We start from the raw sequence: 113,383 nt of genomic DNA, 5'->3' as shown, positions 1-113,383 counted from the left end.
GGCATGGAACGATTCGCTAGCCGCGATGGCTGCAAAGCTCGGCGAAGAGTGGCAGCGCGCGGGCGTACACAGCGCGGGCCGTCAGCAGGAAATCTGCGACGCACTCGCACAAACGACGCGCGATCTGACCGCACAAGCTTCCACGTTCGAACAACGCTCGAATGACCTGCTGTCGACGATCCGCGAATCGCACACGGGCCTGCAAACGCAACTGGCCGCGCGCGACGAAGAACGCCTGTCCGCATGGAACGACTCGCTCGCCGCGATGGCCGCCGCGCTGCGCGACGAATGGGCGCAGACGAGCGCGCAGGCCGCGACGCGCCAGCAGGACATCTGCGACACGCTGACCCGCACCGCGAACGACATCACCGCGCAGGCGCAGGTGCATGCAAGCGACACGATCAACGAGATCTCGCGCCTCGTGCAGGCCGCATCGGAAGCGCCGAAGGCCGCGGCCGACGTCGTCGCCGAACTGCGCCAGCGCCTGTCCGACAGCATGGTGCGCGACACCGCGATGCTCGAGGAGCGCAGCCGCCTGCTCGCGACGCTCGAGACGCTGCTCGGCGCGGTCAATCACGCGTCGACCGAACAGCGTACCGCGATCGATGCGCTCGTCAGCACGTCGGCCGACCTGCTCGAGCGCGTCGGCGCGCGCTTCAACGACACCGTCGATGCCGAAACGCGCAAGCTCGATTCGGTCGCCGCACAGGTCACGGCCGGTGCGGTCGAGGTCGCGAGCCTCGGCGATGCGTTCGGCGCGGCCGTGCAGGTGTTCGGCGAGTCGAACGACAAGCTGCTGAACCACCTGCAGCGCATCGAGGCCGCGCTCGAGAAATCGCTCGCGCGCAGCGACGAGCAGCTCGAGTACTACGTCGCGCAGGCGCGCGAGGTGATCGACCTGAGCATGATGTCGCAGAAGCAGATCGTCGAGGACCTGCAGCAGATCGCCGGTCGGCGGGCATCGGTCGGAGCGTAACGCATGCACGACGAAATCGACGACGGCGCGCCTTCCGCGCCGGTGTGGCCCGCGTTCGCCGACCTGATGTCGGTGCTGCTCGGCGCATTCGTGCTGATCCTCGTCGGCGTGATCGGCATGCAGTTGCAGCTCACGTCGAAGCTCGAGGAAGCCGTGCGCGCGCGCCAGCAGGAAGCGCAGCAGCGCAAGTCGCTCGAGGAGGCGCTGGCCGGGCCGCTCGCGGCCGGCCGCGTGACACTCGTGAACGGCCGCATCGGCATCAGCGGCAACGTGCTGTTCGCGCTGAACTCCGACCAGTTGCAGCCCGAGGGCCGCGATCTGTTGAAGACGCTGGCTGCGCCGCTGGCCGCCTACCTGAAGACGCGCGACGAGATCCTGATGATCAGCGGCTTCGCCGACGACCAGCAGGTGCGTGCCGGCAACCGCCAGTTCGCGGACAACTGGGAACTGTCGGCCAAGCGCGCGCTGACGGTCACGCGTGCGCTGATCGACGCCGGCGTGCCGGCGAAGTCGGTGTTCGCGGCCGCGTTCGGCTCCGAGCAGCCGGTCAGCTCGAACGCGGACGATGAAGGCCGCGCGAAGAACCGTCGCGTGGAGATCGCGCCGGTGCCGCGCAAGACCGCGTCGAGCGGAGGGAAGGCGAAGTGACGGACGATGCGACGCACGTGCGCGCGACGCTCGACGCGTGGCGCGAGCAGGGCGCCGACCGGCTCGATCCGGTGCGCTTCCATCGGCTCGACGCGCTCGAGAAGCGCGCGGCCGCGCTCGACGGCGATGCGCGCGCGTTGCTCGATGCGCGGCTCGCGATGCTGCTGGAAGGGTTTGCGCAGATCGTCGCGCGAGCCGGTGAAGCGGCAGCCGCCAGCTCGGCGGCGCAAGCGAACGCGCAGGCGCCTGTGCGTGGTGCGATCGGCGGGCTCGTCGAGCGCCTCGCGCGCGATGCAGAGGCTGACCGGCGCGGGATCGATCCCGCGCTGATCGACTACTTCCGCGCGATGTGGTCGAAGGTCCGCACCGAACAGCAGTACCGCCAGTCGCTCGACCAGGTGCCGCGCAACGCGGGACCGCTCAATTCGAACAGCCTCGTGCACCGGTCGCTCGCGACGATGCGCGAGCTGTCGCCGGAATACCTGCAGCAGTTCCTGTCGTACATCGATGCGCTGGCGTGGCTCGAGGATCTGGCCGGCGGCGGCGCGCAGCCGGAGAAGGAGGCGCCGCGCGCGAAAGCCGCGAAGACGCTGAAGCCGGCGAAGAAGACCACGCGCACCAAGGCGCGATAACGCACGCACTTGCGCCGCGCCGATCGTTGTCTAGCGAGCGGTCGCCTGCTCGTCGATCGCCGCGCGCAGCGCGTGCAACGCGTCGGTCAGCGCCGATGCGAACGGCGGATGCGCGGCGATGCCCGCCGCGTCGAGCCGGCTGCCGAGGATCGGCAGCGTGATCGACGCGCGCTCGACGATGCACGCCGACATCACCGACAGCGTTTCCCGCAGCGCCGCGTCCGCATGCGTCGCGCGCGGCGACGCGTTCAATACCGCGACCGGCTTGTACACGACGGCCTCGCATCCCACGATCCAGTCCAGCGCGTTCTTCATCACGCCCGTCACGCCGTGCGCGTATTCCGGGCTCGCGATCAGCACGCCGTCCGCGGCATTCAGCCGCTCGATCAGGTCGCGCACCGCGGCCGGCGACGGATCTTCGATATCGGGGTTGAACAGCGGAAACTCGCCGAGACGATCGAAACGCGTGATGCGCATCCCGCGCGGCGCAACGCGGGCGGCTGCGTCCAGCAGCGCCGCGTTGTGCGACTGTGCACGCAGGCTGCCGCACAGCGCGACGATGTCGATGCGGCGCTCGGAATCGGTTCGGGGTTCGATAGCCATCGAGGAGCGTAGGGGTGGGAGTCTTGCGCGGCGACGGCGCGCGGATCCGCCGGATTATCTCATCGGGGCGCGAGCAACGTGTCGCGCGTCGGCGACGCGGCGCAGGTGATGCGATTCGCGTCCGTTCCGCGGCAACTGCGTGTCCTGACCCCGGGTGGCAACCGTGTCGCGCATCCCGGTTGCCCGTGCCAGGTCACCGAGTGTCCATCCGTCGCCGAGCAACAGGCGGCGCGTATGCAGCGCACCGTACACGTCGTCCGCGACGGTTTCGCCGAGATAGCGCAGCGCGCGGCCTTCGACGTCGACGAAGCCGTGCCGGTAGTCGTGCGCGAGCGCGGTCCACAGCTGTGCCGCGCCGACCGACTGACGCGCGCCGCTGATCAGGCAGAGACCCGCGTCGAGTCCCCATCGATACAGCGTCGTCGCAAGCCCCTTGCGTTGCGCGGACCCGCGCAGCCGCGTATGCGGCGCGCGCAGGTAGCGGTCCGCGCGGCGCGGCAGTTCGGGAAGCCGGTTGAAGATCGTGTAGCCGGCGAGCTGCCGGGCCGACGGATCCTCGACGTAAAGGAAATATTCGCCGTCGGCCTCGCGGTGGCGGACGATCAGGCCCGAGTCGCCGAGCGCGACGGCCGGCAGGCCGTGCAGGCGATGGCCCGGCTGGTTCAGACGCGCGTGGAGCATGTCGAGTTCATCGTCGATGTCGTGCTGGGAATGCTGTACGTCGATACGCATGGCAAAAGGCGCCCGTCCCGGGCGCATCGAGAAAGGGGTTCATCGCAAACGGGAAAGGAAATGGCAGCGGCCCCCGGGCTCGACGTGCGAGCCGGGGCCGCGAATCAGCTGGGGATGTGCTGGAAACCGGCGGCGATCGCGGCGAGGCCCGCGATGCAGAGTGCGAACAGGATCAGGACTTTGTGGATCACGCCTCTCTCCTCATGAACGCGCGGCGCCGAACGGCGGTGCCGCGGAGACGGTGATGGCGGGCGCGGCCCGCGCGGCCGTCGTGCGTGACGACGGTCGAAGGTCCGGGCGGCAGGCGCGCGGACGGTCAGCACCATACGCGACGGGCACGGGACGGGCAACCGGACGGCGGGAGAAAAGCGACGAAACGCGGGGAATCGAGGGTGTTTCGCGACAATCGGTCGCAAGGGGCGGATGTGTCGATGTCGCTTGTCGGTGTTTGTCTCGAAATTACACACACTTCACGGCAGACGAACTTCATCAGGATCTGCTCATGGGAGCGGGCCCGTCCAAGGATCGCCGAGCCGCAACGACCTTCTTCACACGGTGGTTGCGGCGATCTCGTCGCGCCGCCGCCTCACCCTGCCTGCCGCACCCCGAACGCCTGCCTGATCCGCGCTAACAACCCATGCTGCGCGATCCATTCCGCATACGCGCGATAGTCAGGATCGCGCATCAAATGACGTTCCTCCGTCTTCGCCCGCGTGTAGTAGATCAGATTGACCGCGACGAGCCCCGCGCAGTGCATCAGCCCGACCTGCCAGCCGAGCGGCTCGACGAACGGCACCGACACCATCCAGTACGACAGGTTCTTCGTGATGTACGCCGGATGCTTCGTGAAACGATACGGGCCCGACGTGATGATCCCGCGGTTCGTGAGGTTCGAGAAACGCAGCCCGAACGAGATCGTCGACAGCGCATAGGTCATCAGCAGCAGGATGATCGCCGCGCCCCAGATCACGCGCAGCGTCGGCGCGGACAGCAGCCAGTTGTCCCAGAACAGCGAGCCTTCGTAGCGGATGTAGTTGTTCGAGATCAGCGACCAGAACGGCTGGTAGCACATCAGCGCGGCGACCCAGCCGAGCGTGGTCGGCTCGACGGTGCGCACGTGGCTGTCGAGGATGCGGAACGTGCACAGGTAGCCGACGGTGCCGAACATCAGGTCCATCGTGAACGACAGGTCGTACAGGAACACGAAGGTCGCGATCGTCATCGGCGCGTTCACTGCGTGCGCAAGCGATGCGCTCAGGTGATCGGCGTCCTTCGACAGGTAGACCGTCATCAGCGGCAGGAAGAACGCCTTCACGCCCCAGCCGGCGAGCATCTCGCGCACGGGCTGCCAGCTCGCGGGCTGCTCGCGGCGGAACAGGTAGCGGCCCCACAGCAGGTACGCGTCGTCGGTCTCGCGCTGGTGGCGATCCATCCACGCGAAGTAGAACGGCGCGGCGACGATCACGTACGGCGCGAGCGAGCGCAGCAGCGACCAGAACGGCAGGTAGAACGCGCCGTGATATTCGGGCAGCAGCCAGTAGATCGCGGCGATGCAGGCGTAGATCGACGTCAGCGCGCCGAGCCGCGTCGCGACGCGGGCGAGCCCGAGCGGGCGCACGGCCTGGCGCGACAGTCCCGCGCTCGGGCGCAGGTAGACGCGCGAGATGAAGATTTCGTGCAGCGCGATCGTGCCGATGATCGCGAGGCTGGCGACGACCGCGCGCGTGGCCGCATCGAGGCTCGGCTGGTCGCGCGTGATCCACAGCGCGAAGAGACCGGCCGCGATGCCGAGCAGGCCGGCGCGGAACGGCGTGGCGGAACGGGGCGGGCGGTCCTGGACCGCGGCGATGCCGTCGAGCGTGGAATTCATGATCGGATCCTCGTCGGGATGACGGCCGGCGCCCCCGCTTGGCGGGTGGCGCCGGCCATCGGCCGGGCTTTGGATTGGTATGTGCCCGGCCATTGGCCTGTGGTTCTGATACGTGACGCGTTACTTCTTCGGGGCGGTGCCGAGCAGGCCGCCGAGCAGGTTCGTCACCGGTGCCAGCAGGTTGGTCGCGCCAGCCGCGGTGCCGCCGTTCGAACTGCCGGTCAGGCCGGCCGTGACGGTGCCGCTGCCGGACGGCGTCGTCACCGTGCCGGCCGCGCCGCCCGGGCTGGCCGTGCCGACTGCGCCGAGCGTGCCGGCCGCCGACGTCAGCGAGCCCGTCAGCGTGCCGACCGGGCCGCTCGTCAGCGCACCGCCGAGGTTGCCGGTCAGGTTGCCGCCCGGCGTCGTGACCGTGCCGGTGAGGCTTGCGCCAAGCGGCGTCAGCGAATTGACGAGGCCGGTGACCGGTGCCAGCAGGCTGCCGGCGCCCGAGCTGCTGGTACCGCTCGTGCCGCTGGTGCCGCCCGTACCGCTCGAACCGAGGCCGCCGAGGGCGCCCGTCACCGTGCCGAGCAGGCCCGTGATCGGCGCGAGCGGGCCGCCGCTGGTGCCGCTCGTCCCGCTGGTGCCGCCGGAGCCGCTCGAACTGCTGCCGCCGCCGAGGGCGCCCGTCAGCGAACCGAGCACGCCCGTGATCGGGGCGAGCGGGTTGGTGCCGCTGCTGGAACTGCCGCTGGACAGCAGGCCGCCTGTCGACGACACCGTGTTGCCGAGCTGGGACACGCTGTTGCCGGCGCTCGTGCCGACCGGGTTGCCGGTCGCGCTGCCGACCTGCGTACCGGCGAGGCCGAGGCCGCTGCCGAGCGTGTTCAGCAGGCCGCTGAGCGGGGCGCCGAGCAGGGTCGCGTTGCCGAGCGTCTGCGTGGCGCCAGGCGTCGTGACGCCGCCGGTCAGCGTGTTGGTGATCGGGTTGATCACGCTGCCGAGCTGCGTCTCGAGTTGCTGGACCGGCGCGCTGTTCAGCGCCGTGTTGAGCGCCGATGCGGTGGAGTTGACCGCGGTGCCGACCGTGTTGACGAGACTGCCGACCAGGGTCGTCGCCGGCGCGAGCGGCGCCAGCGGACCGGTGCCGAGGCTCGTCACCGCGTTGCCGAGGTTGTTGACGGCGCCGCCGGCGCCGGTCAGCAGGCCGGTGGTCGAAGTGAGCGTCGGGCCGAGCGGGTTCGGCGACACGCCGATCGAGCCAAGGCCGGCCGCGACGCCGTTGCCGAGCGACTGCACGCCGTTGCCGAGGCTGGTGACCGCATTGCCGATGCTGGTGGCCGTCGTCGGGTTCGTGCCGGGGACCTGTACGCCGCCGATCTGCGACCCGCCGTTCGCGACCGTCGTGCCCAGTGCCGTGACGAGCGTGCCGGTTTGCTGGAGGACGTTGCCGAGCGGGGTGGCGCTGGTGCCGGAGGTGCCTGAAGTACCGGAAGTGCCCGACGTGCCGGACGTGCCCGAGGTGCCTGAAGTACCGGAAGTGCCCGACGTGCCGGAAGTGCCCGACGTGCCGGAAGTGCCCGACGTGCCGGAAGTGCCCGAAGTGCCGGAAGTGCCCGACGTGCCGGAGGTGCCCGACGTACCGGAGGTGCCCGACGTGCCGGAAGTGCCCGACGTACCGGAAGTGCCCGACGTACCGGAGGTGCCCGACGTACCGGAGGTGCCCGACGTACCGGAAGTGCCTGACGTACCGGAGGTGCCCGACGTGCCGGAAGTGCCCGAGGTGCCCGACGTACCGGAGGTGCCCGACGTACCCGAAGTCCCCGACGAACCCGACGTCCCCGAACTACCGCCGCCGGACGTACCCGACGAGCCGCCGCCGGACGTTCCGGATGTCCCCGAAGTCCCGGACGTCCCCGACGTGCTCGGCTTGATCGACGGCGTGACCGGCCCGTCGACCGAACCGCAGCCATACAGCGAGAGCAGCGACAGGACGGCCAGCGATACCGTCGTCTTCTTTAAGTAATGGTGCATGGTGGCCTCGACATTGGAAGTTGTGTCCGGGCCATTACTGCAAATTCCGCGCCATGACATCTTCCGCGCAATGCGCCGGCGCTTTGTTGCGGGAATCGGGAATATCGGCGCGATTTAAACGGAGGAATGGGGCTTTCGCGGGACGGGCGCGCCAGTTGCGCCGCTGTGCGCGCCGTGATGTTCCCGTAAGGTGCCGTAACGCCGGGCTGGATGTTACGTAGCGTTCGGCCCGGTGTTCCGCGTGTGACGCAGCCGGCCGCGCCCCGAGGGCACGTTCTTTGACGAAACACCCCCGCGCCGCGAACATGACGCGAACCCACCCGGCCGCAGGCGACGCCGAAGCGGCCAAGACTTCAGACAGGACACGACATGAGCGAACAGGACAGGAAACAGGGCAAGGCGCGCCGCACCGAAGTCATGGGCGAGGCATTCGTCGAGCGCGCGATGCGCGACCTCGACGGTTTTTCGCGTCCGCTGCAGAACTGGCTGAACGAGCACGCGTGGGGCAGCACGTGGCAGCGCGGCGGCATCGACTTGAAGACGCGCAGCCTCTGTACGTGCGCGATGCTGGCGGCGCTCGGCCGCGGCACGGAACTGAAGGGCCACGTGCGTGGCGCGCTCAACAACGGCGCGAGCCTCGTCGAGATCCGCGAGGTGCTGCTGCACAGCGCGCTTTACGCGGGCGCGCCGGCGGCGGTCGAGGCGTTCCGCAGCGCGCGCGAGGTCATCGCGGAGCTCGGGCTGTCGCTGCCCGACGACGAAGCCTGACCCGCGCGCGGCGCGGCCGGCAGGCCCGCCGACGCTCAATGCTCGACGTGCGCGCCCTGCGCCGGCGCCTCGACCGGCGCGGCGGCGACTTCGAGCAGCCAGTCCGCCGTTGCGTCGGGAATCGTGACCGGCAGCATGTGCCCGCCTTCGACGACCTTCAACCTCACGCGTGCCGACTTCTGCGCGAGTGCTTCGCCGTGCGTGCGCCAGTTCAGGATCGGATCGGCGCGGCCGTACAGCACGTCGACCGGCAGCGCGAGGTCCGCGTAGCGGTGCACCATCGCGGGCAGGTCGACGGGGGCCGACAGCAGGTCGGTCGCCGTCGCGTAGAACACGTGCGGCCGCAGCCCGAGCAGCCCGCCGCCCTTCACCGGGAAGTCGCGCGGCACGGCTTCCGGCGCGAACACCTGATCGACGGCCTTGCGGCCGGTCAGGATCGTCAGCGGGATCGCGAAGGTCCACGACACGAAGCGGCGCACCAGCGGCGACGGCAGCATCAGCGGCTTGAACGGGGCCGGCGGTTCGGTCTGCTCGTGCGACAGCGGCGCGATCAGCGCGAGCCGGCTTACACGCTCCGGATGGTTGAGGCCGACCGCGAGCGCGATCGCGCCGCCGAGCGAGTGGCCGACGAGCACGGGCCGGTCGAGCTTCAGCGCGTCGATGAACGCGGCGATCGTGCGGGCCTGCGCGAACACGTTCGCCTGCGAGCCGGCGCCGCGCAGCGAGCGGCCGGCGCCGGGCCGGTCGACGAGGATCACGCGATGGTGCTGCGCGAGCCGCGTGAGCGGCAGGTACGCGAAATTGCGCCACTGCCCGGCGAGCCCGTGCACGAACACGAGCGGCGGGCCGCTGCCGTACTCGACGTAGTGGATGTGGTCGCCGCCGATGTCGACGAAGCGGCCTTCGGGCGGAAACGCGCGCGTCACGCGACGCGCGACGTAGCCGGAAAACAGCGCGAGCGCGGCGAGCATCGCGACGACGCCGAGCAGCACGTTCTGGATCAGGTGAAGCGTATGGCTCATGTCGGCCTCAACGGGTTTCGAGTACGGGTTCGGCGACCGGCGCGGCGGCCGGGCCGGCTTTCGCGCGGCGTTCGAACTGCATGGCCGAATCGGCGAGCCCGCTGAACTTCAGCGACGCGAGATCGAGCACGTAGTTCTGGTGGAACTTCCACGGCTTGCGGTGCCCCTGCTTCGGCAGGATGCCGGCCGCGCGCTGGATGTAGCCCGAGCTCAGGTTCACCGCCGGCACGTCGCCGAGGTCACCGGCGCCGAGCCGCGGCACGCAGGTGTCGTAGCCGTTCGCGCGCATGTGGTTGAGCAGCCGGCACACGTAGCGCGCGATCAGCTCGGCCTTCAGCGTCCACGACGCGTTCGTGTAACCGAACGACGACGCGAGGTTCGGCACGTCGCTGTACATCATTCCTTTGTAGGACACGGTCTGCGGCAAATCGACCGCGCGGCCGTCGACCGTGACGCGCGCGCCGCCGAGCAGCTTCACCTCCAGCCCGGTCGCGGTGACGATCACGTCCGCGACGAGCTGCTGGCCGCTTTTCAGCTTCAGGCCGGTCGGCGTGAAGCGCTCGATCTCGTCGGTGACGATCGATGCGCGGCCCGCGCGGATCGACTTGAACAGGTCGCCGTTCGGCACGAGGCACACGCGCTGGTCCCACGGCATGTAGCGCGGCGTCAGGTGCTTCGCGACGTCGAAATCGGGGCCGAGCTGCCTGCCGGCCGCGCGGATGATGAACTGCTTCGTCCGCTCGGGCTTGCGGCGCGACACGTTGTACAGGTACATCGTCAGCAGTACGTTCTTCATGCGCACGAGCCGGTGCGCGAGCCGCGACGGCAGCACGCGGCGCAACGCGTTCGCGATCCTGTCGCGGGCGGGCAGCGACACGATGTAGGTCGGCGAGCGCTGCAGCATCGTCACGTGCTTCGCATCGGCCGCCATCGACGGCACCAGCGTGACGGCCGTCGCGCCGCTGCCGATCACGACGACGCGCCGGTTCGCGTACGACAGGTCCTTCGGCCATTGCTGCGGATGCACGATCCGGCCTTCGAACGATTCCATGCCGGCCCAGTCGGGCAGGTAGCCACCGTCGTAGTCGTAATAGCCGCTGCACATGTAGAGGAAGCGGCACGTGTAGACCAGCGTGTCGAGCGCGCCGTCCCGCGTGCGCTCGATGCGCACCGTCCAGCGCGCGCGGTTCGAATCCCAGTCGGCCGCGACCACTTTCTGGCCGTAGCGGATCGTCTTGTCGATGCCGTACGCGCGCGCGGTGTCGCGGATATAGTCGAGGATCGTCTGGCCGTCCGAGATCGCCTTGTCGCTGTGCCACGGGCGGAAGCTGTAGCCGAGCGTGAACATGTCGGAATCCGAACGGACGCCGGGATAGCGGAACAGGTCCCAGGTGCCGCCGATCGCGTCGCGCGCCTCGACGATCGCGACGCTCGCATGCGGGCAGCGCTTTTTCAGGTGATAGGCGGCGCCGATGCCGGACAGGCCGGCGCCGACGATCAGCACGTCGAGGTCACGAGCGTCGCCGGAGGCGGACGGCGCGTCGCGCCGGTCGGTCGTCGTCGTCGAGGTCATGCGGGATCCTTGGTCGGTGTGGTCGGCCGCGCGGCGGGGGCACGGGTGCGCTCGAGATTGCGTGCGCGGGCGCGGCGCACGTGGCGCAGCACCAGCCGCTGGTAGCCGGCGCCGAGCAGGCGCGCGAGCTTGTCGAGGCGGCGCGCGTCGGCGCCGACCAGCACGCGGCGCGCATTGCGCTCGACGCCGGCGAGAATCTGCCGCGCGGCGTCGTCGGCCGTCGTCGCGTTGATCAGGCGGTTCGCCTGGCGGCGGTGGGTCGCTTCGTCCTGGCCCGTGAGCGCGTGGATGCTGGTATCGACGCGGCTCGCGTCGACGATGTTGGTCGCGACGCCGCCCGGATGCACGCAGGTCGCGCTGACCGGCGCGCCGTCGAGTTCGAGTTCCATCCGCAGTGCCTCGGTGAAGCCGCGCACCGCGAACTTGGTCGCGTTGTACGCGCTCTGCGTCGGCATCGCGACGAGTCCGAACAGGCTCGACGTGTTGATCACGTGCCCGTCGCCCGACGCGCGCAGGTGCGGCAGGAACGCCTGCGTGCCATGCACGACGCCCCAGAAGTTGATGCCGACGATCCATTCGAGATCGGCGATGCGCGCGGTCTCGGCGCTCGCGGCCAGCGACACGCCCGCGTTGTTGAAGACCAGGTTGACCTTGCCGTGTTCGGCGCGCACGAAATCGGCCCACGCGAACACCGCATCGCGGTCGGCGACGTCGAGCCGCCGCGTGCTCGTGCGCACGCCGTGCTTCGCGCACGCGGCCGCGGTGGCGGCGAGCCCGACATCGTTGACATCGGCGAGCGCGACCTCGCAGCCGCGCCGCGCGAGCTCGACCGCGAGGCTGCGGCCCATGCCCGAACCGGCACCCGTGATCGCGGCGACCTTGCCGGAAAACCCCTTCATGCGTCGTTCCTCCCGTTCCGCTTGCGCTGCATCGGCGGCGCGCCTATTGTGGTGTTATTCGTCACCACTTTAGTTTTCGGGTGTCCTGATGTCAAATAGCGAAATGGAGAAAGCACTCGAAACGGAAAAACGGGGCCGGGCGTACGGCGGCGTGGCGCCCGAGGTGCGGGCCGCCGAGCGGCGCGATGCGTTGATCCGCGCGGCGACGCGCGTGTTCGGCACGGTCGGATTCCGCAAGGCGACCGTGCGGTCGATCTGCCAGGAAGCGAAGCTCAACGACCGTTATTTCTATGCGGCGTTCGACAGCACCGAGGATCTGCTGCGCTGCACCTACCTGCATCACGCGCAGCAGCTGCACGACGCGGTCGCACGCGCGGTGGCCGAGCGCGGCGGCGATCTGCGCGAAAGCGTCGACGCGGGGCTCGCCGCGTTCTTCGGCTTCCTGCGCGATCCATGCGCGGCGCGCGTGCTGCTGCTCGAGGTGATGGGCGTGAGCGCCGATACCGACATGACGTACCAGCGGATGCTGCTCGACTTCGGCAAGCTGATCATGGCGATCGGCGCGGCCCGCGAGGCCGCGACACCCGCCGAGCGCACCGAGCAGCGGCTCATCGGGCTCGCGCTGGTCGGCGCGATGACGAACGTCGGCGCGGCGTGGCTGCTCACCGGGTATCGCGACCCGGAGGCGCAGATGGTCGCGAGTTGCAGGAAGGTGCTGCTGGGGACGTTGCGGGAAGCGGGGTAGGCGGCGCGAGCGCGTGTCTGTCGTGCGCCGTCGCGCGAACGCCGCGCGTAGCTGCAAGACCTTCGCGCAGGAATACGAATTCGCGTTGCGTACGAACCCGAAGAGACTCGAAACGCGAAGCGGCCGCCAAAAGGCGGCGCTACGTGAAGTTCATGTGACAGGCGGTTGCCTGTTCAATCGTCGGCGCGTCGCACCCGTGTCGCGCGCACACGCGGCGCGGCGGCCGTTGCCGCGATCCTTGCCTTCATCGCGTCGATGAACGCGCGCACCTTCGGCGACGGCAACCGCGTCGACGGATACACCGCATGGATCCCGGCCCGTGCCGAGCGCCACGCGGGCAGCAGCCGCACGAGCCGGCCGGCCGCGACGTCCTCCGCGATCGAGAAATCCGTCAGGAGCCCGAAGCCTCCGCCCGCGAGCGCGATCGCGCGGCAGGCCGTCGCGGTGTTCGACACGACCGGCGAGACGCAACGCACCGACGCATGGCCGCCGCGCGCGTGGTCGAGTTCGACCGTATGCGGGCGCGACAACGTCGACAGCATCACGAACGGCAGCGCGGCGAGCGCGTCCGGGTCGCGCGGCAGCCCGTGCCGCGCGACGAACGCGGGGCTCGCGACCAGCCATTTCTCGTACTCGCCGAGCTGCACCGCGCGATAGTTCGAATCCGCGAGGCGGCCGATGCGGATCGCGACGTCGAGATTGTCCGCGACGAGATCGGCGATGCGGTCGTTCGCGATCAGTTCGACGTCGAGCCGCGGATGCGCGTCGCGCAGCGCGACGATCGCCGGCGCGACGACCAGCGCGCCGTAGTCGATCGGCACGCTCACGCGCAGCGTGCCGCGCAGCGGCCCGGAGTCGGACGACACCGCGTCGAGCGCGCTTTCGGTCGCGCGCACGATGTCGCGGCACGCGTCGTAGAACGCGCGCCCCGCATCGGTCACGCTCAGCCGTCGCGTGGTGCGCACCAGCAGGTTCGCGCCGACTTCGGATTCGAGGCGCTGCATGTGCGTGCTGACGACCGTCTTCGCGAGGCCGAGCCGCTCGGCCGCGGCCGTCAGCGAGCCGGCGTCGACCACCGCGACGAAGATCGCCAGCCGGTTCAGGTTCACGTCGCGCAGATCGGCCATCGTCGATTGTCCTATGGAAGCGGATAATGTTTCAGCGATTATCCGTCTTCTGGCCGCGAACGGCGAGCGCTACGCTGGGGCCGTTCGTCGCCGATTCCCGGCGGCGCGAGATCCAGGAGCTTTCCCATGCCAGCCGCCAGCAAGCCCGCCCGTCCGGTTCGTGTCTATTCGTTCCCGCTGTCCGGGCACGCGCATCGCGTCCGGCTGTTCCTGTCGCTCCTCGGGCTGCCGTTCGAGACCGTCGACGTCGACCTCGCGGCCGGCGCGCAGCGCGAACCGGCGTTCCTCACGCTCAATCCGCTCGGTCAGGTGCCGGTGATCGACGACGACGGCACCGTGCTCGCCGATTCGAACGCGATCCTCGTGTATCTCGCGAAGCGCTACGGCGACGCGCACTGGCTGCCCGACGATGCCCCCGGCGCGGCGACCGTGCAGCGCTGGCTGTCGTACGCGGCCGGGCCCATCGCAACGGGGCCGGCGGCCGCGCGGCTCGTCACCGTGTTCGGCGCGCCGCTCGATCATGACGCGGCCAAGCGCACGGCCGCGAAGGTGCTTGCCGTGATCGACCAGGAACTCGCCGGCAAGCCGTTCGCCGCGGGCGCGCAACCGACGATCGCCGACATCGCTGCCTACACGTACATCGCGCACGCGCCGGAAGGCGGCGTGTCGCTCGAACCGTATCCGCATGTGCGCGCGTGGCTCGCGCGCGTCGAGGCGCTGCCGGGCTTCGTCGCGATGCCGCCGACCCGCGCCGGCCTGCTCGCCGCCTGACGGCGAAGCCGCGATTTCACCGGGAGAACACGATGACCGCGCCGAGTGCCGCCGTACCGGGCTGGGAACTGGATATTGCGCCGTTTCATGCGGGCGAGCTGGCCGTGCAGCAGCGCGCGGGCGTGACGCAGGCCGCGGACGCGGCCGGCCGGCGCGGCATCCGGCGCTTCATGCCGGACCAGCACCGCACGTTCTTCGCGCAGTTGCCGTTCTTCGTGCTCGGCGGCGTCGATGCGGGCGGCCAGCCGTGGGCGACGCTGCGGGTCGGGATGCCCGGTTTCGTGACGACGCCGGACGCGCGCACGCTGCGCATCGACGGCGACGCGCTGCCCGGCGATCCGCTGGCCGGAGCATGGCAGCCCGGCGTGCCGCTCGGCGGGCTCGGGATCGAGTTCGACACGCGCCGGCGCAATCGCGTGAACGGCGTCGTGCGCGCGGTCGACGGCGGCGCGCTGACGATCGCGGTCGAGCAGAGCTTCGGCAACTGTGCGAAGTACATTCAGGGCCGCACGCCGACGCTCGTGCCGCGCGAAGGCGATGTGTCCATCGCGGCCGACGTGTCGGGCCGGCTGAGCGACGCGGATCGCGCGTTGCTCGCGCAGGCCGATACGTTCTTCGTCGCGAGTGCGAATACGTCGGCGGATGCGGGTGCCGCGCGCGGCGCGGACGTGTCGCATCGCGGCGGCATGCCCGGCTTCGTGCGCGTCGACGACGCGCACACGCTGACGACGCCGGATTTCAGCGGCAACCGCTTCTTCAATACGCTCGGCAACCTGCAGCACGATCCGCGCGCGGGGCTGCTGTTCGTCGATTTCGACAGCGGCGACCTGCTGTATGTCGCTGCGCGGGCCGAAATCGTGTGGGACGGGCCGCTCGTCGCGTCGTTCGACGGCGCGCAGCGGGTCGTGCGGTTTCACGTGCGCGAAGTGCGGCGCACGCGGGGTGTGCTGCCGTTTCGGTGGTCGGCGGTTGAGCGGGCGCCGCAGTTTGCGGGGAAGGTGGGGGCTGGTGTGCCGGCGGTATCCGCACCTGCATCTGTGTCCTCGTCCCCCTCCAGCTGGCGCCCGCTGCGCATCGCGAAGATCGTCGACGAAGCGCGCGCGATCCGCTCGTTTCATTTCGAAGCGGCGGACGGCGACGCGTTGCCGGCCTACGAAGCCGGGCAGCATCTGACGCTGCGCGTCGCGCTTCCGGACGAAGATGTGCCGACGATTCGCAGCTACACGCTGTCCGATGCACCCGGCGCATCGCATTACCGGATCACCGTGAAGCGCGAAGGACGCGTGTCGGCCTGGCTGCACGACCACGCGCGTGCCGGCATGACGCTCGATGCGCAGATGCCGCGCGGCCGCTTCACGTTCGACGTCGCGAGCCCGCGTCCGGCGGTGCTGGTGTCGGCCGGCATCGGCATCACGCCGATGATCGCGATGCTGCGCCGCGCGCTGGCCGACGACGCACCGTCGCGTCGCGTGGTGTTCGTGCACGGCGCGCGCGATACGGCCGAGCGGCCGTTTTCAGCGGAACTGACGCGCATCGCGGACGCGGACCCGCGCGTATCGCTGCACTGGTTCGACAGCCGGCCGCAGCGCGACGGCGCGGCGCGACCGGGCCGTGTCGACATCGCGCAACTGAAGCGCATCCTGCCGTTCGACGACTACGATTTCTACCTGTGCGGACCCGCCGCGTTCATGCGAGATATGTACGACGGATTGCGAGCGCTGAACGTGCCGGACGAGCGTATCCGCTTCGAGGCGTTCGGGCCGTCGAGCGTCGTGCGCAGCGCGACCCGCGCGGCCGGGGCGCCGCCGGCGGCAAGCGTGCCGGTCGTGTTCCGCCGCTCGGCACGCGACGCCGCATGGACGCCCGCCGACGGCACGCTGCTCGAATTCGCCGAAGGCCGGGGCGTGGCGGTGCCGTCCGAATGCCGGTCGGGGTCGTGCGGCACATGCGCGACGCGCGTGCTGTCCGGTGCGGTCGATTACGTGCAAGCGCCCGACGCGCCGGTCGAACCGGGCTGTGCGCTGCTGTGCGTCGCGCGGCCCGCGACGGGCACCACGGAGGCGCTCGTGCTCGACCGCTGATGGACCCTGCGACACGCCGCCGCAGACGGCCTGCTGCGCGAAAAGCACGCGCAACTGCTTCTTTTTTCGAATGCCGGCCGGATCGACGATAGCGTCAACCGATTCGATGAAAGGAGCACAACCATGAAACTGCTCGGCATGATCAAGCTGGTCCTGTGGAGTTTCTTCGGCGTACGCAACAGCAAGGCGCACGCGGCCGATCTCGCGAACGTCAACTATACGTTGCTGCCGTTCGTGGCGATTGTGCTCGCGCTGCTGGTCGGCGCGGTCATCTACGGCGTCGTGCATCTGGTTGTCGATCCGACCGCGACGATGCAGGGGTTCTGAACGTTGGGTGAACCGGCAGCGGGCCGTCATTCCCGCTCCGGTTTTCGCTCGTTCGACCGGCGCGTGACTGCACCGGTTGTCGAGGTCGCCGCGCGCGATGCGCATCGCGATCGCATCGCCGCCGCTGTCGCACCATTCGAAGCGTATTTCCCCCATCCCGCCGGTCGCGTCTCCCGTTCCACCCGATTCCACGGCCTTCAGCCCCGCCCGGGGTAAAATGCGCGCCACGCCGCGATGTCGCGCGCGACGGGCATGCCGCCGTTCCGACGAACGGCGTACGCAACTGCCCGGCGCCCGCAACCGGGGCGTTCGAAGCGTCCCCCGCATGACAAGACCGCGCGACGCAGCCGGCCGCCCGACATGTTCGAGATCCAGGATCGACGGCTGCGTCGGTGCCCGGCGCGTCACCGTCATCCGATGTCCCATCCTGCGCTTTCCCGATCGATCGGCACGCATGCTGCCCGATCGTCAGATTCGTCTGATGAATGTCGTGTCGACGTTCGTGCCCGGCGTCCGCAGGACCGTCGCGGGTGCTTGCATGAGGTCGCGCTTCGCAGCGGCGCAAAGCGTTTCGAAGGTTTCGACAGGGTCGAGTGGCGAGTTTTCCATCCAGAACAATGACGGTGAATAGAACAACAGCGTCGCCCGCACGGCGGCGGCGCGCGAAGGCCGGGCTTGGCGTCGGTCTCGGTATCACGCTTTTCGCGGCGCAGGCCGCCGCGGCACAAGGCGACGCGCCGGCGCCCGACGCCGGTGTGGCCGGCAGCACGACGCTGCCGGCGATCACGGTGAGCGGCGAGCGCGGCAACACGCTGCGCGCACGCACGGCGTCGGTCGCGGGGCTCGACGATGCGCCGCTGCGCGACACGCCGGCCTCCGTCAACGTCGTCACGCGGGCGCTGATCGACGATCAGCAGGCGAAGCGCTTGAGCGACGTGGTGCGCAACGACGCATCGGTCGTCAACGACTATGCGCCGGTCGGTTATTTCGAAGGCTTCGCGATCCGCGGCTTTCCGGTCGATCTCGCGAGCGCGATCCGGATCGACGGGATGACGGTGTCCGGCGAGCAGAACGTGCCGCTCGAGAACAAGGAGCGCGTCGAGATCCTGAAGGGGCTGGCCGGCATCGACAGCGGCGTGGTCGCGCCGGGCGGCGTGATCAACTTCGTGACGAAGCGTTCGGCGAACGTCGCGAGCGTGACGGGCGGCGTCGACAGCCGCGGCTCGACGTCGGCGTCCGTCGATCTCGGCCGCCGCTTCGGCCCCGACAATCAGTTCGGCTTCCGGATCAATGCCGCGAAGGAGAACATGCACTCCTATATCGACGGCACCAACGGACGACGCACGTTCGGCTCGATCGCCGCCGACTGGGACATCAGCCCGCGCGCGAGCCTGCAGTTCAACGCGGAATTCCAGCAGTGGATCCAGCGTTCCGCGCCCGGCTACCAGCTGCTCGGCGGCACCGTCGTGCCGTCGGTCAAGACGACGTCGAAGGCGCTCGGCACGCAGCCGTGGGCGAAGCCGGTGACGACCGATGCGCTGAACCTGAACGCGCGCTTCGACTACCAGTTCAACGACGACTGGAAGGCCTACGTCGCCGCCGGCCGCAGCCGCACGATGATCGACGACAACAGCGCGTTCGCGTACGGCTGCTATTACGCGGCGAGTTGCGCGGCCGGCACGACGTCGCCGTTCTTCTTCGGCGCGAACGGCGACTACGACGTGTACGACTTCCGCAGCCCGGGCGAATACCGCCGCAACGACGACCTGCGCGCGGTCACGACCGGCAAGTTCGCGACGGGGCCGCTGCGGCACGAGCTGACGCTCGGCGTGAGCGTGCAGCGCCGCGTCGTGCACATGGCGAATGCCGTGTACGACTACGTGGGCAGCGAGAACATCTATGGGCCCGACGTCGCGTTCGCACCGTCGCCGAACGCGGCCGGGCCGTCGTATCCGCAGCTCGACGCGTGGCAGTACGGCGTGTTCGGGCTCGACCGCATCAGCATCGGCGAGCACTGGCAGGTGCTCGCGGGCGGCAAGGAAGTGCTGCTGCGCCAGCGCAGCTGGAGCAGCCTCGACGGCGACGCGACGCACACCGACCGCTCGGTGTTCCTGCCGCAGGTCGCGCTCGTCTACAAGCCGGTGAACGTGCTGTCGCTGTACGCGTCGTACAGCAAGGCGCTGTCGCTCGGCGACCAGGCGCCGGTGCGCGCGACCAACGCGTATGCGTTCCTGCCGCCGGTCGAATCGCACCAGTTCGAGCTCGGCGCGAAATACGACTGGCTCGACCGGCTGAGCCTCACGGCCGCCGTGTTCTCGATCAGCAAGCCGTTCCAGTTCGCCGACCCCGATGCGTCGGGCACGAGCTATACGTTCGTGCAGCGCGGCACGCAGCGCCACCAGGGGATCGAGTTCGGCGCGGCCGGGCGCGTGACCGAGCGGCTCGGGCTGACGGCCAGCGTCGCGGCGATTCGCGCGCGCGCGTACGACGCGGGTTCGCCGGCGTACGAAGGGCACCAGATCATCAACGTGCCGGCGCTGCGCGCGTCGCTGTATGCGGACTACGCGGTGCCGGGCGTTGCCGGTCTGAACGTGCTCGGCGGCGTCGAGTACAGCGCGGCGCGCAACGCGAACGAGGAGGGCACCGCGCGCGTGCCGTCGTGGTTCGTGTTCAATCTCGGCGCACGCTATACGACGAAGATCGCGGGCCATCGCACGGTGCTGCGCGTGTCGGTGGACAACCTGTTCAACAAGTTCTACTGGCGCGACGCGGGCGAGCAGCAGGGCGACGCGTACCTGTTCCCGGGCGCGCCGCGCACCGCGCGCGTGTCGTTGACCTATGATTTCTGATCGTCCGGACCCGGCCGCGTGATGCGCGGCCCCGGCAGCCAACCAGGAGAGCACAGACGATGTCCCCACTCGAAATCGCCGGCGTGATCGTCAGCGCGCTCGCGATCTGGCTGACCGCGAAGCGGCGCATGCTGTGCTGGCCGGTCGGGCTCGCGTCGGTCGCGCTGTACGGCTGGATCTTCTTCGACGCGAAGCTGTATTCCGACATGCTGCTGCAGGGCGCGTTCGCGGTGCTGCAGGTGTACGGCTGGCGCCGCTGGATCGCGCAGCGTACGCTCGAGGCGGGCGCCGGCGCTGCGCCGCAAGGCGACGTCGCGCCCGTCACCGGCGTGCGGCCGCGGCAGATGCTGCCCGATCTGATCGCGGCCGTCGTCGGCAGCGCGCTGCTCGGCGGGATGATGGCGCGCTGGACCGATGCGGCGCTGCCGTTCGTCGATGCGTCGCTGACCGCGTTCAGCCTCGTCGCGCAATACTGGACCGCGCGGCGCTACATCGCGTCGTGGGGGCTGTGGATCGTCGTGAACGTCGTGTACGTCGGGATGTTCGTGTTCAAGGCGCTGTATCTGACGGCAGGACTCTACGCGCTGTTCATCGCGCTCGCCGTCGTCGGCTGGCGCGACTGGAGCCGGACGGCGAATGCGCTGCGCACGACGGCGAGCCCGGCGGGCTGATCCAAGGGCTGATTCACGAGCCGATTCACGGGCTGATTCAACTACGGAGCGACGTCGTTCATGTCATTTCCACTCGAACCGGACGCGCCTGCATCGCGTGACGTCGCCGACATGCGGGACGTCGCGCCGCCGCAATTCGGCGTCGACGGCGAGCAGGCCGAACGCGACTGGCCGCTGATGACGCACGACGAAGTCGCGGGCGTGCTTGCGCGGATCGATGGCGTCGGCGCACCGGCGCGGCTTACGTGGCACAGCCCGCGGCCGTTCTCGGCGGCGGTGCTGGTGCACACGGCCGACGCACGCGCGCTGTTCGTCAAGCGTCATCACGCGAGCCTGCGCGACGTCGCCGGGCTCGAGGAGGAGCATCGCTTCATCGCGCATTTGCGCGATCGCGGTGTGCCGGTCGCGGACGTGCTCGCCGGTCGCGACGGCGCGACCGCGTTCGCATCCGGCGACTGGACCTATGAAGTGCACGTGGTGGCGCCAGGTGTGGACGCGTATCGCGGCGTGATGTCGTGGCAGCCGTTCACGCATCCTTCGCATGCGTACGCGGCAGGCCGCGCGCTGGCCGAACTGCATCGCGCGTCGGCCGGCTACGATGCGCCGGCGCGGCCCGTGCGCACGCTGCTGTCGAGTTTCCGGGTGCTGTCGTCCGCCGATCTTCCCGATGCGCTCGAACGCTGGGTCGATGCGCAGCCGCTGCTGGTGCGCGCGCTCGGCACGCGCGACTGGCGCGGCGATGTCGCGGATGCGATCGGCCCGTACCACGCGCGCCTCGTGCCGCTGCTGCCCGCGCTGGCGCCGCTTTGGACGCACGGCGACTGGCATGCGTCGAATCTGCTGTGGACCGACGCCGCGCCCGGCGCGCAGGTGCGGACCGTGCTCGATTTCGGCTTGTCGGATCGCACCTGCGCCGTCATGGATCTCGCGCTCGCGATCGAACGCAACGCGATCGACTGGATGGCGCCGGCCGATGCACGTCGCGTCGAGCATGAACAGATCGGCGCGCTGCTCGACGGCTACGAATCGCTCGAACCGCTGAGCGACGACGCGTATGCGGCGCTGGTCGCGATGCTGCCGGTCGTGCATACCGAATTCGCGCTGTCGGAAGTCGCGTATTTCGGCTGCATCGTCAATGCACCGGACATCGTCGAGGTTGCGTACGACGGTTATCTGATCGGTCATGCGCGATGGTTCGGCGAACGCGACGGACGGCAGTTGCTCGACTGGCTGGTGCAACGCCGGCGCGCGAAGCGGGGCAGCTTGTAAAACTGCGTTGCGGACACTGTCCAGCCGGCAGTGTCGTCTGCCCGATCTTCACCCTCTGCGGTGCCGCGTTCGCACCGCACGGCACGGCCGCACGTTCGCCGCGACCCGGCGGCGCGCGGCACGCTGCCGGCGATCGCCGGGCAGCACCCACGCCTGACTCGCATCAGCGCGTCGCGAGGCTGTCGTGATTGTCGGCCTGTGGCGACTTCTCGCCGGCATGCACCGAGATCCCGTGAAGTTCCTTGTTGCGCGCGATGATCTCGCTGGTCGGCGGGTACTGCGTCTTGCTCGTCGGCACCACGCCGTCGTGCTGCGCCTGCTTGAGTTCGTCGATGACTTCCGCGCGGGTCTTGCCCTGCGTTTGAGTGTGCGTTTGCGCGAAGGCGGCTTGCGAGGCGACGCCGAGCGACAGCGTGGCGGTGACGAACAGGGCTGCGAGTCTTGCCGTTTTCATGAAGCTCTCCTTGATGTGGCCGCCGGGTGGCGATCCATGAGCCCAGTATGCGAAAGCCGCCGAGCGTGACCGTGATCGGCAGATGACAAATGCGTCAGATTGCGGGGCGGGGCGGGGCGTGACGTGCGGGCCCGGCCGACGTGATGCAATCGTCATGTTCGGGTCATGCATGCGATGAGCGGGAAGCGGAGCATCTCGCCTGCCGACGGCCGATAGTGTCGACGGCATGCGCACCGTTCGCCGCACCGGCATGGAGGGCGGACGGTCTCGTTTCGACTTTCATTCCGTACCCGACAGTGGATCGTCCCGCCATTCGCCTGTCGTTGCTAGCCCTGCTGATTGCCCCGTTGGTCGCCGGTTGCGCGTCATCCCGTCCCGAAGCCGGGACGGTCGGATCGTCCGCGCCGAAGGCCGCGCGCGATGCGGTGCCCACCGGCCTGATGCCCGGCGAACAGATCGACCATGCGGGGCATCGGTGCGGCAATCCGAACTTCTACGTGAACACGCATCCGTGCCTGTTCCCGAAGCGCAACGTCACTCCTTGATGCAGTCATATCCCCGCGCCACATGCGCGGCTGTCGACTATAGTTATGCACGAACAGCACCCATCCACGTCGAAGGCGGGCAAATGATCGATCACGTTTACATCTCGGTCACCGACATCGAGAAGTCGCTGATCTTCTACTCCGAAGCCTTGAAGCCACTCGGCTGGAGCGTATTCGGCAACTACGACTCCGCGAATGGCCCGGCGAGCGTCCCCGATCTCTACGGCATCGGCGACGATGTGTACGGCAAGGGAGAGGGGGTTGGATCAAGCATCTGGCTACGCAACGTCAGCCAGGCGAGACCGGGCTTTACCTGGGGATCGTCTGCGATACGAACGAACTCGTCGACGCTGCCTACGCAGCCGCAATCAAGGCCGGCGGCATCGATGAGGGAAGACCGGCGGATCGTACCTACTTCGCCCCCGGCTACTACGCCGCCAACGTCGCCGACCTCGACGGCAACCGTCTCGAGTTCGTACACAAGGCGTGGAACCCCAAGCGACGCTCATAGCAATCCAATGGATGCACGGGAGTCGTCGCGGTTCGTATCGCTTTGAACGATCCCGCACCGGGTAGATGGCTGCTTCGCGAACGTGCGGTTGGCCGAACCGGATCGGCAAGCCACGTCAACGGAATTCCGCAAAGAAGCAAAAAAAGGCCCGGCACTCGCAGTGTCCGGGCCAACGCGTGATCGTGCCGTGCGACAGCGATACGCTTGCGTGGTTCGCAACGGGCATCACCCGTCACGCATTCGATGGTATGCGACGCGATCCATCGCGAACCTGATCGGAAGATGAAATTTTCGTCACGCGCGTATCGGTGCGCGATCGACATTCCGATCAGAAGCGATGGCGTGGTCCGAGATTGACGATTCCTTGCGTAGCCGTAGGCGCCGATGCGGGTGCTGCGACGCACGATGGTTGCATGCCGAACGTGGCCCCAGGCATCGACCGGGGATTGAACACCTTGAAGCGGGCGTGTCGGCACGCCCGCATCGGCTCACAGCTGCGCGAGCGCCTGGTCGAGATCGGCGAGCAGGTCGTCGATGTGCTCGATGCCGATCGACAGCCGTACCGTTTCCTCCTTCACGCCGGCCTTCGCGAGCTCGGCCGGCGACAGCTGGCGGTGCGTCGTCGAGGCCGGATGCGTCGCGAGCGACTTCGTGTCGCCGATGTTGACGAGCCGCGTGAACAGCTTCAGCGCGTCCTGGAACTTCGCGCCGCCGTCGCGTCCGCCCTTCACGCCGAACGTCAGGATGCCGGGCGCGCGGCCCGACAGGTAGCGCGCGACGAGCGCATGATCCGGGTGATCGGGCAGCCCCGCGTAGTTCACCCATTCGACGTGTTCATGGCGCGCGAGATGCTGCGCGATCTTCAGCGCGTTGTCGCTGATGCGCTCGATGCGCAGCGCGAGCGTCTCGATGCCTTGCAGGATCTGGAACGCGTTGAACGGCGAGATCGCCGCGCCCATGTTGCGCAGCGGCACGACGCGCGCGCGGCCGATATATGCGGCCGGCCCGAACGCTTCGGTGTAGACGACACCGTGATAGCTGACGTCGGGCTCGTTGAGCCGCTTGAAGCGGTCCGCGTGCTGCGCCCACGGGAACTTGCCCGAATCGACGATCGCGCCGCCGAGGCTCGTGCCGTGGCCGCCGAGATACTTCGTCAGCGAGTGCACGACGATGTCCGCGCCGTGTTCGAACGGACGCAGCAGGTACGGCGACGGCACCGTGTTGTCCACGATCAGCGGGATACCGTGGCGATGCGCGACTTCCGCGAGCGCGGCGATGTCGGTCACGTTGCCGAGCGGATTGCCGACCGATTCCGCGAAGATCGCCTTCGTGCGCGCGTCGATCAGCGGCTCGAACGACGCGGGGTCGCGCGGATCGGCGAAGCGCGTCGTGATGCCGTATTGCGGCAGCGTATGCGCGAACAGGTTGTAGGTACCGCCGTACAGCGAACTGGCGGACACGATGTTGTCGCCGGCTTCCGCGATCGTCTGGATCGCGTACGTGACGGCCGCCTGGCCCGACGCGAGCGCCAGCGCGCCGATGCCGCCCTCGAGCGCGGCGATCCGCTGTTCGAGCACGTCGGTCGTCGGGTTCATGATCCGCGTGTAGATGTTGCCCTGGACCTTCAGGTCGAACAGGTCTGCGCCGTGCTGCGTGTCGTCGAATGCGTACGCAACGGTCTGGTAGATCGGCACCGCGACCGCGCGCGTGGTCGGGTCGGGGCGATAGCCGCCGTGCACGGCGATGGTTTCGAGGCGCCAGTTCGAAGAGGCCTGATCGGTCATGAGTGCTCCATCTGTTGTTGTCGTGGTCGAGCGATTATAGAAGCAGGTGCGCCGCCGTCCTTAGAACGAATGGTTTGTTGCTTATGGGGCCGCCGCGCATAGAATGCGCTTTTCCTCGGATGAAGGGGGCGCGATGGACCAGGATCAGTGGAACGTCGGTGCGTGAAGTGATGGCGGCGCGTCGGCGCGGCATCGAACCCCGACAACGCGGCGCGTGGCGCCGTAGCGCACGATGCGTGCGACGGTGATCGCGTGCAGGCAGATACGGAACCGGCGCGATGCCCGCGGGCACCGCGCCGCTCGTTCGTCAGCGGGCGTCGACCACGTCGCGCAGGAACGCGTCGAGCATGGCGGCGTCGCCCGATGGCCGCTTGTAGTCGCGATCGTGTTCGGCTTCCGCCAGCATCGTTTCGACGAGCGCGTGGATCGCGGGCCGGCGCGGGCCGGTCTCGCCTTCGTTCGCGCGCATCTTCAACGCGAGCAGCGCATCGAGTTCGTCGCGCACCGCCGGCTCGTGCACGGTGCCGTCGACGAGATCCGCGAAACGCATCGGCGGCATCCCGAGCCCCATGTCGATCCAGCGCACCGCGAGCAGCGGCCGCAGCACGTACAGGTACTTCTTGTAACGCACCGTGTCGCCTTGCAGATAGCCGCGAAAGTTCTTCTTCGCCATCGCGAGGTAGTGATGCCGTCCGCGCATCGGCGAGAAGAACGCCGTGGCGAGCGACCGCAGTCGCGGCGTCCAGCGGGCATCCTCGCGATAGACGACCGGTGACGCGAGCCATTCGAGCAGCGTCGGGTTCGACCGGTGCAGCAGTTGCAGCGCCTTGCGAAGCTCCCAGCCGCTCACGTCGAGTTCGTCGTCGAGCGGCCGCTCGATCACGTCGCGTTGCGGTTCGACGCGCAGGTACCAGTCACGCCGGTGCACGTACACGAAGCGCACGTCGTAGTCGCTGTCCGGCGACGCGAAGCCCCAGCCGCGGCTGCCGGATTCGCACGCGAACAGCACGCTCACGTCGTGGCGGCGTTCGACGTCCGCGAGCTCCGTCATCACGCGGGCCCGTACGGCCGGATCGACCGGATGCGCGCTGCGCACGGTTTTCAATGTCGTTGCCGTTTTCATCGTTATCCTTCCTTTTCATCGAGCGCGGCCGCCCGGCCTTCGGCCGCGCGCCGCGCTATCCTTTCACGCACACCACCTGACGCAGCGTGTGCACCACTTCGACGAGGCTGCGCTGCGCCGCCATCACCGCATCGATGTCCTTGTAGGCCATCGGGATCTCGTCGACGACACCCGCGTCCTTCCGGCATTCGACGCCGCGCGTCGCCTTGACCTGGTCGTCGACCGTGAAGCGGCGCTTCGCTTCGGTCCGGCTCATCGCGCGGCCGGCGCCGTGGCTGCACGAACAGAAGCTCTCCGGATTGCCGAGCCCGCGCACGATGAAGCTCTTCGCGCCCATCGAACCCGGAATGATGCCGAGCTGTCCCTTCTGCGCGGATACGGCTCCCTTGCGCGTGACGAGCACGTCCTCGCCGAAGTGGCGTTCGCGCTGCACGTAGTTGTGGTGGCAGTTCACCGCGTGCTCGTCGACCGCGAACGGTTTCGCGATCGCGCCGCGCGCCGCGCCGATCACCGCGTCCATCATCGCCTGCCGGTTGCGGCGCGCGTAGTCCTGCGCCCAGCCGACCGCTTCGACGTAATCGTCGAAGTGCCGGCTGCCCTCGGTGAAATACGCGAGGTTGCGATCCGGCAGGTTCGCGATGTGCTGCCGCATGTCGGCCTGCGCGAGTTCGATGAACAGGCTGCCGATCGCATTGCCGACGCCGCGCGAGCCGCTGTGCAGCATGAACCACACGCGATCCGCTTCGTCGATACACACCTCGATGAAGTGGTTGCCCGTGCCGAGCGTGCCCAGATGCGCATAGTGGTTCGTCTTCTCCAGCTTCGGATACTTGCCGACGATCCGTTGAAAGCCCGGCAGCAGCGACTTCCACGACTCGGCCACGGCGGCCGGCGTGCGATCGCCCCATGCGCCGGGATCGCGGCGCCCCGGCGCGCGGCCGTGCGGCACCGCGCGTTCGATCGCGCTGCGCAGCCCGCCGAGTGCGTCCGGCAGGTCCGCCGCCGTGAGCGTCGTGCGCGCGGCCATCATCCCGCAGCCGATGTCGACGCCGACCGCGGCCGGGATGATCGCGCCCTTCGTCGGGATCACGCTGCCGATCGTCGAGCCCTTGCCGAGGTGGACGTCCGGCATCACCGCGACGTGCTTGAAGATGAACGGCATCTGCGCGGTGTTGCGCAATTGCGTGCGCGCGTCGTCCTCGACCGCGACGCCTTGCGTCCACATCTTCACCGGCTTGCCGTTCGCCAGTTCCATCACCTGGTAATCGTCATCACGCATTTGCTTCACCCTTCATTCATTCATTCGTCCGGCGCGGCACCCATGCGCCGCGCCGGTTCATCCATCACGCGCCCTTGATGCTGACGAGCCCGTTCAGCACCTGGTCGAGGCCGCCGAACACCGAGATGCGGTCGATCCGTTCCGCGACGCGCTCGAGCGTTTCCAGCTCCTTGAGCCGCAGCGCGGTCGGGTTCTCTTCCATCACCTTCGCGGTGTTCAGCAGCGAGCGAGTCGCCGCCGTTTCCTCGCGGCGGCGGATCACGTTCGCCTGCGCCGCCTTTTCGGCTTCGACCACCTGCGCGAGGATCGTCTTCATGTCGCCCGGCAGCACGATATCCTTCACGCCGACGCTGCGCACGTCCACTCCCGATTGCGCGAGCCGCGTGCGCACCTGGGCGATCACGACGTCGTCGATCGCCTGCTTGTCCTCCAGCAGCTCGTCGAGCGAGCGCGTGCCGACCGCCGCGCGCAGCGCGAACTGCAGTTCGCGATACAGGTGCTCGACCGGCTTCTGCAGCTGGCCGAACGCATGCAGCACGTCCGCATAGCACCACGTCGCCGACAGGTTCAGCCGCAGCGCGACCTTGTCGCGCGTCAGGATTTCCTGGCCGGCGACTTCGAGCGCCTGCAGGCGCAGGTCGACGAGCTCGACCGCGACGTCGCGGTTGAAGCGCCAGAACGCCGCCACCCCCGGATCCAGCAGCCGCTCGATCTTGCCGTCGATCTTCAGCACACCGACGTGATACGCCGGCACCTGCACCAGCAGCACGCCCGCGAGGCCAGCCACGCCGCGCGCGCGCAGCGCCGGTTGCGCGATGCGCTGCGCGAGCGCGGCCGGCAGCATGCTGTCCTGCGCGAGATCGACGCGCGCCAGCCGGTGCGTGATCAGGCCGCGCCAGTACAGCCGGCGCGTGCCGGGCGGCAGGACCTCGACGAGCACGTCGTCTTCGTAACGCAGGCCAGCTTCGTCGTCGGCCAGATCCATCGCGACGAAGTGTTGCGCGAGCACGTCCGGTGCGTCGTGACGCAGGTAGTCGGCCAGCGCCGCGTCGACGAGCGGCGCGTCGAGACGCGCGGTCTGCACCGACAGGCGCTTGAACGGATCGAAGGCCTTGAACACGCCCGGTTCCAGCACCTTCACGAAATCGCCCTCATTCATCAGCAGCGCGCGTTCGTTCTTTTTCACCACATGACGCTTCCACATATTCTTGTCCTTTTCTTCAATGGCCGCCGGGCGACACGCATCGCACGGATCGGGGTGCGACGCGATCGGGCGGGCGGCGCGTGGGTCCGGCGCGGCTGCACGCGGCGACGCATCCTGCATCGCGTCGTCGAGCGCATTCGCGCGGGCCGTCCGGCCGCCCGGCCGATCGCGCGGAACCGCAACCGGTCCGACGCGCGGCGGGCCTGTCGGCCCGCACCGGCGGGTACTGCTTCTCTCGATAGACCGTCCTTGCGGACAGCGTTCGGACGGGATTCGAACCCGCCACACACCGGCTTGCGCCGGCTGCTCCACCTGAATGAGCTTCCGAACAGTGGGCGCCCCGGGATTCGAACCCGGACCAGGCTGCCTCGCGCGCCCCTTTGCCTTCGTCTGTCCATGGCGGCATGCGCTGCCGCGACGAACGAGGTTCGGCGGCGGCGCACCAGCAGGGCTTGGTGAACCCTGGCTCGCGGGCCAGCGGGACATCCGGCGCCTTCTATTGAGCGAGGAGCGTGCCAGCGGGCGCGTCAGGTGGTTGGAAAATCGATCAAGTATTTGAAGGGAAAGAACAATTTGTGAATTTCCGTTGGCCGCTCGGGAACGCGCGTCGCATCGCATCGTCATCGAATCCGATACAATCGGATCGCTTCTTATCCCATGAGATAAACATGCGCAAGACCGTCGCCATCGGCTTTCTCGGCACCGTGCTCGACCAGGGCGGCCGCGCGCCGCGTCGTTACCGCAAGTGGCGGCCGACCGTCTCGCTGTGCCTGCAGCCGGACCTCTCGATCGACCGGCTCGAATTGCTGCATCCGCCGGGCTACACGCGGCTCGCCAACCAGGTGCGCGACGATCTCGCGCAGCTGTCGCCGCATACCGACGTGCGGCTCACGCCGGTCACGATCCACGACCCGTGGGATTTCGAGGAGGTCTACGCGACGCTGCACGACTTTGCGCGCGCGTATCCGTTCGACCTCGAGCACGAGGATTACCTGATTCACATCACGACCGGCACGCACGTCGCGCAGATCTGCTGGTTCCTGCTCGCGGAAGCGCGCTACCTGCCCGCGCGCCTCGTGCAGACGGGGCCGCCGAAGCAGACCGACGAAGGGCCGAGCGGGCCGGGCACGGTGTCGGTGATCGATCTCGACCTGTCGCGCTACAACCGGATCGCGCAGCGCTTCACTCGCGAGCGCGACGAAACCGTGTCGTTCCTGAAGGCCGGTATCGCGACGCGCAACGCGCGCTTCAACGCGCTGATCGAACAGCTGGAGCGGGTGGCGGTGCGCTCGCGCGCGCCGATGCTGCTCGTCGGGCCGACGGGCGCCGGCAAGTCGTTTCTCGCGAAACGCGTGTACGAACTGAAGCGCGGCCGGCATCGGCTCGCGGGGCCGTTCATCGAGATCAACTGCGCGACGCTGCGCGGCGACGCGGCGATGTCGACGCTGTTCGGCCACGTGAAGGGCGCGTTCACCGGCGCGCAGTCCGCGCGCGCGGGCTTGCTGCGCGCTGCGGACGGCGGCCTGCTGTTTCTCGACGAGATCGGCGAACTCGGGCTCGACGAGCAGGCGATGCTGCTGAAGGCGATCGAGGAGAAGCGCTTCCTGCCGGTCGGTGCGGACGTCGAGGCGACCAGCGATTTCGAGCTGATCGCGGGCACGCACCGCGATTTGCGGCAGATGGTGGCGGCCGGCACGTTCCGCGAGGATCTGTATGCGCGGATCAACCTGTGGACCTACGAACTGCCGGGGCTGGCCGAGCGGCGCGAGGACATCGAGCCGAACCTCGAATTCGAACTCGATCGTTTCGGTCGCGAGCAGGGCGAGCGGGTACGGTTCAACGTGGAGGCGAAGCGGCGCTATCTCGCGTTCGCGGCGTCGCCGCGCGCGGCATGGGCCGGCAATTTCCGCGAGTTGTCCGCATCGGTCACACGAATGGCGACGCTTGCCGATGCGGGGCGGATCACCGAGGCGATTGCCGAGCAGGAGGTCGAGCGGCTGACGCGCACGTGGTCGTCGCCGGGCGGTGCAGGCGCGTCGGAGGGATACGTCGACGCGGTGTTCGGCGTGCGCGCGGCCGAGCTCGACCTGTTCGACCGCGCGCAGCTCGAACGTGTGCTCGACGTGTGCCGCGTCTCGGCGAGTTTGTCGGAGGCGGGCCGCGCGCTGTTCGCGGTGTCGCGCCAGAGCAAGAAGCAGCCGAACGATGCGGACCGGTTGCGCAAGTATCTGGCGCGGTTCGGACTCGACTGGGAGGGCGTGCGGGACGCGCTGGGCGCGCGGTAGTCGAGCGGGGTATACAACCGCTCACGCTCGGCAGATCGCGATGATCTCCGCGCTGGCCGCGTCGTCGAACGGCGCACCGTTCCAGTCTCCGCACCAGTCGGCGGACGAGAAGCCGGCGGCCGCGACACGCGCCTGCAGGTCGGGTTGCGCGATGAAGCGCAGCCGGCTCGCGTTCTTCACTTGCGTATCGTCGCGATGAAAGCGGTAGACCGTGTCGAACGACACGATCGGACCGTCGACCGCGGTCACCGCATGATGGAGTTCGACGCTGCCGAATTCGGGCGAATCGATGCGGGTGGCCGACGCCGCCGGAGTCCAGCAGAGCCACGGCTCGACACGCGGATTGCGGGTCTCGAACAGGAAGCGCCCGCCGTCGGCCAGCACGCGCCGCACGCCGCACAGTGTCGCGTCGATCTCCGCGTCGGTCAGCAGGCACTGGAACGCGTGCCCGGTCATCACGACGGCATCGAACGGCGCGCCGGGCGGCAGGCCGCCGAGATCGCACGCGAGCCAGCGCACCGCGCCGGCGCCCGGCTGGCGTCGCGCATGGTCGATCATCGCGGGTGCGGGGTCGATCGCGACGACGTCGTGTCCGGCCGCCGCAAGCCGGCGCGCGAACGTGCCGGTGCCGCAGCCGAGATCGAGAATCCGTTGCCGCGCGGTGCCGAGGCGCGATGCGTAGAACGCGAAGTCGCGGTCCCCCGCGTTGAACCGGTCGTAGACCGCGACGAGGCGCGGATCGGTATAGAGGATTTCGCCGGCAGCCGCCGCGTCGGACGTCACGCGAAACCCGCGTCAGCGCTGCTGCACCGCGACGCGCAGCCCGAGCGCGATGAAGATCGAGCCGATGATCTTTCCCTGCCAGCGCGTGAGCCACGCGAGCCGCTTCACGACGCGGCCGAGCGGGCGGATCGAGCATGCGATCAGCGTCGTATAGAGCGAGCTGAGCACGACGAAGATCAGCCCGAGCACCGCGAACTGAACGAACGTCGAGCCGCGTTCCGGATGCACGAACTGCGGCATGAACGCGAGGAAGAACAGCGCGGTCTTCGGATTCAGCACTTCGGCGGGAATCGCCTGCAGGTACGCCGTCAGCGGCGTGACGGGCGGCACCTTCGGCAGCGACGGATCGGACGGCCCGTCGAGCAGCGCGCGCACGCCGAGGTAGATGAGGTAAGCGGCGCCGACCAGCTTCACGACGTTGAACGCGAGCGCCGACGTCATTAGCAGCGCCGACAGCCCGACGGCGGCAAACAGCGTATGCACGAAGTCGCCGCTCGCGACGCCGAGGCCGGTCAGGATGCCGGTCTTGCGGCCGCCCTGCACGGTGCGGCTCAGCACGAGCAGCACGGCGGGGCCCGGGATCAGGAACAGGCCCAGGACGACGGCGGTGAAGGTGGCCAGCGTGGTCAGGTCGAACATGGCGGCTCCGGCAAGGTTGGCGAGGCGGCGAGGGATCGACGCATTGTATTCGGATCGGCCGGCCGGGAACCGCGCGGCCGCGCCGGCGCCTTTCTGGTATAAGCACGAAAGGCCGCGCGGGCACGCCGTCCGGCCGCTTTCGACACCATCGCTCCATGCGCGACCTGCCACCCGTTACCGACCCCGCTGCCGACGCCGACGTCTATCACGTGCCGCGGCCGCTCGTCGTGTTCGGCGGCTCGGTCGTCGAGCCCGAATGGCGGCTCGAACGGCACAGCCATCCGCAGGCGCAACTGCTGTACACGCTGAGCGGCGTCATCTATTGCGAGATCGACGGCGGCGTGTGGAGCGCACCGCCGCAATGCACGGTGTGGATTCCGGGCGGCGTCACGCATTCGGCGCGCGGTTCGGCCGGCGCGACGTTCTACGCGGTGCTGGTGGAGCCCGATGCGGCGCCCGGCCTGCCGGCGCGCTGCTGCACGCTGGGCATGTCGCCGCTGTTGCGCGAACTGCTGCTGAAGGCCGCGAGCTTCCCGAGCCTGTACGACGTCGACGGTCCGCAGGGGCGGCTGATGGCGACGCTGCTCGACGAACTCGTCGCGGCGCCGGTCGAGGACCTGTATCTGCCGATGCCGGCCGACCGCCGGCTGCGCAGGCTGATCGATCACCTGCTCGACGACCCGGCCGACAAGTCGCCGCTGCCCGAACTCGCGCGCCGCGCCGGCGTCAGCGAGCGCAGCCTCACGCGGCTCGCCGCGAAGGAACTCGGCATGAGCCTCGGCGACTGGCGCCGGCGGCTGCACGTCGCGCTGTCGCTGCGGATGCTGACGGCGGGCCGCCGCGTGCACCAGATCGCGATCGACCTCGGCTACGAGAGCGCGAGCAGCTTCGTGACGATGTTCCGCAAGGCGACCGGCAAATCGCCGACCCAATACCTGACCGACCGGCAGCGCTGACCGTGCCGTGCTGAGCCGGCCGGATCGGCACGCGCGCGCTTGGCCGGATCGAACAAGCGGTTGGCCGGCACGAGAAATGACGGGACGGGCGTCGCCCCCTAACATGAGAATCATTCTCATCTGGAGGCCGACATGCAGATCGTCACGACTGAATTCCCGTTGGTGTGGTTGCGTTACGCGCGTTCGCCGTCGAGCGATCCCGCGCACCTGCTGGCCGAGCTCGACGCATTGCTCGCGCGCCGCGAACGTTTCGTGTTCCTGACCGACGATGCCCCGTTCGGCGACGATCGCGATGCGCAGGATCACGAGATGCGCAAGCAGCTCGCGAAATGGAGCAAGGCGCATCGCGCGCAATCGCGCGAATGGATTCCCGCGATGATCGCGGTCGAGCCCGACGCGCAGCGGCGCGCTGCACTCGATGCGTTCTCGGCCGCGTTCGAGAAGGTCTGGGGTTATCCGTTGAACGCGGCGGCCAATCGTGACGAGGCGCTCGCGCTGGCACGGCAGCTGCTCGCCGCGCCGGCCCGCGCGGCCACGGCCACGCGCGACTGAACCGGTCGCCGCGCCGGCGGCGCGGCTCGCTCACTGACAGGCATGCGCCGCGTCGTGTTCGCGCGCGATGCGTGATGCCGTATTCCGCGGGAGTTTCCGGTGGACAATCCGATTCGCGCGATGCGCATCTTCACGCGCATCGTCGAGATGAACAGCTTTACGCGCGCGGCGCACTCGCTCGGCATTTCGCGCGCGACCGCGACGCGCACCGTGCAGGAACTCGAGGCGGCGCTCGGCATGCCGTTGCTGGTGCGCACGACGCGCGCGCTGCGGGCGACGCCGGAAGGCGACGCGTATTACCGGCGGTGCCAGCGCATCACCGCGGACGTCGACGAGCTCGAAGCGAGCCTGCGCAACGCGGCGCGGCATCCGAGCGGGCCGCTGCGCGTCGAGTTGCCGGGCGCGGTGGCGGACGCGATCGTGCTGCCGGCGCTTGGCGCGTTCCATGCGCGCCATCCCGAACTCGTGCTGATGCTGGGCGTGTCCGGACGCGCGGCCGACCTGATCGGCGATGCGGTCGACTGCAGCATCCGGCTGGGCGCGCTGCCCGATTCGTCGCTGGTTGCGCGCCCGCTCGGCGCACTCGAGCGCGTGACCTGCGCGAGCCCCGCGTATCTCGAGCGCTGCGGCGTGCCGCGTTCGCTCGATGCGCTCGCCGGGCATCGCGCGGTCAACGGCGCGTTCGCGTCGGCCCAGCGCACCGCCGAACTCGAATTCGCGATCGACGGCGCGGTGCGCAAGATCCGGCTCGACGGCATCGTCAGCGTCGACGACGAGCAGGCGTACCTGGCGTGCGGCGTGCATGGCCTCGGGTTGATCCAGCCGCCGCGCGTCGTCGCGCAGCCGCTGATCGACGCCGGACAGTTGCAGGAAGTGCTGCCGCGGTGGCGGCCGGGCGCGGTTTCGGTGTCGGCCGTCTATGCGAAGCGCCGGCACGTGTCGCCGGGCGTGCGCGCGTTCGTCGACTGGATCGCGGAGCGTTTCGAGGATGCCGCGCAGGAGAGGGCGGGTGTGAGCGTGCCTGGGGCAGCGCTGCGGCAGATGGCGGCGACGGCGATCGCTGCGTGCGAGCCAGACGGGAGGCTGGCGGCCGCGGCGTGACGGCGGGGCGCGCGTCCGGATGTGCCAATATTCTGGCGATTTGTGGGCCGGTTCGCCAAAATACTGGCATTCCGCCAGCCGGTGCATCGTCAGACTCAATCAGTCGAACCGGTCGCGCCGCGATCCTGATACGTTCGCGTGCATTGGCGCCCGCCTCCCGTCACCCACCCAGCTCCCCCGCCAGAAAATCCACGAACGCCCGTATCCGCGCCGACATCTGATGCCGCTGCGCATACACCGCGTAGATATCCGCGCTCGGCGTTTCGTAGTCGGGCAGCACGACGACGAGGCGCCCGTCGGCCAGATAGTCGCGGATATCCCACTCGGCGCGCATCAGGATGCCGTGCCCGTCGAGCGCCCACTTCACCGCGATCTCGCCGTCGTTCGTCGTCAGGTTGCCGTTGATCCGCACGGCTTCCGTGTTGCGCGCCGCGCCGCGTCCGCTCGCCAGCCGCCAGATCCCGTAGCCTTCGTCGCCTTGCCGGATGCCGATGCAGTTGTGCCGCGTCAGCTCGTGCGGCGTGCCCGGCGTGCCGTGCCGCGCGAGATACGCGGGCGCCGCGCACAGCAGCCGGCGGTTCGGCGCGAGCCGTCGCGCGACGACGCGCGTATCGGGCGGCTCGCCGAAGCGGATGCACACGTCGAACGCGTCGTCGGTGAGCGGCGGCGGCATCACCGACAGTTGCAACTGCACCGACACCTCCGGAAAACGCGCGACGAAGCGCGAGATCGCCGGCCCGACGTGGCTGCGCCCGAAACCAAGCGTCGCGTTCACGCGCAGCAGCCCCTTCGGCCGCTGCCGCGCGCTGCCGAGCAGTTCGCCCAGTTCGTCCATCTGATCGAGGATCCGGCGCGCGTAGTCGAGATACACGTCGCCCTCGGGCGTCAGCATCATGCGCCGCGTCGTGCGGTTGACGAGCGTCACGCCCGCGCGCCGCTCCATCTGCGTGAGCCGCTTGCTGACGGCCGCCGCGGTCAGCCCGAGCTCGCGCGCGGCCGCGCTCAGGCTGCCCGCCGCGGCCAGTGTCGAGAAGAAGCCGAGATCGGCCGGCTGGACGGTATCCGCCATGACGGGATTCGTGAATTGAAGTTAAAGATGCTTTGAGTATAGCCCCGGTTTACACACTTCCAGTTCGGTAAAGTGCGTTCACGCTCACGATCAATCGAGGATGTCAGCATGAAGACCTACCGTATCGCGACCATTCCCGGCGACGGCATCGGCAAGGAAGTGGTGCCTGCGGCCAAGCAGGTGCTGGAAGCGCTGGCCCGCGGCAGCGACCGCTTTGCGTTCGAGTTCGAGGATTTCGACTGGGGCGCCGATTACTACCGCCTGCACGGCGCGATGATGCCGGCCGACGGCCTCGACGCGCTGCGCGGCAAGGACGCGATCCTGTTCGGCTCGGCGGGCGACCCCGACGTGCCCGACCACGTGACGCTGTGGGGCCTGCGCCTGAAGATCTGCCAGGGCTTCGACCAGTACGCGAACGTGCGGCCGACGCGCATCCTGCCCGGCATCGACGCGCCGCTGAAGCGCTGCGGGCCGGCCGACCTGAACTGGGTGATCGTGCGCGAGAACTCGGAGGGCGAATACGCGGGTGTCGGCGGTCGCGTGCACCAGGGGCATCCGATCGAGGCGGCGACCGACGTGTCGATCCTCACGCGTGCCGGCGTCGAACGCATCATGCGCTTCGCGTTCCGGCTCGCGCAGTCGCGTCCGCGCAAGCTGCTGACCGTCATCACGAAGAGCAACGCGCAGCGTCACGCGATGGTGATGTGGGACGAGATCGCGAAGCAGGTCGCGCAGGAATTCCCCGACGTCACGTGGGACAAGGAACTCGTCGACGCCGCGACCGCGCGCATGGTGAACCGCCCGGCGTCGCTCGACACGATCGTCGCGACCAACCTGCACGCGGACATCCTCAGCGATCTCGCGGCCGCGCTCGCGGGCAGCCTCGGCATCGCGCCGACCGGCAACATCGATCCCGAGCGCCGCTATCCGTCGATGTTCGAGCCGATCCACGGCTCCGCGTTCGACATCATGGGCCGGGGCCTCGCGAATCCGGTCGGCACGTTCTGGTCGGTCGTGATGCTGCTCGAGCATCTCGGCGAGACGGCAGCGGCCGCGCGCGTGATGCAGGCGATCGAGGCCGTGACGGCCGATCCGTCGCTGCATACGCGCGACCTCGGCGGCAGCGCGACGACCGCGCAGGTGACGGCCGCCGTCTGCGAGCGCGTCGCGCACGCGGCGGTCGCCGCCTGACAGTAACGAGAACGGCGATGAGGACGGCGACGGCCGCACGCGCAGCCGGTCGCCTTCCGTTCGCCGCCCCCCGGATTTTTTGCCCGCGACTCGCGCATTCGACGCGAGCCGGGTGCCGGCGCGCACGCTTCGTCGTAATGCCGGCGGTACCCACCGAGCCCGCGCGGACAGCGCGCGACTCGACCTCGAAGGAGGAGACACATGCAAGCGGATCTGGAAACCCGCGTCGCGCGGAAACTGATGTGGCGCATCATTCCGTTCGTGATGCTGCTTTACTTCGTCAGCTTTCTCGATCGCGTCAACGTCGGCTTCGCGGCGATGACGATGAACAAGGCGATCGGCCTGTCGCCGACCGCGTTCGGACTCGGCGGCGGCCTGTTCTTCATCGGCTACTTTCTGTTCGAAGTGCCGAGCAACCTGATTCTCCATCGCGTCGGCGCACGCATCTGGATCGCGCGCGTGATGATCACGTGGGGCATCGTGTCGGCGGTGTCCGCGTTCGCAGCCGGGCCGACGAGCTTCTACGTGCTGCGCTTCCTGCTCGGCATCGCGGAAGCCGGCTTCTTCCCCGGCATCATCCTGTACCTGAGCCTGTGGTTTCCCGTGAAGCAGCGCGCGGTGGCGGCCGCGTGGTTCATGGCGGCCGCGCCGATCTCGACCGCGATCGGCTCGCCGCTGTCGGGCGCGATCATGCAGATGCCGCCGCTGTTCGGGCTCGCCGACTGGCAGATGCTGTACATCGTCGAGGCGCTGCCCGCGGTCCTGCTCGGCTTCGTCGTGCTGAAGTGCCTGACCGATGCGCCGTCGAAGGCCGCGTGGCTGCGGCCGGACGAGCGCGACTGGCTGGTCGCGAAGCTGAAGTCCGAGGCCGACGCGCGGCACGCGCATGCCGGGCACACGGCCGGCGCGTGGCAGGCGCTGCGCGACCCGCGCGTGCTGGCGCTCGCGCTGATCTACTTCGGCACGTCGGCGGGGCTCTATACGCTCGGCCTCTGGGCGCCTCTGATGGTCAGGCAGTTCGGCTTCACCGCGTGGCAGACGGGCCTGCTGACCGGCATCCCGAGCATCGCCGCGGTCGTCGCGATGATCGGCTGGGCGCGGCATTCGGATCGCACCGGCGAACGCACGTGGCATGTCGTGATTCCGTGCGTGCTCGCGTGCATCGGCTTCGTGTTCGCGGGGCAGGCGAGCACCGCGCTCCTGACCGTGCTCGCGCTGGTCGTCGTCAACATCGGGATCAGCGCCGCGAAGGCGCCGCTGTGGGCGATGCCGAGCGCGTTCCTGTCCGGCGCCGGCGCGGCCGCGGGGATCGCGATGATCAACTCGATCGGCAACCTCGGCGGCTTCGTCGGGCCGTTCGCGATCGGCTGGCTGAAGAACGTGACGGGCGGCTATGCGGCCGGGCTGTACGTAGTGGCGGGCACGCTCGCGGTGTCGGCGGTCGTCACGCTCATGCTGAGCCGCAAGGGGGCGCGCGAGCAGGTCGTGGCGGGGGTGCGGCATCATCATTGAATTGCAGGCAGCGCGCGTTGCCGGACGTGGCGACTGTGTGGAGGGTGCCGGCGCTCGCATGCGCGAGGCCTTTGCCCACTACGCGGTGTGACGCGACTTCCGCCCCTCGCGCGCGCCGGTTTCCCCGCTACACGTTCGGCGACTGCACGCTTCGTGCGATCTCCTGCGCACACGCATCGGCCGACGCTTTCGACGTGTCGACGAAGCAATCGCTGAACGCGCGCGCCGCATACCCTTCGCGATACATCTCGGCGATACGTTGCCGCTCCCAGTCCGTCAGCGCGCGCGTGCCGCGATCCGACGCCGCGATCGCTTCCGGCGGCGCGAGTGTCACGACGAACAGGCGCGCGTCGCGTGCGTCGCAGGCTGCGCGCAGCCGGTCGAATTCCGCGTCGCCGATCGGATAGGCGATCACCAGATGACGTTCGCGTGCCTGCGCGATCTCTTTGACGAGGCGCGCCAGCGCGATCGCCCACTGCACGTCGAACGGGGCGTCGTCGGGCGCGTCGTGATCGTCGCCGTCGATGAAGCGCGCATCGGGCAGCCGCTGCGCGAGCGCGCGACCGATCGTCGTCTTGCCGCTGTTGATCGGGCCGTTCAGGTGGATGATGGTGAGGGAAGTCATGAGCCGGGCCGGAAATCGGACGACTGGCAGCTTGCCACGATTGCCGTAGCCTTGCAGCGCCGTTTGCGCGTGACGCGGTGGCGCGAGTAGAGCAGGAAGGGAAAGAAGCGGAGGAAGAAGCAGCAGGCCGCGCGTGCACCGATGCACATACGGCCTGCCCGGCCGGGGCGCGTATCGGCTACGCGCCCCGGCGTCGAACGAAGCGACTTACTTGTCGTCGCCCTTGATCTGCGGCAGCGCCGACGCTTCACCCGGCGTCAGCAGGCCGACTTGCGAATACACGCGCAGCTTGTCGCGCGTATCGGTGATGTCGAGGTTGCGCATCGTCAGCTGGCCGATCCGGTCGCGCGGCGAGAACGTCGACGCCACCTTCTCCATCGACAGGCGTTCCGGCTGATACGTGAGGTTCGGCGACTTCGTGCTCAGGATCGAGTAGTCGTTGCCGCGGCGCAGTTCGATCTTCACTTCGCCGGTGATCGCGCGCGCGACCCAGCGCTGCGCCGTTTCGCGCAGCATGATCGCCTGCGGGTCGAACCAGCGGCCCTGGTACAGCAGGCGGCCGAGACGGCGGCCGTTCTCGCGGTACTGCTCGATCGTGTCTTCGTTGTGGATGCCGGTGACGAGACGCTCGTATGCGATGTACAGCAGCGCGAGGCCCGGGGCTTCATAGATGCCGCGGCTCTTCGCCTCGATGATGCGGTTCTCGATCTGGTCGCTCATGCCGAGGCCGTGGCGGCCGCCGATGCGGTTCGCTTCCAGCAGCAGCTCGACCTGATCCTTGAACTCGACGCCGTTCAGCGCGACCGGCTGGCCGGCTTCGAAGCGCACCGTCACTTCCTCGGCGGCGATCTTCACGTCGTCGCGCCAGAACGCGACGCCCATGATCGGGTTCACGATCTTGATGCCGCTTTCGAGGCTTTCCAGGTCCTTCGCCTCGTGCGTCGCGCCGAGCAGGTTCGAGTCGGTCGAATACGCCTTCTCGGCCGACATCTTGTAGGCGAAGCCGGCCTGGTTCATGAATTCGGACATTTCGGCACGGCCGCCGAGTTCGTCGATGAACGTCTGGTCGAGCCACGGCTTGTAGATCTTCAGATCCGGGTTCACGAGCAGGCCGTAGCGGTAGAAACGCTCGATGTCGTTGCCCTTGTACGTGCTGCCGTCGCCCCAGATGTTGACGCCGTCTTCCTTCATCGCGGCGACGAGCATCGTGCCCGTCACGGCGCGGCCGATCGGCGTCGTGTTGAAGTACGTGACGCCCGCGGTCGTGATGTGGAACGCGCCGCTTTGCAGCGCGGCGATGCCTTCGGCGACGAGCTGCGCGCGGCAGTCGATCAGGCGGGCGCCGGCTGCGCCGTATTCGATCGCGCGTTTCGGGATCGCGTCGTAATCGTCTTCGTCGGGCTGGCCGAGGTTCGCCGTGTATGCGTACGGGACGGCGCCCTTCAGTTTCATCCAGTGCAGCGCGGCGCTGGTGTCCAGGCCGCCGGAGAAGGCGATACCGACCTTCTGGCCGGTCGGGAGGCTTTCGAGAATCGTGCTCATAGGAATTACCGTGGATTGAAGCCGGTGGGATCGTATTTCGCGGAATATGCGAGTATCGGCTGTCCGGGAAGTTGGGGCAAGACCTGATTTTCGCGCCAATACGTCTTCGGGCCTGTCGCGACGGGCCTGGCGGGCGGTTAACCGGCCGGAGAATCCGGCGCGAAACGGCCTCGGACGGCGGTCGAAACTGGCGAAGGCGCGCCGGCGCGCACGCCCGATTGGCGGGGCCAGATCGGGCGGCCGGTGCGGCATCCGCGCTCAGGATGCCGGGCCACCTTTATGAAAGGCTAATGAAAGATGTCCTGGGGCGCCCGGCGTCCGTCGGCCTTCGAATCGTCAAGGCTCCAGGTTCAGATATTCCACGCCTGCGCGGTATCGAGCAGTTTCTCGCGCAACTGATCCACTTCGCCGGCCAGCTTGGCCGTGATCGACACGTAGCCCGACAACTGCGCCGGCGGGGCGTCGTGCGGCGGCTCGGCCGGCCGGCGGCGCGGTGTGAGCCGGCTCGGCGTGCCGAACTTGAGCGCGCGGCTCGCGCCGACGAGCGTGTCGCGGATGCGCCGGTTCATCGCCTTCATCTCGGTGCGCATGTATTCGCGCGCGGCGAGGTCGTCGCGGGCCGGCACCGTGCTCGACAGGATCTCCAGATAGCCGATGCACAGGCGCAGGCCGCGCTGGATCGCCTCGAGCTGCGTGACCGGGATGTCGCATTCCTTCGACACCGACGGCATCAGCGAGCGCAGCTGCACCAGCAGCGCGCTCAGCGCGGCCATTTCCTTCAGGTGCGCGTCGTCGCTCACGTGGCGGTCGCCCGCGAGCCGCGCATGCACGGCCGCGCACGCGCGCAGCGCGTCGGCGAGCTTGTAGCGCCACGAGTAGGTCGCATAGAGCGGCAGCGCGAACGAGAACGCCAGCGCGATCGCGATGCCGGTCAGCACGTTCACCGCGCGCCACAGGCCGTCGACGATCTCGTTGTCGCCGTGCCCGGCGACGATCACCATCGTGATCGCCGACAGCAGCGCGATGTAGCCGGCCTTGCCGATCGCGTGATACGCGCAGAGCCCGCACGCGATCGCCATCAGCAGGTAGATCGCGAGCGGCGCGTGCAGGACGGAGTAGAGCAGGATCAGCCCCAGCCCCGCGAGCGCGCCGATCGACGTGCCGAGCGCGCGCTCGGCCGCCTTCTTGCGGATGTTGCCGTGGTGCTGCAGCCCGCCGACGACGATCAGCACGGTGATCGTCGACCATTCGCCGTGCGGCACGCGCAGGCCGGTGGACAAGGCGATCGACACGAGGATCGCGAGCGCGACGCGCGCCGCATGGATCAGCTTCGCGTGCCGGTAGCGACGGTACGGGTCCAGCAGGGGACGGAGCGCGTGGCGCAGGAGCGGCGGGAATCGGGCAGGGAACTGGGCGGTCATGACGGAGCGGGGGTGGCCGGCGGGATGGCCGGAATGCGCGTGCGGCGCGGGCGGGCCGGCGCCGCGCCGCACGCGCGGCTGACGTAACGCTAGCCGAACGCGCGCGGGCTGTCCACGACGGCGCGGCGCGGGTGCCGCCGGCCGCCGCGTCACGCGTCGGCCGTATTCGCCTCGGCGTTTGACACGCGATTGCGGCCGCCGGACTTCGCGTGGTACAGCGCCGCGTCGGCCTGCCGCAGCAGCGTCGCGGCGTTGACGCGCCCGCCGGCGCTGGTCGCCGCGCCGATGCTCGCCGTCACGTGCCCGTACGGGCTGCGGACGTGCGCGATGTCGAGCCCGGCGATCGCACGGCGGATCGCTTCGGCGACGGTCGCCGCGCCCTGCGCGTCGGTGTCGGGCAGCGTGACGACGAATTCCTCGCCGCCGTAGCGCGCGACGTGGTCGCTGTCGCGGCGCAGGCAGCGCGACGCGGATTGCGCGACGCGGCGCAGCACGTCGTCGCCGGCGAGGTGGCCGTAGTAGTCGTTGAACGCCTTGAAATGGTCGACGTCGACGAACAGCACCGACAGCGGCCGGCCGCTGCGCGACGCGCGCTGCGCCTCCTTCGCGAGCACGGCATCGAACGTGCCGCGGTTGTCGAGCCCGGTCAGCGAATCGGTATGCGCGAGCCGGTACAGATTCAACTTGGTGACCTGCCGGCGCTCGAGTTCGCGCGACAGCGCGAGCGAGCCTCCCAGGATGAACACGGTAAACAGGCCCATCAGCACGGCGGTCCAGATCGCGCGATGGCGCCACGGCGCGTAGATGTCGATCTCGGCGGGCGCGACGTCGACGATCAGCGGCAGATGCGCGAGATGCTTGTAGACGTAGATGCGCCGCACGTCGTCGATCGCGCCGACGCCCGTCAGCACGCCTTCGCTGCTGCGCTGCGCCTTGATGAAGAGCGGGGAGTGGTGAAGGTCGAGGCCGACCACGCGCGGATCGTACGGCAGGCGCGAGACGAGCGCGCCGTTGTCCTCGACGATCGCCGCGCTGCCGTGCTGGCCGACCGCGAGCCCGTCGAGCAGCGCGCGGAAGTAGCCGATGTTGAGCGTGCCGACGACGATTCCGCCGAAGCGGCCGTCGGCCAGCGTGATCCGGCGGCTGAGCGCGATCGTCAGCGCGCCGCCGCGCAGCCGGGACGCATAGGGCCGGCTGATATAGAGGCCCTGCACGAGCCGGTCGCGATGCACGGTGAAATACTCGCGGTCGGCGAAATTGCCTTGTCGCGGCGGCGATGCGGCCGAATCGATCACGATATTGCCGTGCGGATCCATTACGAAAATGGCGCCGAGATACGCGCCGGTCGCGGCGCGGTCGAACAGCAGCCGGTGACGCTGGCGCGGCGGCAATGCCGTCAGTTCCGGATCGGCGAGCCCGTCGACGACGTTTTGCAGCGAAAGATCATACAGTTCGATATTGCGGGAAATATCGCGCTCGATCAGCAGCATCAGGTTGCGCGCATTTTCGACCGCATGGTCATACGCGTCGTGGCGTGCCTCGATTAAAAGCGACGTCGAGAGTCCCCAGCTGAACAGCAGCAGCACGACGCCGGCGACGAGCACGCCGCGGGGCGACAGTATGCGTGCCACGGCCGTCGCGGTATGACGGCGCAGCGTAGCGAGCGGCGTGGGTGGCATCATCCTCGGGGCAGGCGGCGGATATGTGCGTCGTCGACGATTCCGCGCTCTGATTAATTCGCATTAGTCGGCATTATCTCGCGAATTCCCGAAATTCGCCGCTCGATGCAAAACATGCATGCGCCAATCCGATTCGGAACGATTACGCATCATTACCTTGAGCCGGGTGTTCGTTTCGATTTGAATCGCGATTATGGGTGGCCGGTATTTTGTCTGATTATTAGGGCATATCGATCGATTTTGTCGTTTTAATACAGGATCGGACTATTGCGCCGGCGCGATTGCGTATCGGGCGGGGAGGTGCACCGTCGCGGCTCACCCCGCGTCGGCATGCGGCGCCGGGGTGTCCGGACCCGAGCGGTTCCGACGGCGAATCAGGTAGAATCCGCGCTTCGCCGCTGGCGCCCGGCGCGCAACGCGTATCGGGGCCGCATCGAATGCATCGCAACAGGCGGCGCGACGCGCCCCGATCCCGCATGCGCCGGCCCCGGATGCCGGCCCGCTCAACGTTCGTCTCGTTTATGTCCGCAATCCCGAATTCCGACCAACCCGGTTCGTCCGCGAACCCACCCAAGCTTCATCGCGCGCTGAAGGCGCGCCATCTGACGATGATCGCCATCGGCGGCTCGATCGGCACGGGCCTGTTCGTCGCGTCCGGCGCGTCGATCTCGCAGGCCGGCCCCGGCGGCGCGATGGTCGCGTACATGCTGATCGGCCTGATGGTCTACTTCCTGATGACGAGCCTCGGCGAAATGGCCGCGTTCATGCCGGTGTCGGGTTCGTTCGCGACCTACGGCGCGAAATACGTCGACGAAGGCTTCGGCTTCGCGCTCGGCTGGAACTACTGGTACAACTGGGCCGTGACGATCGCGGTCGAGCTGGTCGCCGCGCAGCTCGTGATGCACTACTGGTTCCCGGACGTGCCGGGCGTCTGGTGGAGCGCCGCGTTTCTCGGCGTGATGTTCCTGCTCAACGCGCTGACCGTGCGCGGCTTCGGGGAAGCCGAATACTGGTTCGCGCTGATCAAGGTCGTCACCGTGGTCGCGTTCATCGGCGTCGGCCTGCTGATGATCTTCGGCATTCTGAAGGGTGCGCCGGGCAACGGCTGGGGCAACCTGACGATCGGCGATGCGCCGTTCGCGGGCGGCCTGCCGGCCCTGATGGGCGTCGCGATGATCGCGGGCTTCTCGTTCCAGGGCACCGAGCTGATCGGCGTCGCGGCCGGCGAATCGGAGAACCCGCGCACGACGATCCCGCGCGCGGTGCGTCAGGTGTTCTGGCGGATCCTGCTGTTCTACGTGCTGGCGATCTTCGTGATCGGCGTGCTGATTCCCTATACCGACCCGAACCTGCTGAAGAGCGACGTGACCGACATCGGCGTGAGCCCGTTTACGCTCGTGTTCCGCCACGCGGGCCTCGCGTTCGCGGCCGGCGTGATGAACGCGGTGATCCTGACGGCCGTGCTGTCGGCCGGCAACTCGGGCATGTACGCGTCGACCCGGATGCTCTACAACCTCGCGACGGAAGGCCGTGCGCCGAAGCTGTTCGCGAAGCTGTCGCCGGGCGGCGTGCCGCGCAACGCGCTGTACGCGACGACCGCCGTCGGCGCGCTGTGCTTCTTCACGTCGCTGTACGGCGACAAGACGGTGTACCTGTGGCTGCTGAACACGTCGGGGATGACGGGTTTCATCGCGTGGCTCGGCATCGCGATCAGCCACTACCGGTTCCGCAAGGGCTACGTGAAGCAGGGCTACGCGGTCGACCAGCTGCCGTACCAGTCGAAGTGGTTTCCGTTCGGCCCGCTGTTCGCGTTCGTGCTATGTCTCGTGATCGCGCTCGGCCAGGACTACCAGGCGTTTCTCGCGAACCGGATCGACTGGGCGGGCGTGGCCGCGACCTACGTCGGCATTCCGCTGTTCCTCGTCGTGTGGCTCGGCTACCGGCTCCTGAACAAGAGCCGCTTCGTGCGCTACGAGGACATGGAGATCGCGCCGTGGGCGGCCGCGAACCGCAGCGCGCAGCTGCAGCGCGTGGAGAACCGCGAAACCGTCGGCTGATGCCGGTGCGGCCACCGGCCGCGTGGTGCGCGATGAAAACGGGAAGCCCGCGGGCTTCCCGTTTTTCGTTGGGACATCCGGGCGACGCGGTGTGCCGCCGACGTCGGTAGCCGACGCGTGCGTCGTTCCCGATACCGTTCCAGCCGGCGCCGAACCCGCTTTTTTTGTCGGCTTTGCGCTGCACGGGGTCAAAGCCGGTTATATTTCCCGACCCTACCGGGCCACGGCCCGGCCGGCGCGACGAGCGCGGCGCGGATCGGGCATCCGGCGCGCGCCTGTTGCGGCGGCCGGCGGCGCCCGGCGTTTCCATCGTTCCGCCGCGGCCGGCCCGGCCCGCGGAGCGCGCAATCCAGAGGAATCCATGAGCGCATCACCCGCCGAGCGGAAGGCCGGACCCGTTTCCATCGTGCGAATCGAAGCCGCGATCAACGCGTGGCGCGAAGTGTATCCGCCGGCGCCGGACGGCGAGGACGGCTACGCGCTCGACGCCGGCAGCAACTGCCTGGCCGAGCTGTACGGCACGATGATCTGCTATCGGCTGCCGGACGTGCCGCTCGACTCGCTGAGCGACGCGCAGCGCGATGCGCTGTACGCGACCGAGGCATGACGCGCGGTCGGGACGCTGCCGCGACGCGGCGTCGATGAAGCAACGGGAAGCCAGGCGGCTTCCCGTTTTGCTTTGCGGCTTTGCGCGGTGCGCCGCCCGCGAGGGCGGGCGCGGCGCGGCTCGCGCCGGTATCGGCGCGGGCTGAGGTATCGTCATGGCATCGGGAGCAGGCGCTCACGGGACGACCGGCGCGGCACGTGTGTGCGCGGGGCCGAATGAACGTCCGTGGCCTGTCCGGGAGGGTTCGAACATGGAGTTGAGACACCTCCGCTACTTCGTCGCGGTTGCCGAGGAGCGGAATTTCACGCGCGCGGCCGAGCGCCTGCACATCGCGCAGCCGCCGCTCAGCCGGCAGATCCAGCAGCTCGAGGACGCGCTCGGCGTGCCGCTGTTCGAGCGCAACGCGCGGCCGCTGAAGCTGACCGACGCGGGGCGGTTCTTCTATTCGCACGCGGTGCAGCTGCTCGCGCAGACCACCGAGCTCGAATCGATGACGAAGCGGGTCGGCAAGATCGAGCGCAGCATGTCGGTCGGCTTCGTCGGCTCGACGCTGTACGGGATGCTGCCGAAGATCATCCGGCGCTTTCGCAGCGAGTATCCGGCCGTCGAGCTGAGCCTGCACGAGATGTCGACGATGGACCAGATCAAGGCGCTGAAGGAAGGGCGCATCGACGTAGGGTTCGGGCGCATCCGTCACGAGGACCCGAGCGTGCGGCGCGTCGTGCTGCGCGAGGAGCGGATGATCGTCGCGCTGCCGGTCGGTCACGTGCTCGACGGCGCGAAACCCGTGCTGTCGCTGCACGATCTCGTGAACGACACGCTGATCATCTTCCCGAAGGCGCCGCGGCCGAGCTATGCGGACCAGGTGCTCGCGGCATTCCACGATCGCGCGCTGCAGCCGCGCAAGATCTACGAGACGCGCGAACTGCAGATCGCGCTCGGGCTCGTCGCGATGGGCGAAGGCGTGTCGGTCGTGCCGCACAGCGTGTACGGGCTGAAGCGCGACGACATCAGCTACAAGCCGCTCGACGATCCGAAACTCGTGTCGCCGATCATCATGAGCATGCGGATGCTCGACGAATCGGAGGACATCCGCGCGATGCAGGCGCTGATCTACCGGCTGTACGACGAGTCGCAGATGGAGTATCTGCCGCCGCAGCCCGAATGAGCGCGCGGGCGGTGGGGGCTTGCTTGACGCCGCGCGCGTCGGCCGGCCACCATCGTCGGCATTCTGCGGTCCGCCCGCGTGCGGCCGCCTTCATGCAGCCTTCATGCAGACGATGACATGCACATGACTGAAATCGTGACCGAGGAGACCTGGGTCGAGACGCCGCAAGGGCGTCTCTTCGCGAAACGCTGGCGCGGTGGGCCCGCGCAGGCGACGGCCGCGACCGGGCCGGCCGCGCCTATGCCGGCCGCGCCGATCGTGCTGCTGCACGATTCACTCGGCTGTGTCGAACTTTGGCGCGACTTCCCCGCGCAACTCGCGCGCGCCACGCAACGCGACGTGATCGCATACGACCGGCTCGGCTTCGGCCGGTCCGACCGCCATCCGGGACAGCTCGGCACGACGTTCGTGCGCGACGAGGCCGATCAGGGCTTTCGCGCGCTGCTCGAACGGTTCGGCATCGATGCGTTCGTGGCGTTCGGGCACAGCGTCGGCGGCGGCATGGCGGTCGGCTGCGCGGCCGCGTATCCCGCGCGTTGCCGCGCGCTGGTGACGGTCGCCGCGCAGGCGTTCGTCGAGGATCGCACGCTCGACGGCATTCGCGAGGCGGGGCAGCAGTTCGACGCGCCGGGCCAGCTCGAGCGGCTCGTGCGCTATCACGGCGACAAGGCCGAATGGGTGCTGCGTGCGTGGGTCGGCACGTGGCTGTCGCCGGCGTTTCGCGGCTGGAGCCTCGACGACGAGTTGCCGCGCGTGCGCTGCGCGACGCTCGCGATTCACGGCGAGCAGGACGAGTACGGGTCGGACGTGCATCCGAAGCGGATCGCCGCGCGCGTCGCGGGGCCGTCGTCGTTCCTGCTGCTCGACGGATGCGGACACATGCCGCATCGCGAGCGGAGCGGCGACGTACTCGCGGCCGTGGCGACGTTCCTGCGCGGCGCGCTCGCCTGAACGGCCGGGCGCAGGCGCGCGATGCGACCGGCGGGCCGAGCCCGCCGGCGCTCAGAACGACAGCTGGATCGCGAGATCGAGCGCGAGAATCGCGATCGAGCAGCCGATGCCGAGGACCACGTTCGGCAACCGGTGTTCGAAGTCGCGATTGTCGCGGCGCATCGCGGCGCCGAGCAGGAAGATCGCCTCGACGACGATCTGCAGCCCGACGAACAGCAGCATCAGCAGGTACTCGTAACCCATCTGCTTGAACGCGGCGAATTGCATCCCGTGATCGCGGATCCATTGGCCGACGCGCAGCAGTTCGTAGACGAACAGCAAGGCGGGAAACAGGTAGCTGATGAAATACGTCGGCGCCGTGGCGTGCCGTAGTTCGAGGTGGAAGTGCTGATGCATGGTAGCCATCACGAAGCCCTCCTTGCAAACGCATGATTGCGGTCGCGACGGCGGCGCGACGACGTGCGGACTAAGGGATTGCCCGAGGCATCGTGCGGGGCCGTACGACATCAGCATACTGCTGCGCGGAAGATTTGGCATCCCGTGCGTGCATGCGTTGTAAAAATCCCGGCGCATCGCGCGAAGCGTTCAGCGGTCTTCGCTCGCGGAGCGCGACGCGTCGGCCGGTTGCGTGTCGCCCGCGTTGCCGGGCAGCAGCGATTCCGGATGGTGTTCCAGATCGCAGGCCAGCGCGCGCGCCCGGCGTGCACGTTCGATGCGCGCGCACCTTCCTGCCCGAGCGTCGCTTGGGCGGCCGCTCAGCCTTTCGCTTGCGCGCCTTCGACGAACAGCTTCGCGACCGACCGGAATTCCCGCTTCAGCGACAAGCCCGGCACGGTCAGCCAGCGCAGCATCGCCGCGAGATACAGATGATGGAACCACGTGGCGAGCTGGTCGGCCGCCAGCGCCGGGTCCAGTTCGCCCGCCTGCTGTCCGGCCGCGATCAGCTGCTGCCACACGAGCGCGATGTCGCTGCCGTCGTCCTTCCCGCTTTCCGCTTCCGTCACGCCGATGCTCAGGAACCGATGCCGCAGGTAGGCGAGCAGGTACACCGGGTGCTGCTCGCACCACGCGGCCGACGCGTCGAGCACGCAGGCGATCCGCGACGCGAAGGTCTTCCGTCGCGCCACGTCGCGCTGCAGGTGCGCGAGGTCGCGCGCGAGTTCGCCTTCGAGCCAGTGCGCGAGCACGGCTTCCTTCGTCGGAAAGTGGTTGTACAGCGTTCGTTTCGCGACATCGGCCTGCGCGGCGATCTGCTCCATCGTCACGGCATCGTAGCCATGCACATCGAACAGGCGGGCGCCGGTGTCGGCGAGATGCGCGAGCATCTGGATGCGCTTGCGTGCGCGGCGGCCCGGAGCGTCGGTCGTCGTCGGCATGGTTCGGTATCGAATGAAAGTGCACGAATTGCATTAGTATACGACGTGCATTTTTATGAATCCACTTGCCTGCATCGTGCAGGGGGAGTCCAGGCATGAAGCTCGTCATCGTCACTTACGGCACCGAAGGCGACACGCGTCCGCTTGCGGCGCTCGGCCGTGCGCTGCTGGATGCGGGCCACGAGGTCCGGTTGCTGGCCGACGCCGCGACGCTCGGTTCGGCCGCCGCGCTCGGGGTGCCGTGCGCGCCGTTGTCCGGCGATATCCGCGCGGCGATCGCGCCGGATGGCGCGTTGTCGGACGCGGTGCGCGGGCGCGGCGGCTTCAACGACACGTCGAAGGCGCTCGCGGCGATCGCGAATGCGAACACGGCGGCATGGATGCGCGAAGTCGCGGCCGCGTCGGCCGGTTGCGATGCGATCCTGGTGTCGGGGCTGGCGTCGTTCGTCGGGCTGTCGGTCGCCGAGTATCGCGGCGTGCCGGCGATCGGCACGGGGATGATTCCGATCACGCCGACCGCGGCATTCGCGTCGCCGTTCCTGCCGCCCGGCAAGGTGCCGCGCTGGCTGAATCGCGCGAGCCATCGGCTCGTGAACGCGCTGCTGTGGCACGCGTTCAGGAACGCGACCAATGCAGCGCGCGCCAGCGTGTGCGGCCTGACGCCGCGCCGGCACGTCTGGACCGATCATCCGATGCTGTACGGCGTGTCGCCCGTGCTGCTGTCCGATCCGGCCGACTGGCCGTCGCACGTGCAGGCCTGCGGTCAGTGGCACGCCGACGCGCCGGCGTGGACGCCGCCGCCCGCGCTGGCGACCTTTCTCGGCGCGGGCGATCCGCCCGTGTACATCGGCTTCGGCAGCATGGCCGGGTTCGATCGCGCCGCGATGGTCGGCGCGCTGCTGCAGGCGCTCGACGGCCGGCGCGCGCTGTTCCATCCGGGCTGGAGCGGCATCGATGCGTCGATGCTGCCGGCGCACGTGTGCGTGATCGGCGAGACGCCGCACGACCGGTTGTTTCCGCATGTATCGATGGCGATCCACCACGGCGGATCGGGTACCACGCATTCGGCCGCGCGGGCGGGCATTCCGTCGGTCGTCGTGCCGTTCGCGGGCGATCAGTTCTTCTGGGCGAACCGGCTGCATCGGCTCGGTGTGGCCGATGCGCCGGTGGCGGGCCGGCGCGTGGACGCCGCCGCGCTCGCACGCGCGATCGCGTTCGCGGCGCGTGCCGACACGCAGGCGCGCGCCGCCGGACTCGGCGCGCGGATCGCACGGGAGGACGGCGTGCGGCGGGCGGTCGCCGCGATCGAGCGCTGGGGGCGGCCCGGCATGCGGTGAACGCGCCGGCGCCGCGTCAGAAATGCCCGGTGAACCGGTAGCGGCTGCCCGGGTGCCACAGATTGGCCACCGACGCGACCATCCCCTGCGACCACGTGCGCCGATGCAGCAGCAGGCAGGGTTCGCGCTCGTCCATCGTCAGGTGGCGGCGCGTTTGCGCATCGGGCATCGCGGCCTCGATCCGGTATTCGACCCGCTGCAGCGGCGCGACGCGCGTGAGGTACTGGTTCGGCGTCGTCGTCGTGAAGTCCTGCAGTGCGTATTCGGGCGCGCAGGCCGGATTGACCCAGCGTTCCTCGAGCTGCACCGGCGTGTCGTTCTCGAAGTGCAGCACGCGTGAGCGGAAGATCGGGCTGCCGGCGTCGAGCCGCAGCTCGTCGGCGAGCTTCGCGTCGGCGATGGCCGCGCCGACCTCCAGCACCTGCGCGCGATACCCATGGCCGCGCGCGGCGACTTCGTCCGAGATGCTGCGGATCGCCACCAGCGTCGATTCGTATTTCGGCGACGCGACATACGTGCCCGAGCCGCGCGTGCGCGTGAGCACCTGCTCGGCCGTCAGTTCGCGCAGCGCGCGGTTGACCGTCATCCGCGCGACGTTGAATTCGCGCGCGAGCTCGTTTTCCGACGGCACCTGGTCGCCTTCCGCCCACTCGCCCGCATGAATGCGCGCGAGGATGAAGTCCTTGATTTCCTGATAGATCGGTGTGGTCATTGCATTGCTGTTCGAGAGACGGCGGCCGCGTGCCGTCGCGCGCGGGCCTTCGTGCGGTGTCCGGGCGGAGTGTACCGGGTTCGACGCCGCGCGGGCCGGACTGTGGGCCCGGGATTCGGGTTATTCCGGCCCGCATCCGGCGCGCGGGCCAAGGGCCCGCAGGGGCCGTACGGAGCGCCGCCGCCGCGCCGGCGAGCGCGGCAAACGAAAAGTATAGACAAATGCATGCGCGGCGACGATGTGCCGAATCCGCACCGAAACAAGGGGTTTAGCTTCATGTAAGGTGTAGCGAATTGAAATATAAGGAAAATTCGCTCAGGTAAACAATCCGCCGACAATTAGAGATAAACACGGATTGCTGGCAGTGACCTGAAAAAGGCAAAGTTGTATGTACAACTTGGAGAGTCGTCTGACGGATGACCTCCCGGTTGGAAGGGTTCGCGGCGGCGACGCCCGACGGGACCCGTGCCCAGTTCGCCTATGACAGGAACGCCATGAAGAAACTCGCGCTCAGTATTGCCCTTGCCTGCCTCGCGGTCGGTGCCCACGCCAAGGATTGGTCGACGATCCGGTTCGGCGTCGACGCCAGCTATCCGCCGTTCGAATCGAAGGATGCAAGCGGCAAGGTCGTCGGCTTCGACGTCGATCTCGGCAACGAGATCTGCGCGCGCCTGAAGGCGAAGTGCGTGTGGATCGAGAACGACTTCGACGGGATGATCCCGGCGCTGAAGGCGAAGAAGTTCGACGGCGTGCTGTCGTCGATGTCGATGACGCCGGCGCGTGCCGAGCAGATCGCGTTCTCCGACAAGCTGTTCAACACGCCGACGCGCCTCGTCGCGAAGAAGGGCGCGAACCTGCAGCCGACGGCCGAATCGCTGAAGGGCAAGTCGGTCGGCGTCGAGCAGGGCACGATCCAGGAAACCTACGCGAAGGCCTACTGGGCGCCGAAGGGCGTGCAGGTCGTGCCTTACCAGAACCAGGACGGCGTGTACCAGGACCTGATGTCCGGCCGCCTCGACGCCGCGCTGCAGGACGCGGTGCAGGCCGATATCGGCTTCCTGAAGACACCGCGTGGCGCGAACTTCGAATTCGCCGGCAAAGACATCGACGATCCGAAGACGCTCGGCAACGGCGCCGGCATCGGCCTGCGCAAGGACGACGCCGACCTGAAGGCGAAGATCGACCATGCGATCGCCGACATGATCAAGGACGGCACCTACAAGAAGCTCGAGAAGAAGTACTTCGCATTCGACGTGTACGGCGGCTGACGCCTTCGCGGCGCGCACCGGCCGTGGCGCGCGCCGCCCGCTTCGCGTGATGCCTCTGGCTTGATGAGCAGACGGCATCAGGTAGTGCGCAGAACTCGTTTGATGCGCGGTTAATGGCTATTGACAATCCAGCCACATCGTTCTGGATCCCTTATATGATCTTCCAAGGATTTGGCCCGCTGTTGTGGGCCGGCACGGTCGAGACCGTGAAGCTCGCGGTGCTGTCGCTTGCCGCGTCGCTGATACTGGGCCTCGCGGGCGCGGCAGCGAAACTCTCGACCAACCGCGTGCTCAAGTCGGTCGGCACGTTCTATACGACGCTGATCCGCGCGGTACCCGATCTCGTGCTGATGCTGCTGCTGTTCTACGGGATCCAGATCCTGCTGAACGACGCGACCGACCTGCTCGGCTGGGACCAGATCGACATCGACCCGTTCGTGGCCGGCGTCGTGACGCTCGGCTTCATCTACGGCGCGTACTTCACCGAGACGTTCCGCGGCGCATTCCTCGCGGTGCCGCGCGGCCAGCTCGAAGCGGGCTTCGCATACGGGATGAGCGGCTGGCGAGTGTTCCACCGCATCCTGTTCCCGCAGATGATGCGCTTCGCGCTGCCGGGCATCGGCAACAACTGGCAGGTGCTCGTGAAGGCCACCGCGCTGGTGTCGATCATCGGCCTCGCCGACGTCGTGAAGGCGTCGCAGGACGCCGGCAAGAGCACGCTCGATTTCTTTTTCTTCACGCTCGCGGCCGGCGCGATCTACCTCGCGATCACGACGGTGTCGAACGTCGTGCTGCACCACCTGGAGAAGCGTTATTCCGTCGGCGTCCGGAGGCTTGCACTGTGATCGAACTCGTCAGCCAGTACTGGCAAAGCTATCTCTATACCGACGGTTACCGCTTCAGCGGCCTCGCGATCACGCTGTGGCTGCTGGTCGTGTCGATCGCGTTCGGCTTCGCGCTCGCCGTGCCGCTCGCGATCGCGCGCGCGTCGTCGAACCGCTGGATCTCGGGCCCCGTGTGGCTCTATACGTACGTGTTCCGCGGCACGCCGCTCTACGTACAGCTGCTGATGTGCTACACCGGCATCTACAGCCTGCAGGTCGTGCACAACCACGTGCTGCTCGACACGTTCTTCCGCAACGCGATGAACTGCACGCTGCTCGCGTTCGTGCTGAACGAATGCGCGTATGCGACCGAGATCTTCGCGGGTGCGATCAAGGCCACGTCGGCCGGCGAGATCGAGGCCGGGATGGCCTACGGAATGTCGCGCTTCAAGCTCTATACGCGCATCATCCTGCCGTCCGCGCTGCGCCGCTCACTGCCGAGCTACAGCAACGAAGTGATCCTGATGCTGCACGCGACGACCCTCGCGTTCACCGCGACCGTTCCCGACATCCTGAAGGTCACGCGCGACGTCAACTCCGCGACGTACATGTCGTTCCAGGCCTACGGCATCGCCGCCGTGCTGTACGCCATCGTCGTGTTCACGCTCATCTGGGCGTTCCGCAAGCTCGAGACGCGCTGGCTCGCGTACCTCTCGCCGCGCAGCCACTAATGCATTCGCAAGGAAGGACCAAGCATGTACAAGCTCACCGTTGACAACCTGCACAAGAAGTTCGGCGACAACGAGGTGTTGAAGGGCGTATCGATGAAGGCGAAGGCCGGCGACGTGATCAGCATCATCGGCTCGAGCGGCTCCGGCAAGAGCACGTTCCTGCGCTGCATCAACTTCCTCGAGCAGCCGTGCTCGGGGCAGATCACGATCGGCAGCGAGCCGATCCAGACCGCGCGCGACCGTAACGGCTCGCTGCGCGTGGCCGACCAGAAGCAGCTGCAGCGGATGCGCACGAAGCTGTCGATGGTGTTCCAGCACTTCAACCTGTGGTCGCACATGACGGTGCTCGAGAACGTGATCGAGGCACCGATGGCCGTGCTGGGGATCGGCAAGGAAGAGGCCGTTGCGCGGGCACGCAAGTATCTGGAGAAGGTCGGGCTCGCGCCGCGCGTCGAAGGCATGTATCCGTCGCACCTGTCGGGCGGCCAGCAGCAGCGTGTCGCGATCGCGCGTGCGCTCGCGATGGAGCCCGAAGTGATGCTGTTCGACGAGCCGACGTCGGCGCTCGATCCGGAACTCGTCGGCGAAGTGCTGAAGGTGATGCAGAAGCTCGCCGAGGAAGGCCGCACGATGGTCGTCGTCACGCACGAGATGGGTTTCGCGCGCAACGTGTCGAACCACGTGATCTTCCTGCACCAGGGGAAGATCGAGGAAGAGGGCGATCCGCGGGAGATTCTCGTCAACCCGAAGAGCGAGCGGCTCGGGCAGTTCCTGTCGGGGCGGCTCAAGTAAGCGGGGCAGCTGCAGCCTGGAACGCTAAATGCTTGTTTCGGACGACTCTTTCGATCGAGGAGCGCCGCGATGAGCACGCCGACCCCTACCGCGTTTTCCCACGTGAAGCCGCAGGACACCGCATATCAAGGCGAAGGCCTGCGCGACTTCTTCCTGTATCGCGATCTCGGCATCGCGGCCGCGACGAACGGCAAGGTCGTCGCGCAACTCGTCAGGGCGAATCATGCACCGGCGGCGGGCACCGGCTGGCACCGTCACGAGGCCGAGTTCCACATCGTGATGATGCTGAAGGGCTGGGCGCGCTTCATGTACGGCGATCGCGAGACGCTGGTGAGCGCCGGCGACTGCGTGCACCAGGCGCCGGGAATCGTGCACTACCTGTTCGACTACTCGCCCGACATGGAGTACCTGGAGATCGTCGGGCCGGCCGATTTCAAGTCGATCGACGTCGAAGGGCCATGCGCGGTGCCGGCGCCGACGCCGTGGGGCGACGCGGGCGCGTAGCCCTCCGTCGCATCGGATGCGAGGCATCCGCGTGACCAAGAAAGACCGCCTTCGGGCGGTTTTTTTATGGATCCTGTCCGGGCTTCGGGTTCCGACCGGGTCATTCGATATCCGAAGCATTTGCCGCGTAAGGAAATCGAAAAGACAGGTGGCAATTTGTCAGCTTCGCGTGATGTTTCGTTACACCGTGTCAAAGATCGTCAATTCGATGCAGGTGCGGTGCACGGCGCGTCGGCGACCGGCGTTAAGGACGTAACAGCCGGACCACCGGCTGGCCTACCCAGGAGAATGTCCATGACCCGCATCGCGAAGATCCTGACCGTGACGGCCGTCGCCTGTGCCACCCTCGTGCCGGCGCTGGCCGAAGCCCATTCGCACCGCGTGTGCCATTTCGATCACCACCATCACCGCGTGTGCCGCTGGGTCCGTTGACCCGCGACGCGTTATTCCCGGCAAAGCGTCGGGACGCTTTTCCCGTTCAGGCAAATCAGGAGAGGATCATGAAAAAGACGATGTTGATCGCCGCGCTCGTCGCCGGCATGGGTGTGTCGATCGGTGCGTTCGCACAGGTTCCGGCCAGCGCGCCGGCCGGTACGACCGGGCTGTGCAAGGACGGCTCGTTCTACTCGGGCGCGTCGAAGAAGGGCGCGTGCGCCGGCCACAAGGGCGTGAAGACGTGGTATGGCGCAGCGTCGGCAGCCGCGGCGAGCGCACCGGCCGCGGCCCCCGCGAGCGCGGCTGTCGCTTCCGCCGCATCCGGCGCCGCCCCGGCGAAGAGCGCGCCCGCGACGACCGCCGCGGCGGCGCCCGGCGGCGGCGCGGGCAAGGTGTGGGCCAACGACAGCACGAAGGTCTACCATTGCTCGACCGACAAGTACTACGGCAAGACGAAGCACGGCAGCTATATGTCGGAAGCCGATGCGAAGGCGAAGGGCTACCACGCGTCGCACGGCAAGGCCTGTTCGTAACACCGGCGGAACGCGCGGGCGTTGCCGCCCGCGCACTGCACGGCACCGCGCCCCGCCGTGCGGGCGGGGCGATTCGAGCGCAACGCCGGTGTGCCGCACCGAGCGTTGCCATCCCGCGCGGGCTCAGTGCACGTGATCGGATGGCGCCGCGGCCGCCGTCGCGTCGCGACCGGCCGCGCGCGCGTCGAGCAACGCCCGCAGCGTCACGTAGTGCGCGCCGCTCGCGCTGCCGTCCGTGGCGGCGGTGCGATCGTACGGCTCGTTGTCGTGGATCGTCGCGCGCACGATCGGATAGATCTGCGTTTCCCAGCGGCCGCCGTTGAACACGCCATAATGGCCCGCGCCCGTCTGCACGTGGTGCGTTTTCAGGTACGGCGGCAATCCCGAACACAGCTCCTGCGCGGCCACCGTCTGGCCCACGGCGCAGATGTCGTCCTTCTCGCCCTCGATCGTCAACAGCGCGGTGCGGTGGATCGCGGCCGGTTCCACCAGCCGGTCGCCGACCGTCAGCTCGCCGCGCGCGAGCGCGTATTGCTGGAATACCTTCTCGACCGTCTCCAGGTAGAACTCCGCGGTGAGGTCGGCCGTCGCGAAGTATTCGTCGTAGAAGTGGCGCAGCGTGTCGGCCTTCGCGGGGTCGCCTTTCGCGCGCTCGTAGTACAGGTCGGAAAACGACGCCGCATGGCGGTCGGGATTCATCGACATGAACGCACCGACCTGCACGAAGCCCGGATACACGCAGCGCTGCGCCCCGACGAAGCCGGCCGGCACCACGCTGATCAGGTTGCGCGCGAACCATTCGATCGGCCGGCTCGTGGCGAGTGCGTTGACCTTCGTCGGATTCACGCGGCAGTCGATCGGCCCCGCCATCAACGTCAGGCTCGCGGGTTGGGCGGGATCGCCGGCGGCGGCCATCAGCGCGACCGCCGAAAGCGCGGCGACGGTCGGCTGGCAGATCGCGAGCACGTGCGCATCCGGGCCGATGTGGCGAATGAAATCGATCACGTGCCCGACGTATTCGTCGAAGCCGAAGCGGCCCGCCGCGAGCGGGATGTCGCGCGGGTTGTGCCAGTCGGTGATGTACACGTCGTGATCGGCCAGCATCGTGCTGACCGTGCCGCGCAGCAGCGTCGCGAAATGCCCGGACATCGGCGCGACGATCAGCACGCGAGGCTGGCGCGCCACCGGCCGCGCCTTGCGGAAATGCAGCAGCGTGCCGAACGGCGTGGCCGCCGCGGCTTCCTCGACGATCGGCACCACTTCGCCGTCGACGACGGTCGACGCGATGCCGAACGCCGGACGCCGGTGCGAGAACGCGCAGCATTCGAGCAGTTCGCACAGCGCGTCGACCATGCGGCCCGTCGGGGTCGACGTGGCGGGCGGCCACAGCGACATCGTCGCGCGCGTGGCGGCCGCCCATGCGCGCGCCGGACGCAGGCATTCGGCAGACCATTGGTAGAAGGGATAGGCAAGCAGGTTCATGGCCGTCGTTCGTTGCGTCGCGTTACGTCGAGCGAGGCAAGCCGTATGCCAGCGTGCGGCTGGCACGCGCGTTGCACGCGGTTTGCGAATGCGGCGATACGCGTGGCGACGCGCGCGGCGCCTCATGCGGCGATGCATGCGGCGCGTGGGGCCCGACGACCGAATGCGATGCGCCGCCGTTGCCAACGAGGCTCGGCGTACTCGATGTGTCGCTGCCCCGGGCAGCGCGCTGCGCCACTTCGGCGAATGCTTCGCACAGGCGTGGTGCGCTTCGCACGGCGCGGTGCGTGCTTTCGGTGCAGGGGTACGAACGGCAATCAGCAGGGGAACGACATGGACGTTACCGGACAGACGACGTTGACCATCAGCAGCCGCAATTACTCGTCGTGGTCGATGCGCGGCTGGCTGCTCGCGAAGCTGAGCGGGCTCGCGTTCGAGACGATCAGCGTGCCGATCGATGCGGCATCGCGCGCGGAACTGCTGCTGCTGTCGCCGTCGATTCTCGTGCCGTGCCTGACGCACGACGGCAGCACGGTATGGGACACGCTCGCGATCGCCGAATACCTGAACGAAATCCGGCCGCAGGCGCGGCTGCTGCCCGACGACCGGCGTGCGCGCGCGCATTGCCGGTCGATCTGCGGCGAGATGCATTCCGGTTTCAGTGCGCTGCGCTCCGCGCTGCCGATGAACCTGCGTGCGCATTTTCCCGGCTTCCGGATCTGGTCGCGTGCGCAGCACGACATCGAGCGCATCGTGACGATCTGGCGCACGTGTCTGGCTGCGTATGGCGGCCCCTGGCTGTTCGGCGAGCAGATCGGCATCGCCGATGCGATGTACGCGCCGGTCGTCACGCGATTCCTGACGTACGACGTGAAACTCGAACCCGATATCGCCGAGTACTGCATGCGCATGCTCGCGCATCCGTTCGTGGCGGAGTGGATCGATGCCGCGAAGGCGGAGCACGAAGACATCGACGAACTCGACATGGAGTTCTGACCTGCAACGCACCTTCGCGCGTTCAACCGGATGACCGGCACGTGCATCGAAACGAATCGTCGATGCGGCCGCGCGTGTCCTGCTCGCGCATTGCCCGCGCAGCATCTGTCGGGCATCGCGCCCCGCCGTTTCGGCGGGGCGTTGCTTACCTGTTGCCGGGCACCCTGAGGCTCGCTCCCCGCATTGCAGCACGGCGCAGCAGGATCAGGGACTCGTTTTGGCCGGCTCGGCCGCGGGTGGCTTGGCCGGACGCGTGAGGAGTTCGCGTGTGAGGTTGTCCGACACATAGTGCGGGCCATCGAACAGATAGACTTGATAGCCACGGTAGGTTGTCAGCTGCCTGCTCAATTCGTCGGCGCTGGCCGCCCGGAATCCCCCGTGCTCGGCGGGCCGGAAGGCCTCCGCGATTACCCGCACACGTTGCTTTCCGAGGCGCGAGGTCAGCTCGTCGACATAGGCGCGCGCGACGTAGGGTTCGCGCGCATAGACGCCGCAGCCGTCCTGGAAGAACACCCCGACGTCCGACGGCAGCCACGACACGAGCCAGTCCGCCAGCGCCTTCCCGCCGATATTGGTCTGGTCGTAGACGCTCACCCACAGCGGACGCGGCAGTCGCTTCAGGATATCGGCCAGCTTTGGCGCGTCCTGCCAGGTCGGGTCGATTTCGACCGGGAAGTAGTAGCCGGTGACATTCAGCGGGACGTGCGTGCGCGCTACCGCCAGGGACTGGTCCGCGAGTGTCGACAGATGGGTGCGTGCTCGCTTTTCATCCTGGTAACCGGCGAGGCCCAGGATGACGTTTCTGGCCCAGGGTTCGCGGCCGATGCGCCCCCAGTCGGGAAGGTGTGCCGCGGGACGGATGCCGGCGTCGGGCACGTACGCGGTATCGTCGACGACGCTCCACTGGATCAACAGATCGTGCACGCCGAGCTGTTGCCAGTTCCCGACGGGATTCGTCGTCGCGTTGTCTACCTGCCAGACGATTCCGTCGGCATGCACGTCATGCGCCGTCCAGCTGCACGCGGCCACGGCGAGCGATGCCCCGACGGCCGCGAGCATCGCCGCGCGGGACGAACGCGGCGCGCGCGCGCGCCGGCGTGGCCGGCTTGCGTGCCGGAACCGGCCCAGACGCAGTCGAATCCCGCGCAAGGCCGGGATGGCGTACGTGATCATCGCGGCCTCCCCGGAAGCATTCCTGCGCGACATCGTAGCCGATCACATGCAAACGTGCGACCCGCCTTGCTGCTGCGGGTCGCACGAGGCTTCCACCGGCTCGCGTCACTTGGCCGTCGTGCCGTCCGCCCATGTGTAGCCGAGATTCGTGATGCCCGTCACGATACTCTGGAAGTCCTGGAAGGCGGGCAGTCCGAGATCGGGCTCGAGCCAGTACGGATGGAAGAAGAACGACGCGAAGCCGTCCCGCACCGCCAGACCGTATTGCGCGTTGGTGACGATTTGCTGCCACGTGTACGTGATGCACGAGAACGGGTCTTTACTGCAGATGTTGTATTGAAGGCTGCCCAGGTTCTCCGGAATGATTCGTTGCCCGTAGTAATCGGAGTTGATGATGTACGGGAAGAATTGCCCGGCAGAAAAGTCCTGGTTGGGCGCGCCCGTCCCGATCTGCGGATTGGTCGACGTGTAGTAGACGGCCCGCTGGAACGTGGTCGGGAACGTCTGCGCCGTGGCCGTTGATGCCATCGGCGACATCTGGTACTGCGGCGCAGCCCAGCCGACGATCTTGTAGCCATTGAGCGTGAACTCGAGCAGGCCGTCGGCCATTCTGCCTTTCGCCCATTGCACCGAGTCCTCGTCGACAGGACGATTCTGGACTGCGTACCAGAACTCGAAGTCGCTGCCGCTCACCGCATTCTGAAGATTCGGCGTCGAGTCATACTGATGCGTATAGCCGTGCATCACGATCGAGCCGCCACGCAGGAGCGCGTAGTTCAACCCGCTCTTGAGGCCCGTTGCCTGTGCGAGGTGAATCGTCTCCGGCACGCCGCCGTTGTAATATCCGTTCGGGTCGGTATACAACGGAATGGTCGCCATCGTGAACTTGATCCTCTTCGAGTACAGATAGTCCGACAGCTGCCTCATCGAGCTCGTCGTCGTGAATGCGTCCAGATCCTCGAGGCGGACCAGCGCACGATGATTCACCGGTGCATTGGTCTGCAGGATGTCGTGCAGGATGTCGCATATCACCAGGTAGCGATCCGTCGGGCCGATGTAGGAGAACGGCATGTCCGCGAAGTACCAGAACTTGCCGGAGCGCATGACGTAGGGCGTCGTTGCGCCGCTCTTGCTGTTCTTGATGGTGACGAGCACTTGCGCCTTGGTGGCATCGAGAACCTGGGTCAGGCCGACATCCGGGTCCGCGTTGATGGCGCCGGTCGACGCGTCGAACGCGTAGTACTTGACCATCGCCAGGTTCTTGTACGTGACGGTGTCGTAGAAGCCGGGATTCGGATTGCTCGACGAAGGCGTCGCGTTCATCCCAGCAAGGCCCAGGAAGCTGAATCCGAAGGTCTGGTTGAACGTATAGGCCGTGTTCCACGCGAGCTGCCACAGGTTGTACTTGAACCAGACCACGGTTTTCGTGGCGGTCATCACGTCGCTCATGAACGCCGTCGGAATCGGGTTGTTGTAGTAGTCGCCGATATAGAACGTGGCGTCGTGGCTCCCGATCATGCCGGACGTGTAGTTCTGTATCGGTACCAGGTCGACGGTCGTATTGAAGTGGCCGAGCAGGTTCCTCAACATGATGCTGTACATCAGGCCGAGCTTCGAAAACGGGTCGTTGGCCGGGTTGTCGTATAACACGAGCGTATGTGCGGTCGTGGTCTGCGCGTGCGCCGTGCCCGGCAATGTCATTTGCGCGAGTCCGGCAAGCAGGGCTATGACGATCAAGATCTTTTTCATGGCCGTATCTCCCTAGTCGCGTTCGACGTTGCCGCCGTGCTTCTTGACGGAATTTCTGCTGAACTTCGGGCGCCCCGTCTCCTTGTATGCCTTGTCCCAATCCTCATCGGACATGCCGGGTTTCACGTTGACTTGGGCAGAGCCGTTTGGCAATGGCGGGGGCTTGATCTTGCCGCCGGACGACTGGTTCGTCTGCTGCGCACTCGCATGCTGAACCGCGCTGGTGATGACGAGCGCGGGACTCAATGCAAGGAGTAGCCCAACGGTGCTCAACCCGATTCGAAAAAATCGATTGCGATGCGAGGGCATGATTTTCATCCTTTGATATGCAAATTGGATTCTCGTTAACGAAACGAGCACGCCCCATTGCCCGATTTAGAATCGGGTGTTATGTCGTTATTTTTTGCGTTTAATACCCCGGTTAATGAAACGAAACCGGACAGTTGGCTTTCAAGCTAGTTCTGTACCATCCGCCGCAAATGGACACCGGGCCGGGACGCCAAAATCGGCGCGTCGAGACGGTCCGAAATTGTCTCGATAAACGTTTCACGCATGCAACGCGACCGGTTTCGGAAATTGGGTCCGACGAACGCGTAACGTCTGTTTGAGCGATTCAGGTGAAACCGGTTGCGTGTTTCGTTCCGCCCACGGCAACGCGGCAACCGAGCCGGCGGCGCATCCATCCAACGGCGACCGGGGCACCGGATTTTCGGTTTCATCGTCGATCCGTCCGTCCAGGATCGACGGAATCGCGTGACGCGCTCCGGTCGCGATGATCGGGGGCGCGGGTAGAGAACCTGCCAAACGTCTCATATTCGGAACGCCGGTCCGCATGTTTCAGCACTGAAACATTTGGCTCGGTTTCGATTCGCCGATCGTGTGCGGCACACGCCCGGTACCCGGAAGGCGCAAGGGTGGTGGACGATGGCGCACGACTTGCTTGAAGCGCTGTGTATCGAAAAGACGGTGTATGGGGCGCACTGCGTAGCGCTGGATCGGGGGGGCGCTGCAAGCGCCGGCGCACGCAGGGACGAACGCAAGCAAGCGGGGAAACCGGCTGTCAAAAGTCATCCACTGAACACGTTGCATTTTTGGTGATGTTGCGTGGTCGTATCAATAGCGCTCCAGGCAGCCTCGAGTCTTTTGAGAACGACGAGAACGGATGCGGCGTTAGCCGCAGGAGTGGACGTGACGGGGTCGACGGGGACGGGGCGGTTTCGTCTTCCGTTCGTACGAAGGAAGAAATACAGACGGACGAAAATCGCGGAAAGGTAATGGATAATATGATATGGAGTGCGTATTTATATGCACTCAACCTTGTCGCCATTGTGACCGCCCTCGTCATCCTGGTCAGCACGCTGGATGACCTGACGCTGGATGGCTGTTACTGGTCATTCGAAATCGGGCGCATCCTGCGTCGCGAGAAATCGCAGACCGTCGACATCGGCATGCTGCGCGCGCTGGAAGAGCGCCATCTGGCACTCATGGTGCCGGCATGGAAAGAGTACGACGTGATCGCCAAGATGATCGAAAACACGCTGGCGACCATCGAGTACGAGCGGTATGTCATCTTCGTCGGCACCTATCACAACGACGCCGAAACCACGGCGGAAGTCGAACGGATGGTCCGCCGGTATCCGGGCAGGGTGACGCGTGCCACGGTCATGAACGACGGGCCGACCTGCAAGGCGGACTGCCTCAACTGGATTCTCGAGGCGATCCTGCGTTACGAAGCGGTCCATCATATTCAGTTCGCGGGCGTCGTCATGCACGACTGCGAAGATGTCATTCATCCGGTCGAACTCAAGTACCTCAACCATGCGGTGGCGGAGAGCGATCTGGTCCAGCTTCCGGTGCTGTCGTTGCCCCGGAAATGGAACGAGTTCGTCGCCGGCTGCTATCTCGACGATTTCAGCGAAACGCACCAGAAGGACGTGCCGGTGCGGGCACGCTTGACCGGTATCGTCCCGGGCGCGGGTGTTGCGTCGTGCTACAGCCGGCGTGCGATCGAAGCCGCGATGAAGGCGCGCGACGGCGGCCCGTTCAACACGCGTTCGCTGACCGAGGACTATGACTTCAGCTTCCGGTTGAGAGACCTCGGCATGAAGGAAACCTTCGCCCGCACGCCGCTTTCGGACATCGTGCGCGATGCCGGCGGCAAGCGCGCAAAGGACGGTGCCGCCGGTCGAAACCTGCTGGCCACGCGCGAGTACTTTCCCAAGACATTCCGCACCGCCTACCGGCAGCGCGCGCGCTGGATTCTCGGCATCGCGTTTCAAGGCTGGGAGCAACTCGGCTGGAAGGGCGACTTCCTCACCCGCTACATGTTCTTCCACGATCGCAAGGGCATCGTGACGTCGCTGTTTTCGGTGATTGCCTATGGCGTGCTGCTCAACTTCGTGTTGCTTTCCGCGCTTCAGAAAGCCGGTCACGTCATTCCCGCCAGCGCTCAACTCGTGACGGCCGGTGCCTGGGTCACGCCGCTGCTGTGGGTCAACACCCTCATGCTGTTCGCCCGTGCCGGACAGCGTTTCTACTTCGTCAGCAAGCTGAACGGCCTGCTCCAGGGGCTGCTCTCGATCCCGAGGATGTTCGTCAACAACCTGATCAATTTCTGCGCGGTGAGTCGCGCGTGGCGCATCTATGTCGGCCACCTGGTGAGCGGCAGGCCAATCGCATGGGACAAGACCAGTCACACATACCTGTCCAACGAGGAACTCGGGAAGGCGCGCCGCAAGATCGGCGAGATCCTGGTCGGCTGGGGCGTGGTTTCCCCGGCGCAACTGGAGGACGGCCTCGAGCGGCAACTGACATGCGGCAAGCGGCTGGGTGAACTGTTGCTCGAAGGCAGTGCGTTGTCCACCGAATCGCTGGCGGATGCGATCGCCGAGCAGGCGGATCTGCCGCGGGTGAGCCTGGGCAACGTCGCGGTGGGCCACTTCGCGGACTCGCTGGCATTCGAGCTGCAGTACGCGTATCGTGCCGTTCCGTTTTCGACCGCCGCCGACGGGACGCTGAACGTCGCGGTCGGGCGGCCGCTCACGCAGGACGAACAGGACGTCGTGCGGCGCGGCGCCCGAACGAACGTCGCCTATTTCATTGCCTGCGATGCGGAGATCGCCGCCGAACTCGGCCGGCATTCGCGCTTCGTCGAAATCGCGCGGCTGCGCGACGGCGACGGCGCGACGCAGCAGGCAGTGCCGGTGAAAAAGCCGTCGGGAGAACAGGCATGAAGCGCTCGACACGTCCGATCGCGGCCGGCCTCAAGCGCTGCGCACGCTTGAGCGCGCTGGCCATTGCCCTGTCGCTCGCCTGGCAGGCGCCGGCATCCGCCGCCCAGCAGCTCAACCCCAAAGCCTATCGGCTCGCCGATGGCGCCTACAAGGCGATCAACGCAGGCGACCTGCCCCGCGCGGAAGCGTACGCGTTGCGCGCCCTCAAGATTCAGCCGGGAAGCGAGCAACTCGGGCTGTTGCTCGTGGATGTGTACCGGCGCGAAGGGAAAGTCGACGAAGCGGACGCGCTGCTGGAATCGCTGAGCGTTCGTTTTCCGAAAAGTGCGGCGGTACTGGCGCAGCATGGCTATCTGGCGCAGCGGCAGATGCGCTACGACGTCGCGTGCAGCAATTTCGCGGCGGCCGTCGCGACTGGAAACTGGAGCAAGGAGCAGCAGCGCAACTTGCGCCTCGCGTGGTCGGACAGTGCGCTCGCGGCGAAGCGTCCGCACGAGGCCGGCGTCGCGCTGGCGCCGCTGGCTGATGAAAAATCGGCCGTGATTCAGTTGCGTATCGCGCAGATGAGCTTGCAGGCGGGCGACCACGACAGCGCGCTCCGCGTGGCCGAGCTGGCGGCCGGCGACGCATCGACCGATGCCGAGCGGAGCATGGCCGCGTCGATCGCGGCACAGGCGCGGCAAGCCGATCAGCAGCCCGAGGTGCCGGTGGACGATACCGCGCAACGGACCTTGCAGCACGCCTATGATCTCCTGCGCGAGCACAAGGATCGCGAGGCGCTCGACGCATTTCAGGAAGGTTTCGCCGGTGGCGCCGGCAACGCGATGAACTACGCGGACGCCGGCTATGCGGCCAAGCGGATCGGATTGAACGAGCAGTCCGTCCAGATGTTCGAGCAGAGTCTCGACGCCGACGAAAACGAACATGCGTTCGACGCGCAGCGCAAGTTCGGCTATCGGCGGGAGGTCGAGCAACTCGAGCGCACCTGGGGTTTCGTGCTGAGTGCGCCATACCAGTCGGCCGCATTCGGCCCGCAAGGCACGATCAGCGTGCTCCAGCCGGGTATCGAGGCGTATTGGCAGCCGCCGAAGATCGGCTATCGGAACGGCCGCATTCTTCAGTTCTTCGTGCGGGGATACGGCACGGCCTACGACGGCACGGGCAACGTGACCGGCATGCCGACCGTGCAGGGGTCGGTGGGCGTGCGCTACAAGCCGATACCCGATCAGAACGTGGTGGTGACCGCCGAGCGGTTGTTCCATATCGGCAGCCTGTCGATGACGGACTGGCTGATGCGCCTGGGTTACTCGTCGGAGGCGGGCACCGACCTGCGGGTCACCGAACCGAGCTGGCGCAGCTGGCAGGCCTATGTAGAAGGTGCGTACTTCATCAATGCCGGGCGTTACATCATCTATTCGGAGTTGCGTTACGGGCACACGTGGCGCTTGCCGATGATCAGCGACCGGCTGACCGTCTACCCGCACGCCGCGGTGGCGGGCGATCACGACAACCGTCAGCCTGACAAGACGGCAATCGGTGCGGGGCCAGGGGTTCAGTTCAGGTACTGGTTTCGCGAAGGCAGGTATACCGCGCCGGCGAGCTATCTCGACGTGACGGTGCAATACCGGTTCGGGTTGACGTCAGCGGCACGCGCACGTGGTCTCGTGGTACGCGCGACATTGTGGTTCTGAGCAACTGCGCTGACGATCAGGCGACTCGATGGTGAGGCCGATCAGCTGGGCGACTTGAGCGTGATGATCGTTTGACGCAGCAGCTGGAAGTACGAGCTAGTCGAATACGGAAGCATCTGCTCGACGTAGTTCCACCAGAAGAATCCGCCGATGAAACGCGGATCGGTCATGCTGTTGACCATCGGGTAGTAGGTCTTGATCAGGTTCTGCTGCACCGACGCCGGCGCCGCGATATCCGACGTGCCGATTTCGCCGAAGCCGACCTTCGCGTTCGGGAAGATGCTTTCCAGCGCCGCGAAGTCGTTTTTCCACGACGGATTCAGCCCCGGGCAATCCTGGTACGGGTAGTAGCTGAACAGCGCGTAGTCGGCCTGCTGGCGAACCGTTGCGGGCAGGAACGCGGTCGGCCACGTCTTCCAGTAATCCTGCGGCTTCTCCCAGCAGTTGTTGCCCTTGCTGTCGTCGTTGTAGTACAGCGTGATCGCGGTCTTGCCGCCGTTCGATTTGACGATCGTGTTGGCCGCGGCGACCATCTGGCCGATCTGCTGTTCTTCCGCATTGACCACGGTGTTCGTGCCGCTCGGATCGTTGCGCAACCATTCGCCGTTGATTTCGTTGGCGATTTCCCACACGTCGACCGTGTTCTTCAGCTGCGACACCAGTTCCTGCGTGCGCGCCTTGTACGTCGTGATATCCGTCGGGAAATAGTACGAATCGTAGACTTCGCCCATCACGTATGCGACCGAGTGCAGGCGCAGCAGCGGTGCGTAGTAGTCGGCGGCCGACGTGCCCGGATCGAACACGACGCGCACCGTCGGTCGGTACGGCAGGTTCTGCAGCGACGCGATGATCGCATCCAGTTTCGTCAGGTCATCGAGCGTGACGCCGTAGACCGGATTCTTCAGCGGTTCGACCTGGGCGTTGGCGGTTTGGGACAAGGGCATCAGCCCGGCATAAGCAACGCATGCGGCAATGGCCGTGCGTGAGATGGTTTTCGTCAGTTTAATCAAAACTTCGGTTCCGTCCTAAGGTAAGAAGAAGCGCGATTTTAGACGAAAATAAAAGGTAATTATCGGACGATATGCGCAATAAGGGGGCGGATGCTGCGGAATGGAAATTGCTGCGCGGCTGGCTGGCGATCAAAAACGCAGCATCCCGAAACGTTCGCAAGCGGGCATCGGGACGACCGGCGGACGGCGAATCTCCTGACGACCGGGCGTGGTGGCGCATTCGGGTATACGCGCTGCGATTCGGCTTCGGCTTCGCGGTCGCCTTCGACATCGGCTTCGGCTTCGGCTTCGGCTTCGGCTTCGGCATCGACTTCGACTTCGACTTCGACTTCGACATCGACATCGACATCGACATCGACATCGACATCGACTTCGCCATCGTCAACACTGCCGTGCTCACGATCGGCCGCATCGTTCGCGATGGCCAGGCGGTGATCCGCTCACGGGCGGTGCCGCACGCAAGCGCACGCATCGAAGAATCTGCTGACGATGCTGGCAATCCGCAAACGTTTCACGTTGATTTTCGTCGGTAACGCGCAGGATTTCGCTAAAGGATGCCGGCGCCGATGACGTTAAACGGGCACGGGGATGACTGCCGATCGCATGCATGTGACATGCGACGCGCAGTCCGCAACAACCAGCGCTGCAGGGGAACCAACATGAATCGTCAGCAATCGTGGACGCGTACGGCCGCGCCCGGCGAGATCATCTACTCGGAGGGCTTCGCCGGCGAGCCCGTCATCTTTCTGATCGCCGACGGCAAGGTCGAGCTGTCGACGCGCTGCGACGACAAGCGCGTCGTCGTCGCGACGCTCGGGCGCGGCGAGTTCTTCGGCGAATCGGCGCTGCTCGCCGCCGAGCCGCGCGCGCATACCGCGAAGGCGCTGTCGTTCTGCCAGCTCACGGTCGTGCCGGCCGCGACGATCGACGAGGAAATCGAGCACGTGTCGGCGCTGCTTCGCCACATCGTGCGCACGATGATCCGGCGCGTGAAGCGCAAGGACGACCAGCTCGCGACCTATACGCATGCCGACTTCATGCCGGGCGTGCTGTCGTATGCGCACGTGCTGTCGCTGATGGCGGGCGCCGACGCGCGCGGCTCCGATGACGCGTGGTCGCGGCGGCCGATGCAGGCACATGCGGAGGTGTCGGTGCCGCTCGCGGAGGTGATCCGCCGGTGCCGCGCGATTGCCGGCCATTCGCGCCCGCACGTGCTTGCGATGCTGCGCCGCATGGAGAAGCTCAATCTCGTCACGATCGAAGCCGCGCAGGGCGACCATGCCGGCGGCGCGGCCGATTACCCGGCGTCGTCGGATGCGCGCCAGACCGTCACGTTCGATGCTGCGCGCGTGGTCGATCGCGCGCAGCAGGTTGCCGATCACGATCTCGACGTGTCGATCAACAGCGAGCTGGAGCTGATCGAGCTCGCCGATCTCGAAGCGCTGATCGGCGTCGACCGGAAGCTGCTGCTCAACAAGCTGTCGCACGGCGAGATCGCCGACGAGGTGTTCGCGTTCCGCAAGTCGAAGGTGCTCGGTTACGTCGGGCAGAAAGGCGTCGCGTATTTCTCGCGGCGCAGCCCGCGCGCCGGCGGCGACGTGCGCGCGCTCGAGGATCTCGTGGGGGTCGACCAGCGCACGCTGTTCGACGTGATCAGCGCATTCGATACGTACGATCTCGCGAAGCTGATCGCGAGCCTCGACGATCGCGCGGTGGCCGACAAGCTGTTCTCGGTGATGACGGAAGCGCGGCGCAACGAGGTGTCGTGGGTGATGCGCCGCGAGCTCAAGCTCGACCCGATCGAGATCGAGGAGATCGAGCGGCGCGTGCTCGATGCCGTGCGCGCGGCCAAGGCGCCGGCGGCGTCCGTGCCGCCGGCTACATCCGCCGCGTAACGCCCACCCGACGGAGACATCCATGGACCTGTTGACCCTGGCCGGCGTGCTGCTCGGCGGCGTGGCGATCGTGTTCGGCTTCGCGCTGGAAGGCGGACATTTTTCAATGTTGTTCCAGTTCGAAGCGCTCGTGATCGTGCTCGGCGGCACGCTCGGCGCGGTGATGATCCAGAATACGTGGGCGCGCTTCTTCGATGCGGTGAAGCAGCTGCGGCTCGCGTTCGTGCGCGCGCAGGAAGTCGACCGCAAGCACCTGACCGACCTGCTGGAGTGGGGCGATCGCGCGAAGCTCGACGGGCTGCTCGCCTTCGAATCGATGGACGTGAGCGGCATCCATCCGTTCGCGCGGCGCGGGCTCGAACTGCTCGCGAACGGCGTGTCGACGGCGGTGCTCGAGGACGCGCTGCAGCGCGAGCTCGACGCCTACGAGCGCAGCCGCCTCGCGGCCGCGCGCGTCTGGCACCAGGCCGGCGGCTATGCGCCGACGTTCGGCATTCTCGGCTCGGTGCTCGGGCTGGTGCAGGTGACGAGCCACATTCTCGAACCGGCGCAGCTCGGGCCGGGCATCGCGGTCGCGTTCATCGCGACGCTCTACGGCCTCGCGTTCGCGAACCTCGTGTTCCTGCCGCTCTACGGCAAGCTGCGCGCGCAGATCGACAGCGAGCTGCGGTTCCGCAAGCTGTATCTCGACGGCTTGCTCGCGATCTCGCGCAAGGAGTCGCCTCACACGATCGAGACGCGGCTGACCGGCGACGTGCGCGGCCGCGCGGCGGAGTCGCTCGCATGACGCACCGGGAGCTTCGACATGACGGCTCGAACTGACGGCGCGCGTGCGGGTTCAGCCGCGGCCGGGCGCGACGACGATGAGGCCGAAGGCACGCAGTCCGGGCGCTGGCTGATTTCCTACGCGGATCTCGTCACGACGCTGATGGTGCTGTTTCTCGCGCTGTACGTGCTGCAGCTCGCGAAATACAACGCGCTCGATGCGCGTTATCAGACGCTTGCGCGGCATGACGGCGGGACGGCAAGCGCGCCCGACGCAGCGACCGGGCGCATGCCCGCGTGGCTCGCATCGCTCGACGCGCTGAAGGCGGCCGGCCACATCTCGCTCGTGCGCGCGCCGCACGGCATCGAGATCGGCATCGACGCGAAGATCCTGTTCAACGTCGGCGATGCGCGCTTGCTGCCCGACGCGACACCGGTGCTGAGCCAGATCGCGCAGGCGCTGAGCGCGCATGCGAGCGGCGACATCCTCGTCGAAGGGCATACCGACAGCGTGCCGATCGCGAACGCGAAATACGAGTCGAACTGGGAGCTGTCGTCCGCGCGGGCGGGCAGCGTCGTGCGCTATCTGGCCGATCGCGGCGTCGCGCCGCACCGGCTCGCCGCGATCGGGCGGGCCGATACGCAGCCGCTCGTCGCGGGCGACGATGCGGCCGCGCGGGCGCGCAACCGGCGGGTGACGATCTTCGTCGCGTATTGAACGCGCGAATCTCGACGGGTGCGCGACGGCCGCCCGTCGACGACATATCGGATCTCGGATGACGAACATGTGAACCCGGCGATGCGATTCCGCGCGTGCCTGCCGATAACCCAGGCTGGCTCAGACCGAGCGGTTATCGAGGGTTCCCCATGCATTTCTGGCGCAAGCTGTCCATTCAGAACAAGCTGATTCTCAGCATGACGAGTTGCCTGCTCGTGTTCGTCGCGATTTCGAGCGGGTTGAGCGTCCGTCTGATCGGCAACGCCGTGCGCGATCGCGTCGTCCGCGAGGAGCTGCCGACGGCCGTGAGCGGCATCCGCGCCGACGTGCAGCGGCAGATGGCCGGGCCGATTGCCGCGTCGCGCCTCCTTGCGCGCGATGCGTTCCTGCTGCAATGGGAGGCCGACGGCGAGCCCGATGCCGGCACGCGCAGCTGGATTCAGCTCGCGAAGAACGTGAAGGACGAGCAGAAGGCGGCGTCCGTGCAGTGGGTGTCGGTGAAGAGCGGCAACTACTACAACGAAGCCGGCCTGCAGCGGAAGGTCACCGACAAGGATCGGTGGCTGACGGATTTCCTCGCGTCGGGCAAGGCCTACGAGGTGAACATGGACCGCGAGGTCACGGCCGGCGGCTACATGATGTTCATCAACAGCCGGGTGGAGCTCGACGGCGCGCCGATCGGCGCGGCCGGCATGAGCCTGTCCGTCGACGCGCTCGCGAAGGGGATCGCCGCATACCGGATCGGCGACACCGGGTTTGCGTACCTCGTGCGGCCGGACGGCGCGATCATGATGCATCGCGATGCGTCGCTGATCGACGGCAAGCACTTCCTGAAGGACGAACCGGACCTGCCCGGCGACGCATCGTCGACGCTGCTGGCCGGCAAGCCGTATGCGACGCTGAGCTACGACGGCGACGGCGGTGCGCGCTTCATCGCGACATCGTTCGTTCCGGAGCTGAATGCGTACGTGGTCGTCGAAGTGCCGCAGGCCGAACTGCTCGGGCCGGTGACGCGTGCGATTCGCAGTGCGGCGCTCGTCGCCGCGATCGCGGGCCTCGGCGTCGCGCTGGTCGTGATCTGGCTGGTCGGGCGTGCGATCGCCGCGCCGATCCGCCGCGCGGCGACGCTGCTGTCGGACATCGCGAGCGGCCAGGGCGACCTGACGCGCCGGATGACGGTCGAAAGCCAGGACGAGATCGGCCAGCTGTCGGACGCGTTCAACCGTTTCGTGTCGTCGTTGTCGACGCTCGTCCACCGGATCCGCGCGGCGTCCGCGTCGATTGCGACCGGGTCCGCGCAGATCGCGTCGGGCAATGCCGACCTCAGCGAACGCACCGAAGGGCAGTCGGGCAACCTCGAGCGGACGGCTTCGTCGATGGAGGAAATCACGGCGGTTGTGCGCAACAACACCGAAACCGCGACGACGGCCGCGCAGCTGATCACCGGCGCCGCCGACACGGCGACGCGCGGCGGGCAGGTCGTGGGCGAAGTCGTGACCACGATGGAGCAGATCAGCGATGCGTCGCGGCGGATCGCCGAGATCATCGTGATGATCGACGGCATCTCGTTCCAGACCAACATCCTCGCGCTGAATGCGGCGGTCGAGGCCGCCCGCGCCGGCGAGCAGGGGCGCGGGTTCGCGGTCGTCGCGGCGGAAGTGCGGAACCTCGCGCAGCGCAGCGCGCAGGCGGCGAAGGAGATCAAGGCGCTGATCGAGCACAGTGCGGGGACGGTGAGCACCGGGTCGCGGCTCGTCGGCGAGGCCGGGAAGGTGATGCGCGATGTCGTGTCGCAGGTGCGGGGCGTCAGCGCGATGATGAGCGAGATCGCCGAGGCGAGCCTGGAGCAGAGCGCGGGCATCGACCAGATCGGCGATGCGGTGCAGTCGCTCGATCAGATGACGCAGCAGAACGCGGCGCTGGTCGAGGAAAGCGCCGCGGCCGCGGAGAGCCTGAAGCAGCAGGCGGCGGATCTGACGCGCCTGGTATCGGCGTTCAAGGTAGATGAATAGCGTCCGCGCGACGTTAGAATGAACGCGTTTCTGGGGGACGGCTGCCGTGGGGATACGGTAGCCGTTTTCGCTGTCAGCGCGGGAATCGGTGACGTCATAAAAATGAAGCGCATTTCAAGACTGAAGATCGGGGTGGGGGCGGTGGCGGTCGCGGCGGTGCTCGCCGCGGTCGGGGCGAAGGTGATCGCATCGCCGGCGGATGCGTATCTTGCCTATCGGAAGCAGGCCGCGGCGGCCGTGGCGGCGGCCCGGATGGAGGATCGGGCGGGCCTCGACCGGCAGTACACGGCCGACGTGAACGCGCGGCTCGCCAAACTAATTGGCACGGTCAGGGCGAGAGGGTTCGTCGCGCAGGCCGAGGGCACGGTGCAGAGCGTTGGCCCCGTCGACGGGATGCCGCCGGGGCCGGACGGGTTGTCCTTCAAGTCGGACGACGGCAAGACGCATCTCGTCGTGACGACCGTTCCGCTGCTGAAGGCCTGGGCGAGCACGGCGGACGCCGGCATCAAGCCGACCGACGACGTCGCCGCGATGTTCGGCAACGAAACGCTTTACACGCACGTATTCAGCGACGACGCCGCCGCGTTTCGCTTCGCCGAGTTGCCCGTCAAGCGGCAGCCGGCCGACGGCGTGGTGAAGGCGTGGCTGCTGGGCGAGAGCCAGGACGGCGTGCCGGACGGGCCGAACACGCTGGCCGTGTCGGTCCGGCAGGGCCAACGCGTCTATATCCTGTGGCGCGGCGTGACGCTGCGCCCGATCGCGGCGTGCGGCGCGGCGCGCGTGCCCGAGAACGGGCGGCAGGCGTGTTTCGCCAGGCAGGTGGGGACCCAGCGGATTTATCCGCGGCTGGTCGCGCAGGCGCAATCGATGGCCGATGCCGTGGTCCGATAGCGGGATAGCGGGCGGCAGACACGGGTCGCAGCCGTCGCTCGCACGGCGCGATTCGACGGCGCTGGATGGAGGTTCGCGTCCGACGAATGACGGTCGGCGACATCACGCGTCGCCGACCGTCGGCATGCCGTCCGGCGAGCGACTTCAACGCGAGCGCAACGCCTGCAACCCCAGGGTGAGCGGGTTGAACGGCATCTCCGCGGCGCCCATCGAAAAGCTCGTCGCCTTTGCGGTCGCCCCGGGCGCGTGCATCAGCGCATGAACGATCCGCTCGCTCGCATGGCCGTCGCCATACGGATTGCTCGCGCGCGCCATTTCCTCATACGCGCTGTCGCTGTCGAATAGCCGCGACGCCTCCCAGACGATCCGCTCCTGGTCCGTGCCGACGAGCCGCGCGGTGCCGGCGTGGATCGCTTCGGGCCGCTCGGTCGTCTCGCGCGTGACGAGCACCGGCTTGCCGAGTGCCGGCCCTTCCTCCTGGATGCCGCCCGAATCGGTGATGATGAAGTGCGAGCGTGACATCAGGAATACGAACGAAAGATATTCCTGGGGTTCGATCAGGTAGATGTTCGGTACGCTGCCGAGCAGCGCGCGCGCCGGCTCGCGCACGTTCGGATTCAAGTGCAGCGGATAGACGAACTGCGCATCGGGATAGCGCTTCGCGAGCGTGCAGAGCGCCTCGCAGAAATGCCGGAACGGTTCGCCGAAACTCTCGCGGCGATGGCCGGTGATCAGCACGACGCGGCGCGACGCTTCGAGAAACGGAAAGTGTGCGGCGACCTTGTCGTGGAGCGCGCTATCGTGGTCGAGCATGCGCTTGACGTCGTGCAGCGCATCGATCACGGTGTTGCCCGTCATCACGACCGCACCCACCGGCACGCCTTCGCTGAACAGGTTGTCGCGCGCCTGGCCCGTCGGCGCGAAGTGCCATGACGACACCGCATCGGTCACGCGGCGATTCAATTCCTCCGGCCACGGCGACCAGATGTCGCCGCTGCGCAAGCCCGCTTCCACGTGCCCGACCGGCAGATAGCGGTAGAACGCCGCGATACTGACGGCCAGCGTCGTCGTCGTGTCGCCGTGCACCAGCACGACGTCCGGACGCAAGTCGTCGAAGACGGTCCCGATCGCCTGAAGAATGCCGGTCGTCACGTCGGTCAGCGTCTGGCTCTGACGCATCAGGTTGAGATCGTAGTCGGGCTTGATGTCGAACAACGTGAGGACCTGATCCAGCATTTCCCGATGCTGGGCGGTCACGCATACGCGGGCATCGACATCCTTGCGCGCCTTCAGCGCGCGGACGAGCGGCGCCATCTTGATGGCTTCCGGTCGAGTTCCGAACACAAGCAAGATCTTTTTCATCGATGTCCTCGTTGAGCATCTTCGCGCCGGAAGATCCGGCGTCTGGCGCCAGGCATGGTTGCAGGCAACCCGTCCCGTCCCCGCATGTATCGGCGCCAGTCGCGCGACATGCAGCGGTATTGCGGGGCGAGCGCGCCGTTTTTGTCCGCGTGGTCTGCGCCACGCAATCGTCGAACTACGGCCGTCCCGTTGCACCTCGTCAATCACGTCATGAGCATTTCTCGCTGTGTCGATCGCCATGTCTGCCGGTCAGGCCGCGTACGTTTCCACGTCGCTGCGCGCCCGCACCCGTTCCTCCTTCCGATAGAGCAATATTCAAACCAGTGGCCCTGTGGCCGGCCCCGCTTCGCGCCACACCGGTGGAATGCCAGGGAACGTTTCACAATTGCTACGAGCGCGATTGCGGCGCCCTGCCGCGATGCGGGTAAAAATCCGACCGTTCGCGCGATCGAGCCGGTCACGTCATGCGACGAATGGCGACTTGCGTCACGCGCGGGCTGCCGATCGAACCGCATGCGCCGTTTCACGCGCCTCGGAGCGTTTCGACATGCGAGTTTTGTCCGGGCAACGTGGGGAACGTCGTCGGCTGCCACCCATTGCCTCCGTGCGAAGGATGGCCCTCACGCATCGCGGCGCGTGTATCGTCCGCACCGGGCGATGCGAAACGTTGCGTATCTGTAACGACCGTCCGGAGCCGGCCGGCCATATCCGCACGTCGGTTGGCCGATGTGTGCCACGCCGCGCACGGAGCGTTGCCGGACAAGAGCCCTGCAACGACAGCCTGCAGCGGTCGACCAGCAGAAAGGGTGGCGCGCGACGTTTCGGTTCACTGAAGGCGGAAGATCCCGCTAGGGGGGAGGTGAACCCTGATTCACCGGTGAATCAAAAACACGCGATCCGTGCCGCGAGCCCGTCGATCGGGTACCCGCAGGCCATTGCATCACGGGGTAGGGCGATCCATGGCTCACCGCTTGCTTTGTTCAGGAGGACAGGCGTGCCCGTCCGAGTTCGAGCGACGACGGAAGGGCGGGGATACCGATACGACAAACCTGCCAGGCGCGACGACACGCGCCGGGCGGGCGGCGTGCGGGCCGCGCTTGACCGCGCATCACGGCCGGTTGCCGACGCGATGGAGTGTGCAGGCCATTACGCCGATGCCGACCCGCTCGCTCCCGCCCATGCGGGTTCACGATGGCGAAGACAACGGTAACCGGATCGCGCTGATACGACAGCGCACGGTCGATCAACGAAAACAGGGGAAGGAGACGAGTCATGTGTGGCATCGTCGGCGCGGTCGCGCAACGGAACGTCGTTCCGATTCTGATTGAAGGTCTGCGCCGCCTCGAGTATCGCGGCTACGATTCATGCGGCGTGGCGACCGTCGTCGACGGCCAGGCGCGCCGTGAACGCAGCGTGTCGCGCGTCGCCGATCTCGACGCGCACGTGCGCAGCGCGGGGCTGTCCGGCAGCACCGGCATCGCGCACACCCGTTGGGCGACGCACGGCGCGCCCGCCACCTGCAACGCGCATCCGATCTTCTCGCGCGACGAGATCGCGCTCGTGCACAACGGCATCATCGAGAATCACGAGACGTTGCGCAGGCAACTGTCCGACGAGCATTACCAGTTCGATGGCCAGACCGACACCGAGGTCGTCGCCCACCTGATCCACAGCAAGTACCACGGCGACCTGCTCGCCGCCGTGCGCGATGCGACGTCGCAGCTGCACGGCGCATACGCGATCGCGGTGTTCAGCAAGCACGAGCCGCAGCGGCTGATCGGCGCGCGGGTCGGCTCGCCGCTCGTCGTCGGCCTGAAGGACGACGAATGCTTCCTCGCGTCCGACGCGCTCGCGCTCGCCGGCATCACCGACCGCTTCATCTTTCTCGAGGAGGGCGACATCGTCGAATTGACGCCGGGCGGGGTGCGCATTCTCGAACGCGGCGGCACGCCGGTCGATCGTCCGATCCAGACCGTCTCGTCGACGCAAGGCTCGGTCGAGCTCGGACCGTACCGGCATTTCATGCAGAAGGAGATCTTCGAGCAGCCGCAGGCCGTGGCCGCGACCATCCCCGATGCGGGGCTGTTCGATCCGGCGGCGTTCGGCCCGGATGCCGCGCGCGCGTTCGAGCAGATCGACAACGTGCTGATCCTCGCGTGCGGCACGAGTCACTATTCCGGCCTGACCGCGCGCCGCTGGCTCGAGACGATCGCGCGCCTGCCGGCGCAGGTCGAGATCGCGAGCGAATACCGTTACAGCGATGCGCTCGCGCTGCCGAATACGCTCGTGGTCGGCGTGTCGCAATCGGGCGAGACCGCCGACACGCTCGCCGCGCTCAAGTATGCGCAGGCGCTCGGGCATATCGATGCGCTCGCGATCTGCAACGTGCCGACCAGCGCGATGATGCGGCAGACGAGCCTGCGGTTCCTGACGCGCGCCGGCCCGGAAATCGGCGTCGCGTCGACCAAGGCGTTTACGACCCAGCTCGTCGCGCTGTTCATTCTCGCGGTGACGCTCGGCCGGTTGCGCGGCTACGTCGACGATGCGCAGCTTGCGCGCTATGCGACGCAGCTGCGGCGGCTGCCGGGCGCGCTCGACGACGTGCTCGCGCTGGAGCCGCAGATCGAGCGCTGGGCCGCGGAATTCTCGCGGCACGAGAATGCGCTGTTTCTCGGGCGCGGGCTGCATTACCCGATCGCACTCGAAGGGGCGCTGAAGCTGAAGGAGATTTCGTATATCCACGCGGAAGCGTATCCGGCCGGCGAGCTGAAGCACGGGCCGCTCGCGCTCGTGACACACGCGATGCCGGTCGCGACGATCGCGCCGAACGACGCGCTGCTCGAGAAGCTCAAGTCGAACATGCAGGAAGTGCGGGCGCGGGGCGGTCAGCTGTACGTGTTCGCCGATGCCGATACGCGGATCGACGGCAGCGAAGGCGTGTCGGTGATGAGGATGCCAGATTACTACGGGCTGCTGTCGCCGATCCTGCACGTCGTGCCGCTGCAACTGCTCGCGTATCACGCCGCGTGCCTGCGCGGCGCGGATATCGACAAGCCGAGGAACCTGGCGAAATCGGTGACGGTCGAGTGACGGGCAGGGCCGGCCGACGATTGCCGGCCGGCCCGCGCGGACGGTCAGCGCAAGGCCGCCGCCCGGGCCTTCACGATCTTGCCCCGCTGCAGCACGTACGCGACACGTTCGCCTTCTCCCGCGACGAGGCCGATATCGTCGAGCGGATTTCCGGCGAGCACGACGACGTCATGGGCGCAGGGAATCGGAGGAGGCTGTCGACACGATACGGGCGGATCGAACGGAAACCGGAAGGCGGGAAAATCGTTGCCGATCGGCCCGTTCGTGCGGAGATCATGTGCAACGCGCGCCCGGCCAGGCCACGCGCGCCGTCAGTCAGGGCCGCATCGCTTCGCCCGAACAGCGGGTCGCGAGGTAAAACAGTTACAAGTTAGCCGTTGACGCGCATCTCCCCGGCAGTTAGTGTGTGCGTCGAAGTCCAAGAAGTCCGATTGCTGTTCATCAATTGCTCGCTCTCCTCAGCGGTATTCGTTGTCCTCTCCCTCCTTGATGCTTCACGCGCTCTCCAGCAGGGCAAATCTTCATTTTTCTCAAGGAATCTTCATGGATACCGGTATCGTCAAGTGGTTCAACGACAGCAAAGGCTTTGGCTTCATCACGCCGGACAACGGCGGCGACGACCTGTTCGCTCATTTCTCGGAAATTCGTGCCGACGGCTTCAAGACGCTGGCCGAAAACCAGAAAGTGAGCTTCGAGACGAAGCAAGGCCCGAAGGGTCTGCAAGCGGCCAACATCAAGCCGCTGTAAAGTCTGAAGGGCCCGGCCATCCCACGATGGGCGCCGGGCCGCAGCGACATCCGCACGGAGCTTGGTCTCGTAAAGTTGGCGCGCTCGTTTCCGGCTGCGTCTGCTCATTGAGCCGCCAACCAGGCGCCATACACCTCGCTGCACTTCGTTCCCCCTCCGGCCGCAGCGCCGTATTTTCGCTTTCCGACTGCTTCGGGTTCAGCTCGCAATGGCGTTGGATCGGCGCATCCGTGCACATTTCGCACGGCACGCGCGCAGCCGAACATTATTAAAATTAAAAATGCAAAACACACAAAATCATCAATACAACGGCTATGCCGTCCGGCCCTCGGCGCATCGTTTGCCCGATGGCAGTTTTTCAGCCAACCTGCTGCTCGAGCGCATCGATAGCGCGTCTGTCGAAGGCCGCTACCGGTTCTATTCGCTCGATTACTTCGCGAGTGAAGCGCAGGCATTGCGGCACTCGGAACGCTGGGCACGCAACTGGGTCGATACGCGCGGTTAAAGGCAGCGCCGTGGGACCGGATACCCGACGCATGTGAGTCGCCCGGGCGCGCAACAATGCGCGCCCGAACCTCGCGTGCGATCGACTCCGTACCTCCCGACTGGAGCCGCGCGCTCGATTCGGGTTACCGGATTTTCCTTTCGACGCCGGCGGCGCATGACGCCATCCCGGCGTCGAAGCGGGTGGCGTACATGAGAGGCCTGGGCTGACCGAACGGTGGTGCCGATCTACGCATCCGTGCGAAGATTGCACGCACATCACACTCGCCCGAGAACGACGTGACCCGAGCAAATCCTGAGCGCAACCCGGACGCCGCCGATCCGCCGTGGATGGCCGTCGCCCTGGCCGAACTCGGCATCCGCCGCCATCCGCCCGGCAGCGTGAACCCGCGCATCGTCGAGTACAACAACCGGACGAATCTGGTCGGCTACGACGACAAGATTTCCTGGTGCTCTTCGTTCGTCAACTGGTGCATGACGCATGCGGGCATCCGCGGCACGGGGTCCGCGCTCGCGCGTTCGTGGCTCGAATGGGGCCGCCCGCTGGACCGCCCGGTCTACGGCTGCATCGCGATCCTGACGCGTGACGATCCCGCGAGCTGGAAAGGGCATGTCGGGTTCTACTTGCGCCACGACGACGAGCACGTGCATCTGTTCGGCGGCAATCAGCTTGAAGAGGTACGCGAGCTTGCGTACCCGCTGAACGAAGTGATCGGTTACCGTTGGCCCGACGCGGGATGACCTCGTCCTCCGGCATACGCGAATTTGCAATCGCGTGGTTGGCGGCTTGCTTGATCGCGTTGTCGGTCGAATGCCCGGGATCGTGCGGCTGAAGAGCGGGGCCCCGGCACGTGTCGAGGCCGGCGCCGTATCGTGATCGCGCCTAGTTCTTCGCCACGGCTTCCACCTCGGGCCCACCGGCCGCATCATTCCTGCTCCACCCGCCCCCGAGCGAGCGATACAACGCGACCGCCGCCAGCGCATGCTCGCGCCTGACCTGGTTGAGCGCGTCCGAATCCCGCAGATACACCTCCTGCGCCGACAGCACGTCCAGAAAATCCGTCGCGCCGCCCTTGTAGAGCTGGTTCGCCAGCCCGAGCGCCTTGTCCGAAGCCGCGAGCGCGCTGCCGAGCCGCTGCGTCGCTTCATCGCTGCCGACGAGGTTCGCGCGCGCATCCTCGACCTCCCGCAACGCCTGCAGCATCGTCTGCCGCAACCCGAGTTCAGACTCGCGCATCCGGCTTTCGCTCTGCGAGATATCGGCGGTAATCCGTCCCGCGTTGAAGATCGGGCTCGTCGCGCTCAGCGCCGCGCTGAACAGGTTGTCGGTCAGCGTCGGCAAGCCGAGATACGACGCGGCCAGAATCCCGTCCGTCAGGTTCAGCGAGAACTTCGGATACCGCTCGGCCTTCGCGACACCGACCTGTGCCGCGCGCCGCTCGACCTGTGCGTAAGCGGTCAGCACGTCCGGCCGGCGCAGCAGCGCCTGCGACGGCAGCGTGGCGGGCGACCCGGCCGGCGGCGCCGGAATGGCGCCGGCCTGCGCGAGCACGAGCCGGTCGACCGATTCGGGCGTGCGGCCCGAATACACGGCGATCAGGTTGAGCTGATGCGCGATCTGCGCCTGCGTCGGCGGAATCCGCGCCTCCAGCGCATCGAGCTGGTTCTGCGCGCGCGTGACGTCGAGTTCCGTCGACAGCCCGAACGCCTGCCGCTTGCGCGTGAGTTCGAGCGCATGCCGGCGGATCGCCGCGTTGTCCTCCAGGATCTTCAGTTCCTGCTGCGCCCAGCGCAGGTCGACATAGGCGGATGCCGCATCGGCCGCGAGCGCGAGCCGCATCGCGTCTTCCGCATGCTTTTGCCCGACCAGCTCGGCCTGCGCGGCCAGCAGGTCGAGCCGTTCGCCGCCGAACACGTCGGGCGACCAGCTCAGCGCGAGCCCCGCACCGGCCTGCCGCACGTAGCCGAGCGGCGGCGGCGTGTTCTGGCGCGCGTCGGCCGCATGCGCGGTCGCGTCGAGTTTCGGCAGCAGCACCGCGCGCTTCTGCACGGTCAGCGCCTGCGCCTGCTTCACGCGTTCGGCGGCGGCCTGCAGATCGAGGTTGCCGTCGAGCACGGTCGCGATCAGCCGGTCGAGCACGGGGTCGTTGAACTGCGCCCACCACGCGGCGGCGTCGATGTCGGCGCGCGGCACGTCGGTGTCCCACGCGGCGGGCGCAAGCGACTGGACGGAATCGTGCAGCGCGGGATGCTGCGCGGGCTGCACCGCACACCCTGCGGCGAAGGCGCTGACGGCCAGCGCGACGAGTAGCTTTTTCATGATGACGACCTTGGCTTCAGTGCGCGTCCGGCGGCGGCGCGTTCAGGGTGATGGGACGGGAAAACGCGACGGCGACCAGCGCGACCACGAAGCACAGCGACAGCACGTAGTACGCATCCGCGTAGGTGAGCGTCAGCGCTTCCCGATAGATCAGGCGGTGCAGGTTCGCGAGGCCGGCCTGCGCGGTATCCAGCGTGTTGCCGGCCACCGAGGTCCAGTACGCGGCCTGGCGGTCGAGCAGCGACGCGACTTGCGGCTCGCCGGCGCTCACATGCTCGTTCAGGCGCAGGTAGTGGAAGTTCAGCCGGTCGTTGAGCATCGTCGCGCTCACCGCGATGCCGATCGCGCCGCCGAGGTTGCGCATCAGGTTGAACAGGCCGCTCGCCGATTTCAGTCGCGACTGCGGCAGCGAGCCGAGCGCCATCGTCACGATCGGCGGCACGCTGAACTGCTGGCCGATGCCGCGCAGCGCCTGCGGCAGCAGCAGTTCCCGCCAGCCCCAGTCGTGCGTGATCGGCGTGTACAGGTAGCAGCCGAGGCCGAAGCAGATCAGCCCGAACACGAGCAGCGCGCGCATGCTGAAGTAGCGCGCGGCGAATGCATACGCGCAGAGCGCGAGCAGCTGGAACGCGCCGACCGACAGCAGCGCGATGCCGATCTGCAGCGAACTGAACGCCCGCACCTGCGCGAGAAACAGCGGCGTCAGGAACACGGTGACGAAGATCCCGATACCGGTCACGAACGACAGCAGGCTGCCGATCCCGAAGTTGCGCACGGCGAGCGCGCGCAGGTCGACGATCGGGTCTTCCGCGGTCAGGGCGTGCACGATGAACAGGAAGCCGCAGATGGCGGAGATCCACGCGCAGAACACGATCACGTGATCGCCGAACCAGTTCTTGCGCGGGCCTTCCTCGAGCACGTATTCGAGGCAGCCGAGGAAGCCCGACATCAGCACGATGCCGAGATAGTCGCCGCGCTTGACGAGGCTCAGGTCCGGTGCGTCGATGTGCACGTAGCGCGGCACGAGCGCGGCCACCGCGATGCCCGGCACGAGGTTCAGGTAGAACAGCCAGTGCCACGACCATTGATCGGTGATCCAGCCGCCGATCACCGGCCCGATCGCCGGCGCGAGCGACGCGAGCGCGCCGATCGTCGTCGACGCGATCAGCCGCTGCTTGCCCGGGAACAGCACGAACGCGGTCGTGAACACGGTCGGGATCATCGCGGCGCCGAGCGCACCCTGCATCCCGCGGAACAGGATCATCGAGTTGATGTCCCACGCGAGCCCGCACAGCATGCTCGTGATCGTGAAGCCGACCGCCGACGCGGTGAACAGCCAGCGCGTCGACATCACCTTCGACAGCCAGCCCGACATCGGGATCACGATGATCTCGGCGATCAGGTAGGCCGTCTGCACCCACGACAGCTCGTCCTGGCTCGCGGAGAGCCCGCCGCCGATGTCGCGCAGCGACGATGCGACGATCTGGATGTCGAGCGTCGCCATGAAGAAGCCGACGCACATCAGCGCGAACGCGAAGACGCGCTGCCTGGTCGGTTGCGACGCGGGGTCGCCGGAAATCGCGGTGGTCATCGCAGGCTCCCGTTCAGTTCGCGTGGTCGGTATGCACGGTCACGACCGCGGAGAGACCCGGGCGCAGCACGTGCTCGATGCCCGGCTGCGGATCGAGATGCACGCGCACCGGCACGCGCTGGACGATCTTCGTGAAGTTGCCGGTCGCGTTCTCGGGCGGCAGCACGCTGAAGGTCGCGCCGGTCGCGGGCGCCAGGCTGTCGACGCGGCCGTGGAGGCGCGTGCTCGACGCATCGAGCGTGACGTCGACGCGATCGCCTGAGTGCATCTTGCGCAGCTGGTCTTCCTTGAAGTTCGCGTCGATCCACAGCCCGGCCGCGGGCACGACCGTCAGCAGCGGCACGCCGACGTTCGCGAGCATCCCGACGCGGCCAGTGCGGTTGCCGACGTAACCGTCGACCGGCGAGCGGATCGTCGTGTACTCGACGTTCAGCGCCGCGACGCGTTGCGCGGCGAGTGCCGTGTTCACGCGGGCCCGCGCATCGGCGAGCTGCGCGCCGAGCACGTCGAGCTGCCGCTTCGACGCGAGCAGCGCGGCGTCGCTGCGTGCGACGGCCGCATCCGCCTTCGAGTAATCGGCGTCCGCGCGCTCGACGATCTGGTTCGACACCGCATCGGATTTCACGAGCTCGCGGTAGCGCACGCGATCGGACGACGCGCGCGTGAGCTCGGCCGACGACGCATTCCGGTCCGCCGCATGCTGGCCGATCACCGCGTATTGAAGTTGCTGCTTCGCTTCGAGTTCGGCCACCGCGGAGCGCGCGCTGTCGACTTCCGCGCTCGCCTGCGCGAGCTTCGCATCGTAGTCGCGCGCATCGAGCTGCACGAGCACGTCGCCGGCCTTCACGCGCTGGTTGTCGGTCACGAGGATCTTGTCGACGAAACCGTTTACCTTCGGTGCGAGCACCGTCACGTCGCCGCCGACATACGCATCGTCGGTGCTCTCCTGGAAACGCAGCACGAACAGCCAGTCGAGCGCCGCGGCCGCGACCGCGACGACGACGGCGGCCACCGCGATCCGCATCCACGGCACGCGGCGCTGCTTTGCCGGCCGGTCGGTTGTGGCTGCCTCGCGGGAGGCAGCGGCTTGGGTCGTTTCCATCGATTCACCTATGTATATGCACTTATTGAAACGACCGACGACGCGTCGCCGATCGGGGAAGTTAGCGTTCCGGCAGGTTGTGCGTGATCCGGAACAATTCGTCTCTGAGGCGGGCCGCCTGCGCCGGCCCGAACCGCTGCTCGAACGCTTCCTGCGCGGCGAGCCAGTGCACATGCGCGTCGGCGATCTTCGTTTCGCCGTGCGCGGTCAGCGCGAACGTCTGGCGGCGGCAACGCGGCTCGAGCCGGCCCGTGACCAGCGCCGCGCCGACCAGCGGCTTCAGCGCGCGCAATAGCGCGGTGCGCTCGATCACCAGCACGGCCGACAGCGTCGCCATCGTCAGGCCCGGACGCTCCCGCAGCAGCGCGAGAATGCTGTACTGCGACGGCGTGACGCCCGCCCGCGACAGGTAGCGCTCGTAGAACTGCGAGATTCGCCGGGCGGCTTGCCGGACCGCGAAACAATCGTCATCGATAAGCGTGGACTTGTGCATGTGCACATATTAGGTGCCCACGCGATGCGAAGCGAGCGGCGAGACAGGATCAGATTGGTGCCGTGGCTGTACCAATCGGCGGTGGAAAGGTGCGTTTGCGCGCCGGATCAGGCCGCGGCCGGAACAATCGAGCCTTCGCGGTCGTAGTACGCGGCCGTGTAGTCGATGAACGCCTTGACCTTCGCGGGCAGCAGCGCGCGGTTCGCGTAGGCGAGCTTGATTTCCACGAACGCGTCGACGAGATCGGCGCCTTCGAGCAACTGCACGAGCGCACCCGACGCGAGTTCGGCTTCGACGAGCGCTCTCGGCACCACGCCGATGCCGAAGTCGTGCATCACCATTTCGCGGTTGAAGACGGGGCTGTTCGACGAAACGTCGAAGCTCAACGGCACGGTCAGCGTGTCGCCGTCGACGCGGAACGACAGCGCGGGCCGGCGCAGCGACGGCGACATCGGCACGAACATGTGGCCGGCGAGCTCGGCCGGCGTTTCGGGACGCGGATGCGCGCGCAGGTAGGCGGGCGTCGCGACGATCACCACCGGAATGCGTTCGATCAGCCGCACGACGGTCGTCTCGCTCGTCAGCATGTACGGCACGACGATGCCGATGTCGTAGCCTTCGCCGACGAGGTCGACCGGGCGCTCGGTCAGCGTGACGTCGAGCCGCACCTTCGGATGCGCGGCCTTGAAACCGGCGATCAGCGGCACGAGCCGGTTCAGCGCGGCCGTCGTGTGCGCGACGAGCCGCAGCAGTCCCTCGGGCTCGCGCGTGTACGACTGCGCCTGCGCTTCCAGCGAGTCGAGCTCGTCGAGCACCGCCGCGCATCGCTCGTAGATGCGCTCGGCGGTTTCGGTCAGCGAGACCTGGCGCGTGGTCCGGTGCAGCAGGCGGCTGCCGAAGCGCGCTTCCAGATCCGCGACCGCCCGCGACACGACCGGCCGCGCGAGGCCGTGCATGTCGGCCGCGCGCGTGAAGCTGCGCATTTCCACCACCGACCGGAAGATCCGCAGCTTGTCGATGTAGTCCATGTCCGTCTCCTCGAAGCGATGGCGCGGCGCCGGATGCGCGCGGCCGGCGCCGGCCCTTGTTACGGCCGAGTGTACATTGACTTTATGCATATGCACATTTAAATTGCCGGTCATGAACGACATCCAGATGGCCCAGGCCTGCAATTGCCTCGCGCTGCGTCAGGCGGCGCGCTTCGTCACGCAACTCTACGAGCGGCATCTGGCCCCCGTCGGCGTCACGGCCGCGCAGTTCTCGATCATGGCGAACCTGTCGCGCCGGCCCGGCCTGTTGATGAGCGAACTCGCCGACCGGCTGGTGATGGACCGCACGACGCTGTTGCGCGCGCTGAAGCCGCTGCAGCGCGACGGCTTCGTCGCCGCGGCCGCGTCCGAGCATGACGCCCGCGCGCATGCACTCAGCCTGACGAAGCTCGGCGAGCGCACCTACGCGCAAGCGAAGGTCGCGTGGCAAGCCGCGCAGGACGAGTTCGAGACGCAATTCGGCCAGGGCCGCGCCCAGGCGTTGCGCGACGAGTTGTTCAGCCTGACGGCGCAGCGCTAGGCGCGACGCGCGGTAGTATGACAAAAGCGATCCGGATCCACCGGACGAGACACGAGGAGCCCCCCATGCTGCAGTTGAGCGAACGCGACGACGCGATGTTGCGCGGCGCATTCGGCGACGGCGTCGCGCGCGCGATGCGGATCGTCGCGCGCACGGCCGAGGTCATGTCGGCGCCGCACCTGATCGACATCACGTCCGCGCATATCGACGGCTGTCTTTACCACGGCCGGACCAGCCTCGACTTCGTCGAGTATTTCGTCGACACCGGCGCGCGGGTCGCGGTGCCGACCACTTTGAACGTCGGGTCGCTCGACCTGATCCATCCCGAGCTGTATCACGGCGACCGCGCGATCCAGCGCGACGCGCAGCGCCTGATGGATGCGCATCTGCAGCTCGGCTGCGAATCGAGCTTCACGTGCGCGCCGTATCAGCTGAAGAATCGTCCGCGCCTGGGCGAGCAGATCGCGTGGGCGGAATCCAATGCGATCGTGTTCGCCAATTCGGTGCTCGGTGCGCGTACCAGCCGCTACGGCGACTTTCTCGACCTGGCCGCCGCGATCACCGGGCGTGCGCCGTATGCGGGGCTGCACGTCGAAGCGAATCGCGCGGCGCGGATCGTGTTCAACGCGCCGGACTTCGGCAAGCGGCCCTCGCGCGACATCTATTTCGCGGCGCTTGGGCTTCTGATCGGCCGGATCGCCGGCGCGACCGTGCCGGCGATCGTCGGGCTGCCCGCGGACACCACCGAAGACGAACTCAAGGCGCTCGGCGCGGCTGCCGCATCGAGCGGCGCGGTCGCGCTGTTCCATGCGGTGGGCGTCACGCCCGAGGCGCCGACGCTCGACGCCGCGTTGCACGGGCGGGCGGCGCAGCGCACGGTCGATGTCGCGATGGCCGATCTCGACGAGATCCGCCGCACGCTGAACCACGGCGCGGCCGGCGATGCGCTCGTCGCGGTCGCGCTCGGCACGCCGCACTTCTCGCTGGCCGAGTTCCGCACGCTCGACGCGCTGCTCGATCAGTTCGACGGCCGGCCGAAGTGCGATTTCTACGTGAACACGAGCCGCTTCATCCTGTGGGAGTTGGGCGAGCTCGGGCTCGCCGGCAAGTTCGACGCGCGCGGCATCCAGATCGTCGTCGATACCTGCACGTACATCACGCCGGTCATGAAACAGCTGTCGGGCCTGGTGATGACCAACTCGGGGAAGTGGGCGTCGTATGCGCCCGCGAACATCGGCGTCACGGTGGCGTACGGCAGCATGCGCGAATGCGTGCGTTCCGCGTTCGAAGGAAAGGTGCGATTCGATGACTGATGCAACGATCGGGAAACTGACGGGCGACACGCTCGTGCCGGGCAGCGCATGCGCGAAGACGATCGTGCTCGACAAGCCGCTCAGCTTCTGGGGCGGCTACGACTCGGGGGCGGGGCGGATCGTCGATCGCGGGCATCCGCAGGCGGGCGCGAGCCTCGCCGGCCGGATCATGGTGATGCCGCACGCGAAGGGCTCGAGTTCGAGCAGCAGCGTGCTCGCGGAAGCGGTGCGCAACGGCACGGGGCCGGTCGGGATCGTGCTGAAGGAGCGCGACCTGATCATCTCGATCGGCGCGATCGTCGCCGCCGAGCTGTATGCGATCGCGGTGCCGGTGGTGTGCGTGACGGACGCGGTGTACGACGCGATCGTCGCCGCGACAGGTGACGTGCGGATCGAGGCGGGTGAGGGCGACGGCGGCGCGTGGATCTTCGTCGGCGGTTGACGGGCAGCGCTTGGTTCCGTTTCACGTCGGCGATTCGGGCGACGGAGCGCGAGCGCTTTCCGGCTCACTCGCTCGCCGGGGCGCCGGCCGCTTCCCGATACGCACTCGGCGTCTGCCCGGCCCAGCGCCGGAATGCGCGCGTGAAATTCGCCGGGTCGGTGAACTGCAGCCGCTCGGCGATCGTCTTCAGGTCGAGGTCCGACGCGCAGAGCAATTGCTTCGCGTCGCGAAACCGCGCTTCGTCGAGCAGTTGCCGATAGCTCGACCCGGCGTCCTCGAGCCGACGCCGCAACGTGCGCGTCGATACCAGCAGCGCGTCGGCGAGCGCCTCCGGGCTCGAATAGTCGCCGGCCGTTCGCGCCAGTTCCGCGCGCACGCGCTCGACGAGATCGCCTTCCTCCTGGCGTACCTGCGCATACTCGCGCTCGACCTGCACCAGCGCCTGCCGGTGCGCGACTTCGTCGGCGAGCGGCAGCGGCCAGTCGAGCACGTCGTGCGCGATCCACAGCGCGTTCGCCGCGCAGCCGAATTCGACCGGCGGCAACTGGTCGCGATAACGCGCGAAATAACCGGGCTCGGGCCACGTGAAGCGCAGCACGATCGGCGGCGACGCGCGTCCGGACCACTGCGAGATGTTCTGCGCGAGCCCCGTCAGCACGAACTCGAACATCACGTGATGCTGCAGCACGGGGCTCGCCTGCACGCCGTGCAGCTCGAGCGTCGCGCCGTGCGCGTCCTCCGCGTAGGTCAGCCGATATTGGCGGTTGCGCATCCGGAAGTAGCGCTGCGTGACGACCAGCGCTTCCCGGATGTCCCGCGCGGTCAGCGTCGCATAGCCGAGGAAGCCGTGCACGGTCGGCTTCAGCAGCAGCCCGAACGCCAGCCCGATGCCCGGATCGCCGCCGATCTCGATCGCGTTGAGCACGAGCCGGCCCCATTGCGACGGCGCGACGCGCGCGTCCGGTTCGGCCAACACCGCATCGCGCAGCCCGGTGCCCGCGCGCACGGCGGCCAGGTCGACGCCGCGTGCGGCCAGCGCCTGCAGCAGCAGGCGCGTATAGGCGACCGGAATCGTCGGCCGGCGTAGCCCGAGGCGGTCCTTGCGCGATGGGGAGGTCATGTCGATTTGGCCGGAAATGACAAGCATTATGGCTGTTTGCCCCCTCACGTTCAAGGCGGCGCGCGGCCTACGATGACACGCATCGCTTACCGGCAGGATCATCATGACGACCTCCTTTCCCCATCTGCTCGCGCCGCTCGACCTCGGCTTCACCACGCTGAAGAATCGCGTGCTGATGGGGTCGATGCACACGGGCCTCGAGGACAGCCGCAAGACGCTGCCGCGGCTCGCCGACTATTTCGCCGAACGCGCGCGCGGCGGCGTCGGCCTGATCGTGACCGGCGGCTTCGCGCCGAACGTGGCCGGCTGGACCAAGCCGTTCGGCGGCACGCTGATGACGTCGGCCGGCGCGCGGCGCCATCGCGTGATCACCGACGCCGTGCATGCGGACGACGGCAAGATCGCGCTGCAGATCCTGCATACCGGCCGCTACGGCTACCACCCGTTCGCGGTTGCGCCGTCGAAGATCAAGTCGCCGATTTCGCCGTTCGCGCCGCGCGAACTCAGCGCAAGCGGCGTGGAGCGGCAGATTCGTGCATTCGTCCGCTGTGCGCAGCTCGCGCGCGAGGCCGGTTACGACGGCGTCGAGATCATGGGCTCCGAGGGCTACCTGATCAACCAGTTCATCTCGATGCATACGAACAAGCGCACCGATCAGTGGGGCGGTTCGTACGAGAACCGGATCCGCCTGCCGATCGAGATCATCGAGCGCACGCGCGAAGCGGTCGGGCGCGACTTCATCCTGATCTACCGGCTGTCGATGCTCGACCTGATTCCCGACGGCAGCGACTGGAGCGAGACCGTGCAGCTTGCGAAGGCCGTCGAGCGCGCGGGCGCGACCATCATCAACACCGGGATCGGCTGGCACGAGGCACGCGTGCCGACGATCGCGACGTCGGTGCCGCGCGGCGCGTTCGCGTGGGTGACGAAGAAGATGAAGGGCGAGGTCGGCATTCCGCTCGTGACGACCAACCGGATCAACCGGCCGGAAGTGGCCGAGCAGATCCTTGCGGACGGCTGCGCGGACATGGTGTCGATGGCGCGCCCGCTGCTCGCGGATGCCGAGTTCGTCGTCAAGGCCGCGCAGGGCCGCGCCGACGAGATCAACACCTGCATCGGCTGCAACCAGGCGTGTCTCGACCACGCGTTCAGGAACAAGATCGCGTCGTGCCTGCTGAACCCGCGCGCCTGCCACGAGACCGAGCTGATCTATACGCGCGTGCAGCAGCCGAAGCGCATTGCGGTGGTCGGCGCCGGGCCGGCCGGGCTTGCATGCTCGACCGTGCTCGCGCAGCGCGGCCACCACGTCGACCTGTTCGACGCGGCGCCGGAGATTGGCGGCCAGTTCAACATGGCGAAGCGGATTCCGGGCAAGGAGGAGTTCGACGAAGCGCTGCGTTACTTCGGCCGTCAGGTCGAGCTGACCGGCGTGAATCTGCACCTGAATCGCCGCGTCGATGCGAGCGAACTGATCGCGGGCGGCTACGACGAGATCGTGCTCGCGACCGGCGTGGCGCCGCGCGACCCGAAGATTCCCGGCCAGGACGGGCCGAACGTGCTCAGCTATATCGACGTGCTCGCCGGCAGGCAGCCGGTCGGCCGGCGTGTCGCGGTGGTCGGCGCGGGCGGCATCGGCTTTGATGTCGCCGAGTATCTGGTGCAGGACGGCGAGTCGCCGACGCTCGATCTGGAAGAGTGGAAGGCGGAGTGGGGCGTGACCGATCCGGCCGCGACGCGCGGCGGCGTGACGCGCGCGCAGGTCGCGGCGCCCGCTCGCGAAGTGACGCTGCTGCAGCGCAAGGCCGCGCCGCTCGGCAAGGGGCTCGGCAAGACGACCGGCTGGATTCACCGCGCGACGCTGAAGATGAAGCAGGTGAAGATGATCGGCGGCGTGAACTACGAACTGATCGATGCGCGCGGGCTGCACGTGTCGTACGGCGAGCAGCGCACCGATCACGAACTGATCGAAGCCGACACGATCGTGCTGTGCACGGGGCAGGAGCCGCAGCGCGCGCTGTTCGCGCCGCTGCAGGCGGCCGGACGCTCCGTGCATCTGATCGGCGGCGCGGAACTGGCGGCCGAGCTCGATGCGAAGCGTGCGATCGATCAGGGCGCGCGGCTCGCGGCGCGGCTGTAACGGTACAGCGCGCGAGGCGCCGCCGTCACTCCATCTCGACGCGTTGTGTCTCGCGCTCTTCCGCTTCCAGCATCGCCTTGACGATCAGATAGACGGCGGGCAGATCGTCGTCGTCGCGCTTCCAGTCGACGGCTTCCTCGACGTCCGCGGCGACCATCCGGCTGTCGCGCAGCCGGATGAAGGCGTCGACGACCATCGGATCGTTGCGGTTCAGGAAGCCGGTGTTCGAGAACGCCAGCTCCTCGACATTCAGCAGCGCCTGCCAGCTCATCGTGCGGACGGCGGCCGGATGGCTGCGGCGCCGCAAGCCGAGCGCCCGCTGCGCAGGGCCGCCGACGACACGCTGGAGATCGACGACCGCTTGCCGCGCGGCACGCTCGAAGTGGACGGGGTTGAAGCCGGGTTGCTCGGGATCGAATGCGGATGACTGGAACATGGTCGCCTCACAAAAGTCCGTCCGTCATGGGTGACGGAATTCGGGTCAAATGGTACAAAAGCACTGTAAATATATACAGTGTTCGAGGCGGTTTCAAGTACTGAATGAATGTGTTCGTGCGGCGACCGGGATTCGGGTGAGCGGATTCGGGCGACCGGCAAGGGCGACCGGCGAGGGCGGCCGACGCATGAAGCCGCATTGGCAAGAAGCGCGTTTCTGCTCCGTGCTCTTCGCTGCATCGCGCTGCGCACGTTGTGTCTCGGAACCTCGCGGTGGCCTCGCTGCGCCGACCGCTCGTCTGGCGATCTACACCGACGCGGCGATCGTCTCCCGCAACCATCGATGCGCCGGATCGCGGTGCACGCGCTCGTGCCACAGCATCGACATTTCATAGCCGGGCACGTCGACCGGCGCCTCCACGACGCGCAATGCGGGCGTGTTGCGCACCAGCCGCTCGGGCAGCATCGCCACGAGGTCGGTTGTGGCGACGGCCGTCATCACGAACAGGAAATGCGGCACCGACAGCACCACGCGCCGCGTGGCGCCGGCTTTGGCGAGCGCTTCGTCCGTCACGCCGAAGAAGCCGCCGCCGTCGGGCGACACGATCACATGTTCCAGCGCGCCGAACTGCGCGAGCGTCGGGCGGCGCTTCAGTTTCGGATGACCGGCGCGGCCGACCAGCACGTAACGCTCGACGAACAGCGGCAGGCGCCGCATCCCTTCCGGCGAACCTTCGGTCGTATGGAAGGCCAGGTCGATACCGTTTCGCTCGGCGTCCTGCTCGATGCGCGGCGGCACGAGTTCGACGACGGCGAGGCGCGTCGCGGGGGCGGCCGAGCGCAGCCTGTTCAGCGCGGGCAGCACGATCGTCGATTCGCCATAGTCGGTTGCGGCCACGCGCCACGTGTTCGTCGCGGTTGCCGGATCGAACGGCGTGGCCGTCAGCACCGCGCGTTCGACTGCTTCGAGCGCATCTCGCAGCGGCTCGCGCAGCGTTTCCGCCCGCGCGGTCGGCCGCATTCCGCGCGGCCCCGGCAGCAACAGCGGATCACCGAACAGGTCGCGCAGTTTCTGCAGTTGCACGCTGACCGACGGCTGCGACATGTTCAGTTTCTCGGCCGCCCGCGTGACGTTGTGCTCGGCAAGCAGCACGTCGAGCGTGACCAGCAGGTTCAGATCCAGTCGTCTGAGATTGTTCACGGCTATACCTGGAATATCGGGAATTCATTTCCAATATACCTTCGGCGACGGCATCCTGCAGTCATTCAATCAACGGAGTGACGAACATGAATGTGCTGATCGTTTATGCCCATCCGGAGCCGCGTTCGCTGAACGGCGCGCTGCGCGACTTTGCCGTCGAGCATCTCGAAGCGGCGGGTCATAGCGTGCAGGTGACGGACCTGTATGCGATGAACTGGAAGGCCGCGTTCGACGCGGACGACGTGACCGTCCGTGCACCCGACGCGCGTTTCGATCCTGCGCTCGATTCGAAGCATGCGTTCGAGACGGGCACGCAGCGTGACGACATCGCGCGCGAGCAGGACAAGCTGAAGTGGGCCGATGCGGTGATCCTGCAGTTCCCGCTGTGGTGGTTCTCGATGCCGGCGATCATGAAGGGCTGGGTCGAGCGTGTGTATGCGTATGGTTTCGCATACGGCGTCGGCGAGCATTCCGACCTGCACTGGGGCGACCGTTACGGCGAAGGTTCGCTGGCGGGCAAACGGGCGATGGTGATCGTCACGACGGGCGGCTGGGAGTCGCATTACAGCGCGCGCGGCATCAACGGGCCGATCGACGACGTGCTGTTCCCGATCCAGCACGGGATTCTGTACTACCCGGGGTTCGACGTGCTGCCGCCGTTCGTGATTTACCGGACGGGAAAGATGAACGATGAGCGCTTCGACGCAACGCGTGCGGCGCTCGGCAAGCGTCTCGACGAACTGTGGACCGCGCAGCCGATTCCGTTCCGGCGACAGAACGCGGGCGACTACGACATTCCGGCGCTGACGCTGAAGGCGGAAATCGCGCCGGGGACGGTCGGGTTCGCGGCGCATCTGGCGAGCGAGCGGTGATCGTCACTGTATCGTCGTGACGCGGGGCGCCACCTGAACCCGGCGGCTGTGCAAAACGTCACGGGCGACCGGCGAGAAAATCGCCGGCCGCCCGGGGCCGTGCTTCGCGCGGCCGTTCGATAACGCCGCGCTTCACATTCACTTCTTACCGATCATCTTCCCGCACCGAAGAAGGATGCCGGCACAGCGCCCGCACTTCCATCTCCATATACGGAAACAACGGCAGCTGACTCAACAGGTCGTGCAGCTGCTGCACGCTTTCGACGTCGAAAATACTGACGTTCGCATACTTCCCCGCGATCCGCCACAGATGCCGCCAGACGCCTTCGTTCATCAGCCGCTGGCACATCGCCTTCTCTTCGGCCTTCAGCGTGGCCGCCTTGACCGGATCCATGTCCGCCGGCAGGCGGACGGTCATTTCCACATGAAACAGCATCCTGCGCTCCTTGTTGTCGATTCGGCGAACGGGACGGCCGCTCAGGCCTGCGCCCGCACCCGTTCGACTTCGCTCGCCGGCACGTCCTGCTTGTCCTTGAGCAGCGAGAAATCGAAGTCAATCAGCGCGAACTGCCCGTCGACGCCATACGGTTTGCCTTCCGCACCCTCGGCCTGCCTGATCTTCGGGATCAGCCCTTCGCGGGTCGCGAATGCGAAGTCGTCCCAGATATGCGGATCGCCTTCGATGTTGATCTGCGTCGTCAGCTTACGATATCCGTCCGCGGAAACGAAGAAGTGGATGTGCGCCGGACGATGGCCGTGGCGGCCGAGCTGGTCGAGCAGTTGCTCGGTCTTGCTGCCCGGCGGCACGCTGTAGCCGACCGGCAGCACGCTGCGGAAGCTGTAGCGGCCCTCGGCGTCGGTGCGGATCGAGCGGCGCAGGTTGAACGCCGGCTGCGACTGATCGAAGTACGAGTAGTTGCCCAGATGGTTCGCGTGCCATACCTCGACGAGCGCATTCGCGAGCGGCGTGCCGTCCTGGCCGAGCACCTGGCCGCGCATGATCAGCGTCTGGCCCGGATCGGTGCCGTCGTCGAGACGCGCATGGCCGACCGATTCCGGTGCGCCCGCGACATACAGCGGCCCTTCGATCGTACGCGGCGTGCCGCCGTGGAAGCCGGCCTTCTCCTCGGCCTCGTCCATCCGCACGTCGAGGAAGCGCTCGAGGCCGAGGCCCGCGGCGATCAGCCCGAATTCACGGCCGGCTTCGTTCAGGTAGTTGAGCGCGGTCCAGAACTCGCTCGGCTGCACGTCGAAATCCTCGATCGTGTAGCAGAGGTCCTTCACGATCCGGTTGACGATCGCGCGCACGCGCGGATTGCCGGGCTTTTCCGCGGCGTCGTCGAAGGTTTTCAGCAGGGCGTCGATGGCTTGCTTGTTCATCTGTGTCTCCGGTTTCGGTTGTCGTGTCGTGCGGGATCAGCGGGCGTCGCGTCGCATCCGTTCGATGCGGGCCCAGTCGAAGGTGATGCCGAGGCCGGGTGTCGCCGGCAGGTGCAGCTTGAAATCCTGGTAGCGCAGCGGCTCGACGAGGATTTCCTCGGTGAGCAGCAGCGGGCCGAACAGCTCGGTGCCCCATTTCAGCGAGCCGAACGTGCTGAACAGTTGCGCGGACGCCATCGTGCCGGCCGCGCCTTCGAGCATCGTGCCGCCGTACAGGTCGATGCCGGCCGCCGACGCGATCGATGCGACGCTCGCCGCGCCGAGCAGGCCGCCCGACTGCGCGATCTTCACCGCGAACACGTCGGCCGCGCGGTCCTGTGCGAGCGCGAACGCATCGACGGGGCCGTGCAGCGCCTCGTCGGCCATGATCGGAATGTGCGCGAGCTGCGTGAGGCGTTTCAGCCCCGCGCGATTGGTTGCGGCGATCGGCTGCTCGACGAGGCTCACGCCGGCGTCCGCGAGTCGTGCGCCGGCGCGGATCGCGTCGGTTTCGGTCCAGGCCTGGTTCACGTCGACACGCACGTCGCCGCGCTCGCCGAGCGCGCGCTTGATCGCGATCACGTGCGCGACGTCGTCGTCGACCGCGTTCGAGCCGATCTTCAGCTTGAATGCGCGATGGCGGCGTGCGTCGAGCATCGCCTCGGCTTCCGCGATGTCGCGCTGCGTGTCGCCGCTCGCGAGCGTCCACGCGACGTCGACCGCGTCGGTCGTGCGGCCGCCGAACAACTCGGACAGCGGCACGCCGAGGCGGCGCGCCTGCGCATCGAACAGCGCGGTTTCGAGCGCGCACTTCGCGAACCGGTTGCCCTGGAACAGCTTGCGCGCACGCGCCATCGCAGCGCCCGGACATGTCGCGTCCATGCCTTGCAGCAGCGGCGCGAAGTAGGTGTCGATGTTGACCTTGATGCTCTCGGGGCTCTCCTCGCCATACGCGAGCCCGCCGATCGTGGTCGCCTCGCCGACGCCTTCGATACCGTCCGTGCATCGAACGCGGACCAGTACGAGGGTCTGGCAATTCATCGTGGCGACCGACAGTTTGTGGGGCCGAATCGTCGGCACGTCGACGAGCAGCGTCTCGATGCGTTCGATGGTGGCGGCAGTTGCTATCATGCGATTCCTCCTGTTGGTGCACATGGTAGGAATTCCCGCCCGGCGTCGTCCAACACTCTTTCCGACTACTTCCATACCTTTGAGGCATGAAATGGAATTGCGCCAGCTCCGGTACTTCATCGCCGTCGCGGAGGAGATGAACATCACGCGGGCCGCGGAGCGGCTGCACATGACGCAGCCGCCGCTGAGCCGCCAGCTCCAGGCGATCGAGGACGAGGTCGGGCTGCCGCTGTTCGAGCGCGGCGCGCGGCCGCTGAAACTGACCGACGCGGGCCGCGTGTTCTATGCGCAGGCGACGCGGGTCGTCGAACAGGCCGACGAGCTCGGCCCGCTGACGCGGCGGCTCGCGCAGTTGTCGGAGCGGATCGTGATCGGCTTCGTGCCGTCGACGCTCTATGGCGCGCTGCCGGACGTGATCCGCGCGTTTCGCGAGGCGCAGCCGGACGTCGAGCTGTCGTTGATCGAAATGTTCACGCTCGAGCAACTCGGCGCGCTGAAGGGCGGGCGGATCGACGTCGGGTTCGGCCGCCTGCGCTTCGACGACGACCAGCTCGTGCGCGAGGCGCTGATCGAGGAAAAGCTGATCGCGGCGCTGCCGGTCGGCCATCCGCTCGCCGATCCGGACCGGCCGCTGACGCTCGCGGACATCGCGAACGAGACGCTGATCGTCTATCCGAGCACGCCGGGGCCGAGCTTCGCGGACCAGCAGTTGTCCGCGCTGCGCGACGGCGCGCTCGTGCCCGCGGCCGTGCACGAGGTGCGCGAACTGCAGACGGCGCTTGGGCTCGTCGCCGCGCAGGTGGGCGTGTCGCTGGTGCCGGAAAGCGTGGAAGGCGTGCGCGTGAAGGGCGTCGTCTACCGGCGGCTGCCGGAACCCACGGCGACGTCGCCGATCATCATGAGCCGCCGGCTGCACGGCGAAAGCGCCGCGACGACCGCGTTCTGCGCGATCGCGCGGGCGATGATCGCGCCGGCGGCGTAGGGCCGGCCGTTTCCGTATCAATTGCAACTAACGGTCAATTTCACCACGCTACGCCAAATGCGGAGAGGGCATCGCGATGCGATGTCATTTGCCGTAGATGCAGGCGCGCAGCGAGCCGATCAGGCCGGTAAGGCGCTAAGGCAGCAAGGCAGCAAGGCAGCAAGGCAGCCGAGCCCGACAAGCCCGGCACCCGCCTACCGCATCCCGTCGAGCGTCTCCGACGGCGATTCGCCGAATTTCTCCCGGTACGCGATCGCGAACCGCCCGAGGTGCGTGAACCCGCAATCGAGCGCGATATCGGCGATCCGTCGCTTGGACGCCGACCCGCGCAGCAACTCCCGCGCATGCTCGAGCCGCGTCGCGCGCAGGTATTGCATCGGGCTCATCCCGCGGAACTGCAGGAAGGCGTCGCGCAGCGTCCGCTCCGGCACGTTGGCGGCCTGGACGATATCGGCGAGCTGCAGCGGTTGCGCGTAGTGCGCGTTCACGAACTCCTGCGCGCGCCGCACGAACCCCGGCGCGGGATCGAGGCGCGCGCTCGGTACCGACGGCGGGTGGCCTTCGATCAGCAGATCGATCAGCAGGTGCTCGAGCTGCGACGCGACGCGCGGGTTGGCATTCGCACGTTCGAGCAGCTCGGGCGAGCGGGCGACGAGCATCAGCTGCTGGCGCCACGCGGCGAGCGCGGCATCGCTGATGTGCAGCACGGGGTCGAGCATCGCGCGCGGATCGCCGGTCAGCGAGCCGACGGTCGCGGCATCGATGCGCAGCACGAACTGCTCGCAGTCGGCGGAGAGCACCGCGTCGAAGCGCTCGCCGGGCGCGCACAGCACGCCCGTCTGCCCGTCGACGCCGAGCCGGCGCCCCATCGCGTGGACTTCCGCCTGCCCGGACAGGCAGAACATCAGCAGGTAATAGCCGTCGACGGCGTCGACCTGCACGCGCATCGCGTCGCCGAACGCGATGGTGCCGATCCCGAGGCCGCCGAGCCGGACGAAATCCATATGCGATGCGCCTTGCACGCGCCCGCTCGGCAGCAGCGCGTGCGGCTGCATCACGCGCGAGATCCGCTCGCGCGTCTCGTCGAGATCGCGGGATTCGAACAGCCGGTGCGCGCGCAGCGCAAGCGGCTCGAACGACGTTGGGGACATGGGCATCGGCCTTGGTGTGGACGCGCGCTTCGATCCGACGAATGGGTCGCGATCGTGCGCCGGGTCGCGTGTGTCGCCATGCTAGCGCAGAAATCCGCCGAAAGTGGATATTGCGCCGCCGCAATCACACTTTCCGGATAGACGCCGAATATTAGCTTTTCAAAAATCGGCTCCATGGAATCAACGAAACGGAACCACAAGGAGTCCGACATGGAGCAGACAGAATCGCCCGTCGTATTCGCCACGCGTGACGACGCGTCCGATGTGCGCTTTCCGCACGAAGACGGTTCGCGCGTGCCGTACAAGGTGTTCAGCTCGCGCGCGGTCTACGATCGCGAGCAGGAACGCATCTTCCGCGGGCCGACCTGGAATTTCGTCGCGCTGGAAGCGGAAATCCCGAACGCCGGCGACTTCAAGAGCACGTTCGTCGGCGACACGCCGGTCGTCGTCACGCGCACCGAGGACGGCACGCTGTCCGCGTGGGTGAACCGCTGCGCGCACCGCGGCGCGCAGGTCTGCCGCAAGTCGCGCGGCAACGCGAGCTCGCACACGTGCGTGTATCACCAGTGGAGCTTCGACAACCAGGGCAACCTGCTCGGCGTGCCGTTCCGGCGCGGCCAGAAGGGGATGACCGGGATGCCGGCCGACTTCGACCCGAAGCAGCACGGGCTGCGCAAGCTGCGCGTCGACAGCTATCGCGGGCTCGTGTTCGCGACCTTCAGCGATGACGTGGCGCCGCTGCCCGAATACCTGGGCGAGCAGATGCGTCCGTGGATCGACCGGATCTTCCACAAGCCGATCGAGTATCTCGGCTGCACGCGCCAGTATTCGAAGTCGAACTGGAAGCTGTACATGGAGAACGTGAAGGATCCGTATCACGCGAGCATGCTGCACCTGTTCCATACGACCTTCAACATCTTCCGCGTCGGGATGAAGGCGCGCTCGATTCCCGATGCGAACCACGGGCTGCACAGCATCATCACGGTGACGAAGACGGGCGACGACACGTCGGCAGCATACAAGCAGCAGAACATCCGCTCGTTCGACGAGGGTTTCCATCTCGAAGACGAGTCGATTCTCGATCTCGTGTCGGAATACGACGAGGACTGCACGAACCACATCCAGCCGATCTTCCCGCAGCTCGTGATCCAGCAGATCCACAACACGCTGGTCGCGCGCCAGATCCTGCCGAAGGGGCCGGACAACTTCGAGCTGATCTTCCACTTCTTCGGCTATGCGGACGACACGCCCGAGCTGCGCGCGCTGCGCATCAAGCAGGCGAACCTCGTCGGGCCGGCCGGCTACATCTCGATGGAGGACACGGAGGCGACCGAACTCGTGCAGCGTGGCACGGTGCGCGACGCCGATGCGACGTCGGTGATCGAGATGTCGCGCGGCAACCCTGACCAGCAGGACACGGTGATCACCGAAAGCCTGATCCGCAAGTTCTGGGTCGGTTATCAGAAGCTGATGGGCTATTGAAGCGGGAGCGCGGAACGATGGAAAACCTGACGGAAGACATGAAGACGTGGTTCGAGATTTACATGCTCCAGAACCGCTACATCGGCCACCTCGACAACGACCGGCTCGAACGCTGGCCGGAGATGTTCACCGAGGACTGCACGTACGAGATCGTGCCGAAGGAGAACGCCGATCTCGGGCTGCCGGTCGGGATCGTCCACTGCACGAACCAACGGATGCTGCGCGACCGCGTGGTGTCGCTGCGGCACGCGAACATCTTCGAAGAGCACACGTACCGGCACATGACGTCGGGCCTCACGATCGTCGCCGAACGCGACGGCGAGATCGACACCGAGAGCAACTACGTGGTCGTTCAGACGCGCAGCAACGGCGAATCGAACGTGTACCAGGCCGGCAAGTATTACGACACGGTCGTGCGCACGCCCGACGGGCTGCGCTACAAGACCAAGCGCGTGATCTACGACACGTCGCGCGTGCAGACGCTGCTCGCCACCCCGATCTGACCGATCCGACAGCCAAGGAAACGACATGACCGAAGCAACCCTCGCCGAATGGCACCCGCTGGGCACATTCGACGAATTCTCCGAAGACGAACCGGCGGCACGCGTCGCCGGCCAGAAGCCGATCGCGGTGTTCCGGATCGGCGACGAACTGTTCGCGATGCATGACCTCTGTTCGCATGGTCACGCGCGCTTGTCCGAAGGCTATGTGGAAGACGGCTGCGTCGAATGCCCGCTGCACCAGGGGCTGATCGACATTCGCACGGGTGCGCCGAAATGCGCGCCGATCACCGAGCCGGTGCGGACCTATCCGATCCGGATCGTCGACGGGCAGGTGGAAGTCAATGTCGGCTGACCCGTTCGTGATCGTCGGCGCCGGCCACGCGGCGCGGCGCACGGCCGAGGCGCTGCGCGCGCGCGACGCCGACGCACGCATCGTGATGATCGGCGCGGAGCGCGAGCTGCCGTACGACCGGCCCGCGCTGTCGAAGGACGCGCTGCTGTCGGACGGCGGCGAGCAGCGCGCGTTCATCCGCGACGCCGCGTGGTACGACGCGCAGCGCATCGAGTTGCGGCTCGGCTCGCGCGTCGACGCGATCGACCGCGCCGCGCAGCGTGTGCGGCTCGATAACGATGCGACGGTGCCGTACACGCGGCTCGTGCTCGCGACCGGTTCGCGCGTGCGTGCGTTCGGCGGGCCGGTCGACGAAGGCGTCGTCCCGCATTACGTGCGCACCGTGGCCGACGCGCGTGCGTTGCGCGCGCAGCTCGCGCCGGGGCGTCGCGTGGCGGTGCTCGGCGGCGGCTTCATCGGCCTCGAAGTGGCGGCCGCGGCGCGCCAGCTCGGTTGCGACGTGACGGTGATCGACCCGGCTGCGCGCCTGCTGCAGCGTGCGTTGCCGGAAGTCGTCGGCGCGTATGCGCGGCAACTGCATGACGCGCGCGGCGTGCTCTTCCAGATGGCGACGCTGCCGCGCGCGATTCGCCGCGCACCGGGCGGCGGCGCGATCGTCGAGACCGATCGCGGCGACGTGCCGGCCGATATCGTGGTAGTCGGGATCGGCGTCGTGCCCAATGTCGAGCTCGCGCAGGCGGCCGGCCTCGAGGTCGACAACGGGATCCGTGTCGATGCGGGATGCCGGACGGCCGATCGCGCGATCTTCGCCGCCGGCGAGGTGACGATGCACTTCAATCCGCTGCTCGGGCGTCACGTACGGATCGAGTCGTGGCAGGTCGCGGAAAACCAGCCGGCCGTCGCGGCCGCGAACCTGCTCGGCGCGGACGAAACCTATGCCGAGCTGCCGTGGCTGTGGTCCGATCAGTACGACTGCAACCTGCAGATGCTCGGGCTGTTCGGCAGCGAACGGACGACCGTCGTGCGCGGCGATCCCGCGAGCGGGCCGTTCACGGTGTTCGGGCTGGGCGACGACGGGAAGATCGTCGCGGTGGCCGCGGCGAACCTGGGGCGCGACATCGGCGCGTCGCGGCGGTTGATTGCGGCGGGGGCCGTGCCCGATCCGGCGAAGCTTGCCGATCCGGCGGTGAACCTGAAGACGTTTCTCTGAGGCAACGCGCGAATGCGGCCGGGGCGGCCGTGTTCGCGTCGGATCGCTCAAACGCAGGAGGAAACCCGTTCGGGACAACATTCCCGGCGCGCGCAATGCGCTCGGGTTTGTCGCGGGCCGGCGATCGGTGCATATTAGCGGCATTGCCGTTTCACCGGTCGCCCATGACGACAGACAAAGCCCTCGAACTGAAACGCAGCAAGCGCCGCGCGCTATGGCTGCTGCTGGCCGCCGTCGCGGTATTCGTCACGACGATCCTGCTGCCGCGCGGCCCGTGGGTCGACGGCTTCAAGGCGGTGGCCGAGGCTGCGATGGTCGGCGCGCTCGCCGACTGGTTCGCGGTCGTCGCGCTGTTCCGCCGCGTGCCGATTCCGTTCGTGTCGCGCCACACCGAAATCATCCCGAAGAACAAGGACAAGATCGCCGACAACCTCGCGGTGTTCGTGCGCGAGAAATTCCTCGGCCCCGACGCGCTCGCCGCGCAGATCCGCCAGCACGATCCCGCGCAGAAGCTCGGCGCATGGCTCGGCGAGCCCGCGAACACCGACGCGCTCGGCGGCTACGTGACGAAGCTGATGAGCTTCGCGCTCGACATGACCGACGACGCGCGGATCCAGTCGTTCGTCCACGACGCGTTCCGCGCGGTGATCGACCGGATCGACCTGTCGCAATCGGCCGGCGCGATCCTCGACACGCTGACGAAGGACGGCCGCCACCAGGCGCTGCTCGACGATGCGATCGAACAGGTGGTCGACGTGCTCGACCAGGAGGAGAACCGCGAGGTGATCGCGGGCTTCATCGTCGAATGGCTGAAGACGCAATACCCGAAGATCGAGAAGATCATGCCGACGCAGTGGTTCGGCGAGAACGGCGCGCGCATGCTGGCGAGCGCGGTGAGCCGCGTGCTCGAGGGCGTGGCGGCCGATCCCGAACACGAGCTGCGGCAGCGCTTCGACCGCACGGTCGTGCGGCTGACCGAGCGGCTGAAGCACGACCCGGCGTTCATCGCGAAGGGCGACGAGATCAAGCGCTACATCCGCGATGGTGACGCGTTCAACGACTACGTGCGCGATCTGTGGAACCAGTTGCGCGCATGGCTGAAGGCCGATCTCGCACGGCCCGATTCGACGCTGCACCGGCAGGCCGCGACGCTCGGCGGCTGGCTCGGCGCGCGGCTCGCGGAGAGCCCGGCGCTGCGCGCGTCGCTGAACGAGCACATCGAGAAGGCCGTGCACGAGATGGCGCCGGATTTCGCGGATTTCCTGATGCGTCATATCCGCGACACGGTGCGCAACTGGGATGCGCGCGAGATGTCGCGGCAGATCGAGCTGAACATCGGCAAGGACCTGCAGTACATCCGCATCAACGGCACGCTGGTCGGCGGGCTGATCGGGCTCGGGCTGTATCTGGTGTCGCTGGTGCCGCGCTGGGCCGCGGAGTGGCTGCATTGATGCGGCCCCGAGCGTCGAGCATGTGGCGCGGCATCGTGTGCCGCCGCATCACGCGTGCGCTTTCGCGCCGTGCAGTTGCAGGCCGAGCGCCTTGATCACCTTCAGGATCGTGCCGAAGCTCGGATTGCCGTCGTGCGACAGCGCCTTGTACAGCCCTTCGCGCGACAGGCCCGCGTCGCGCGCGACCTGCGACATGCCGCGCGCGCGGGCGATCACGCCGAGCGCATGCGCGATGAAGGCCGGGTCGTCGCCGGCTTCCTGCAGACAGGCCTCGAAGTAGTCGGCCATGTCGTCGTCGGTCTTCAGGTGTTCGGCCGAATCCCACGGCCGGGTCTTGATCTTGTCCATCGGTTACTCCAGATCGAGCCGCTCGAGCATCGCGTGGGCGGCGCGGATGTCCGCCTGTTGCGTCGACTTGTCGCCGCCGCAGAGCAGGATCACCCATATCGTTTCGCGCCTGACGTAGTAGACGCGATAACCGGGGCCGTGGTCGATACGCATTTCGACGACGGGCGAGCCGGCGGATTTCCAGTCGCCCGGAGTGCCCATCGACAGGCGGTCGATGCGGGCCTGGATGCGCCGCCTGGCGACGCGATCCTGCAGGCCGGCAAACCACGCGTCGAAGACATCGGTGGTCCGGATACTGAACGTAGGGGCACTGTAGGGCATGGATCTCGGTATGTAAACCATGGTTCACAGGTTCGATGAATGAAATCGGCTTGCCCCCGACGATAGGGCCGCGCGCGCCGCTTGAGGTCGAATTGGCCGTCAGGCCGACCCTTTCGCGCGGCCGGACCCGGCCATTCGGCCGAAGTCGGAATTCCGCGAATCCGTCTACAATCAAAAACGTCCTTGCCGCCCGCGCGTGCTTGCCGCGCGCGGGTGAATCCGTTTGTCCTCCTGCACAGGGAGGCGCCGCCGTGCGTTGCACGGCGGGCAGTGCCGTGGTCAGTGTCCAGTAGGTAAAGCGTCCGCGTGCCGTAGGCCGGCGCGCGTTCTGAACGTCGCGCGCCCGTAAGCCGGGCAGGCGGCATCAACCGAGAGTCCCCCATGAAAGCATCGGATCTGTTCGTGAAGGCGCTGGAAGCCGAAGGCGTCGAGTACGTGTTCGGCATTCCCGGCGAGGAAAACCTCGATCTGCTCGAATCGCTGCGGCGCTCGAAGATCAAGCTCGTGCTGACCCGGCACGAGCAGGCGGCCGGGTTCATGGCCGCCACCTACGGCCGCCTGACGGGCCGCACCGGCGTGTGTCTCGCGACGCTCGGGCCGGGCGCGACCAACTTCGTGACGGCCGCCGCGTATGCGCAGCTCGGCGGCATGCCGATGCTGATGATCACCGGGCAGAAGCCGATCAAGTCCAGCAAGCAGGGCCACTTCCAGATCGTCGACGTCGTCGACATGATGCAGCCGCTCACGAAGTTCACGCGGCAGATCGTGTCGATCGGCAACATTCCGTCGGCGGTGCGCGAGGCGTTCCGCCGCGCGGAGGAGGAGCGCCCGGGCGCCGCGCACCTCGAACTGCCGGAAGACATCGCGCACGAGGAGGGCGACGGCAAGCCGATTCCGCGCAGCTACAGCCGGCGGCCGGTGGCGGAGGAGAAGGCGGTCGCGCATGCGGTCGACGCGATTCAGGCCGCGCATCACCCGCTGCTGATGATCGGCGCGGGCGGCAACCGCAAGACGACCTGCAAGATGCTGCTCGAATTCGTCGACAGGACGGGCATCCCGTTCTTCACGACGCAGATGGGCAAGGGCGTGATCGACGAAACGCATCCGCTGTGGCTCGGCAACGCGACGCTGTCCGACGGCGACTTCGTGCACCGCGCGATCGAGCACGCGGACTGCATCATCAACGTCGGCCACGACGTGATCGAGAAACCGCCGTTCTTCATGCGCACGGACGACAAGACCGTGATCCACGTGAACTTCCTCGGCGCGCAGGTCGATCCCGTCTACTTCCCGCAGATCGAAGTGGTCGGCGACATCGCGAACGCGGTGTGGCAGATGAAGGAAGCGGTGACGCCGCAATCGCACTGGGATTTCGAGCGCTTCAAGATGATCAAGGCGCATTTCGACGCGCACCTCGAGAAGGGCCAGCACGATCCGCGCTTCCCGATGTACCCGGTGCGGATCGTGAACGACCTGTACAACGCGCTGCCGGTCGACGGGATCGTCTGTCTCGACAACGGGATGTACAAGATCTGGTTCGCGCGCTACTGGCGCGCGCACGAACCGAACTCGCTGCTGCTCGACAACGCGCTCGCGTCGATGGGCGCCGGCCTGCCGTCGGCGATCGCGACGAAGATCGTGCATCCGCAGCGCAAGGTGATCGCCGTCTGCGGCGACGGCGGCTTCATGATGAATTCGCAGGAACTCGAAACGGCCGTGCGGCTGAAGCTCGACATCGTCGTGATGATCCTGCGCGACGATGCGTTCGGGATGATCCGCTGGAAGCAGGAAAACATGAACTTCCCCGATTTCGCGATGACGCTGAAGAACCCCGATTTCGTGTCGTATGCGCAGAGCTACGGCGCGCACGGGCATCGCGTCGAAGCGGCCGACGATCTCGGGCCGCTGCTGCGCGACTGCTTCGCGACGCCGGGCGTGCACGTGATCGACGTGCCGATCGACTATTCGGACAACGAGCGCGTGCTCAACCGCGAAATCAAGCGCCTGTCGGCGCAACTCTGAATCCGCCGTTCACCGGAAGGAGCGTTCCATGCTGAAGGATACCTATCCGTACTATCTGGCCAACGAGGCCGTCTACGCGAACACCGATCTCGCAGTCACCGACAAGTTCAGCGGCAAGGTCGCGACACGCGTCGCGCTGGCCGACGCGAAGGCGATCGATGCGGCCATCGGCGCGGCGGTCGACGCCGCGAAGCCGATGCGCGAGTTGCCGGCCTACAGGCGGCAGGCGGTGCTCGACCACTGTGTCGCGCGCTTTCGCGAGCGCTTCGACGAGCTGGCCGAGGCGCTGTGCATCGAGGCCGGCAAGCCGATCAACGATTCGAAGGGCGAAGTGACGCGGCTGATCGATACGTTCCGCGTCGCGTCCGAGGAGTCGGTGCGCATCGACGGCGAAGTGATCAACCTCGAGATCTCGGCCCGCGCGCAAGGCTACACCGGCTATACGCGGCGTGTGCCGATCGGCCCGTGCTCGTTCATCTCGCCGTTCAACTTCCCGTTGAACCTCGCCGCGCACAAGGTCGCACCGGCGCTGGCCGCTGGCTGTCCGTTCGTGCTGAAACCCGCGAGCCGCACGCCGATCGGCGCGCTGATCATCGGCGAGGTGCTCGCCGAAACCGACCTGCCGAAGGGCGCATTCTCGGTGTTGCCCGCGCATCGCGACGGCGCGGACCTGTTCACGACCGACGAGCGCTTCAGGCTGCTGTCGTTTACGGGCTCGCCCGCCGTGGGCTGGGCGCTGAAGGAGAAGGCCGGCAAGAAGAAAGTCGTGCTGGAGCTCGGCGGCAACGCGGCGGCGATCGTCGACGCGGACCAGCTCGACCAGCTCGACTACGTGGTCGAGCGTCTCGCGTTCGGCGCGTATTACCAGTCTGGCCAGAGCTGTATCGGCGTGCAGCGGATCCTCGTGCATGCGGACTTGTACGACGCGCTGCGCGACAAGCTGGTCGCGAAGACGCGTTCGCTGAAGATGGGCGATCCGAAGGATCCGTCGACGTTCGTCGGCCCGATGATCTCGGAATCCGAATCGCGCCGCCTGTCGGGCTGGATGGATGCGGCCGTCGCGGCGGGCGCGAAGATCGTCGCGGGCGGCAAGGTCGACGGCGCGATGTTCGAGGCGACGCTGCTGGAAAACGTCGGCCGCGAACAGGACCTCTACCGCAAGGAGGCATTCGGTCCGGTCGCGATCCTCGAGAAGTTCGAGCGCTTCGACGATGCGCTCGCGCGCGTCAACGACAGCGACTTCGGCCTGCAGGCGGGCGTGTTTACCGATTCGCTCGCACATGCGCAGCGCGCATGGGACGAGCTGGAGGTGGGCGGCGTCGTGATCAACGACGTGCCGTCGTTCCGCGTCGACAACATGCCGTATGGCGGCGTGAAGGATTCGGGGCTCGGCCGCGAAGGGATCCGCTACGCGATCGAGGACATGACCGAGCCGCGCCTGATGGTCGTGCGCCGCCGCTAGCGCGAGAGGCGCCGCATGACGGCACGCGGGGGGGCGCATCGCGCCGGCCCGCGTGCCGTTTTCGTTTCGGCGCACACCGACGGATCGCGGCGATGTCCGCCGTGCGCCATCGTCGTGGCAATGCGGGCCGCGCCGGCCGAACGCGCTCGACTGCACGCATCGCATCGTGATGTAATCGCGCGAAATGGCCAACCGGGGTACGACACCGGCTGGCGTGCGCATTCATTCCTCACGAGGTCGATTCATGTCCCCCGTCTCGGCATTCAAGCTGGTTCTGTTGTCATTCCTCGCGATCGTTGCGCTCGAATACATCGCCAAGCGGTTGCGGTTGCCGCCGGCGGCCGCGCTGCTGATCGGCGGCATCGGCATCGCGTTCATTCCCGGCCTGCCGCCGATCAACCTCGATCCGGAGCTCGTGCTGCTCGTGTTCCTGCCGCCGCTGCTGATGGACGGCGCATATTTCACCGTGTGGGAAGAGTTCAAGCGCAATGTGGGCGGCATCCTGCTGCTCGCGATCGGCGCGGTGGTGTTCACGACGTTTGCGGTCGGCTTCGCCGTGCACTGGGTCGTGCCGTCGCTGCCGTGGGCCGCGTGCTTTGCGCTCGGCGCGATCGTGTCGCCGCCCGATGCGGTGGCCGCGAAGGCGGTGCTCGAACGCGTCGCGCTGCCGCGCCGTCTGATGGTGCTGCTCGAAGGGGAGAGCCTGCTGAACGACGCGGCGGGCCTGGTGCTGTTCCGCTTCGCGGTCGCCGCCGCGCTGACGGGCGCGTTCAGCCTCGAGCACGCGGTCGTGCGTTTCGCGGAACTCGGGCTCGGCGGCGTCGTGGTCGGCTTCCTGGTCGGCAAGCTCGTCGTGTGGTTCCTGAAGCTGCTCGACGACGACTACCTGGTAGTCACCGTCGCGGTGATCGCCGGCTGGATCGCATACATCGCGGGCGAGATGGCCGAGGTGTCGGGCGTGATCGCGACGGTCACGACCGGCATGATCGTCGGCTGGCATCAGCACGAGGTGTTCTCGGCGGCCGTGCGCACGCGCGGCACCGCGTTCTGGCAGGTCATCGTGTTCCTGCTCGAAGCACTGGTGTTCGTGCTGATCGGGCTGTCGCTGCGCGGCGCGATCCACCGGCTCGGCGGCTTCGAGCAGGTGCTCGCCACGATGATGCCGGCCGTGCTCGCGGTGCTGGCGGCCGTGATCGTATCGCGCTTCGTGTGGATCTATGCCGTCGAGGTGCTGAAGTGGCCGGTGCGCGGGATCGTGCGGCGCGGCGGCGCGCCCGACTGGAAGGCCGCGACGGTCATGAGCTGGGCCGGCATGCGCGGGGTCGTGACGCTGGCGATCGCGCTGTCGTTGCCGGAGGCGCTGCCGGGCCGCGACGTGATCCTGGTCGCGTCGTTCGCGGTGATCCTCGTCACCGTGCTGCTGCAGGGCACGACCATCGGCCCGCTGATCCGGCTGCTGCGCCTGCCGCAACGCGAAGAGCGCGCCGCGCATCACCTGACCGAGCCGCAGACGTGGGCGCATATCGAGGCAGCGCAGCTCGCGGCGATCCAGCCGCTGGTGCGCGACGACAGCGGCAACGTGATTCATCCGCGCCTGCTGGAGCAATACACGTATCGTGCGGAGCTGACCGAGCGGGCGAAGAACGAGCCCGAATATCCGGCGGAGGTCCGCGTCGCGCACTACGACGTCGTGCTGGCCGCGATCAAGGCCGGGCGCGCGGAGCTGCTGCGCCTGCATCGTACGGGCCGCATTCACGACGAGATGCTGCACATGGTCGAGCGCGATCTCGACCTGCAGGAAGTGTCCGCGCAGCACGCGCGCGGGTAATCGGCCGCGCGGCCGGGCGTGAGCGCACGGCCGCCTTGCTGCGCCACCGGCGCCGGCCGGCGGCGTTCGATGCGTGCCGCGTCGCGGCCGATCCGGTGGCGGCGCGCGCTTTTCTCCTCTCTACCTTCCCCATTCCGTCGCATCGAAATCCGGTCCCGATACGTTCGACGGGCGGCCTTGCAGCGCATGCAAACCTCATGGCGGCGGCTTCGCAAACGTTGTCGTCTTTCGCGCCAGGAAATGATCTGATTTATCTGAATTCCGCTCTCTCACCATATTTGGCAAAACTAAACCGGAAGGAGATAGATGCTGTGTTCTAATTTCATTTAGAATCAGCCGGTTATCTTTATTGAGAGAAAGCGCGCGGAGGTAATGCGACCGTCGTCGGGGTGAATTCGGCGTTCGGATCCCCGCGAGGCAATGCCGACAGGCCAGTTCGGCAACACAGGCGGATTTCTCTGCCGCCATGTTTTAAGATGGCGTCCAAGTCGGATAAACAACTCCTATGAAAGAATCAATTGGAGATTTGGCGTTTGAAACGGTATTTATGAAAGAATCCAGCGGTGAAAATGCGCCGGATTGTCTCGAATCGGGGCTATCGGTTCTGCTCGTCGACGATCAGCCGTTCGTCGGCGAGGTGATCCGTCGCGCGCTGCGCAGCGAGCACGATATCGACCTGCATGTGTGCACCGACGCACACCGGGCGATGGCGGTCGCGCGCGACGTGAAGCCGACGGTCATCCTGCAGGATCTCGTGATGCCGGACATCGACGGCCTCGACCTCGTTCGCGCGTGGCGCGCGAACGCCGACACCGCACGCGTGCCGATCATCGTGCTGTCGGCGAAGGAAGAGCCGATCGTCAAGCGCGAGGCATTCATCGCCGGCGCGAACGACTATCTCGTGAAGCTCCCGGACGCGATGGAGCTGACCGCGCGCATCCGCTATCACTCGAATTCGTACCTGATGTCGCGGCAGCGCGACGAAGCGCTGGATTTCCTGTCGCACGACATGCGCTCGCCGCAGACCTCGATTCTCGCGCTGCTCGAGGTCTACCGGACCGAGCACGGCGACATGCCGGCGATCATGGAGCGCATTGCCGGCCACGCCCGGCGCGCGCTCGCGCTCGCCGACGGCTTCATCCACCTGACCCGCGCGCAGTCGGAACGCCGCGCGCACGAGGTCCTGAGCCTCAACGAGATCGTGCTCGACGCGGTCGACCAGCTGTGGGAGAAGGCGGCCGGATTCGGCAGCCGGGTCGTTGCCCACGTGCCCGGCACCGAGTGCGTGACGATGGGCGACCGCATGATGCTCACGCGCGCGGTCGCGAACCTGATCGACAACGCGCTGAAATACGGCCCGGCCGGTACGGACGTGCATTGCACGCTGAGCGACGATGACGGTGCCTGGCTGATCGGCGTCGAGGACGCCGGCTCCGGCATCGCGCCCGAGCAGCGCACGGCCGCGACCGAGTCGTTCGTGCGGCTCGAATCCGCGCATGGCGCGGCGCGCGGCGGCTTCGGCCTCGGGCTTGCGTTCGTCCGCGCGACGGCCGCGCGGCATCGCGGCCAGATCCTGATGCGCAATACGGCGCGCGGCTTCATGGTCGCGCTTCGGCTGCCGGCACAAGCGGAGCGATGATTTCGCGGCGCGGCCCGCCGGTGCCGCGTTGCCCGCAGACCCCGATGCGCTCGTGGCGCGCCGTCCGGCGCGCAGGCGGGCGCGGATTTTTTCAACGCTGATTTTAGAAAGCCCATAACGAACATGGCCACCGTGACGCCCCGCGCGACCAATGAAAGCCTGCACACGACGAGCGGCGCCGCCCGGCTGACGCTCGGCAACCGTATCCTGATCAGCTTCGGCGTGCTGTTCGTGCTGATGCTGGTGATGGCCGGCGTGTCCTACGAGCGCCTGCGCGCGATCAACAGCGAAGCCGTCAGCATCGAACGCGATTCGCTGCCCGGCGTCTATCTCGCGGCGTCGCTGCGCGGCGCGGTCAACGAATCGTTCACGGCGCTGCAGCAGGCGACGTTCGTCGACACCGATCCCGAACTCGTGCAGCGCGATTTCGCGAAGATCGGCGAGGCGCTCAAGGAGGTCGAGTCGTTGTCGGTCGACTACCAGAACACGACGTTTCGCGATGACGACCGCCAGCGCTTCGCGACGTTTCGAGGCGCCTTCGACCGCTACCTGCCGCTGCTGAACGACGCGGTGCAGAAGAGCCGCGTGTCGCGCGAAGAGGCCGTCGCCGCCTATGCGAAGGTGCAGCCTTCATGGGCCGAGGTCGTGCGCAACGCGAATATCCTGGTGCAGGAGAACCGCAAGTTCGCCGACCAGTCCGCGAAGCTGATCCGCGAATCCGTGCAGGACACCGAGGTCGTGCTCGCGACCGCGCTGGCGATCGTGCTGCTGTCCGCGCTGGGGCTGGGCTACGGGCTGTACCGTTCCGTCACCGTGCCGATGACGCGGCTCGTCGAGGTGCACGACGTGATGCGTACCGGCAACCTGACGCGCCGCCTCGACCTGCGCCGCCGCGATGAATTCGGCACGCTCGAGACGGGCTTCAACCGGATGGCCGACGAGCTGACCGAGCTGGTCGCGCGCGCGCAGCAGTCGTCGCTGCAGGTGACGACGTCGGTCGCCGAAATCGCGGCGACGTCGCGCGAGCAGCAGGCGACCGC

General features: G+C 67.4%; 103 protein-coding genes and 1 tRNA gene (1 of these 104 cut by a window edge). 60 read left to right on the top strand and 44 right to left on the bottom strand.

Going from position 1 to position 113,383, the window contains the following annotated elements; genetic code table 11:
- The 3 genes in view from DIE17_RS10990 to DIE17_RS10980 are tightly spaced (at most 3 nt apart) and all read left to right on the top strand, a layout consistent with a single transcriptional unit that may run on beyond the window.
- On the top strand, positions 1-976 hold the 3' end of the coding sequence (locus DIE17_RS10990) for a DUF802 domain-containing protein (RefSeq protein WP_124667033.1). The gene continues 2,072 nt to the left of window position 1, outside the view; only the last 976 of its 3,048 coding nucleotides appear in the window; its start codon lies off the left edge, out of view; it ends in the stop codon at positions 974-976.
- A 3-nt stretch (positions 977-979) separates the two neighbouring features.
- On the top strand, positions 980-1,624 hold the full coding sequence (locus tag DIE17_RS10985; protein WP_124667032.1) for an OmpA family protein: 645 nt from the start codon (positions 980-982) through the stop codon (positions 1,622-1,624).
- Entirely contained in the window at positions 1,621-2,256 is a 636-nt protein-coding gene (locus DIE17_RS10980; protein WP_124667031.1) for a DUF2894 domain-containing protein, read from the top strand. The genes DIE17_RS10985 and DIE17_RS10980 overlap by 4 nt, the downstream gene beginning before the upstream one ends.
- Positions 2,257-2,286: 30 nt before the next feature.
- Here the strand turns inward: DIE17_RS10980 and DIE17_RS10975 are convergent, their stop codons facing one another.
- From DIE17_RS10975 to DIE17_RS10960, 4 genes are all read right to left on the bottom strand, one after another.
- On the bottom strand, positions 2,287-2,859 hold the full coding sequence (locus DIE17_RS10975; RefSeq protein ID WP_124667030.1) for an NADPH-dependent FMN reductase: 573 nt from the start codon (positions 2,857-2,859) through the stop codon (positions 2,287-2,289).
- Positions 2,860-2,913: 54 nt separating this feature from the next.
- Positions 2,914-3,591 carry a histone acetyltransferase gene (locus tag DIE17_RS10970; RefSeq protein WP_185733774.1) on the bottom strand — a complete coding sequence of 226 codons (678 nt, stop codon included), beginning with the start codon at positions 3,589-3,591 and terminating at the stop codon, positions 2,914-2,916.
- Between the two features lie 586 nt (positions 3,592-4,177).
- Positions 4,178-5,461, bottom strand: a complete 1,284-nt coding sequence (locus tag DIE17_RS10965; protein WP_124667028.1) for an isoprenylcysteine carboxylmethyltransferase family protein — start codon at positions 5,459-5,461, stop codon at positions 4,178-4,180.
- Positions 5,462-5,581: 120 nt separating this feature from the next.
- Positions 5,582-7,477: a collagen-like triple helix repeat-containing protein gene (locus DIE17_RS10960; protein ID WP_124920797.1), complete on the bottom strand. Its 1,896-nt coding sequence runs from the start codon at positions 7,475-7,477 to the stop codon at positions 5,582-5,584.
- A gap of 369 nt (positions 7,478-7,846) precedes the next feature.
- Here DIE17_RS10960 and DIE17_RS10955 point away from each other — a divergent pair, with 369 nt between their 5' ends.
- Entirely contained in the window at positions 7,847-8,245 is a 399-nt protein-coding gene (locus DIE17_RS10955; RefSeq protein WP_124645958.1) for a carboxymuconolactone decarboxylase family protein, read from the top strand.
- Positions 8,246-8,280: 35 nt separating this feature from the next.
- Here the strand turns inward: DIE17_RS10955 and DIE17_RS10950 are convergent, their stop codons facing one another.
- Genes DIE17_RS10950 through DIE17_RS10940 form a run of 3 tightly spaced genes read right to left on the bottom strand, consistent with a single transcriptional unit; the run spans position 8,281 to position 11,739 of the window.
- Positions 8,281-9,267, bottom strand: coding sequence for an alpha/beta fold hydrolase (locus tag DIE17_RS10950; protein WP_124645959.1), 987 nt, complete (start codon positions 9,265-9,267; stop codon positions 8,281-8,283).
- 7 nt (positions 9,268-9,274) lie between these two features.
- Entirely contained in the window at positions 9,275-10,840 is a 1,566-nt protein-coding gene (locus tag DIE17_RS10945) for an NAD(P)/FAD-dependent oxidoreductase (protein WP_124920796.1), read from the bottom strand.
- A complete protein-coding gene (locus DIE17_RS10940) occupies positions 10,837-11,739 on the bottom strand; it encodes an SDR family oxidoreductase (RefSeq protein ID WP_124489838.1) in 903 nt (300 codons plus the stop codon). The genes DIE17_RS10945 and DIE17_RS10940 overlap by 4 nt, the downstream gene beginning before the upstream one ends.
- An 88-nt stretch (positions 11,740-11,827) precedes the next feature.
- Between DIE17_RS10940 and DIE17_RS10935 the strand changes: the two genes are divergently transcribed.
- Positions 11,828-12,484 (top strand): TetR/AcrR family transcriptional regulator, encoded by a 657-nt coding sequence (locus tag DIE17_RS10935; RefSeq protein ID WP_124489837.1) that lies wholly within the window; start codon positions 11,828-11,830, stop codon positions 12,482-12,484.
- Positions 12,485-12,657: 173 nt separating this feature from the next.
- Here DIE17_RS10935 and DIE17_RS10930 read toward each other — a convergent pair whose 3' ends face one another.
- The gene (locus DIE17_RS10930; protein ID WP_124645961.1) at positions 12,658-13,611 is read right to left on the bottom strand and encodes a LysR family transcriptional regulator; all 954 of its coding nucleotides are present in this window, start codon (positions 13,609-13,611) and stop codon (positions 12,658-12,660) included.
- A 126-nt stretch (positions 13,612-13,737) separates the two neighbouring features.
- On the opposite strand from DIE17_RS10930, the gene DIE17_RS10925 reads away from it, so the two are divergent.
- The 6 genes from DIE17_RS10925 to DIE17_RS10900 all read left to right on the top strand — a co-directional run bounded on the left by DIE17_RS10925 (position 13,738) and on the right by DIE17_RS10900 (position 21,579).
- Positions 13,738-14,382 (top strand): glutathione S-transferase family protein, encoded by a 645-nt coding sequence (locus DIE17_RS10925; RefSeq protein WP_124645962.1) that lies wholly within the window; start codon positions 13,738-13,740, stop codon positions 14,380-14,382.
- A gap of 32 nt (positions 14,383-14,414) precedes the next feature.
- A complete protein-coding gene (locus tag DIE17_RS10920; protein WP_124645963.1) occupies positions 14,415-16,463 on the top strand; it encodes a pyridoxamine 5'-phosphate oxidase family protein in 2,049 nt (682 codons plus the stop codon).
- 123 nt (positions 16,464-16,586) lie between these two features.
- A complete protein-coding gene (locus tag DIE17_RS10915; RefSeq protein WP_021164122.1) occupies positions 16,587-16,790 on the top strand; it encodes a DUF2970 domain-containing protein in 204 nt (67 codons plus the stop codon).
- Between the two features lie 617 nt (positions 16,791-17,407).
- Complete coding sequence (locus tag DIE17_RS10910) at positions 17,408-19,639, top strand: TonB-dependent siderophore receptor (protein WP_124645964.1); 2,232 nt, start codon at positions 17,408-17,410, stop codon at positions 19,637-19,639.
- 59 nt (positions 19,640-19,698) lie between these two features.
- A complete protein-coding gene (gene pnuC, locus DIE17_RS10905; protein WP_124645965.1) occupies positions 19,699-20,310 on the top strand; it encodes a nicotinamide riboside transporter PnuC in 612 nt (203 codons plus the stop codon).
- Positions 20,311-20,370: 60 nt separating this feature from the next.
- A complete protein-coding gene (locus tag DIE17_RS10900; RefSeq protein WP_124645966.1) occupies positions 20,371-21,579 on the top strand; it encodes a phosphotransferase enzyme family protein in 1,209 nt (402 codons plus the stop codon).
- Between the two features lie 163 nt (positions 21,580-21,742).
- On the opposite strand, the gene DIE17_RS10895 is transcribed toward DIE17_RS10900, so the two are convergent.
- Positions 21,743-22,033 (bottom strand): DUF4148 domain-containing protein, encoded by a 291-nt coding sequence (locus DIE17_RS10895; RefSeq protein ID WP_124520340.1) that lies wholly within the window; start codon positions 22,031-22,033, stop codon positions 21,743-21,745.
- 296 nt (positions 22,034-22,329) lie between these two features.
- Between DIE17_RS10895 and DIE17_RS10890 the strand changes: the two genes are divergently transcribed.
- Together DIE17_RS10890 and DIE17_RS10885 are read left to right on the top strand one after the other, a co-directional pair.
- Complete coding sequence (locus DIE17_RS10890; protein ID WP_260426194.1) at positions 22,330-22,578, top strand: hypothetical protein; 249 nt, start codon at positions 22,330-22,332, stop codon at positions 22,576-22,578.
- 83 nt (positions 22,579-22,661) lie between these two features.
- A complete protein-coding gene (locus DIE17_RS10885; protein ID WP_124645967.1) occupies positions 22,662-23,135 on the top strand; it encodes a VOC family protein in 474 nt (157 codons plus the stop codon).
- A 442-nt stretch (positions 23,136-23,577) separates the two neighbouring features.
- Here the strand turns inward: DIE17_RS10885 and DIE17_RS10880 are convergent, their stop codons facing one another.
- The 5 genes from DIE17_RS10880 to DIE17_RS37350 form a co-directional block, all read right to left on the bottom strand.
- Complete coding sequence (locus DIE17_RS10880; RefSeq protein WP_044848100.1) at positions 23,578-24,873, bottom strand: O-acetylhomoserine aminocarboxypropyltransferase/cysteine synthase family protein; 1,296 nt, start codon at positions 24,871-24,873, stop codon at positions 23,578-23,580.
- Positions 24,874-25,180: 307 nt separating this feature from the next.
- Entirely contained in the window at positions 25,181-25,996 is an 816-nt protein-coding gene (locus DIE17_RS10875) for a nucleotidyltransferase domain-containing protein (RefSeq protein ID WP_124645968.1), read from the bottom strand.
- A 55-nt stretch (positions 25,997-26,051) separates the two neighbouring features.
- Positions 26,052-27,275, bottom strand: a complete 1,224-nt coding sequence (locus DIE17_RS10870) for an RtcB family protein (RefSeq protein ID WP_124645969.1) — start codon at positions 27,273-27,275, stop codon at positions 26,052-26,054.
- Between the two features lie 64 nt (positions 27,276-27,339).
- The gene (locus DIE17_RS10865) at positions 27,340-28,479 is read right to left on the bottom strand and encodes a slipin family protein (RefSeq protein WP_124667656.1); all 1,140 of its coding nucleotides are present in this window, start codon (positions 28,477-28,479) and stop codon (positions 27,340-27,342) included.
- A 258-nt stretch (positions 28,480-28,737) separates the two neighbouring features.
- Positions 28,738-28,810 (bottom strand) — tRNA-Cys (locus DIE17_RS37350).
- Positions 28,811-29,147: 337 nt separating this feature from the next.
- Here DIE17_RS37350 and rtcR point away from each other — a divergent pair.
- Positions 29,148-30,764: an RNA repair transcriptional activator RtcR gene (rtcR, locus tag DIE17_RS10860; protein WP_124645971.1), complete on the top strand. Its 1,617-nt coding sequence runs from the start codon at positions 29,148-29,150 to the stop codon at positions 30,762-30,764.
- Positions 30,765-30,785: 21 nt separating this feature from the next.
- Here rtcR and DIE17_RS10855 read toward each other — a convergent pair whose 3' ends face one another.
- Together DIE17_RS10855 and DIE17_RS10850 are read right to left on the bottom strand one after the other, a co-directional pair.
- On the bottom strand, positions 30,786-31,547 hold the full coding sequence (locus tag DIE17_RS10855; protein ID WP_124645972.1) for a bifunctional 2-polyprenyl-6-hydroxyphenol methylase/3-demethylubiquinol 3-O-methyltransferase UbiG: 762 nt from the start codon (positions 31,545-31,547) through the stop codon (positions 30,786-30,788).
- 12 nt (positions 31,548-31,559) lie between these two features.
- Positions 31,560-32,186 carry a LysE family translocator gene (locus tag DIE17_RS10850; protein ID WP_044848096.1) on the bottom strand — a complete coding sequence of 209 codons (627 nt, stop codon included), beginning with the start codon at positions 32,184-32,186 and terminating at the stop codon, positions 31,560-31,562.
- A gap of 155 nt (positions 32,187-32,341) precedes the next feature.
- Between DIE17_RS10850 and DIE17_RS10845 the strand changes: the two genes are divergently transcribed.
- From DIE17_RS10845 to DIE17_RS10835, 3 genes are all read left to right on the top strand, one after another.
- Entirely contained in the window at positions 32,342-33,142 is an 801-nt protein-coding gene (locus DIE17_RS10845; RefSeq protein ID WP_124528898.1) for a helix-turn-helix domain-containing protein, read from the top strand.
- A 132-nt stretch (positions 33,143-33,274) separates the two neighbouring features.
- On the top strand, positions 33,275-33,694 hold the full coding sequence (locus tag DIE17_RS10840) for an ATP--cob(I)alamin adenosyltransferase (protein ID WP_124645973.1): 420 nt from the start codon (positions 33,275-33,277) through the stop codon (positions 33,692-33,694).
- A 99-nt stretch (positions 33,695-33,793) separates the two neighbouring features.
- Positions 33,794-34,795, top strand: a complete 1,002-nt coding sequence (locus DIE17_RS10835; RefSeq protein ID WP_124645974.1) for a LysR family transcriptional regulator — start codon at positions 33,794-33,796, stop codon at positions 34,793-34,795.
- Positions 34,796-34,955: 160 nt separating this feature from the next.
- On the opposite strand, the gene DIE17_RS10830 is transcribed toward DIE17_RS10835, so the two are convergent.
- Complete coding sequence (locus DIE17_RS10830) at positions 34,956-35,864, bottom strand: LysR substrate-binding domain-containing protein (protein ID WP_124488808.1); 909 nt, start codon at positions 35,862-35,864, stop codon at positions 34,956-34,958.
- Between the two features lie 108 nt (positions 35,865-35,972).
- On the opposite strand from DIE17_RS10830, the gene DIE17_RS10825 reads away from it, so the two are divergent.
- Together DIE17_RS10825 and DIE17_RS10820 are read left to right on the top strand one after the other, a co-directional pair.
- A complete protein-coding gene (locus DIE17_RS10825) occupies positions 35,973-37,055 on the top strand; it encodes a tartrate dehydrogenase (protein WP_124571606.1) in 1,083 nt (360 codons plus the stop codon).
- A 201-nt stretch (positions 37,056-37,256) separates the two neighbouring features.
- Positions 37,257-38,567 carry an MFS transporter gene (locus tag DIE17_RS10820; protein WP_124667655.1) on the top strand — a complete coding sequence of 437 codons (1,311 nt, stop codon included), beginning with the start codon at positions 37,257-37,259 and terminating at the stop codon, positions 38,565-38,567.
- Positions 38,568-38,694: 127 nt separating this feature from the next.
- Here DIE17_RS10820 and DIE17_RS10815 read toward each other — a convergent pair whose 3' ends face one another.
- The 4 genes from DIE17_RS10815 to DIE17_RS10800 all read right to left on the bottom strand — a co-directional run bounded on the left by DIE17_RS10815 (position 38,695) and on the right by DIE17_RS10800 (position 43,837).
- Positions 38,695-39,192 carry a shikimate kinase gene (locus DIE17_RS10815; protein WP_124667654.1) on the bottom strand — a complete coding sequence of 166 codons (498 nt, stop codon included), beginning with the start codon at positions 39,190-39,192 and terminating at the stop codon, positions 38,695-38,697.
- A gap of 207 nt (positions 39,193-39,399) precedes the next feature.
- Positions 39,400-40,734, bottom strand: a complete 1,335-nt coding sequence (argG, locus tag DIE17_RS10810; RefSeq protein WP_044848086.1) for an argininosuccinate synthase — start codon at positions 40,732-40,734, stop codon at positions 39,400-39,402.
- 350 nt (positions 40,735-41,084) lie between these two features.
- Positions 41,085-42,155, bottom strand: coding sequence for an FUSC family protein (locus tag DIE17_RS10805; RefSeq protein ID WP_124667653.1), 1,071 nt, complete (start codon positions 42,153-42,155; stop codon positions 41,085-41,087).
- A 149-nt stretch (positions 42,156-42,304) separates the two neighbouring features.
- On the bottom strand, positions 42,305-43,837 hold the full coding sequence (locus tag DIE17_RS10800; protein WP_409362709.1) for a diguanylate cyclase: 1,533 nt from the start codon (positions 43,835-43,837) through the stop codon (positions 42,305-42,307).
- Between the two features lie 518 nt (positions 43,838-44,355).
- On the opposite strand from DIE17_RS10800, the gene DIE17_RS10795 reads away from it, so the two are divergent.
- The 4 genes from DIE17_RS10795 to DIE17_RS10780 all read left to right on the top strand — a co-directional run bounded on the left by DIE17_RS10795 (position 44,356) and on the right by DIE17_RS10780 (position 48,617).
- Positions 44,356-45,891, top strand: coding sequence for an amino acid permease (locus tag DIE17_RS10795; RefSeq protein ID WP_044848084.1), 1,536 nt, complete (start codon positions 44,356-44,358; stop codon positions 45,889-45,891).
- 361 nt (positions 45,892-46,252) lie between these two features.
- Positions 46,253-46,498, top strand: coding sequence for a DUF3717 domain-containing protein (locus DIE17_RS10790; RefSeq protein ID WP_044848083.1), 246 nt, complete (start codon positions 46,253-46,255; stop codon positions 46,496-46,498).
- A gap of 250 nt (positions 46,499-46,748) precedes the next feature.
- On the top strand, positions 46,749-47,666 hold the full coding sequence (locus DIE17_RS10785) for a LysR family transcriptional regulator (RefSeq protein WP_044848082.1): 918 nt from the start codon (positions 46,749-46,751) through the stop codon (positions 47,664-47,666).
- Between the two features lie 123 nt (positions 47,667-47,789).
- Entirely contained in the window at positions 47,790-48,617 is an 828-nt protein-coding gene (locus DIE17_RS10780; protein WP_124667652.1) for an alpha/beta fold hydrolase, read from the top strand.
- Between the two features lie 51 nt (positions 48,618-48,668).
- Here DIE17_RS10780 and DIE17_RS10775 read toward each other — a convergent pair whose 3' ends face one another.
- On the bottom strand, positions 48,669-49,022 hold the full coding sequence (locus tag DIE17_RS10775; RefSeq protein WP_044848115.1) for a hypothetical protein: 354 nt from the start codon (positions 49,020-49,022) through the stop codon (positions 48,669-48,671).
- Positions 49,023-49,372: 350 nt separating this feature from the next.
- Positions 49,373-49,993 carry a TetR/AcrR family transcriptional regulator gene (locus DIE17_RS10770; protein ID WP_124667651.1) on the bottom strand — a complete coding sequence of 207 codons (621 nt, stop codon included), beginning with the start codon at positions 49,991-49,993 and terminating at the stop codon, positions 49,373-49,375.
- Between the two features lie 95 nt (positions 49,994-50,088).
- Between DIE17_RS10770 and DIE17_RS10765 the strand changes: the two genes are divergently transcribed.
- Positions 50,089-51,330 (top strand): glycosyltransferase, encoded by a 1,242-nt coding sequence (locus DIE17_RS10765; protein WP_124667650.1) that lies wholly within the window; start codon positions 50,089-50,091, stop codon positions 51,328-51,330.
- A 16-nt stretch (positions 51,331-51,346) separates the two neighbouring features.
- On the opposite strand, the gene hutC is transcribed toward DIE17_RS10765, so the two are convergent.
- Complete coding sequence (gene hutC / locus DIE17_RS10760; RefSeq protein ID WP_124667649.1) at positions 51,347-52,042, bottom strand: histidine utilization repressor; 696 nt, start codon at positions 52,040-52,042, stop codon at positions 51,347-51,349.
- A 494-nt stretch (positions 52,043-52,536) separates the two neighbouring features.
- Here hutC and DIE17_RS10755 point away from each other — a divergent pair, with 494 nt between their 5' ends.
- The 7 genes from DIE17_RS10755 (at position 52,537) to DIE17_RS10730 (ending at position 57,129) form a co-directional block, all read left to right on the top strand.
- A complete protein-coding gene (locus DIE17_RS10755) occupies positions 52,537-53,310 on the top strand; it encodes an ABC transporter substrate-binding protein (RefSeq protein ID WP_124488797.1) in 774 nt (257 codons plus the stop codon).
- A 155-nt stretch (positions 53,311-53,465) separates the two neighbouring features.
- Positions 53,466-54,155: an ABC transporter permease gene (locus tag DIE17_RS10750; protein WP_044848077.1), complete on the top strand. Its 690-nt coding sequence runs from the start codon at positions 53,466-53,468 to the stop codon at positions 54,153-54,155.
- The gene (locus DIE17_RS10745; protein WP_044848076.1) at positions 54,152-54,865 is read left to right on the top strand and encodes an ABC transporter permease; all 714 of its coding nucleotides are present in this window, start codon (positions 54,152-54,154) and stop codon (positions 54,863-54,865) included. Before DIE17_RS10750 ends, DIE17_RS10745 begins: the two co-directional genes overlap by 4 nt.
- Positions 54,866-54,889: 24 nt before the next feature.
- Entirely contained in the window at positions 54,890-55,657 is a 768-nt protein-coding gene (locus tag DIE17_RS10740; protein WP_124488796.1) for an ABC transporter ATP-binding protein, read from the top strand.
- 69 nt (positions 55,658-55,726) lie between these two features.
- The gene (locus tag DIE17_RS10735) at positions 55,727-56,161 is read left to right on the top strand and encodes a cupin domain-containing protein (protein WP_124488795.1); all 435 of its coding nucleotides are present in this window, start codon (positions 55,727-55,729) and stop codon (positions 56,159-56,161) included.
- 294 nt (positions 56,162-56,455) lie between these two features.
- Entirely contained in the window at positions 56,456-56,593 is a 138-nt protein-coding gene (locus DIE17_RS37345; RefSeq protein WP_185500349.1) for an HHHH-motif protein, read from the top strand.
- A 68-nt stretch (positions 56,594-56,661) separates the two neighbouring features.
- Positions 56,662-57,129: a DUF3761 domain-containing protein gene (locus tag DIE17_RS10730; protein WP_044848073.1), complete on the top strand. Its 468-nt coding sequence runs from the start codon at positions 56,662-56,664 to the stop codon at positions 57,127-57,129.
- A 123-nt stretch (positions 57,130-57,252) separates the two neighbouring features.
- On the opposite strand, the gene DIE17_RS10725 is transcribed toward DIE17_RS10730, so the two are convergent.
- Entirely contained in the window at positions 57,253-58,611 is a 1,359-nt protein-coding gene (locus DIE17_RS10725; protein WP_124667648.1) for a polyhydroxyalkanoate depolymerase, read from the bottom strand.
- Between the two features lie 333 nt (positions 58,612-58,944).
- Here DIE17_RS10725 and DIE17_RS10720 point away from each other — a divergent pair, with 333 nt between their 5' ends.
- A complete protein-coding gene (locus DIE17_RS10720; protein WP_124645981.1) occupies positions 58,945-59,607 on the top strand; it encodes a glutathione S-transferase family protein in 663 nt (220 codons plus the stop codon).
- Positions 59,608-59,811: 204 nt separating this feature from the next.
- Here the strand turns inward: DIE17_RS10720 and DIE17_RS10715 are convergent, their stop codons facing one another.
- The 3 genes from DIE17_RS10715 to DIE17_RS10705 all read right to left on the bottom strand — a co-directional run bounded on the left by DIE17_RS10715 (position 59,812) and on the right by DIE17_RS10705 (position 62,847).
- Positions 59,812-60,780: a hypothetical protein gene (locus DIE17_RS10715; RefSeq protein WP_124645982.1), complete on the bottom strand. Its 969-nt coding sequence runs from the start codon at positions 60,778-60,780 to the stop codon at positions 59,812-59,814.
- A gap of 105 nt (positions 60,781-60,885) precedes the next feature.
- Positions 60,886-62,529 carry a DUF2334 domain-containing protein gene (locus tag DIE17_RS10710; RefSeq protein WP_124520336.1) on the bottom strand — a complete coding sequence of 548 codons (1,644 nt, stop codon included), beginning with the start codon at positions 62,527-62,529 and terminating at the stop codon, positions 60,886-60,888.
- Between the two features lie 12 nt (positions 62,530-62,541).
- Complete coding sequence (locus tag DIE17_RS10705; RefSeq protein WP_235879201.1) at positions 62,542-62,847, bottom strand: hypothetical protein; 306 nt, start codon at positions 62,845-62,847, stop codon at positions 62,542-62,544.
- Positions 62,848-63,803: 956 nt separating this feature from the next.
- Between DIE17_RS10705 and DIE17_RS10700 the strand changes: the two genes are divergently transcribed.
- Positions 63,804-65,762 carry a glycosyl transferase family protein gene (locus tag DIE17_RS10700; protein ID WP_124645983.1) on the top strand — a complete coding sequence of 653 codons (1,959 nt, stop codon included), beginning with the start codon at positions 63,804-63,806 and terminating at the stop codon, positions 65,760-65,762.
- Positions 65,759-67,453, top strand: coding sequence for a bacteriophage N4 adsorption protein A (locus tag DIE17_RS10695; protein ID WP_124488789.1), 1,695 nt, complete (start codon positions 65,759-65,761; stop codon positions 67,451-67,453). Before DIE17_RS10700 ends, DIE17_RS10695 begins: the two co-directional genes overlap by 4 nt.
- Before the next feature lie 41 nt (positions 67,454-67,494).
- On the opposite strand, the gene DIE17_RS10690 is transcribed toward DIE17_RS10695, so the two are convergent.
- On the bottom strand, positions 67,495-68,397 hold the full coding sequence (locus DIE17_RS10690) for a hypothetical protein (protein ID WP_260426195.1): 903 nt from the start codon (positions 68,395-68,397) through the stop codon (positions 67,495-67,497).
- 173 nt (positions 68,398-68,570) lie between these two features.
- Between DIE17_RS10690 and DIE17_RS10685 the strand changes: the two genes are divergently transcribed.
- From DIE17_RS10685 to DIE17_RS10660, 6 genes are all read left to right on the top strand, one after another.
- On the top strand, positions 68,571-68,996 hold the full coding sequence (locus DIE17_RS10685) for a hypothetical protein (RefSeq protein WP_124920795.1): 426 nt from the start codon (positions 68,571-68,573) through the stop codon (positions 68,994-68,996).
- A gap of 126 nt (positions 68,997-69,122) precedes the next feature.
- Entirely contained in the window at positions 69,123-70,358 is a 1,236-nt protein-coding gene (locus DIE17_RS10680; protein ID WP_124645986.1) for a Crp/Fnr family transcriptional regulator, read from the top strand.
- A gap of 22 nt (positions 70,359-70,380) precedes the next feature.
- Positions 70,381-71,145 (top strand): flagellar motor protein, encoded by a 765-nt coding sequence (locus DIE17_RS10675; RefSeq protein WP_044847579.1) that lies wholly within the window; start codon positions 70,381-70,383, stop codon positions 71,143-71,145.
- 18 nt (positions 71,146-71,163) lie between these two features.
- Positions 71,164-71,841, top strand: coding sequence for an OmpA family protein (locus DIE17_RS10670; protein ID WP_124645987.1), 678 nt, complete (start codon positions 71,164-71,166; stop codon positions 71,839-71,841).
- A gap of 149 nt (positions 71,842-71,990) precedes the next feature.
- A complete protein-coding gene (locus tag DIE17_RS10665) occupies positions 71,991-73,853 on the top strand; it encodes a methyl-accepting chemotaxis protein (protein ID WP_124645988.1) in 1,863 nt (620 codons plus the stop codon).
- Positions 73,854-73,955: 102 nt separating this feature from the next.
- Entirely contained in the window at positions 73,956-74,744 is a 789-nt protein-coding gene (locus DIE17_RS10660) for a hypothetical protein (protein ID WP_124667657.1), read from the top strand.
- Between the two features lie 144 nt (positions 74,745-74,888).
- Here the strand turns inward: DIE17_RS10660 and wecB are convergent, their stop codons facing one another.
- Positions 74,889-76,106, bottom strand: coding sequence for a non-hydrolyzing UDP-N-acetylglucosamine 2-epimerase (gene wecB / locus DIE17_RS10655; RefSeq protein WP_124488785.1), 1,218 nt, complete (start codon positions 76,104-76,106; stop codon positions 74,889-74,891).
- A 1,272-nt stretch (positions 76,107-77,378) separates the two neighbouring features.
- On the opposite strand from wecB, the gene glmS reads away from it, so the two are divergent.
- From glmS to DIE17_RS10635, 4 genes are all read left to right on the top strand, one after another.
- Positions 77,379-79,196 (top strand): glutamine--fructose-6-phosphate transaminase (isomerizing), encoded by a 1,818-nt coding sequence (glmS, locus tag DIE17_RS10650; RefSeq protein WP_124645989.1) that lies wholly within the window; start codon positions 77,379-77,381, stop codon positions 79,194-79,196.
- Positions 79,197-79,739: 543 nt separating this feature from the next.
- The gene (locus DIE17_RS10645) at positions 79,740-79,943 is read left to right on the top strand and encodes a cold-shock protein (protein ID WP_006485974.1); all 204 of its coding nucleotides are present in this window, start codon (positions 79,740-79,742) and stop codon (positions 79,941-79,943) included.
- A gap of 280 nt (positions 79,944-80,223) precedes the next feature.
- A complete protein-coding gene (locus DIE17_RS10640) occupies positions 80,224-80,448 on the top strand; it encodes a hypothetical protein (RefSeq protein ID WP_044847573.1) in 225 nt (74 codons plus the stop codon).
- Between the two features lie 329 nt (positions 80,449-80,777).
- Complete coding sequence (locus DIE17_RS10635; RefSeq protein WP_124488821.1) at positions 80,778-81,188, top strand: TIGR02594 family protein; 411 nt, start codon at positions 80,778-80,780, stop codon at positions 81,186-81,188.
- 142 nt (positions 81,189-81,330) lie between these two features.
- Here the strand turns inward: DIE17_RS10635 and DIE17_RS10630 are convergent, their stop codons facing one another.
- From DIE17_RS10630 to DIE17_RS10610, 5 genes are all read right to left on the bottom strand, one after another.
- Positions 81,331-82,767 (bottom strand): efflux transporter outer membrane subunit, encoded by a 1,437-nt coding sequence (locus DIE17_RS10630; RefSeq protein WP_124645990.1) that lies wholly within the window; start codon positions 82,765-82,767, stop codon positions 81,331-81,333.
- Positions 82,768-82,783: 16 nt separating this feature from the next.
- Entirely contained in the window at positions 82,784-84,358 is a 1,575-nt protein-coding gene (locus DIE17_RS10625) for a DHA2 family efflux MFS transporter permease subunit (RefSeq protein ID WP_124488781.1), read from the bottom strand.
- A gap of 13 nt (positions 84,359-84,371) precedes the next feature.
- Complete coding sequence (locus DIE17_RS10620; protein ID WP_124520327.1) at positions 84,372-85,460, bottom strand: HlyD family secretion protein; 1,089 nt, start codon at positions 85,458-85,460, stop codon at positions 84,372-84,374.
- A 61-nt stretch (positions 85,461-85,521) separates the two neighbouring features.
- A complete protein-coding gene (locus DIE17_RS10615; protein ID WP_044847568.1) occupies positions 85,522-85,953 on the bottom strand; it encodes a MarR family winged helix-turn-helix transcriptional regulator in 432 nt (143 codons plus the stop codon).
- Positions 85,954-86,060: 107 nt separating this feature from the next.
- Entirely contained in the window at positions 86,061-86,981 is a 921-nt protein-coding gene (locus DIE17_RS10610) for a LysR family transcriptional regulator (protein WP_044847567.1), read from the bottom strand.
- Between the two features lie 112 nt (positions 86,982-87,093).
- On the opposite strand from DIE17_RS10610, the gene DIE17_RS10605 reads away from it, so the two are divergent.
- From DIE17_RS10605 to DIE17_RS10595, 3 genes are all read left to right on the top strand, one after another.
- Positions 87,094-87,522 (top strand): MarR family winged helix-turn-helix transcriptional regulator, encoded by a 429-nt coding sequence (locus tag DIE17_RS10605; protein ID WP_044847566.1) that lies wholly within the window; start codon positions 87,094-87,096, stop codon positions 87,520-87,522.
- A 65-nt stretch (positions 87,523-87,587) separates the two neighbouring features.
- Entirely contained in the window at positions 87,588-88,835 is a 1,248-nt protein-coding gene (locus DIE17_RS10600; RefSeq protein WP_044847565.1) for an aconitase X, read from the top strand.
- Entirely contained in the window at positions 88,828-89,277 is a 450-nt protein-coding gene (locus DIE17_RS10595) for an aconitase X swivel domain-containing protein (protein WP_124520326.1), read from the top strand. Before DIE17_RS10600 ends, DIE17_RS10595 begins: the two co-directional genes overlap by 8 nt.
- A 64-nt stretch (positions 89,278-89,341) precedes the next feature.
- Here DIE17_RS10595 and DIE17_RS10590 read toward each other — a convergent pair whose 3' ends face one another.
- Positions 89,342-90,424, bottom strand: coding sequence for an AraC family transcriptional regulator (locus tag DIE17_RS10590; protein WP_124645991.1), 1,083 nt, complete (start codon positions 90,422-90,424; stop codon positions 89,342-89,344).
- Positions 90,425-90,500: 76 nt separating this feature from the next.
- Here DIE17_RS10590 and DIE17_RS10585 point away from each other — a divergent pair, with 76 nt between their 5' ends.
- The gene (locus DIE17_RS10585) at positions 90,501-92,534 is read left to right on the top strand and encodes an NADPH-dependent 2,4-dienoyl-CoA reductase (protein ID WP_124520324.1); all 2,034 of its coding nucleotides are present in this window, start codon (positions 90,501-90,503) and stop codon (positions 92,532-92,534) included.
- A gap of 25 nt (positions 92,535-92,559) precedes the next feature.
- Here DIE17_RS10585 and DIE17_RS10580 read toward each other — a convergent pair whose 3' ends face one another.
- Together DIE17_RS10580 and DIE17_RS10575 are read right to left on the bottom strand one after the other, a co-directional pair.
- On the bottom strand, positions 92,560-92,970 hold the full coding sequence (locus DIE17_RS10580) for a DUF2471 family protein (RefSeq protein WP_044847560.1): 411 nt from the start codon (positions 92,968-92,970) through the stop codon (positions 92,560-92,562).
- A gap of 306 nt (positions 92,971-93,276) precedes the next feature.
- Positions 93,277-94,170 (bottom strand): LysR family transcriptional regulator, encoded by an 894-nt coding sequence (locus DIE17_RS10575; RefSeq protein WP_124520323.1) that lies wholly within the window; start codon positions 94,168-94,170, stop codon positions 93,277-93,279.
- 86 nt (positions 94,171-94,256) lie between these two features.
- On the opposite strand from DIE17_RS10575, the gene DIE17_RS10570 reads away from it, so the two are divergent.
- Positions 94,257-95,042 carry an NAD(P)H-dependent oxidoreductase gene (locus DIE17_RS10570; RefSeq protein ID WP_124520322.1) on the top strand — a complete coding sequence of 262 codons (786 nt, stop codon included), beginning with the start codon at positions 94,257-94,259 and terminating at the stop codon, positions 95,040-95,042.
- 145 nt (positions 95,043-95,187) lie between these two features.
- Here DIE17_RS10570 and catC read toward each other — a convergent pair whose 3' ends face one another.
- From catC to DIE17_RS10555, 3 genes are read right to left on the bottom strand one after another with little or no spacing between them, the layout of a single operon-like run.
- A complete protein-coding gene (gene catC / locus DIE17_RS10565) occupies positions 95,188-95,478 on the bottom strand; it encodes a muconolactone Delta-isomerase (protein ID WP_044847557.1) in 291 nt (96 codons plus the stop codon).
- Between the two features lie 41 nt (positions 95,479-95,519).
- Positions 95,520-96,422: a catechol 1,2-dioxygenase gene (catA, locus tag DIE17_RS10560; protein ID WP_044847556.1), complete on the bottom strand. Its 903-nt coding sequence runs from the start codon at positions 96,420-96,422 to the stop codon at positions 95,520-95,522.
- 36 nt (positions 96,423-96,458) lie between these two features.
- Positions 96,459-97,592, bottom strand: a complete 1,134-nt coding sequence (locus tag DIE17_RS10555; protein ID WP_124667644.1) for a muconate/chloromuconate family cycloisomerase — start codon at positions 97,590-97,592, stop codon at positions 96,459-96,461.
- 91 nt (positions 97,593-97,683) lie between these two features.
- Between DIE17_RS10555 and DIE17_RS10550 the strand changes: the two genes are divergently transcribed.
- Positions 97,684-98,574, top strand: coding sequence for a LysR family transcriptional regulator (locus tag DIE17_RS10550; RefSeq protein WP_124920794.1), 891 nt, complete (start codon positions 97,684-97,686; stop codon positions 98,572-98,574).
- 194 nt (positions 98,575-98,768) lie between these two features.
- On the opposite strand, the gene andR is transcribed toward DIE17_RS10550, so the two are convergent.
- Positions 98,769-99,725 (bottom strand): anthranilate 1,2-dioxygenase regulatory protein AndR, encoded by a 957-nt coding sequence (andR, locus tag DIE17_RS10545; protein ID WP_124488772.1) that lies wholly within the window; start codon positions 99,723-99,725, stop codon positions 98,769-98,771.
- A 210-nt stretch (positions 99,726-99,935) separates the two neighbouring features.
- Between andR and andAc the strand changes: the two genes are divergently transcribed.
- The 5 genes from andAc (at position 99,936) to DIE17_RS10520 (ending at position 104,723) form a co-directional block, all read left to right on the top strand.
- Complete coding sequence (andAc, locus tag DIE17_RS10540) at positions 99,936-101,207, top strand: anthranilate 1,2-dioxygenase large subunit AndAc (protein WP_044847583.1); 1,272 nt, start codon at positions 99,936-99,938, stop codon at positions 101,205-101,207.
- 17 nt (positions 101,208-101,224) lie between these two features.
- A complete protein-coding gene (andAd, locus tag DIE17_RS10535; RefSeq protein WP_044847552.1) occupies positions 101,225-101,710 on the top strand; it encodes an anthranilate 1,2-dioxygenase small subunit AndAd in 486 nt (161 codons plus the stop codon).
- 25 nt (positions 101,711-101,735) lie between these two features.
- Positions 101,736-102,062 carry an anthranilate 1,2-dioxygenase ferredoxin subunit AndAb gene (gene andAb, locus DIE17_RS10530; protein ID WP_044847551.1) on the top strand — a complete coding sequence of 109 codons (327 nt, stop codon included), beginning with the start codon at positions 101,736-101,738 and terminating at the stop codon, positions 102,060-102,062.
- Positions 102,052-103,272, top strand: coding sequence for an anthranilate 1,2-dioxygenase system ferredoxin--NAD(+) reductase (andAa, locus tag DIE17_RS10525; RefSeq protein WP_124488770.1), 1,221 nt, complete (start codon positions 102,052-102,054; stop codon positions 103,270-103,272). The genes andAb and andAa overlap by 11 nt, the downstream gene beginning before the upstream one ends.
- Positions 103,273-103,436: 164 nt before the next feature.
- Positions 103,437-104,723 (top strand): DUF445 domain-containing protein, encoded by a 1,287-nt coding sequence (locus tag DIE17_RS10520; RefSeq protein WP_124920793.1) that lies wholly within the window; start codon positions 103,437-103,439, stop codon positions 104,721-104,723.
- A 48-nt stretch (positions 104,724-104,771) separates the two neighbouring features.
- Here DIE17_RS10520 and DIE17_RS10515 read toward each other — a convergent pair whose 3' ends face one another.
- Positions 104,772-105,071 (bottom strand): addiction module antidote protein, encoded by a 300-nt coding sequence (locus DIE17_RS10515; RefSeq protein ID WP_006750245.1) that lies wholly within the window; start codon positions 105,069-105,071, stop codon positions 104,772-104,774.
- A gap of 3 nt (positions 105,072-105,074) precedes the next feature.
- A complete protein-coding gene (locus tag DIE17_RS10510; RefSeq protein ID WP_124667642.1) occupies positions 105,075-105,392 on the bottom strand; it encodes a type II toxin-antitoxin system RelE/ParE family toxin in 318 nt (105 codons plus the stop codon).
- A 381-nt stretch (positions 105,393-105,773) separates the two neighbouring features.
- On the opposite strand from DIE17_RS10510, the gene DIE17_RS10500 reads away from it, so the two are divergent.
- The 5 genes from DIE17_RS10500 to DIE17_RS10475 form a co-directional block, all read left to right on the top strand.
- Positions 105,774-107,414, top strand: a complete 1,641-nt coding sequence (locus tag DIE17_RS10500) for an acetolactate synthase large subunit (protein ID WP_124667641.1) — start codon at positions 105,774-105,776, stop codon at positions 107,412-107,414.
- Positions 107,415-107,442: 28 nt separating this feature from the next.
- Positions 107,443-108,876: an aldehyde dehydrogenase family protein gene (locus tag DIE17_RS10495; RefSeq protein WP_124667640.1), complete on the top strand. Its 1,434-nt coding sequence runs from the start codon at positions 107,443-107,445 to the stop codon at positions 108,874-108,876.
- A 244-nt stretch (positions 108,877-109,120) separates the two neighbouring features.
- A complete protein-coding gene (locus DIE17_RS10490) occupies positions 109,121-110,704 on the top strand; it encodes a Na+/H+ antiporter (protein ID WP_044847545.1) in 1,584 nt (527 codons plus the stop codon).
- Between the two features lie 505 nt (positions 110,705-111,209).
- Entirely contained in the window at positions 111,210-112,343 is a 1,134-nt protein-coding gene (locus DIE17_RS10485; protein ID WP_044847544.1) for a hybrid sensor histidine kinase/response regulator, read from the top strand.
- A gap of 123 nt (positions 112,344-112,466) precedes the next feature.
- A partial coding sequence (locus DIE17_RS10475; RefSeq protein WP_148091649.1) for a methyl-accepting chemotaxis protein occupies positions 112,467-113,383 on the top strand: 917 nt, incomplete at its 3' end.

Origin of the sequence: Burkholderia sp. Bp9099, assembly GCF_003857805.1 — a bacterium.
Lineage (GTDB): Bacteria > Pseudomonadota > Gammaproteobacteria > Burkholderiales > Burkholderiaceae > Burkholderia.
Note: the sequence above shows the minus strand (reverse complement) of the source record. Positions and strands in the feature narration are given on the sequence as shown.

Bases quoted from the DNA above. Each gene is read 5' to 3' on its own strand.
- DIE17_RS10985 (WP_124667032.1), top strand. From the start codon at position 980: ATGCACGACGAAATCGACGACGGCGCGCCTTCCGCGCCGGTGTGGCCC.
- DIE17_RS10975 (WP_124667030.1), bottom strand. From the start codon at position 2,859: ATGGCTATCGAACCCCGAACCGATTCCGAGCGCCGCATCGACATCGTC.
- DIE17_RS10970 (WP_185733774.1), bottom strand. From the start codon at position 3,591: ATGCGTATCGACGTACAGCATTCCCAGCACGACATCGACGATGAACTC.
- DIE17_RS10965 (WP_124667028.1), bottom strand. From the start codon at position 5,461: ATGAATTCCACGCTCGACGGCATCGCCGCGGTCCAGGACCGCCCGCCC.
- DIE17_RS10960 (WP_124920797.1), bottom strand. From the start codon at position 7,477: ATGCACCATTACTTAAAGAAGACGACGGTATCGCTGGCCGTCCTGTCG.
- DIE17_RS10955 (WP_124645958.1), top strand. From the start codon at position 7,847: ATGAGCGAACAGGACAGGAAACAGGGCAAGGCGCGCCGCACCGAAGTC.
- DIE17_RS10950 (WP_124645959.1), bottom strand. From the start codon at position 9,267: ATGAGCCATACGCTTCACCTGATCCAGAACGTGCTGCTCGGCGTCGTC.
- DIE17_RS10945 (WP_124920796.1), bottom strand. From the start codon at position 10,840: ATGACCTCGACGACGACGACCGACCGGCGCGACGCGCCGTCCGCCTCC.
- DIE17_RS10940 (WP_124489838.1), bottom strand. From the start codon at position 11,739: ATGAAGGGGTTTTCCGGCAAGGTCGCCGCGATCACGGGTGCCGGTTCG.
- DIE17_RS10935 (WP_124489837.1), top strand. From the start codon at position 11,828: ATGTCAAATAGCGAAATGGAGAAAGCACTCGAAACGGAAAAACGGGGC.
- DIE17_RS10930 (WP_124645961.1), bottom strand. From the start codon at position 13,611: ATGGCCGATCTGCGCGACGTGAACCTGAACCGGCTGGCGATCTTCGTC.
- DIE17_RS10925 (WP_124645962.1), top strand. From the start codon at position 13,738: ATGCCAGCCGCCAGCAAGCCCGCCCGTCCGGTTCGTGTCTATTCGTTC.
- DIE17_RS10920 (WP_124645963.1), top strand. From the start codon at position 14,415: ATGACCGCGCCGAGTGCCGCCGTACCGGGCTGGGAACTGGATATTGCG.
- DIE17_RS10915 (WP_021164122.1), top strand. From the start codon at position 16,587: ATGAAACTGCTCGGCATGATCAAGCTGGTCCTGTGGAGTTTCTTCGGC.
- DIE17_RS10910 (WP_124645964.1), top strand. From the start codon at position 17,408: ATGACGGTGAATAGAACAACAGCGTCGCCCGCACGGCGGCGGCGCGCG.
- pnuC (WP_124645965.1), top strand. From the start codon at position 19,699: ATGTCCCCACTCGAAATCGCCGGCGTGATCGTCAGCGCGCTCGCGATC.
- DIE17_RS10900 (WP_124645966.1), top strand. From the start codon at position 20,371: ATGTCATTTCCACTCGAACCGGACGCGCCTGCATCGCGTGACGTCGCC.
- DIE17_RS10895 (WP_124520340.1), bottom strand. From the start codon at position 22,033: ATGAAAACGGCAAGACTCGCAGCCCTGTTCGTCACCGCCACGCTGTCG.
- DIE17_RS10885 (WP_124645967.1), top strand. From the start codon at position 22,662: ATGATCGATCACGTTTACATCTCGGTCACCGACATCGAGAAGTCGCTG.
- DIE17_RS10880 (WP_044848100.1), bottom strand. From the start codon at position 24,873: ATGACCGATCAGGCCTCTTCGAACTGGCGCCTCGAAACCATCGCCGTG.
- DIE17_RS10875 (WP_124645968.1), bottom strand. From the start codon at position 25,996: ATGAAAACGGCAACGACATTGAAAACCGTGCGCAGCGCGCATCCGGTC.
- DIE17_RS10870 (WP_124645969.1), bottom strand. From the start codon at position 27,275: ATGCGTGATGACGATTACCAGGTGATGGAACTGGCGAACGGCAAGCCG.
- DIE17_RS10865 (WP_124667656.1), bottom strand. From the start codon at position 28,479: ATGTGGAAGCGTCATGTGGTGAAAAAGAACGAACGCGCGCTGCTGATG.
- rtcR (WP_124645971.1), top strand. From the start codon at position 29,148: ATGCGCAAGACCGTCGCCATCGGCTTTCTCGGCACCGTGCTCGACCAG.
- DIE17_RS10850 (WP_044848096.1), bottom strand. From the start codon at position 32,186: ATGTTCGACCTGACCACGCTGGCCACCTTCACCGCCGTCGTCCTGGGC.
- DIE17_RS10845 (WP_124528898.1), top strand. From the start codon at position 32,342: ATGCGCGACCTGCCACCCGTTACCGACCCCGCTGCCGACGCCGACGTC.
- DIE17_RS10840 (WP_124645973.1), top strand. From the start codon at position 33,275: ATGCAGATCGTCACGACTGAATTCCCGTTGGTGTGGTTGCGTTACGCG.
- DIE17_RS10830 (WP_124488808.1), bottom strand. From the start codon at position 35,864: ATGGCGGATACCGTCCAGCCGGCCGATCTCGGCTTCTTCTCGACACTG.
- DIE17_RS10825 (WP_124571606.1), top strand. From the start codon at position 35,973: ATGAAGACCTACCGTATCGCGACCATTCCCGGCGACGGCATCGGCAAG.
- DIE17_RS10820 (WP_124667655.1), top strand. From the start codon at position 37,257: ATGCAAGCGGATCTGGAAACCCGCGTCGCGCGGAAACTGATGTGGCGC.
- DIE17_RS10815 (WP_124667654.1), bottom strand. From the start codon at position 39,192: ATGACTTCCCTCACCATCATCCACCTGAACGGCCCGATCAACAGCGGC.
- argG (WP_044848086.1), bottom strand. From the start codon at position 40,734: ATGAGCACGATTCTCGAAAGCCTCCCGACCGGCCAGAAGGTCGGTATC.
- DIE17_RS10805 (WP_124667653.1), bottom strand. From the start codon at position 42,155: ATGACCGCCCAGTTCCCTGCCCGATTCCCGCCGCTCCTGCGCCACGCG.
- DIE17_RS10800 (WP_409362709.1), bottom strand. From the start codon at position 43,837: ATGATGCCACCCACGCCGCTCGCTACGCTGCGCCGTCATACCGCGACG.
- DIE17_RS10795 (WP_044848084.1), top strand. From the start codon at position 44,356: ATGTCCGCAATCCCGAATTCCGACCAACCCGGTTCGTCCGCGAACCCA.
- DIE17_RS10790 (WP_044848083.1), top strand. From the start codon at position 46,253: ATGAGCGCATCACCCGCCGAGCGGAAGGCCGGACCCGTTTCCATCGTG.
- DIE17_RS10785 (WP_044848082.1), top strand. From the start codon at position 46,749: ATGGAGTTGAGACACCTCCGCTACTTCGTCGCGGTTGCCGAGGAGCGG.
- DIE17_RS10780 (WP_124667652.1), top strand. From the start codon at position 47,790: ATGACTGAAATCGTGACCGAGGAGACCTGGGTCGAGACGCCGCAAGGG.
- DIE17_RS10775 (WP_044848115.1), bottom strand. From the start codon at position 49,022: ATGGCTACCATGCATCAGCACTTCCACCTCGAACTACGGCACGCCACG.
- DIE17_RS10770 (WP_124667651.1), bottom strand. From the start codon at position 49,993: ATGCCGACGACGACCGACGCTCCGGGCCGCCGCGCACGCAAGCGCATC.
- DIE17_RS10765 (WP_124667650.1), top strand. From the start codon at position 50,089: ATGAAGCTCGTCATCGTCACTTACGGCACCGAAGGCGACACGCGTCCG.
- hutC (WP_124667649.1), bottom strand. From the start codon at position 52,042: ATGACCACACCGATCTATCAGGAAATCAAGGACTTCATCCTCGCGCGC.
- DIE17_RS10755 (WP_124488797.1), top strand. From the start codon at position 52,537: ATGAAGAAACTCGCGCTCAGTATTGCCCTTGCCTGCCTCGCGGTCGGT.
- DIE17_RS10750 (WP_044848077.1), top strand. From the start codon at position 53,466: ATGATCTTCCAAGGATTTGGCCCGCTGTTGTGGGCCGGCACGGTCGAG.
- DIE17_RS10740 (WP_124488796.1), top strand. From the start codon at position 54,890: ATGTACAAGCTCACCGTTGACAACCTGCACAAGAAGTTCGGCGACAAC.
- DIE17_RS10735 (WP_124488795.1), top strand. From the start codon at position 55,727: ATGAGCACGCCGACCCCTACCGCGTTTTCCCACGTGAAGCCGCAGGAC.
- DIE17_RS37345 (WP_185500349.1), top strand. From the start codon at position 56,456: ATGACCCGCATCGCGAAGATCCTGACCGTGACGGCCGTCGCCTGTGCC.
- DIE17_RS10730 (WP_044848073.1), top strand. From the start codon at position 56,662: ATGAAAAAGACGATGTTGATCGCCGCGCTCGTCGCCGGCATGGGTGTG.
- DIE17_RS10725 (WP_124667648.1), bottom strand. From the start codon at position 58,611: ATGAACCTGCTTGCCTATCCCTTCTACCAATGGTCTGCCGAATGCCTG.
- DIE17_RS10720 (WP_124645981.1), top strand. From the start codon at position 58,945: ATGGACGTTACCGGACAGACGACGTTGACCATCAGCAGCCGCAATTAC.
- DIE17_RS10715 (WP_124645982.1), bottom strand. From the start codon at position 60,780: ATGATCACGTACGCCATCCCGGCCTTGCGCGGGATTCGACTGCGTCTG.
- DIE17_RS10710 (WP_124520336.1), bottom strand. From the start codon at position 62,529: ATGAAAAAGATCTTGATCGTCATAGCCCTGCTTGCCGGACTCGCGCAA.
- DIE17_RS10705 (WP_235879201.1), bottom strand. From the start codon at position 62,847: ATGAAAATCATGCCCTCGCATCGCAATCGATTTTTTCGAATCGGGTTG.
- DIE17_RS10700 (WP_124645983.1), top strand. From the start codon at position 63,804: ATGGATAATATGATATGGAGTGCGTATTTATATGCACTCAACCTTGTC.
- DIE17_RS10695 (WP_124488789.1), top strand. From the start codon at position 65,759: ATGAAGCGCTCGACACGTCCGATCGCGGCCGGCCTCAAGCGCTGCGCA.
- DIE17_RS10690 (WP_260426195.1), bottom strand. From the start codon at position 68,397: ATGCCCTTGTCCCAAACCGCCAACGCCCAGGTCGAACCGCTGAAGAAT.
- DIE17_RS10680 (WP_124645986.1), top strand. From the start codon at position 69,123: ATGAATCGTCAGCAATCGTGGACGCGTACGGCCGCGCCCGGCGAGATC.
- DIE17_RS10675 (WP_044847579.1), top strand. From the start codon at position 70,381: ATGGACCTGTTGACCCTGGCCGGCGTGCTGCTCGGCGGCGTGGCGATC.
- DIE17_RS10670 (WP_124645987.1), top strand. From the start codon at position 71,164: ATGACGGCTCGAACTGACGGCGCGCGTGCGGGTTCAGCCGCGGCCGGG.
- DIE17_RS10665 (WP_124645988.1), top strand. From the start codon at position 71,991: ATGCATTTCTGGCGCAAGCTGTCCATTCAGAACAAGCTGATTCTCAGC.
- DIE17_RS10660 (WP_124667657.1), top strand. From the start codon at position 73,956: ATGAAGCGCATTTCAAGACTGAAGATCGGGGTGGGGGCGGTGGCGGTC.
- wecB (WP_124488785.1), bottom strand. From the start codon at position 76,106: ATGAAAAAGATCTTGCTTGTGTTCGGAACTCGACCGGAAGCCATCAAG.
- glmS (WP_124645989.1), top strand. From the start codon at position 77,379: ATGTGTGGCATCGTCGGCGCGGTCGCGCAACGGAACGTCGTTCCGATT.
- DIE17_RS10645 (WP_006485974.1), top strand. From the start codon at position 79,740: ATGGATACCGGTATCGTCAAGTGGTTCAACGACAGCAAAGGCTTTGGC.
- DIE17_RS10640 (WP_044847573.1), top strand. From the start codon at position 80,224: ATGCAAAACACACAAAATCATCAATACAACGGCTATGCCGTCCGGCCC.
- DIE17_RS10635 (WP_124488821.1), top strand. From the start codon at position 80,778: ATGGCCGTCGCCCTGGCCGAACTCGGCATCCGCCGCCATCCGCCCGGC.
- DIE17_RS10630 (WP_124645990.1), bottom strand. From the start codon at position 82,767: ATGAAAAAGCTACTCGTCGCGCTGGCCGTCAGCGCCTTCGCCGCAGGG.
- DIE17_RS10625 (WP_124488781.1), bottom strand. From the start codon at position 84,358: ATGACCACCGCGATTTCCGGCGACCCCGCGTCGCAACCGACCAGGCAG.
- DIE17_RS10620 (WP_124520327.1), bottom strand. From the start codon at position 85,460: ATGGAAACGACCCAAGCCGCTGCCTCCCGCGAGGCAGCCACAACCGAC.
- DIE17_RS10615 (WP_044847568.1), bottom strand. From the start codon at position 85,953: ATGCACAAGTCCACGCTTATCGATGACGATTGTTTCGCGGTCCGGCAA.
- DIE17_RS10610 (WP_044847567.1), bottom strand. From the start codon at position 86,981: ATGGACTACATCGACAAGCTGCGGATCTTCCGGTCGGTGGTGGAAATG.
- DIE17_RS10605 (WP_044847566.1), top strand. From the start codon at position 87,094: ATGAACGACATCCAGATGGCCCAGGCCTGCAATTGCCTCGCGCTGCGT.
- DIE17_RS10600 (WP_044847565.1), top strand. From the start codon at position 87,588: ATGCTGCAGTTGAGCGAACGCGACGACGCGATGTTGCGCGGCGCATTC.
- DIE17_RS10595 (WP_124520326.1), top strand. From the start codon at position 88,828: ATGACTGATGCAACGATCGGGAAACTGACGGGCGACACGCTCGTGCCG.
- DIE17_RS10590 (WP_124645991.1), bottom strand. From the start codon at position 90,424: ATGCTTGTCATTTCCGGCCAAATCGACATGACCTCCCCATCGCGCAAG.
- DIE17_RS10585 (WP_124520324.1), top strand. From the start codon at position 90,501: ATGACGACCTCCTTTCCCCATCTGCTCGCGCCGCTCGACCTCGGCTTC.
- DIE17_RS10580 (WP_044847560.1), bottom strand. From the start codon at position 92,970: ATGTTCCAGTCATCCGCATTCGATCCCGAGCAACCCGGCTTCAACCCC.
- DIE17_RS10570 (WP_124520322.1), top strand. From the start codon at position 94,257: ATGAATGTGCTGATCGTTTATGCCCATCCGGAGCCGCGTTCGCTGAAC.
- catC (WP_044847557.1), bottom strand. From the start codon at position 95,478: ATGCTGTTTCATGTGGAAATGACCGTCCGCCTGCCGGCGGACATGGAT.
- catA (WP_044847556.1), bottom strand. From the start codon at position 96,422: ATGAACAAGCAAGCCATCGACGCCCTGCTGAAAACCTTCGACGACGCC.
- DIE17_RS10555 (WP_124667644.1), bottom strand. From the start codon at position 97,592: ATGATAGCAACTGCCGCCACCATCGAACGCATCGAGACGCTGCTCGTC.
- DIE17_RS10550 (WP_124920794.1), top strand. From the start codon at position 97,684: ATGGAATTGCGCCAGCTCCGGTACTTCATCGCCGTCGCGGAGGAGATG.
- andR (WP_124488772.1), bottom strand. From the start codon at position 99,725: ATGTCCCCAACGTCGTTCGAGCCGCTTGCGCTGCGCGCGCACCGGCTG.
- andAc (WP_044847583.1), top strand. From the start codon at position 99,936: ATGGAGCAGACAGAATCGCCCGTCGTATTCGCCACGCGTGACGACGCG.
- andAd (WP_044847552.1), top strand. From the start codon at position 101,225: ATGGAAAACCTGACGGAAGACATGAAGACGTGGTTCGAGATTTACATG.
- andAb (WP_044847551.1), top strand. From the start codon at position 101,736: ATGACCGAAGCAACCCTCGCCGAATGGCACCCGCTGGGCACATTCGAC.
- andAa (WP_124488770.1), top strand. From the start codon at position 102,052: ATGTCGGCTGACCCGTTCGTGATCGTCGGCGCCGGCCACGCGGCGCGG.
- DIE17_RS10520 (WP_124920793.1), top strand. From the start codon at position 103,437: ATGACGACAGACAAAGCCCTCGAACTGAAACGCAGCAAGCGCCGCGCG.
- DIE17_RS10515 (WP_006750245.1), bottom strand. From the start codon at position 105,071: ATGGACAAGATCAAGACCCGGCCGTGGGATTCGGCCGAACACCTGAAG.
- DIE17_RS10510 (WP_124667642.1), bottom strand. From the start codon at position 105,392: ATGCCCTACAGTGCCCCTACGTTCAGTATCCGGACCACCGATGTCTTC.
- DIE17_RS10500 (WP_124667641.1), top strand. From the start codon at position 105,774: ATGAAAGCATCGGATCTGTTCGTGAAGGCGCTGGAAGCCGAAGGCGTC.
- DIE17_RS10495 (WP_124667640.1), top strand. From the start codon at position 107,443: ATGCTGAAGGATACCTATCCGTACTATCTGGCCAACGAGGCCGTCTAC.
- DIE17_RS10490 (WP_044847545.1), top strand. From the start codon at position 109,121: ATGTCCCCCGTCTCGGCATTCAAGCTGGTTCTGTTGTCATTCCTCGCG.
- DIE17_RS10485 (WP_044847544.1), top strand. From the start codon at position 111,210: ATGAAAGAATCAATTGGAGATTTGGCGTTTGAAACGGTATTTATGAAA.